The following is a 115,343-nucleotide window of genomic DNA, read 5'->3' as shown; positions in this document are numbered from 1 at the left end:
GGGCGGCGGCGTTGTCGGCGATCTGGCGGGCCTCGCGGCCGCGCTGTTCATGCGAGGGATCGACTTCGTACAAATCCCCACCACCCTGCTGGCGCAGGTGGATTCCTCCGTCGGGGGCAAGACGGCGATCGACACGCCGCGCGGCAAGAACCTGGTCGGCGCCTTTCACCAGCCTCGTTTGGTGCTGGCCGACATCGACGTGATGGCGACACTGCCTGAGCGGCAACTTCGATCAGGCTGGGCCGAGGTGCTGAAGCACGGACTGATCTGCGACGCGCCCTTCTTTGACTGGCTGGCGGGCGAGGGGACCGCCGGCGCGAACGGCGATCCGGCGGCCCTGCAACGCGCCGTGGTGCGCTCGGTCGAGATCAAGAGCGCGATCGTCGGGGAGGACGAGAAAGAGGCGGGCAAGCGTGCGCTGCTGAACCTTGGCCACACCTTTGGCCATGCGATCGAGGCAGAGCTCGGCTTCGAGGAGGCGGTGCTGGCGCATGGCGAAGCGGTGGCGCTGGGCTGCGCCATGGCCTTCCGCTATTCGGCGCGGCAGGGTCTGTGCGACATGGGCAAGGTCGAGCGTGTGGAAGCGGCCATCACCGCCGCCGGCCTGCCGACACGCCTGGCGCAGGCCGGCGTCTTCTCGGCGGATGCGCTGCTGGCGCGCATGGCCGGCGACAAGAAGGCGGAAGGCGGCGCCCTGACGCTGATCCTCGCCCGGGGCGTCGGTCAGGCCTTTGTCGCCAAGGGCGTCGACGCCGGCGAGGTCCGGACGTTCCTGGTCGAGGAAGGCGCCTCGGCCTAGTCAATCGCGCGGCACTCGGTCGCCGGCCGGCCGCGGCTGGTCCAGGTGGCCAGGGCGCCGCGGCCGCGCAGCTCGGTGGTGCTGGAGCGGTACCACAGGCCGTCGGCCGCGCGCTCCTGATAGAGATCGACCGCCTCGCCGTTGGACGTCCGCACCGTCGCCATCTGGCGGGGATTGTCGAAGTCGACGGATAGCCGCTCGCCGTTCTCGCACAGATAGACGGCCTGGATGACGCGGTTCAGGGCGCGGTCCTGGATTTCGGCGCCGGTGCGTCGGCGTGTGGTCTGGGCCTCCAGGGCGCGCTGCTTCACCGCGTCGCCGCTGTTCGGAGCCTCGGCCGGATCGGGGCCGCAGGCGGAAAGCAGCGCAAGGGCGGCAAGGCCGCTCAGCAGGATCGACTGCGGCAGATCAGGCTTCATGGCTGCGTCGCCCCCTCGTGCGTAACGGCGCCGCTTGGGCGACCATCCGCCTAACGTGCGCTGTGTGCGCGTGTTCCGCGTCGTGCCCGGAAGAAGCTGCGCAGCAGCTCCGCCGCCTCGGCCGCCAGCACGCCGCCCGCCGTCGCAGGCCTCCAGTGGCAGGTCGGCTGGTCGAACACGCGCGCGCCGTGGATCACGGCTCCGCCCTTGGGGTCGTCCGCCCCCCAGACCACGCGGCCGATCCGCGCGTGGCTGATGGCGCCGGCGCACATCGCGCAGGGCTCCAGCGTCACATAAAGAGTCAGGTCGGTCAGCCTGTAGTTTCCGAATTTTTTGGCCGCATGGCGCAGGGCGACGATCTCGGCATGGGCGGTCGGATCGTGCGCGCCGACGGGTCCGTTGGCGCCCGTCGAGACCACGTCTCCGGTCGCCGGATCGACGATCACGGCCCCAACGGGCACTTCGCCCGCGTCCGCCGCCGCTTGCGCTTCGTCCAGCGCCATGCGCATGAACCGCTCATCATGGTCCGCCATACAGACGACAACGACAAGAAGCCCTTCGCGCGTCAAGCCGACCGCGCCTCCGGCCCCCGCAAATCCGCCTTCCGCAAGAGCGAAGACGGGGCGAAATCCTTTGGCGACAAGCCGCGCGGCGAGCGTCCGCGCCCAAGCGGCAGGGATGGCGGCCGGGACGGCGCCAAGACAAGCAAGGCGCCCGCCGCCCCGGTTCGCAGCGAGCGAATCGCCAAGGCCATGGCCCGCGCCGGCATCGCCTCGCGCCGTGAAGTCGAGCGGCTGATCGGCCTGGGCAAGGTGGCGGTCAACGGCCGCATCCTGGACACGCCCGCGACCCTGGTGACGCGCGAGGACGTGATCACGGTCGACGGCAAGCCGATCACGGCGGCGCAGGCGACGCGCGTCTGGCGCTACCACAAGCCGGCCGGCCTGTTGACCAGCCACAACGACCCGGCGGGTCGACCCACGGTGTTCGACGCCCTGCCGGCCGGTCTGCCGCGCGTGATCTCGGTCGGACGGCTGGATCTGGCGACCGAAGGCCTGCTCTTGCTGACCAACGACGGAGAGCTCAGCCGGGCGCTGGAACTGCCGTCCACCGCCCTGGTGCGCCAGTATCGGGCGCGGGCGCGCGGTCGCGTGACCCAGGCCGACCTCGACAAGCTGAAGGACGGCGTCACGGTCGATGGCGTCGAATACGGTCCTATCGAAGCGACGCTGGACAAGGCCAAGGAAAGCAAGTCCGAGGACGGCAAGGCGCCGGCTAATCTGTGGGTCAGCGTCTCGATCACCGAGGGCAAGAACCGCGAGGTCCGCAATGTGCTGGAGTCGATCGGCCTGACGGTCAATCGCCTGATCCGCCTGGCCTATGGTCCGTTCCAGTTGGGCACCCTGCCGGTCGGAGCGGTGGAGGAGGTCGGTCCGCGCGTGATCCGCGAGATGCTGGGCGAACACATCCGCCCCGACAACCTGCCGACCGGCAACACGGTTGAGACGCCGGCCCCGATCCCGGGCCGTCGGATCTCCACGCCGATCGTCAAGGGACGTTCTGGCTCGGCCATGTCGGACCCGTCAAGAAAGCCCAGCCGCGTCCGCGCCGCCGAGACGGCCCAGGCCGACGCCGTGGACCGCCGTGAGCGTCCCGCCAAAAAGGACGGCTGGGCCAAGTCCAAGCCCAAGTTCGAGCACCCCAAGAAGACCTTCAAGCCGCGCGAGCGCACTGCGCCGGAGGGCGAACGCAGCTCGGCGGCCCGGTCCGAAGGCGAGCGTCCCGCCCGCAGCTTCAAGCCGCGCGAAGGCGCTGCGCGGGCGGATGCCCGACCCGGATCACGCCCGGTGCGTGACGCAAAGCCCCGCACGGGCGGTAAGCCGGCCGGACCTTCGGGAACCAGCGGGCGCGCGCCGGGCGGTAAGCCGCGTCCCGGCGGCTCGCGCGGACCTCGCTCGGGCGGCTGATCTCCGTTGCGTATCGTCGCCGGAAGCCTGAAGGGCCGGGCCATCGTCGCGCCGGAGGGGCAGGGCACGCGCCCGACCTCTGACCGTGCGCGCCAGGCGATCTTCAACGTGCTGGAGCACGCCGCCTGGGCCGAGCCGCTCCATGATGCGCGGGTCATCGACCTCTACGCCGGCTCGGGCGCCCTGGGGTTCGAGGCGGTGTCGCGCGGAGTCGCCTTTTGCCTGTTCGTCGAGACGGACGACGGCGCGCGCGGCGCGATCCGGGAGAATGCGGAAAACTTTGGCCTGTTCGGCCGGACGCGGGTGCATCGACGCAGCGCGACGGACCTGGGCGTGCGGCCCGGCTCGGCGGGTGAAGCGTTCGACTTGGCCTTTCTTGATCCGCCCTACGGCAAGGGCTTGGGCGAACAGACGCTGCTGCGCCTGACCGAAGGCGGCTGGCTGAAGCCTGGCGCGCTTGTGGTGTTCGAGCGCGGCTCGGACGAGCCCGAAATCGAGACGCCGGGCTACGAGCGGCTGGATGCGCGCGACTATGGCGCGGCGCGGGTGCTGTTCCTGAAGGTGGTCGGCTGACGCCAGCCGCTGGAGGGCGCTCCGACTTATCCGGAAGAAATTCCTATGTTCGGTTCGGACTCAGGTTGACTCCCAAGCCATGGAAGGAGGCATATAAGAACAAAAGGAGAACTAACTTGCGGGTTCGCCCCGAGATCGACGGCCTGAAGACGCGCCTTGAGGCGCTGGGAACGGAGAGCCTGCCCGGCTCGACCGAACGCTTCGGCTTGGGCGTCGATGCGGTGGATGCGCGGCTGCAGGGCCTGGCCAGTCATGCGCTGCACGACGTCTATCCTGCGGGTCTTGGCGATGCGGCGGCCGCGCAAGGGTTCGCCCTGGGACTGGCGTTGCGGGCGGGAAACAAGGGCGCGCTGGTCTGGGGCGTGCAGGAAATGGCGGATTGGGAGACCGGCCGCATCCATGGTCCGGGCCTGCACCAGTGGGGCGTTGATCCCGGCCGGATCGTGCTTGTGCGGGTGCGCGAGATGCAGGCTCTGCTGGCGGCGGGCGAGGAGGCGCTGTCCAGCGCCGGGGTGGGCGCGGTGCTGCTGAGCGCCTGGGGGGACGCCAAGGCTATGACGCTGACGGCCAGCCGGCGGTTGTCGCTGATGGCGGCCAAGGGGCGGACGGCGGCGATCCTGGTGCGGATGGGGGTCGAGCCTCAGCCCAGCGCCGCCGACAGCCGTTGGCGCGTGACGACCGCCCCGTCTCGCGCGCTGGAGGCCAATGCGCCCGGTCGGCCCGCCTTTGAAGTCGAATTGATGCGGCGGCGCGGAGGCGCGTCGGCCGGACCCTGGATCATGGAGTGGGATCGTGAGTGCGGATCGTTCGACCGGCCGTCGGTATCTGGCGGCCTGGTTTCCCTGGCTGCCGGCCGACCGGCGGCTGCGGGAGACGCCCGCAGACGATACGGATGACGCAACGCCCGTGGTCTTTGTGCACAAGGTGGGCGGCGCCCTGCGGCTGGCGGCGGTCGATCCTCTTGCCGCCGGCCTGGGCCTGACTTCCGGCATGACCCTGGCCGACGCCCAGGCGCGCACGCCCACCGTGCGATCGGTGGTCCACCAGCCGGAGGGTGATGACAGGCTCTTGAAGCGGGTGCTGGAGGACTGGGGGCGGTTCAGTCCGATGGCGGCGCTGGACGGGCATGACGGCCTGGTGCTGGACGTGACCGGCTGCGCCCACCTGTTCGGCGACGAGGCCGGACTGATGCAGGCGGTGAAGCGGCGGGCGGCGGGCATAGGCCTGCAGGTGCGGCTCGCCCTGTCCGACACGGCCGAAAGCGCACGCGCCTGGGCGCGGTTCGGACCGGGCGGGATGGTGCCGCAAGGCCAGGCGCGCACGGCGGGACGGCGCCTGCGCATCGCCGCGCTGGAACTGCCCGCAAAGGAAGAACAGGCCCTGTCGCGCGCGGGGCTGAAGACGCTGGCGCATCTCGATGACCGTCCGACCGCGCCGCTGACCGCCCGGTTCGGATCGGACCTGCCGACGCGGCTCAGACGCGTGCTGGGGCTTGAGGATGCGCGCATCACCCCCTCGCGGCCGGCGGGCGTCTGTGCGGCCGACCGCATTTTGGTCGAGCCGATCACCGAAACGGCCGACGTAGAGGCGGTGGTCGGCGATCTGCTGGTCGAGGTCATGGATCGGCTGGACCAGCGGGGACAGGGCGGGCGCGCCTTTCAGGTCGCCTTCTTCCGCGTGGACGGAGAGGTGCGGCGGATCACCATCCGGACCGGCCAGCCGACGCGCGACGCTCCCGCCGTGCTGCGGCTGTTCCGCGAAAGGCTGGCCAACCTGGCCAAGCCCCTGGACCCCGGCTTCGGCTTTGATCACCTGCGGCTGACGGCGCCGGTCGCCCAGAGGCTGGCCTATGCGCAGAGCGGGCTGGAGGCCGAGGGGCCGCAGGACGATCTGGGGCCGCTGATCGACCGACTGTCGGCGCGGTTGGGACCCCAGGCGGTGGTGCGGATCGAGGCGGTGCAATCCCATGCGCCCGAGCGCGCCGAACGGTTCGCGCCGGCCGCCGAAACGCCTGCATCGGCGGGGGAATGGGGCGAGCGCGATCCCGCCGATCCGCCGCTCAGGCCGCTTCAGGTGTTCGACCCGCCCCAGCCTGTGGAGGCCATGGCCGCCCTGCCGGACGGCTCGCCCGCGCGCTTCCGCTGGCGCCGCATCGACCATGTCGTGACCCGCGCCGAAGGGCCGGAGCGGATCGCCGGCGAATGGTGGCATAGGCCCAAGGAGCGGACGCGCGACTATTACCGCGTCGAGGACGGACAGGGCCGGCGTTTCTGGGTGTTCCGCGCCGGCTTTTATGGCGAGGATCCGCCGCCGCGCTGGTATCTGCACGGCCTGTTCGCATGAGCGCCTATGCCGAACTGGCGACGCGCAGCAACTTCTCCTTTCTGGAGGGAGCGTCGCATCCCAAGGAACTGGTGCTCAGCGCCATCCTGCGCGGCCACACGGGCATGGGCCTGGCCGACCGCAACACCCTGGCCGGAGTGGTGCGGGCCTGGAGCGCGCTGAAGCTGTTCCGTGAAGAGGGCTGGGCGCCGGAAAAGGTGCACGAGGCCGGCGGCCTGGGCGAGATCGTCTGGGTCGACAACCCCGCCTTCGCCCACATCGACCGCGAAGAGGTCAAGCGACGCGCCGCGACGTTCAAGCTGATCCTGGGCGCGCGCCTGCGGTTCAACGACGGAACGCCCGACATCCTGGCCTATCCCGAAGACCGCCAGGGCTGGGGCCGGTTGTGCCGCCTGCTGACGCTGGGAAACAGGCGGGCGAAGAAGGGCGAATGCGAGATCGGGCTGCGTGATCTATGCGCCGCGCCGGAAGGGCTGCTGCTGGTGGTCATGCCGCCGCGTCGGCTGGATGGACTGGACGCGGTGCTGGAACGGTTAGCTGAGGCCGCGCCCGGCGCTGTCTGGCTGGGCGCGACCATGCACAGGCGGGGCGACGACCGGCGTCGGCTGATGCGGATCAGGACTTTGTCGCAGCGGTGGGACATCCCTCTGCTGGCGACAAACGACGTCCTCTATCACGACCCGGTCGAGCGTGACGTGCAGGACGTGCTGACCTGTATCCGCGAAAAGACCGTGATCCATGAGGCCGGCCGCCGGCTGAAGGACAACGCCGAACGTCATCTGAAGCCGGCGTCGGAGATGATGCGCCTGTTCAAGGACGCGCCGGAAGCGGTTGCCGAGACACAGGATTTCTTGGCGCGCGTCGCCTTCGACCTCGGCGAACTCAGCTACAACTATCCTGAGGAGCCCGTGCCGCCGGGATCAACCGCCCAAGGCCATCTCGAGCATCTGGTGAAGACCTACGCGGCTCGGAAATATCCGGACGGCGCGCCCGCCAAGGTCCGAGACTTGCTGGCCAAGGAGTTGGATTTCATCGCTGCCGAGGAACTGGCCCACTACTTCCTGACCATCCACGACATCGTTCTGTTCGCCAACAGCAGGGGCATCCTGTGCCAGGGGCGGGGATCGGCGGCGAACTCGGCCGTCTGCTACGTCCTGGGGATCACCTCGGTCGATCCCCAACATCATGACCTGCTGTTCGAACGCTTCTTGTCGGCTGACCGCAAGGAGCCGCCCGACATCGACGTCGATTTCGAGCACGAGCGGCGCGAGGAGGTGATTCAGCACATCTATGAACGCTATGGCCGGCATCGGGCGGGGATCGCCGCCACCGTGATCCGCTATCGCCCCCGCAGCGCCATCCGCGAGGTGGGCAAGGCGCTGGGCCTGACCGAGGATGTGACGGCGCGGCTGGCGGGCGGCGAATGGGGCAGTTTCGGGCGCGATCTGCCGGACGCACGTGTGGTCCAGGCGGGGCTGGACCCAAAAAATCCCATGCTGAAGCGCGCAGTGGTCATGACCCGGCGGCTGCTGGGCTTTCCGCGCCACCTGTCGCAGCACGTCGGCGGCTTTGTGCTGACGCAGGACCGGCTCGACGAACTGGTCCCCATCGGCAACGCCGCCATGCCCGACCGAACCTTTATCGAATGGGACAAGGACGACATCGACGAACTGCGCCTGATGAAGGTCGATGTGCTGGCGCTTGGCATGCTGACCTGCATCAAAAAGGCGTTCGACCTGATGGCGGAGCATTGCGACAGCGATCTGGCGTTGGACACCGTCCCGCACGAGTGCCCGCAGGTCTACGAGATGCTGCAGACCGGCGACTCCATCGGCGTCTTCCAGGTGGAAAGCCGGGCTCAGATCAACATGCTGCCCCGTCTGAAGCCCGAGCGTTTCTACGACCTGGCGATCCAGGTCGCCATCGTACGCCCCGGCCCGATTCAGGGCGACATGGTCCACCCCTATCTGCGCCGGCGGAACGGGCTTGAAGAGCCAGAGTACCCCAGTCCTTCTTCGCCGCACGATGCTGACGAGCTGAAGCACATTTTGAAGGACACGCTGGGTGTGCCGCTGTTCCAGGAGCAGGCGATGAAGATCGCCATGATCGCGGCAGACTTCTCTTCCGTTCAGGCCAACGGCCTGCGAAAGGCCATGGGGACGTTCAAGGGCGAAGGGAAGCTGGACAGCTTTGAAAGCCTGATGGTCGAGAAGATGGTCGAACGCGGCTATGATCGCGCCTTCGCCCAGCGCTGTTTCGATCAGATCAAGGGCTTCGGCTCCTATGGCTTTCCCGAGAGCCACGCGGTGTCGTTCGCGCGGTTGGTCTACATCTCGGCCTGGATCAAATGTCACCAGCCGGCGGTGTTCTGCTGTGCGCTGCTGAACAGCCAGCCGATGGGCTTCTATGCGCCGGCCCAGCTGGTGCGGGATGCGCAGGAGCATGGGGTCGAGGTGCGGTCTATCGACGTGAACCACAGCGGCTGGAACAACAGCCTGGAGCCGGGCGAGGCCGGTCTGGCGCTGAGGCTGGGATTTCGCCAGATCGACGGGTTCAGACAGGATTGGGCCGGTGACCTGACCACGGCGCGGGATCGGCCCTATCGCGACGTGGAGGAGATGGCGCGGCGGGCGGGTCTGCCGGCCGGGGCCATGCGCAAGCTGGCGGATGCGGACGCCTTTCGCTCGCTGGGGCTGGACCGACGCGAGGGGCTGTGGGCCGTGCGGCGCCTGCCGGACGACGCGCCCTTGCCGCTGTTCCAGGCGGCCGTCGCCCGGGGTGCGCGCGAACTGGGGGAGGAGGCGGCGGCCAACCTGCCCTTGATGCCGCTGCGCGAGCACATCGCCACCGACTACCAGACCACGCGACTGTCGCTGAAAGGGCATCCGATGCAGATCCTGCGGCCGGTGTTCCGGTCCGAGGGCGTGCTGAGCGCCGCCGAGGCCGAGGCGAAAAAGCACGGCGCCCTGATCCGCGCCGCAGGCGTGGTGCTGGTGCGTCAGCGGCCGGGATCGGGCAACGCCATCTTTGTCACCCTGGAGGACGAGACCGGGATCGTGAACGTGCTGTTGTGGGCGCGCCTGTTCGAGACCTATCGCCGCGAGGTCATGGCCGCTCGCCTGATGGAGGTGGAGGGCACGGTGGAGAAGAGCATCGAGGGCGTCATGCACGTCATGGTGCGCCGCGTCGTGGATCGCTCGTCCGAGCTGCGCCGGCTGTCGGAGGACTATGACCTGGAGGTGCAGCTGTCGCGCGCCGACGCCGTGAAATACCCGCAAGGACCGCGTTCGCCCACCGGCAAGCATCCGCGCGATGTTCGCATCCTGCCGGGATCGCGCGATTTCCACTAAGCGCGAAACCGCCGGGCGCGGATCCACGTTGAGCGGGTGAACGGAGACACACCATGGCCGCGCGTCCTACCTGGCAAGGGCATCTGAAGCTGTCGCTCGTGACCTGTCCGGTCGCGATGTACACGGCCACGACCAAGACCAACGACATCAGCTTTCACCTGATCAACCCCGAGACCAACAACCGCATCCGCATGGTGCCGACCGATCCGGACACCGGGCCGATCGAGCGCAGCGAGCTGGTCAAGGGCTATGAGGTGTCCAAGGACGAATACGTGCTGTTCGACGACGCCGACTTCGACAAGGTGAAGCTGGAAAGCACCCGCACCATCTCGATCGACAAGTTCGTCGACGAGCACGAGATCGACCGCCTGTACTGGGACGACCCCTTCTACATCGTGCCGGAAAAGGGCGTGGGGGCCGAGGCCTTCGCGGTGATCCGCGAGGCGATGAAGTCGGCGGGCAAGATCGCGCTGGGCTGCCTGGTGCTGCGCGGGCGCGAGCGGCAACTGGCGCTGGAGGTGCGCGACAAGGGCCTGATCGCCTACACCCTGCGCGCGCACGACGAGGTGCGCGCCGCCGACGATTATTTCGACGACATTCCCTCGGTCAAGGCCGACAAGGACATGGTCGATATCGCCGCCCGCATTATCGGCCAGAAGGAAGGCGACTTCGATCCCGCCGATTTCACCGACCGCTACGACGATGCGCTGCGCGAGATGATCAAGGCCAAGCAGAAAGGCGGCAAGGGCGTGGTCGAGGCCCCCGAGCCCGACGACACCAACGTCATCGACCTGATGGCGGCGCTTCGCGCCAGCCTGCAGGGCTCGGCCAGCGGCGGCGCTGCAAAGAAGCCCGCCAAGAAGACCGCCACGAAGAGCTCGACCTCTGAAAAGGCAGAACCCGAGAAACCTGCAGCCAAGAAGGCGCGCGCGAAAAAGACAACGGCGGGGAAGAAGGCGGCCTGATCGCCGCTTAGCGCTTCTTGCCCAGTTCGGCCGCGATGTCCTTGGTCATGCGGCCGACCTTGCGGTGGGCGGCGGTGATCTGGTCGCGTGTGACGCCCCACCGCTTCATCCAGTATTCGACGGCCTGACGCTCGGACAGGTCCAGGCGGTCCTTGTCGATGAAGCCGCGTTTATCCTTCAAGCCCGCCATGATCGTCTCCTGAGCGAGACCAGCCTAGCGGATCAGACGCCCAGCGTCTTCATCGCGGGGCGCGCCGAGGCGGCCGAGGCTCGGAAGTCCTTCCACGGATCGGCCTTTTTCAAGAGGGCGGGTGCGGTGAGCAGGGTGTAGGCGCGCGGGTCCAGCCCGGGTTTCACCTGGCTCCACGACAGGGGAAAGGCGATGCCGGCGCCGGGGCGGGCGCGGGGCGACCAGGGCGCGACGGCCGTGGCCATGCGGCCGTTGCGCAGGTAGTCGAGGAAGATCTTTCCCCCGCGCGCCTTCTTGGCCAGGGTGGTGGTGAAGCGTTCGGGGTGCTCGCGGCGCATGGCTTCCGACACGGCCTTGGCGAGGGCCTTGCACCCGTCCCATTCGATGCGGCTGCGTGCGTCGGTCTTGATGGGCACGACGACGTGCAGGCCCTTGCCGCCTGTGGTCTTCACGAAGGCCGCAAAGCCCAGCGCCTCGAGACGCGGCTTCAGCAGCAAAGCGGCTTCGATCACGTCGTCGAAGTTCAGCCCCTCATCCGGGTCCAGATCGAAGGTGATCTGCTCGGGCGTTTCGGGATCGCCAGGCTTGCAGCCCCAGGGATGCAGTTCCAGCCCGCCGGATTGGGCGACGGCGACCAGACCGCCGACATCGGCCACCGCGACGTAAGGCTTGCGCTCCTTGACGTCGATCAGCTTCAGGCGCGGATTGTGGCCCGGCATGGCGTGGCGCTGGAAAAAGGTTTCGCCGCCCACGCCCTCGGGCGCCCGGATGATGGAGACCGGTCGGTCGGCGACGTGCGGCAGGATGCGCTCGGCCGCCGCCTCGACGTAGCGGGCGAGGTCGGCCTTGGTGATGGCCCTCTGTCCGTCATGCTCGGGCCACAGCACCTTGTCGGGATTGGACAGGGTCACGCCCGCGACGATGACCTTTTCCTTGCCACGCGGCTTTGCGGCGATCGGCGCTTTCGCGGCCTTGGGCGCGCTGGCGGGAGCCTGCGGTTCGGCCGTGACCTCGGCCGCCGTCTTGTCCTCGCGCAGACCCTTGTAGGCGGCCTGGCGCACATTGCCGCCTTCGGTGATGCCGCCGTGCTCAATCTCGGCGACCAGCACAGGTTTCAGCCAGTGGATGTCGCGGCCACGGCGGGGCGCGGTCTTGCCGGTGAAGGGATTGTCGTCCGAGGCTTGCGCCTTCAGCGCAGGGAGCAGCGTCTTGGACAGTTCAGCCGAGAAACCGGTCCCGACGCGGCCCATGTAGCGCAGGCCATCGCCCTCGCGCACGCCGACCAGCAGGGAGCGCAGCCGGGCGCCGCCTTCCGACGACCAGCCGCCGATCACCACCTCGTCGCGCCCGCGGCACTTGGACTTGACCCAGGAGGCGGTGCGGCCCGCGCGGTAAGGGTCGTCCAGCTTCTTGGAGATGACGCCTTCCAGCTCCATGCGGCAGGCGCTTTTCAGCACCGCCTCGCCGGATGAGGCGAAATGCTCGACGAAACGCAGGTTGGGGCCGGTATCGCCCACACGGTCGACATAGGCCTGCAGCCGCGCCTTGCGGTGTGACAGGGGCAGATCGCGCAGATCCTCATCGCCATCGAACAGCAGGTCGAAGGCGAAGTAGATAAGGCGGTCGGTCTTGCCGTCCGATATCGCGGCTTGAAGCGCGGAGAAGTCGGGCGTGCCCTCGTCGCCCAGGGCGCAGAGTTCTCCGTCGACGACCCCCTCCGGCCAGGACGCCGCCTGCGTGGCCAAGACCGGGAACTTGTCGCTCCAGTCCAGACCCTTTCGGGTCCGCATGGTTGCGCGGCCGCCGCCCACGCCGATCTGGATGCGATAGCCGTCGAACTTGATCTCGTGGGCCCACCCCTTTGCGGGCGGCGGATGGTCCACGACCTTGGCGAATTGGATCGGCAGGAAGTCGCGCGGACCGGATGAGGTCGCGGCTCTGGCTGCGCGCGTCTTTTTCGGCCTGGCGGCGGTCTTGGTCGAAGCGGACGTATGCGGCGGCGCGCCTTCCGTGATCTCGGCCAGGGTGCGGCCCGTGGTGATGGAGGTGTCGATCTCCATCAGGGCGTCGCCTTCGCCTTCGACAGTGAAGTCGTCGCGTTCCTTGATCAGCAGCCAGTTGTTGCGCTTCGATGGCTTGCCGCGATCAGTCTTCATGCGGATCAGGGCCCATTTGCCCTGCAGGCGCTCGCCGTGCAGCACCATCTTGATCTGGCCCTTGGCGAAGGCGGCGTCGAGGTCCGGCTCCTGCGGCTCCCACGATCCGGTGTCCCACATCTGCACCGTGCCGGCGCCATAGTTGCCCTTGGGGATGGTCCCCTCGAACGATCCGTAATCCAGCGGATGGTCCTCGACCTCGACCGCCAGTCGCTTGACCTTCAGGTCGCGCGACGGAGCCTTGGTCACCGCCCAGGATTTCAGCACGCCGTCGTGCTCGATGCGGAAGTCGTAGTGCAGGCGCGTGGCCGCATGCCGCTGGATCAGATAGCGGCGGGTCGCGGCCTTGGACGATCCTTTGCGCCCTTCCGGCTCGGGCGTGGCTGAGAAGTTCCGCTTGGCCTTGTAGGTATCCAGTTCGCCGCGCATGGCCGCCCGCTCCGTTGAGGAGTCACGGAACGCACGAAGGCCAAGGTTGGATCAGACGATGTAGTGCGGCACGAAACGGGAGGTGTTGCGCGTGATCCGCCCGCGATCCTCGCGCAGGCCGATGCCGGCCGGCTGGTCGCCCACCAGCCAGCTGCCGACGATGACGTAGGCGCCGTCGAAGCGCGGGGGCGCGTGCAGGGCCTGGCGGATGTGCGGCTGGTCGCCGTAGCCGCCCTCCAGCACCTTGGCCCGGCGCCCCTTGTCCACCAGGGCGACGTTGGCGCCCTCGCGCGAGAACAGCGGCTTTCGGACGTAGGAGGAGCCAAGCTTTTCGTGCTGGGGATCGCTTTCGAAATAGGCTTCCAGCAGATTGGGATGGCCGGCGTGGCGCTCCCAAAGCAGCGGCAGAATGCCCTTGTTCGACAGGATCGCCTTCCAGGCCGGCTCCAGCACCGTCATCTCTGCGCGGGGCAGGGGCTCGGCGTAGTCGTCGCGCAGCATCTGCTCCCACGGGTAGAGCTTGAACATCGCCTGGATCAGATAGTTGTTCTGGTCCACGAACCGGCCGTCGGCGTTCAGGCCGATGTGATCGATGGGCACGAACTCCGGATCGAGACCCGCCTGTTTGGCCAGATCTTCGAGGAAGCGAACCGTCTGGCGGTCCTCCACGAAGTCGGCGTCTGAGGAAAAGTGCACAAACCCGCCGTTCGGGAAGATCGTGCGAAAACGCTCGACCAGCTTCTCGTGCAGGCTGTTGAACTGGTCGGCGTTGGCGGGCAGGGCGCCCGTCGACATCTGCTCTTCCAGCCACAGCCACTGGAAGACGGCCGTTTCATAGACGCTGGTGGGCGTGTCGGCGTTGTATTCGTACAGCTTGGCCGGTCCTTGGCCGTCATAGGCGAAGTCGAAGCGGCCGTAGAGGGACGGATCGCTGCGCTTCCAGCTGTCCGCCACATAGTCCCGCGAGGCCTCGGGAATGTCGAGCAGGGTCATCAGCCGCTCGCTCTCGACCGCCTCGGCCACAAGATCGAGGCACATGGCGTGCAACTCGGCGGTCGGCGCTTCGATGCCGTCCTCGATCTCGGGCAGGGTGAAGCGGTAGGCGACCGACTCGTCCCAATAGGGCTTGCCGCTGTCGTGGTGCCAGGTGAAGCCGACCTGCTCGGCCAGCGCCTGCCAGCCGGGCCTGGGCGTCGGTCGCGTCCGTTCCATGTCAGTCGCGCTCGACCGGCGACTTTTCGGCCTGCTGGGTGATCTGGGGCGTGACCACCTTGACCTCCTGCTGGGTCAGGCGGGCCAGAACATCGTCGGCGTTGGACGAGCCGGGCAGGATGCCGGCGTCGCGCAGCTTGGCGTCCAGGTCGGCGCCGGTACGACGATCCTCGAACTCCTGGCTGACCCGCAGCCGCTCTTCCTGAACGGACTGGCGCTGCTTGATCCGTTGCAGGCTGTCGGCGGCCGAGCCGATGCGCGAATGCGCGCCTTGGGACTGAAGGGCGACGGCCGACTGGGCGCGCTGCACCGAGTCGTTGACCTTTACGATGTCGATCTCGCGCTTCAGCGTCTGAATTTTCTGGTCCGTGGCGCCGATGGTCTGGCGAAGACGCGTTTCGGCCGTCTTCATGTCCTCGACCTGGGGCGAACGAGTGGTGATTTCGCCTTCCAGTTCGGCGATGCGCTGGGCCACCTCGCGGGCCAGGTCGCTGTTGCCTCGACCGAGCGCGGCGCGCGCCGAGCTTTCGTATTTGGCGATCTGGTCGCCCAGGCTCTGGAGCTCGTTCTCGGCCGAGCGGCGGCGGGCGACCAGACCGGCGAGGTCGTCACGCGCCTTGCTCTGGGCGTTGTCGGCGTCGCGGATCTCCTGGTCGAGAATGCGCAGGGCGTTCTGGTCGACCACGGCCTGACCGGCCTCGTGGGCGGTGCCGCGGAACAGGGCGGACAGTTTGCTCAACATGGACATGGGTCTGTCTCCTTGGTCTCAGGCGGCGGCTTGCGCGCCAAAGGTCTCGCGCAGTTCGGTCGCATCGATGGCGTTCTCGGCCAGGGTGCGCAGTTCGATCAGGATGGTCTGCAGCGTCGTCTTGCACGACAGCTCGCCCATCAGTTCATAGTATTCCTCTTCGCCCACATTGGTGATGGCGAAGTTCGACAAGGGCACGACGCGCTGGGCCTTGAGCAGGAACTCGTTGAAGGCGGGCCGATCCTGCTGTTCCGAGGCCGGCCATAAGAGGACCGAGCAGACGATCTGGGCGCCGCCGACGCTGAGATAGATCGGCAGGTCGCCATATTCGTGCATGGTCGCCAGCAGCACGGCGTCCGATCCCTCCAGCACGCGCAGGGTCATTTCGTCCTCGCGCACAAGCGGGGAGCCTTCCAGCGCCTCCTTGATCGCAGGCACGGTCCACGGGGTTTCGATCACGGAATCCATCGGTCGGTCGGCTCCTGACAGGGCTGAGGCGTTGAAGGTCGGACGCATAAGGGACTGGAGCAAGGGGCCGCGCGTCGAATCCGTCACGATGGCGTGCACCGCCGCCTTGACATCCGCGCGGGCGGCCTCGGGCACCCACAACTCCAGCTTCACCATGCCCGCCTCGCGGCGCGCGCGGCGCCACGCCCGGATGCGATCCGAAGCGGCGTTCGCGGAGGCTGGTGCAAGACGAGACATGTTACATGCAACGCGTAACATGAACGCTTGACCTTCGCCAAGCGGATTGAGAGAACGGTGTTGGGAGGAACGGGACGATGATGCTGGCGAGGCTGAGACTGGCGCGCGTGTTCGACCAGGCGTTCCACGTCATGGCCGACCTGCAATGGACCATGCTCGCCGTGCTGATCCTTGTCCACGCACTGGCGTCGTGGGAGCTGCTGGTGCTGGCCGGCGAGACAGAGCTGACGGAGCCGGCGACCTTTTTCTACTGGTATGCGACCACGGCCTATACAGTCGGCTACGGCGATCTTAGCCCGCAAGAGACCGCGGGGCGGCTGGTGGTGGCGTTGTGGATTTTTCCCGGCGCGATCGCGGCCTTCACCACGGTGGTCGCCAAGGTGCTGGGCGCCATCGGCGACGTCTGGCGCAGGCGCCGCTCCGGAAAGGGAGACTATTCGAGGATGACCGACACCATCGTCCTGATCGGCTACCATCCGGTGCGCACGCCCAAGATGATCGACGAGCTTTGCGCCGAACTGGCCCGTGAGCAGACGCTGGTTCTGCTGACGCGTCAGGCGCTGAGCGAGCCGGACGAGCGCGTGCGCTATGTCCAGACCGAGAGCCTGACCTCGCCGGCGGCGCTGACGCGGGCCGGACTGGCGGGCGCCAGCCGGGTGCTGATCTATACCGACAGCGACAGCGACACCCTCGCGGCGACGTTGGCGGCGGGCGCCTGCGCGCCTGAGGCGGCCCACATCGTCTGCTATTTCGACAACGAGGACAGCGCGCGTCTGGTGCGCCAGCACTGCATACGCGCCGAGGTGGTGCTGTCTTCCGGACCCGAGATGCTGGCCAGAGCCGCGCGCGATCCGGGCGCCAGCCAGGTCATCAGCGCCCTGACCAGCCACCTGGACGAGGGCGCGACCCTGTTCAGCCTGACGTGGTCGGCGGTCGACGCCTCCTGGCGCGACCTGGCGCGGCGCTGCCTGGACGCCGGGGCCACGCTTCTGGCGCATCAGCCGGCCGACAGGGCCGAGCCGGCGTTCAATCCGCCGGCCGAGGCGTGCGTCTCTCCAGGGGATCGGCTGTTCTATGTCGCGGCGGCAAGGCTCGATCCCGCCGTTTTGTCGGGCTAAGGTCCGACCATGTTCAAGCGTCTGTTTGGCCAATCCACGCCCGAAACGCCCGACCGTCTGGCGGTGGTGCGCAACATCACCGTGGGGCGAACGGTGCGGCTCGACCCCTTGGCATGGCGGCGGATGGAGGGCGAGAGCCTGTTCACCCTGGACCGCGACGCCCTGGAGATCACCGCGCAGGGATCGGTCGAACTGGACGGTGGCCAGTTCGTGCATCGCTTCTACACCGACGACCACGTCATGCTGCAGGGCATGAGCGACGACGCGACGGGCGCGGTGTCCTACGACTTCACGCTCTATATCCCCTGGTCGTCGGCCTATCCGCCGAACGATGCGGCGCGCAGGCGCTGGAAGGATCGGCTGAGCGAGCCGGTGTTCGACGGAACGGCGGAGGAGGTGGGTCAGTGGCCGCGCTTCTGGTTCGCCGAAAGCGACGCGCGGCAGCCGCCGGTCAGCTTCTGGGAAGAGATCCATGACGACCGCAAGGCCGTCACCCCCTATGCACGCATCTTCCAGACCTGCATGCTGTATGCGCGCGACGTGCCCGGCGGGCGCGAGCTGATGCTGGCGATCGAGCAGGAGCCCGAGCGGAAAGCCGGCCGCACCGCCGACGTCACGCACGAGATCATGGTCGGCATCCCGCTGGAGCTGGCCGAATTCGACGCCTGACGGCGAGCCTTTTGGAGGGGGCGACTGGATGTTCGACTGGATGACGTTTCAGGCGGGGGCGATCTCGTTCCTCGTCGCCTTTGTGACGGCGGGCGCCTTCACGGTCGCCTTTAAGCTGATCTACCAATGGATCACGCCTTATCATGAGCGCACCCTGATCCGTCAGGGCAACCAGGCCGCGGCGGTGACGCTGGGCGGCGCCCTGATCGGCTATGTGCTGCCGCTGGCCTCGGCCCTGTCGCACACGGTCAGCCTGGCCGAGTTCGTGGCGTGGGCGGCGCTGGCCGGCGTGATCCAGATCGTGACCTTTGTCGTTGTCAGCCGCCTGGCCTTTCGCAATCTGGCCAGCCGGGTCGAGGCTGGCGACATGGCGGCCGCGCTGTATCTGGCGGCCATCTCCATCTGCGTCGGCCTGTTGAACGCCGCCTGCATGACCACCTGAGGACCTGTCGATGTCCGATGAACAAAAGCCTCTCGCCATCAGCCGCTTGAAGCGTTCGCGCACGCTGCAGGTGACCAGCCTGATGGCTACGGCCAGCTTCTCGCTGGCGGCCTGCGGAGACGCGCCGTCCGCCCCGTCCCAGGTCGAGGCGGCGCCCCAGCCCACGGCCGCCTATACGTCGCTTCAGGAATGTCTCGACGCCAATAACGCGCCCGACAGCGAGTGCCAGACCGCCTATTCCGAGGCTGAAAAGGCGCGCCAGGCAGATGGACCGCGCTACATGTCGCGCGCGGAATGCGAGGGGACCTGGGGCCCGTCCCAGTGCGAGCCGACCAACAACGGCTCGGGCGGATCGTTCTTCACCCCGCTGCTGGCCGGCTTCATCATCGGCCAGGCGCTGGACGGCGGACGATATCGTCCGATGTACCGTGACCAAAATGGCCGCTACTCCAACGGCTACGGCGGCGGCTACGCCTATCGCGACTATCGCTCGGGCCGGCTGCTGACCAACGGCCGCGACTACGACGTGGCCCGGCAGGCGCCGACGCGGGTTCAGAGCCGCACGGCGGTGGTTTCGCGCGGCGGTTTCGGCGGCGGCGGACGCGGCTTCGGCGGCTGATTTCCTCAGGGGCCAATCGGCGGCCGGTGCGTTGACCTGTCCTGCAAGGGACGGAGAACCGCGTGGACAAGGCTGAAATCATCGAACCGGCGGCGGGCGCCACGGCGCTGTTGATCATCGACATGATCAACGACCTGCAGTTCTCCGAGGCGGACGCCATGCGGCCCAAGGTGCTGAAGGCGGCGGAGGCCATATTGCGGCTACGAGACGAAGCGGATCGCGCGGGCGTTCCGACCGTCTACGTCAACGACAACTTCGGCCAGTGGCATTCGGAGAAATCGCGGCTGGTGGAGCATGTGCGTCAGGCCGATCCGGATGCCGCGGCTCTGGCCGATCGGCTCGGTCCACGCCCCAACGACTATTTCGTCATCAAGCCGCAGTTCTCGGGCTTCTACGCCACCAATCTGCCGGTGCTGCTGCCTCAGCTGAAGGCCAGTCGGGTGATCCTGACGGGCGTGGCGGCGGACATCTGCGTCCTGTTCACCGCAGCCGACGCCCACATGCGTCAGTACGATATCTGGGTCCCGAGCGACGCCGTGGCTGGACCTGACGAGCAACGCACCGAATGGGCGCTGGAGATCATGCGCAATGCGATGTCGGCCGAGACGCGCTCGACCGCCGACCTGCCGCTTGAAGATTGGCTGAAGTCGGCGGACGACGGTTGTTGATCCGCACAGCCGCGCCCATCTCGGACTTTCCACCACACGCAGGAGAGCGCCCATGAAGACGCGCACGCTGGGTCCGAGCGGACCCGAGGTATCGGCCATCGGCCTCGGCTGCATGGGAATGAGCGCCTTCTACGGCGGCGGCGACGACGCACAGTCGATCGGCGTGATCCACCGCGCGCTGGAACTGGGCGTCACCCTGTTCGACACGGCCGAGATGTATGGCCCGCACACCAACGAGGTGCTGGTGGGCAAGGCGCTGGCTGATCGGCGCGACGAGGCGTTCGTCGCGACCAAGTTCGGCATAGGCTATAACGCCGATCGGACCCAACTGACGGTCGACGGCTCGCCTGCCAATGTGCGCCGCGCCATCGAGGGCAGCCTGACGCGGCTCGGCATGGACCACGTCGACCTCTATTATCTGCACCGCGTCGATCCGGACACGCCGATCGAGGAAACGGTCGGCGCAATGGCGGAACTGGTGAGGGAGGGCAAGGTCCGCTTCCTGGGCCTGTCCGAGGCCGCGCCCGAAACCATCCGCCGGGCGCATGCGACCCATCCGATCACGGCGCTGCAGACGGAGTACTCTCTGTGGAGCCGCGACCCGGAAGACGAGATCCTGTCGGTCGTGCGTGAACTCGGCATCGGTTTCGTGCCCTACAGCCCGCTTGGGCGGGGTTTCCTGTCGGGCGAGATCAAGTCGATCGACGACCTGGCGCCGGACGACTTCCGCCGCACCAATCCGCGCTTCATGGGCGAGAACTTCGACAAGAACCTCGAGCTCGTCTCGGCCGTGTCCGAGATCGCGGCGGACAAGGGCGTCACGGCGGCGCAACTGGCCTTGGCCTGGGTGCTGGCGCAGGGCGAGGACCTCGTGCCCATCCCCGGCACGCGGCGCATCCCGACGCTGGAGCAGAACGCGGCGGCGGCCGAGATCGTGCTGACGCCTGAGGACCTCTCGCGGATCGAAGCGGTGTTCCCCAAGGACGCGGCGTCCGGTCATCGCTACGCCGAGGCGGCGCGGTCGGCGCTGAACCGCTGATCCTTGATCGCTGAGAAAAAAGGCCCGGTCGGATCGCTCCGGCCGGGCCTTTCTGCATTCAGCGGCTACGCCTTACTGGACGCGCGTCCAGGTCTGCGTCTTGCACAGCGGCGCGACGATGCAGCCGCGCAGACGCAGGGTGTTGTCGTTGGTCATGGTGATGGTGCCGCGATAGGTGCCGCCGTCGGCAGGATTATAGACCGAACCGCCGCGCCATTCGGTCGGGCCGCCGGTGAAGCCGGTCAGCATCGGCAGGTTGCGCAAGGGACGGCTTCGCAGCGACGCGTTCTTGTTGTTCTCGTCGCGGGCGTTGGCGTCCGAGCGGATGTGGCTGGAGGTGATCAGCGTCCCGCACAACGCCTGGCCGCAGCGGCTGATGCGCACCTGGCCGCCATTGGTGGGGGTCTGCCACAGGCCGGTCGGGTCGGCCGCCAGCGCCGGCGAGGCGAGGGCGCCGATCAGGGCCGAGGCGGCGAGCAGGACTTTGATCTTCATGGTCGTTTCCCTTGGGTAAGGCGATTTCGCCTTGTTGCCCCGGAGGTTGTCCCTGATCCGCGACGGAATCAAGGCTGTCTCAGCCACCGATCAGGGCGAGCCATCCGTCTTCCGTCAGAACAGCGACGCCGTGCTTTTCGGCGTCCTTCAGCTTGGAGCCCGCACCGGGTCCCGCGACCAGGTAGTCGGTCTTCTTGGACACCGAGCCGGAGACCTTGGCGCCCAGGCTTTCGGCGCGCGCTTTGGCCTCGTCGCGGGTGAAGCGTTCCAGCGCGCCAGTGAAGACCACCGTCTTGCCGGCGACGGGCGTGTCGGACTTGGGCTGTTCGACATCCTCGATGGTCGTCAGTTCCGCTTCCAGTGCGGCGACGACAGCGAGGTTGTGCGGCTCGTGGAAGAACTCGGCCAAGGCGCGCGCCGCGACAGGGCCCACCCCGGACACGCCGGCGATGCGGCCCAGAGTATCGGCGGGCGCGTCTTCGCGGGCGACGCGCGCCAGGCTCAGCACTGCGGGCCAATCTGAAGCGAGCGCCTGCACCGCCGCACGGCCGGGCTTGGCGAGACCCGCCAGCGCATGCTGCAGCTTGGCCTCCATGCCGCCGTCCGGCCAGGGGTCGGGCGCATCGGGAGACAGGCCGGCCAGCGCCGACAGCACGCGAGGCGTGACGCCGGGGGCGGCGGCCAGCTGCTCCCACTCGGGGCTCGGCAGGCCCGCGGCGGCCTTGAGGCAGGCGGCCTTCAGCGCGGACCAGCTCCCGAACGCGCGGGCGAGGACCAGCGAGGTCTGTTCGCCGATGTCACGCACGCCCAGGCCGAACAGGAAGCGATCCAGGCTGATCGTGCGGCGGGCGTCGATGCCGGCGACCAGATTGCGGATGCTGGTTTCGCCGTAGCCGTCCTCGGCCCTGAGGGTCGCCAGCGTCTCCTCGTCTCGCGCCAGGCGGAAGATGTCGGCCGGCTCCTTGATCCAGCCGCGGGCATGGAAGGCGATCAGCTGCTTTTCGCCGAGGCCCTCGATGTCGAAGGCGCGGCGCGACACGAAATGCTTCAGCCGCTCGATGATCTGGGCGTCGCAGATCAGGCCGCCGGTGCAGCGCCGCTTGACCTCGTCGCCCTCGCGCACCGCCTCCGATCCGCAGACCGGACAGTGGGTCGGAAAGACGTAGGGCGCGGCCTCCGCCGGACGCAGGTCGGGCAGGACGCCGAGGATCTGCGGGATCACGTCGCCGGCGCGCTGCAGCATTACCGTGTCGCCGATGCGAACGTCGAGACGGGCGATCTCGTCCTCGTTGTGCAGGGTGGCGTTTCGGACCACCACGCCGCCGACGGTGACCGGATGCAGACGCGCGACCGGCGTCAGCGAGCCCTGCCGGCCGACCTGGATGTCGATGCCCTCAAGCACCGTGGTCGCCTGCTGGGCGGGAAACTTGTGGGCGATGGCCCATCGCGGGCTGCGCGAGACGTAGCCGAGGCGATGCTGCCAGTCGATGCGATCGACCTTGTAGACCACGCCGTCGATGTCATAGCCGAGCCCGGCGCGGTCCCGCTCCAAGCCCCGATAGACCTCGATCAGCCCCTCGGCGCCCTCGACCCGCATCGAGCAATCGTTGACGGGAAAGCCCCAGGCCCGCAGCCGGTCCAGCGCCTCGCCCTGCGTTGCGGCGAAGTCGGAGGAGTGCTCGCCCCAGGCGTAGGCGAAGAACTTCAGCGGGCGCCGGGCCGTGATGGCCGGGTCCTTCTGACGCAGGGAGCCCGCGGCGAAGTTGCGGGGGTTGGCGTAGGTCCGGCGACCCTCGGCCTCAGCCTCGGCGTTGAACCGGGCGAAGGCGTCGTTCGGCGCATAGACCTCGCCCCTGATCTCGATGCGTGACGGCCAGCCTTCGCCGAGCAGGCGATGGGGAATGTTGGCGATGGTCCTGAGGTTGGCGGTCACGCCCTCGCCGGTGCGGCCGTCTCCGCGGGTGGCGCCCACGTTCAGCACGCCGTCGATGTACAAGAGGTTGGCGGACAGGCCGTCGATCTTGGGCTCGGCCACGAAGGCGATGGGCTCGTCGCCCGGCAGCTTCAGGAAACGCTGGATGCGGGCGGCGAAGTCGCGCACCTCGCCCTCGTCGAAGGCGTTGTCCAGCGACAGCATGGGCACGCCGTGGCGAACCTCCGCGAACTGGCTGGAAACAGCGGCGCCGACACGCTTCGACGGCGAATCGGGCCGGATCAGGTCGGGGTGCAGCGCTTCGATCTCGGCGTTGCGGCGCTTCAGCGCGTCGTAGTCGGCGTCCGAAATCTCCGGCGAGGCCTCGGCGTAGTAGAGGGCGTCGTGGCGGGCCATCTCGGCCGCCAGCCAGGCCAATTCGGCCTCGGCCTGCGGCGTCGACAGGTCGGCTACGGGAATGGTGGCGAAAGGCGCGGCGCTCATGGCTGCTTCTTACACCGTCGCAGGCGATTCCGGCATCGATGACGGATCGTTATGCTGACGCCGACCGCAGCGCTCGCTAAGGCTTTGGGCGCCAACTCGCTGGAGCCGCCATGATCCGCCTACGCCTTGCCCTTTCAGCCGTGTCCGTTCTCGCGCTGGCGGCGTGCCAGACCCCGTCGACCGAACCCGCCGCGCCTGCGCCTGCCGAGGTCGCGCCAGCCCGCGACTATGCGCAGCTGATGACCGACCTGCGCACCCTGTCCGCAGACGACATGGAGGGGCGCGACACCGGAGCGGCCGGCGGCGAGCGCGCGCGTAACCACATCGTCTCGCGCATGGAGGCGTTGGGCGTCGCGCCGGCTTCCTTTGGTCGATTGCAGCGGTTCGAGACCACGGGCCGCACCCGCAGCGGGCCGAAGACGTTCAACGGCGTCAACGTCGTAGGGCTGATTCCCGGCACGCGGGCGCCGGATCGCTACATCGTCGTCACCGCCCATTACGACCATGTCGGCGTGAGCGACGGCCAGATCTACAACGGGGCCGACGACAACGCTTCGGGCGTCTCGACCATGCTGGAGCTGGCGGCGCGGCTGAAGGCGGAAGCGCCAGAGCACAGCGTGCTGATCGTGGCGCTGGATGGGGAAGAGCGGGGACTGCTGGGCGCGCGCGAGTTCGTAAAGGCGCCGCCGGTGCCGCTGACCTCCATGGCGCTGAACCTCAACTTCGACATGACCGCGCGGGCGGAGACGGACAACCATCTGTGGGTCACCGGCACCTACCAGCATCCGACGCTGCGCCCGATTCTGGAGGCGCTGCCGGCGCAAGGGTCGATTTCGCTGGCATTCGGCAAGGACACGCCCGCCGACACCGGCGAGAACAACTGGGTGACCGCGTCAGACCACGCCGCCTTTCATGAGGCGCAGGTGCCGTTCCTCTACCTCGGCGTCGACTATCATCCGGACTATCACCGGCCGTCCGACGATTTCGAAAAGATCACGCCGGCCGTGTTCCAGAACTCGACCGAGCTGGCGATCGCGGCCTTCCGGGCGCTTGACCGCTCGCTGGATCGGTAGGGTTCAGACCGCCATGTTGTCGATCAGCCGCGTCTGGCCGAGCCAGGCGGCGGCCAGGATGCGGCCGGGCGCTCCGACCTCGTAAGGACCAAGGTCCGCGCTTCGAACGGCGACGTAATCGACGCGCTCGAAACCCGCGGCCAGCAGGGCGGATGAAGCCTCGGCTTCGACATCTGCCGGCGGCTCGTTCGCTGCGGCCTTGAGCGCGGCTTCGGCCAGAACGCCGTTCAGCCGGCGCGCGATCTGCAAATCGTCGTCAGACAGGTAGGCGTTGCGCGAGGACAGAGCCAAGCCCCAGCCATCTCGTTCCGTGGGTGCTCCGACGATCTCGGTCGGGATGTCGAGGTCGCGGGCGAGACGGCGCACCACCATCAGTTGCTGGTAGTCCTTTTCGCCAAAGACGGCGACGTCGGCCCGGGCCTGGTTCAACAGCTTGGTCACCACCGTCGCCACGCCGCCGAAGAAGTGGGGGCGAAAGTCGGTCTCGAGACCCGCGCTGGGGCCGCCGATCTCGACGCGAGCAGCGAAGCCTTCCGGGTACATCTGCTCGACCGAGGGGGCGAACAGGAGGTCGCAACCGGCCTGCGCCAGAAGCGCGGCGTCCTCCGCCTCGCGGCGCGGATAGGTTCCAAGGTCCTCGTGCGCGGCGAACTGGGTCGGATTGACGAAGACGCTGGCGAACACCTTGTCCGCGCGCCGCTTCGCCTCGCGCACCAGCGTCAGATGCCCTTCATGCAGGGCGCCCATCGTGGGAACGAGGCCGACGGTGAAGCCCTGGCGGCGCCATTCGCCGACGGTTGTGCGCAGTTCAGCAACGGTGCGGGCGACGGGCAGGGGAACGTCGGTCATGCTGGCGTTGACTCTTTTTCTTAAGCCTGTTCGCTAAGGACGTCTCAAAGGCCGTCCGTTAGAATCGCGCTTATGACGCCCGCAGAAGCGACCCGTCCAGTCCTGCTCGCGCTGATCGGCGCCGGCGCCGCATTGAGCCTTTCGGCGTGCGACGGCGACGCCGTGGAGACGCAGCGGTTCGAGACCATGGCCCGCGCCGTCGCCGCCGTGGACGTATCGGGCGGCCGTTCGGCCTCGGGCGGACTGCGCGGCGCCGACTTCTCGCCGGTCAAGGTGGCGGTGATGGACCCGCACGACATGTGGGACGCCCGCGACGCCCAGGCCGCCGGCATGCGCGGCGGGGTCGAAACGTCTGCGCCGCCTCCGGCGATCGTGCGAGCTGTCGTGCGCAGGCGAGAAGCCGCGCCTCCGCCGACCGAGGCCGATCTCACGGTCGATGCTGGAACGGTCGCGCCGGATCCGACTTCCGTTGCGCCGCGGATGATCCAGCTGGGCGCCTATGGCAGCGAGGCGATGGCGCAGGCCGCGTGGGAGCAGCTGTCGGGACGAAGCGACCTGCAGGGTGTCGAACCCGTCTTCGAGCCGGTCGAGCGGGGCGGAAGCCGCTTGATGCGTCTAAAGGTCGGCCCCCTGCCGCCCGAGGTCGCCGAAGGGCTTTGCCAGACCATCGCCGGCGCGGACCCCTGGTGCGCCGGGGGCTGATCCACAGCAATCCGTTAACCGGTCGTTGACGTTTGGGGCGTCTGGCCCGAGTCTGCGCTACAGTAGGTCCGTGCGCCTCCTCGAGTCGCGCCGGCCGCAGCGGAGATCGCCCTGCGATGACCCAACCCCATGTGATCGTCCTCGGCAACGAGAAGGGCGGGGCCGGCAAGTCCACCCTGGCCATCCACATCGTCACCGGCCTGCTGCATGCGGGCAAGACGGTGGCCATCCTGGACCTGGACCTGCGCCAGCGATCCATGGCGCGCTTCTTCAACAATCGCCGTGCGTGGCTGGCCGCCAACGGCCAGGAACTGCCTCAGCCGATGATGCCCGACATGGGCGACGGCAAGGCGCTGGCCAAGGCCGATACGGCCGAGCAGATCGCCGTGTTCGAGCGCGCCTTCGAAGAAGCGCAGGCGGCGGGCGTGGACGTGATCCTGATCGACACGCCGGGCGGCGACACGGCCGTGTCCAGCGCCGCCCACGGCCGGGCGGACCAGATCGTCACGCCGATGAACGACAGCTTTGTCGATTTCGACCTGCTGGGCGAGGTTGATCCGGTGACGCTGGAACTGCTGAAGCCATCGATTTATTCCGAAAGCGTGTGGGAGGCGCGAAAGACGCGCGCGATCACGCAAGGCCGCCACGCCTCCATCGACTGGCTGGTGGTCACGAACCGCCTGGCGGTGGCCGAGGCGCGCAACCGCCGCCGCCTGGAAGAACGGATGACCAAGCTGGCGAAGCGGGTCGGCTTCCGCGTCGGGCCCGGCCTGCGTGACCGCGTGATCTACCGCGAGCTGTTCCCGTTCGGCCTGACGGTTGCGGACCTGTCGAACGAGATCCGTCCTGTCGCGGTGTCGCTGGCTCACGTCGCGGCGCGCCAGGAAATGCGCAACCTGATGCAGGCCATGGGTCTGGAGCAGGCGCTGCAGCCGCTCGACGCCGCGGCCTGAAGGACCGCTGACCCGTTGGGGCTGATCTGGCTGGCGCTGGCCGCCGTCGCGGTCTGGGCGCTGGTGCGACTTGGACGGCAGACGGAGCGGCGGGGGCGCGCCGAATGGCGTGTCGCCGCAACGCTGATCAGCGCGGCCTTGCTGGGCGGCGGCGTGCTGGCGGCGGCGAGGGGCGCCTGGATCATCGCGGCCGGCCTGGTCGGCGCGGGCCTTTACCTGACCGTCAGTTCGCGGATGCGTCCGCCGGCGCCGAGGCGGTCGGCGGAGAGCATGACCGACGCCGACGCGCGCGCCCTGCTGGGCCTGGGCGAGGACGCGTCGGTCGCCGAGATCAACGCCGCCTGGAAGCGCGCCATGGCGCGGGTGCATCCGGACCAGGGCGGCACGCAAGGATTGGCCGTCCGCGTCAACGCCGCACGCGATCGGCTGCTGAGGCGGCCTTAGGTTTCGAACACCTTTCGACCGGCGACAAAGGTCGCGGCGACGCGGCCCTGCAGCCGCCGGCCGTCGAAGGGCGAGTTCTTGGACTTGGAGCGCAGGCGGTCGGCGTCGATCACCACGGGCGCGCCGGGGTCGAACAGGATCAGGTCGGCGGGTGCGCCATCGGCCAGCACGCCGGCGTCCAGGCCCAGGAGGGCGGCGGGGCCGTGCGTCAGCGGCCGCAGCACGTCCAGCAGGTCGAGCCCGTCCTGGTGGTGCAGCGACAGGGCGGCGGGCAATAGGGTCTCCAGCCCCACGGCACCCGGCGCCGCCTCGGCGAAGGGGCGGCGCTTGTCCTCGGCCGGCGCCGGGGCGTGGGCGGATGTTATGACGTCGATCAGGCCCTCGCGCACCGCCTCGATCAGCGCCTGCCGGTCCGCCTCGGTGCGCAGCGGCGGATCCAGACGGTAGAAGGTGCGGTAGTCGCCGATGTCCACCTCGTTGAAGCACAGGTGGTTGATGGAGACGCTGACGGCGACGTCCAACCCCTTGGCGCGGGCGCGGGCCAGGGTCTCAAGCGCGCCCTCGGTCGAGATCTGGTCGACCAGAAAGCGGGCGCCGGTCTGTTCGACCAGGGCCAGGTCGCGCTCCAGCCCGATGCGTTCGGCGATGGCCGGGCTACCGGACAGGCCCAAGCGCGTGGCCAGTTCGCCCGAGGCGGCGACCGCGCCCTCGGTCAGCCAGGGATCGGCCGGGCGGCAAGCGATCAGGGCGTTGAAGGCGGCGGCGTAGCTCATCACCCGCTGCAGGGTACGGCTGTTGGTGATGACCCGGTCGCCGTCGGTGAAATACAGAGCGCCGGCCTCGTCCATCAAGCCAATTTCGGCCATCCGCTGGCCGTCCAGGGCCTTGGTGGCGGCCCCGGCGGCGCGGACGTTGACCAGGTTCAGGGCCGCGCCGCGCCGCTGGATGAAGTCGATCATCGCGGGGTCGTCGACGGCGGGCTCGGTGTCGGGCTGGACGACGATGGTGGTCACGCCCCCGGCCGCGGCGGCCAGACTGGCGGACTTCAGCGTCTCCTTGGGCTCGGCGCCAGGTTCGCCGGTCTTGACGCGAATGTCGATCAGGCCGGGCGCCAGGCACAGGCCGGCGGCGTCCACGGTCTCGTCGGCGGTCAGATCGGGAGCCGAGCCGTGGATGACGCGTGCGATGCGGCCGTCTTGGATCAGCACGGCTCCCGGGCCGTCGTAGTCGCTGGCGGGATCCAACAGGCGCGCGTTGACGATGGCGAGGGTGGTCATCGTGCGTCCTCCCGCTGGGCCAGGGACGCCAGCACGGCCATGCGGGCGGCGACGCCCATCTCGACCTGGTCCTGGATCAGGGAGACAGACAGGTCGTCGGCCACGTCGGAGTCGATTTCCACGCCGCGGTTCATCGGGCCGGGATGCATGACGCGCACGCCGGGCGCGGCCCAGGCCAGCTTTTCGCGGTCCAGCCCCCAGAAGCGGAAATACTCGCGGGTGGACGGCACCAGGGCGCCGGCCATCCGCTCCAGCTGCAGGCGCAGCATCATGACCACGTCGCAGCCCTGAAGGCCCTCGCGCATGTCGTGGAAGACCTCGCAGCCCCAGCGGTCTGCGTCGCCGGGCACCAGCGTCGGAGGTCCGATCAGGCGGACCCGGGCGCCCATCATCTGCAGCAGGGCGACGTTGGAACGCGCCACCCGGCTGTGGGTGATGTCGCCGCAGATGGCCACGGTCAGGCTGGTCACGTCGCCAAAGGCGCGACGCATGGACAGCAGGTCCAGAAGCGCCTGGGTCGGGTGCTCGTGCCGACCGTCGCCGGCGTTGACGACAGCGCAGCCGACCTTCTGGCTCAGCAGTTCCGCCGCGCCCGAGGCCGAATGGCGCACGACCAGGATGTCCGGCTTCATGGCGTTCAGCGTCACCGCCGTATCGATCAGCGTCTCGCCCTTCTTCACCGAGGAGGAGGCGACCGGCATGGTCACGACGTCGGCGCCGAGCCGCTTGGCCGCGATCTCGAACGACGAGGAGGTGCGGGTCGAGTTCTCGAAGAACAGGTTCACCACCGTGCGGCCGTGCAGCACGTCCAGCGCCTTTGAAGACTGGCGGTTGAAATCGACGAACGCGTCCGCCAGGTCAAGCAGCCGGGGCGTGACGAAGGGGTTCAGGTCCGAGGCCGCCAGGAAGTGCGCCTTCGGGAACGGGATCAGCCGCTCGTGGATGGTCTGTTCGGCGACGGCGTGCGGCTGGGTCATCGAGACGGCGCTATACGGCCCGCTCAGACGAAATGAAACAGCATCAGCAGGATCGGCATGGTGATCGCGCCGCCGACGGTGGTCAGGGCGATCACGCCGGCCATCAGCGGCGCGTCGCCGCCCATCTGCCGCGCCAGCATGTAGGAGGCGGCGGCGCCCGGCGTCGCGCCGCACAGAAGCGCCAGAGCCTGCGCCAGCTGGTCCCCGCCGAGCAGGCGGCAGACGCCCCACATCAGGAAGGGCATGACCAAGAGCTTGACGACCGAGACCCACAGCACGGTCACGCGCCGGCGCATCACCTCGGCGAAGCTGAGGCCCGCGCCGGCCACGATCAGGCCCAGCGGCAAGGCCGCGCCGCCCAGCAGGTCAAGGATGCGAGCCAGCACGGGAAAGGTCGGAACGCCCGCGAAGTTGAGCAGCAGGCCGATCAGGCACGCCATCAGGATGGGGTTCTTCAGCATGGCCTGGAACAGCGCCAGCGGTGACACCCCGCGCTGATCCGCGCCCCAGCGCGCGAGCACGGCGACGCAGGCTATATTCGTCACCGGAATGATGCAGGCGATCATCACCGCCGCGACCGCCAGACCCTCGGCGCCGAACAGGCTCTGCACCACCGGCAGGAAGACAAAGCTGTTCCAGCGGATCACGCCCTGGAAGACGCTGGTGTAGGCCGGGCCGTTCACGCGGATCATCGGCTTGGCGAGCAACGCAAGAATGGCGACCACCGTCACCGACAAGACCGCCGCACCGCCCGCGGGCCCGGCGCTCGCCCCCGACAGGTCCGCGCTCCAGATCGCGGGAACCAGAAAGCCGGGATAAAGCAGGTTGATCGACAGCTTCTCGATCGGCCGCCATGCCGCGTCGGGCAGAAAGCCGGACTTGCGCAAGCCGTAGCCGATGGCGATCAAAACAAAGACCGGCGCGATGCCGAGGACCAGTCCGCCCATCAGATCCAGGTCGCCTGGTCACGCACCCGGTCCAGCGCCCCTTGCAGGATCCAGGCGGCGGCCGTGCGGTCGATCACGCCCGCGCGCCGCTTGCGGTTCAGGTCCAGGTCTTCGATCAGAAAGCGTTCCACCGCGCTGGTCGACAGCCGCTCGTCCCAGAAGGCGATGTTGACGGGACGCAGCCGCTCGAGGTTTCGGGCGAAGGCGCGGCACGACTGGGCGCGCGGTCCCTCCGTCCCGTCCATGTTGACCGGCAGGCCGATGACGAGGGCGGAGACCTTGCGGTGGTCCATCAGTCGGAACAGCTGCTCGGCCTCGACACTGAACTTGGATTTGCGGATCAGCTCCAACGGCGAGGCGATCAGCCGCGTAGCGTCGGATACGGCGACGCCGATGGTCTTCTCCCCCAGGTCCAGCCCCATCCACGGCGTCTCGGGCGGGCAGGCGGCGGACAGGTCGAGAAGGTCGAGAACGGGCACGGGGCTGCGGTTAGGACTGGCGCGGGCCGAAGTCAAAGGCGATGGTGCAAGGATGAGCCGCGCCATGTTCGTATCGATCGTCCTTCTCGCGCTTGGCGCCTGCGAGCGGCCAAGCACGGCCCAGGCGACGGTGCCGCAGGCCTCTCCCGTAGTGGCGCCCGACACTGCAGCCGCGCCCGGCGTCCGTGTTCCCGCCGTGGCGGCCGACGAACTGCAGGAGGCCGCCGCCGTGTCGCAACTGCACAGCGCGTCGCAACTGAACGCCAAGGTGTTCAGCCTGTCGGGCGGCGATCCGGCCGTGAACGGCCTCGTCACCTATCTGGCGCTCTTCGCCGGACCGGCGGACGGCTGGCGAAGCTATCCCCTGGGAGACTATGCCGAATGGCGGGTGACGGAGGCGCGAGCGGGCGTGATCGTGCTCGACGTACGTCAGGACACGGCTGGGCCGACCGGTGACATCATCGAGCAAGCGCGCACCGTCCGTGTGAACTTCACCTGGAACGGCGAGGCGCCGCCAGACGAGGTGCGGGTCTACACCGCGCAATAGCCGAACTATGCGTGATCCTTGTGCATTTCCGGCCTGATCGCTAATCCAACTTTCAACTTCACTGTGTGTTTGGAGGGCCGCATGGCCATCGACGCCGCGACGGTGCGCAAGGTCGCGCATCTCGCCCGCATCAAGACCCCCGAGGATCGGCTGGAGACGCTGGCCGGCGAGCTGAACGGCATCCTGAACTGGATCGAGCAGCTGGACGAGGTGGACGTGCAGTTCGTCGAGCCGATGACCTCCAACGTGCACCAGCCCTTGCGCCTGCGCGACGACGTGGTGACGGACGGCGGCAAGCTGGACTGCGTGCTGTCGAATGCGCCCAAGTCGGCTGACGGCTTCTTTGTCGTGCCCAAGGTGGTCGAGTAGTTTTTCTTTTTCGTCATCCTCGGGCTTGTCCCGAGGATCCAGAAACACAGCCCTATCCGGAGACTCCCGAGTCTCTGGATCCTAGGCACGAGGCCTAGGATGACGTGATTGGAAGTGGATCCGTATGTCGGACCTTACGCAACTTACCTTGAAGGCCGCCGTGGACGGGCTGAAGGCCAAGAAATTCTCCTCGGCCGAGATCACCCAGGCCTTCCTGTCGAACATCGAGGCGTCGAATGGGACGCTGAACGCCTATACCGAGGTCACGGCGGACAAGGCGCTGAAGATGGCGAGGGCGTCCGATGCGCGACTGGCGGCGGGCGAGGGCGGGGCCCTGGAAGGCGCGCCGCTGGGGATCAAGGACCTGTTCTGCACTGACGGGGTGCGCACGACCGCCGGCTCCAACATGCTGCGCGACTTCACGCCACCCTACGAGTCCACCGTCACCGCCAATCTGTGGCGCGACGGGGCAGTGATGCTGGGCAAGCTGAACATGGACGAGTTCGCCATGGGCTCGTCCAACGAGACCTCGGCCTTTGGGCCGGTGAAGAACCCGTGGAAGTCCAAGGCGTCGAACGCCGAACTGACGCCGGGCGGATCGTCGGGCGGATCGGCGTCGGCGGTGGCGGCGGACCTGTGCCTGGCCGCGACGGCTTCGGACACCGGCGGTTCGATTCGCCAGCCGGCGGCCTTCACCGGCACGGTGGGGATCAAGCCGACCTATGGCCGGGCCAGCCGTTACGGCATGGTGGCCTTTGCCTCGTCACTGGACCAGGCCGGGCCGATCACCAAGACGGTCGAGGACGCGGCGCTGCTGCTGCGCTCGATGTGCTCGTTCGACATGAAGGATTCGACCAGCCTGGACGTGGAGACGCCGGACTGGACCGCTTCGGTCGGAGAGTCCGTGAAGGGGCTGCGCATCGGCGTGCCGCGCGAATACGTCGTGGACGGGATGCCGGCCGAGATACAGGCGCTGTGGGACCAGGGCGTCGAGTGGCTGAAGGCCGCCGGCTGCGAGATCGTCGACATCAGCCTGCCGCACACCAAATACGCCCTGCCGACCTATTACATCGTGGCGCCGGCCGAGGCCTCATCGAACCTGGCGCGCTATGACGGCATGCGTTTCGGACACCGGGCCACAGAGGCCCGGTCGCTGACGGACCTGTACGAGACTTCGCGCGCGGAAGGATTCGGCAAGGAGGTGCAGCGTCGCCTGACCATCGGGGCCTATGTGCTGTCGGCCGGCTTCTATGACGCCTATTACGTCAAGGCGCTGAAGGTGCGCCGCCGCATCGCCCAGGACTTCGACAATGTCTGGGGCCAGGTGGACGCCATCCTGACGCCGTCGACGCCGTCCGCTGCCTTCGCGCTGGGCGACAAGCAGATCGATCCGGTGCAGATGTACCTGAACGACGTCTTCACCGTGACCACCAACCTGGCGGGCCTGCCGGGCATCTCGGTGCCGGCCGGCATGGACGCCAACGGCCTTCCGCTGGGCCTTCAGGTCATCGGCAAGGCGCTGGACGAGGCGACGGTGTTTCAAGTCGCCGCGGCGCTGGAAGACGCGGCGGGCTTTGCGGCCAAGCCGGACAAGTGGTGGTGAGCATGAGCGAGACCTCGAAGCTGATCCAGGGCCGCACCGGTCCCTGGGAAATCGTCATGGGGCTGGAAATCCACGCCCAGGTGGCGTCGAAGGCCAAGCTGTTCTCGGGCGCGGCCGTGGGCTTTGGCGCGGGGCCGAACGAGCAGGTGTCGCTGGTTGACGCCGGCTTTCCCGGCATGCTGCCGACGCTGAACCGCTGGTGCGTCGAGCAGGCGGTGCGAACAGGCCTGGGCCTGAAGGCGCAGATCAATCTGAAGAGCCAGTTCGACCGCAAGAACTACTTCTATCCGGATCTGCCGACCGGCTATCAGATCAGCCAGCTGTATCATCCGATCGTCGGTGAAGGCGTGGTCGAGGTGGAGGCGGAGGACGGCAGCTTCTTCAACGTCGGCATCGAGCGGCTTCACCTGGAGCAGGACGCCGGCAAGCTGATCCACGATCTGTCGCCCAGCGAAAGCTACGTCGATCTGAACCGCGCCGGCACGGCGCTGATGGAGATCGTTTCCAAGCCGGACCTGCGCAGCCCGGAAGAGGCGGTCGCCTATGTGAAGAAGATCAGGACCATCCTGATCTATCTCGGCGCCTGCGACGGCGACATGGAGAAGGGCAATCTGCGGGCCGACGTGAACGTCTCGGTCTGCCGCGCGGGCCAGTACGAGAAGTTCAAGGCGACCGGCGACTTCAGCCATCTCGGCACGCGCTGCGAGATCAAGAACGTCAACAGCTTCCGCTTCATCTCTCAGGCCATCCAGTACGAGGCCCGTCGCCAGATCGAGATCCTGGAGGACGGCGGCGCGATCATTCAGGAGACGCGGCTGTTCGATCCGACCAAGGGCGAGACCCGCTCGATGCGCTCCAAGGAAGAGGCGCACGACTATCGCTACTTCCCCGATCCGGACCTCCTGCCGCTGGAGCTGGAGCAGGCGTGGATCGAAGAGATCAAGGCGTCGTTGCCCGAGCTGCCGGACGAGAAGCGCAACCGTCTGATGAGCGACTATGGCCTGTCGCAGTATGATGCGGTGGTGCTGATCTCGGATCAGGCCAAGGCCGACTATTTCGAGGCGGCGGCAAAGGGGCGCGACGCCAAGCTGGTGGCCAACTGGGTGACCAACGAAGTCTCGGCGAGACTGGCGGCGAGCGGGCAGGAGTTCTCAGCCAATCCGCTGCCCGCGGCGCAGGTGGCCGAACTTGTGCAACTGATCGAGGAGGGCGTGATCTCCTCAAAGATCGCCAAGGAGGTGTTCGACTACGTCTGGAACGGCGAGGGCTCGCCGTCCGAAGTGGTCGAGAAGCACGGCCTGAAGCAGGTCACCGACACCGGAGCCATAGAGAAGGCCGTCGATGACATCATCGCCGCCAATCCCGACAAGGCGGCGGCGGTGGCCGAGAAGCCCCAGGCGATCGGCTGGTTCGTCGGCCAGGTGATGAAGGCCACCGGCGGCAAGGCCAATCCGGCCGCGGTCAACGACATCCTGAAAGCCAAGCTCGGCATCAGCTGAAAACGAAGACGGGCCCGGAGATCGCTCTCCGGGCCCGTCTCTCCGTCAGGTTTGGCTCAATAGACGTTCGACAGGACGCTGGCGATCAGGCCAGAGGCCACGGCGATCAGCAGGATGTCGCTGCCAGCGTGAACGTAGCGATAGCCGCGCGGGGCCTCGCGCAAACCATAGAAGTAGGGATCGCGCACATAGTAGCTGCGATACTGCGCCGGCAGGTAGCCGCCGGTTCTCCAGCGATAGCCGGAATAGCGCGGATCGACCCGGTAGTAGCCGTAGGACGGCGCATACCAGTAGCCCGAGCGCGGGCCATTGTAGCCGCGGAAGTCCGAGCGGCCGCGCCACCAGTCGCGGTTGTTGCGATCCCAGCGGTTGTCCTGACGCCAGTCGCGACGGTCGTCGCGACGGTCCTGACGCCACTCGCGACGATCATTCCGGTTGTCCTGGCGCCATTCGCGGCGGTCCTGACGATTGTCACGGCGGTCGTCGCGACGATCTTCACGCCGTTCCTGGCGCCACTCGCGACGGTCGCCGCGATCCTGAGCCTGCGCGACCAGCGGCGCGGCGGTGGTGGTCAGGGCCAGCGCCACCACGGCGGCCTTGGCAAGGCGATTCATGAGCTTGCTCCTCGTTCTCGGGGCGTCGAGCGGACGCCCTCCATGGATCGCAAGGTGACGGGCGCCGCATGAACTCGCGCTGAACGTCGGTGTCAGCATTGTTCAGCCATTGCCCAGGCCCTCGGGGCGCCTAACTGAGGATCGAGCCACAGGAGCCTGACATGAGCCGCCCCATCGAACTCTGGTACTGGCCGACGCCGAATGGCTGGAAGGTGTCCATCGCGCTGGAGGAGATGGGACTGCCGTACACGCTGAAGCCGGTGAACATCGGCGCGGGCGAGCAGTTCCGGCCGGAGTTCCAGGCGATCAGCCCCAACGGCCGCATGCCCGCCATCATCGACCCGGACGGGCCCGGCGGCGAGCCGCTGTCGATCTTCGAATCGGGCGCCATCCTGCAGTACCTGGGCGCCAGGTCCGGTCGGTTCTATCCGTCCGACGCGCGTGGCAAGGCCGAGGTGGACCAGTGGCTGTTCTGGCAGGTCGGCGGCCTGGGGCCGATGGCGGGGCAGACGCACCATTTCCGCCAGTACGCGCCGGCCATGATCCGCGACCAGCGCCAGATCGCGTATGGCGTGCGGCGCTACACCGACGAGACGCACCGGCTATACGGCGTGCTTGATCGACAGTTGGCCGATCGCGAGTTCATCGCCGGCGACTATTCGATCGCCGACATGGCGGCCTGGCCCTGGATCCTGCCGGAGGCGCAAGGGCAGGACCTGGCTGACTTCCCGAACCTGAAGCGGTGGGTGGAAGCCGTCGGCGCACGACCCGCCGTGCAGAAGGGGCGGGCGCTGGGCGCTGAGCTGCGCGCCGACCTGGCGGCTTCGGGCAAGGACGCAGAGGCGGCGCGCAGGATGCTGTTCGGCCAGCGGGGCCGGTGACCCGCGTCGGCGGGGTTTACGAGTGCTTTACTGAAAAGACTTGGCTCGCTTCTCGCCATTAACTTTAACTTCAAACCGGCGGTATTTGATGGCGTCTCAGGAGACGAGGCCAGAAAGGCTCTCGTTCGGGAGAGATGGTTATGATCGCGCAAGAACTCGCGCACGAAGACCTGGTCGCCGAAGGCGGCCTGCCGCTGCCGACGCCGGATATGAGCGGCGACGACCTGTTCAAGCTGGGCATGATGTATTCGGCCGGCGCCGGCGGGGCGCCGATGGACCGGGTGTCGGCCCACATGATCTTCAACCTGGCGGCCATGAAGGGCTCGATCGAGGCGCGCGTCTATCGCCGCGAGATGAGCCTGGAGATGGAGCGCGAGGAGATCGCCGAGGCTCAGAAGGCCGCGCGCCGCTACATCGACCAAGGCGTGGTGACGCTGGTCGCCTGAACGGCCCTAGAACTGTGCAAAGCCGCTGCCGTTCGATCCGTTGATCGAATAGCTGAAGCCGATCGGCAGGGCCGCACGCACCTGGGTGAAGAAGGCCGCAAGCTCGCCCAAGGTCGAGCGCGGCACAAAGACGATGTCGCCGCGCCGGATTGCGATGGCCTGATCGCGGCGCGGGCGAAGATCGACAACGCGCAGCATCCGCCGTCCGCCCGGGCCGCGCCGGATCAGCGCGACCTCGTGCATGCGCGCCGTGGGCTGGAATCCGCCGGCCTGGATCACCGCCTGATAGGCGTCGATGTCGCCATTGACCTCATAGACGCCGGGCGTGCGCACCTCGCCGTCGACCCAGACGCGGATCGGGCCCGCCTGGCGCAGCGAGACCTCGACCACCGGGCGCACGAGTTGCGAGGCGTAGGCCTCGGAGACCGACGCTTCGAGTTCCGGCAAGGTGCGGTCCGCGGCCATGACCTGACCGATCAGGGGCAAGGCGATCCGCCCGTCGGGGCCGACACGCAACGTGCGGGTCAGCTCGCTCGCCGTCGGCATGGCGACCTCGATTTCGTCGGACGGGTAAAGCAGATATTCCGGCTCGTCGTCCGTCCAGGTGGCGAACGGAATGTCGCCCGGGATGCTTGAGGACGCCGGTTGTCGCTGAGCCCCGCCATAGGCCCCAGCGGTTGCGCCGCAGCCTGAAAGTCCGACCGCGCCGAGGGACAGCAGGAGCAGGCGGCGATCGAGTGTCATGGTGGGGCAGCGCCTGTGCGAACCGTGTCTAGGCAAACTGTCGCCGGTTATGGGTAACCGCTGGTTAACGCGGCTGGGCCAAGGGTGGCTGACCTGAAGCTTTCACGGATTCGGCGACGCCCATGCGCCCGACGGCCTATGTTCCAGCACGACCGCGCTACGGCGTGCTGGATGTCGTCGGCCTGCTGTTTCGCGAGCTGTTGCTGATGATCGTGATCTTCCTGCTGGTGTTCGCGCTGGGCGCGGCGGCGGTGCTGACGCTGAAGAAAAGCTATACGGCGAACGCCAGCGTCTTCGCCGGGGTGGGGCAGGAATACGTCTATCAGCCGCGCGTCGGCACGGCCGAGCGGGGGCAGGCGCCGAACGCCGACGAGGTGGCGCAGTCGGAAGCCGCGATCCTGAACAGCCAGGAGGTCAAGCTGATGACGGTGCGGGCGCTGGGCGTCGACACCATTTTGGGCGAGCGCGTCAGCGGATCGCCGGCGCAGCAGGAGGCGGCGGCGCTGAAGGCGTTGTCCGGCGGGCTGGGCGTCGGCGTCTCTGTCGGCAGCCCGATCATCCAGGTGTCCTACAAGTCGGGTGATCCGCAGCGGGCGGCGCGGGTGCTGAACGCCCTGGTGGATCAGTATCTGGCCTATCGCCGCCAGGTGTTCCGCGACAATACGCCGGCGATTCGCACCCAGCGCGCGGCGTTCGAGGACGAGCTGGGCTCGGCCGATGCGGCCTATGAGGATTTCCTCGCGTCGAACGATATCGGCGACTTCGCCACGGCCAAGGCGACGCTAGCCGCGACATATCAGACGACCTTCGCCGAGCGGCTGTCGGTGCAGGCCCAAACGAATCAGGCGTCGCGGCGACTGCAGACGCTGGTGGCGCAGCAGGCGATGACGCCGGCCGAGATCGCGCTGCAGCAGGATCTGAATATCTCGGCGCAGGACCAAATCCTGCAGTTGCGAACCGAGCGCGAACAGCTGCTGGCCCGCTATCAGCCCGACGCCCAGCCGGTTAAGGACATCGAAGCGCGCATCGCGGGGCTCCAGGCCTATGTGGGGACGGGCACGGCGGTGGGGCCCAAGGAGGTCCGCACCGGGCCCAATCCGATCTGGGTCGAGCTGGAGACCACGCGGATCAATGCGCAGGCGGAGCGCGATTCGCTGCGGGCGCGGCTGGCGGTGCTGGACGGGCAACTGGGCGACATCCGCTCGCGGCAGGCGCGACTGACGGCGCTGGAGTCGGAGAATGCGAACTTGGCCGGCAACCGCGAGGTGCTGAGCGCCTCGATCCGCGAGTTCCAGCAGCGCGAGACCCAGAGCCGGGCCGATAATGCGCTGGTCCGCGCCGGCGCCGACAATGTCACGGTGATCGCGCGGGCCCAGCCGCCGGCGCAGGGCAAGAGCCTGAAGGTGCCGTTGCTGGCCGCCGCCTTTCTATTCGCGGGCTTCACCGCCCTGTGCGCCGGATTGTTGCGCATCTTCTCGCGGCGCGGCTTCTCGACCGCAGGGTCGGTCAGCCGCACGCTGGACATGCCGGTGCTGGCGGTGGCGCCGGCCAAGGCGCACTGAAGGGTCCCGGGACGGCATGGTCGATCTGACGGGTGAAATGGCGGGTCTGTGGGCGGCGCTGGGACCGGTGCCGGCGCACCGCGCCCGCATCATCCAGTTCGTCGGCGCCTCGACCGGAGAGGGCGTGTCCACCGTGGCGCGGGAATATGCGCGGCTGGCGGCGGTGCGGGCGCGAAAGCCCGTATGGCTGATCGACGGCGACCTGGCGCAGCAGGGGCAGCTGGAAGCGATCGCGGCCGAGCCGGAGCGGTTCGGGACCTTGAGCAAGCCGGTGCAGGCCTCCCCGAACGGCTCGATCTTCTTTGCCGTCACGCCGCGAATCACCGACGCGCAAGGGCGGACGATCCCCGCGCATCGGCTGCTGACCGCGAGGGCATGCCTGGGCGGAAGGCTGTGGACGACGCGATTCCGCATGGAGGCGCTGCGGTCCGGCCACCGGGCCGAGCCGCTGGGCCGGCCGGACTATTGGGACGCCCTGAGGCCGCACGCCGACACGGTGGTGATCGACACCCCGGCGGCGGACCGCAATGACATGGCCATCATCCTGGCGCCCTTTGTCGACGCCACCGTCCTGGTGATCGCGGCCGAGACGACGGCGGCGTCCGGTCCGGCAATCCTGCGCGACGAGATCGAGGCCGTGGGCGGCCGCATCCCCGGCGTGGTGATGAACCGCTCGACCTATCGCGCGCCGGGCTTTCTTTCGCGCCTCAGCGCCTAGAAGGCGTAGTTGACGCTGGCGACCAAGGCTTCCTCGTACTGCTCGCCTTCGCTGTTGGCGTCGGTGTCGTGGTAGCGAAGGTCCAGCTCGAGCGCGTCGGTCAATGCATAGGTCGCCCCGACATTCCAGCCGATGTAATCGACGGAGCCCTTCTGCTCGCGCTTGCCGATGGCGACGCTGCCTTCCAGCTTGTTGGTGAAGGCCCAGCCCGCCTCGGCCTCGGTCCAGACGTAGGAGTCGGTCGAGCCGAAGGCGTCAAAGGCGTACTCTACGCGCAGAAGCGCGCGGGCGGGGCCGACCGAGCGTTCCACCACCGCGCCGACCTGCCATTCCTCGTCGTCCAGGCCCGCGTCGGAGCCGGGCCGCACCTTGTACACGGCGCTGACGTCGATATCGAAGCCGGCGAGATAGGGGCGGGCGCCCACGACGGCGTTGAACTCGACGTCCGAGCCGTTGCTCTTGATCGTCTCGAAGCTGGGACCGGCGTAGAAGAAGCCCGACTGGCTTTCCCACTCCGCCGTGCCGGAGATGAACGGATCGCCGTTGGACTTGGACGCATTCTTGGAGCGGTTGTCGGTTCCGGCGCCGACGCTGAAGGACCAGCCGCCGCCCTGCGAACCGGGTGAAGGCGCCGAGTCGCTCGACGATTCCTCCTGGGCCATGGCCGGGGCCGCAAGGAGACAAAGGGCCAGGACGGCGGGGGCAAGGCGGGTCATGACGGCTCGCTAGCGGCTGGGGACTGGATGTCCCGGCCTTTAACGCACACCGGCGCGAATCGCGAACTGTTCCGTGGCCTGAGCGAATTCTTGTCTCAGGCGGGCAACGAGATCGGCGGTCGGCACGATGTCGTGGATGGAGCCCGCGCCTTGGCCCGCCGACCAGACCGTCTTCCACGCCTTGGCCTCTTCCCCCATGTCCAGCTTGTGCTCGGGCAGGGTCTTCGGATCGATGCCGTTGTCGATCAGCGACCGGGTCATGAAGTTGGCCGGTATGCCGGAAACCGCCGGCGTGTAGGTGATGTCGGTCGCGCCCGATTCGACGATCATCTGCTTGTAGCCGTCCGACGCCATGGCCTCGGTCGTGTTGATGAAGCGGGTGCCCATGTAGGCGAAGTCGGCGCCCATCATCAGGGCCGCGGCGACGTCCCCGCCGGTCGAAAGGCAGCCCGACAGGATGATGGTCCCCTGGTAGAAGCTGCGGACCTCGTTGATCAGGGCGAACGGGTTGACCACGCCGGCGTGCCCGCCCGCGCCGTTCGCCACCAGGATCAGGCCATCGACCCCTGCCTCGGCCGCCTTTCGGGCATGACGGACATTGGCGATGTCGTGGAAGACCACGCCGCCATAGCCGTGCACCGCCTCGACCACGTCGCGCACCGCGCCCAGGGAGGTGATGATCAGCGGAACCTGCTCCTCGACCGACACGGTCAGGTCGGCCAGCAGGCGCGGATTGGTGGGATGGACGATGTGATTGACGCCGAAAGCCGCAGCCTCGGGGTTCAGCCGGCTCTTGATGTCGCGCAGCCACTCCCGATAGCCTTCGGTCGTGCGCTGGTTCAGCGAGGGAAAGGTCCCGACGATCCCGCTGTTGCACGCCTCGACCACGAGATCAGGGCCGGAGACCAGGAACATGGGCGCCGAGATCACCGGCAGGGTCAGGCCCTTGAGCAGCGAGGAGGGGATGGCCATCGAAATCTCCATGGGTTCGACGCTGGCTTAGCGGCGTGTCGCGACGGAAGGCAAATCGCGGTGGCGATCGAGCGCGCGAAGGCCCGGGCTGCGGTTTCGCATCCGGTTGGAGGGCGGGCGTGTCGCCGGGCTTTCGCCCGGAGTATGGGTAGTTGTGTACCGTTTCGACGAAAGCTGACGCCCCGCGCGGATGATTTGTGCCTGCAAGCTCGGGGCGGAGGATGGTGGCGGTCTTATCGCCTAACCCCATAAGCCTGCGCCCCCGGGTCAAGCCCGAGGGTGACGTGGGCGGGCAGGGCTGCGACCCTGTCCCCGGACCGGCCGAGTATCCCCCTCGACCCTCTCGGCGCTGAACCGAGTTCAGCACCGGCGGCCGCAAGGGCGAACCCCTGCGACCTCCCGCTCCATCCGCTCCCGTCGCTCGCAAGGTCGCAGGCCAGGCGAGCCCTCCAGTGCGACGAGACGGATGCAGGGTGGCGTGGGTTTGAACTCAGGCGCGGAAGTTGGGGTAAGGTTGGCTAGAGGGTTGTTCCGACTGTCCTTTGCCTCCGCTGATGCGCTGTCTGCGCCTTTATTCCCGTCATCCTCGGGCTTGTCCCGAGGATGACGGGGGGAAGGGAAAGGGAACGAAGTGGCGGCGAGGCGCCGGCTCTCCCTCCCCGGTCGGGGAGGGTGGTCGCGTCAGCGACCGGGTGGGGGCGGCCCGGCAGGGTCGCACGTGTTGAGGCTAGACACGCCGTCGATAGGTCGCGCGGCCGCCCCCACCCGGCTTCGCCTGCGGCTCGGCCACCCTCCCCGGACGGGGAGGGAGAATGCTGGTCACCTCTCCTCCCCATGGCGATGGGGAAGTGGGTCGGCGGCAGAACCCTCCACCGACGAGCGGTCCCCCTTCCTACGCCGTGAGAAGGAAGGGGGAGGCTATAATCGCCGCCGTTTCCAAGCGGCGCGTCAGTCTCTAAATGACGGCCATGACCACAGACGTATCCGGCCTCAGTCAACTCGGCGCTCAGACGGCGGCGCCGGCCAGTCCCGCGACGGCGGTGCTGGAGCGCGTGCCCAATCCGCATGCCGACACCCTGTATCTGGCCCGGTTCACGGCGCCGGAGTTCACCTCGCTTTGCCCGGTGACAGGCCAGCCGGATTTCGCGCATCTGGTGATCGACTATGCGCCAGGCGACTGGCTGGTCGAATCGAAGTCGCTGAAGCTTTACCTGACCAGTTTCCGCAATCACGGCGCCTTTCACGAGGATTGCACCGTCTCGATCGGGCGGCGACTGGCCGAGCTGCTGCAGCCGAAGTGGCTGCGGATCGGCGGATACTGGTACCCGCGCGGCGGCATCCCCATTGACGTCTTCTGGCAGACGGGCGTCGCGCCCGAGGGTCTGTGGCTGCCTGACCAGGGCGTGCCGACCTATCGCGGTCGCGGCTGATCCGGAGTGCGGGGGAGCTCGCGACTTCCGCTTGAGACCTGGGGGCGCGCCCGGCTTCTTCGGCTGCAGGCGTGGGGCGACCGCCGGTCATGGAGCCGGTACGGGATCGAATTCCTGTGGTTCGGGCTGAAGCAGGGATGGGCGTGCCTGTTCGGCGGGCTGATGCTGGCGCTGATTCTCGGCACCCACCTGTTGTGGCCGGACGGGGCGGGTCTGTCGCGATACGACTTCCTGGTGATCGGCGCCCTGCTGATCCAGGCGGCCATGCTGCTGTTCCGGCTGGAGAGCTGGGAGGAGGCGCGGGTCATTTTCCTGTTTCACGTCGCCGGCACGGTGATGGAGCTGTTCAAGACGGCGCACGGATCATGGATATATCCGGAGGACTCGATGCTGAGGATCGGGGCGGTGCCGCTGTTCTCGGGCTTCATGTATGCGGCGGTCGGCAGCTACATCGCGCGGGTGCAGCGCATCTTCCATATCCGCGTGAGGCGCTATCCGCCGCTGTGGACGACGTGGCTGCTGGCGGGGGCGATCTACGTCAACTTCTTCGCGCACCACTGGCTGCCGGACGTGCGGATCGTGCTGTTCTTGGCGACCGCCGTGCTGTTCGGGCGTGGATGGTTCTTCTTCACCGCCGACCGAAGGAGGCGCTCGATGCCGCTGCTGCGGGGCTTTGGCCTGGTGGCGGTGTTCATCTGGTTCGCCGAGAACCTGGGCACATTCGCGCGCGCCTGGGCCTATCCCGGACAGGAGGCGGGATGGGAGATGGTGTCGCTGGCCAAGCTGGGCAGCTGGTTCCTCTTGATGATCGTGTCGGTCGTGCTGGTGTCGCTGGTGCACCGGCCCGAGCCGGAGCCGGCCGCTAGTCCAGACGGGTGACGATGGCCGCCAGATCAGGGCGGGGGCGCTCCAGCGGGGGTTGAGCCAGCGTGCCCATGTGGATGAAGCCGGCGATCCGCTCGCCCGGGCGAACGCCGAACAGGGCCGTCGCTTCTGTATCGAAGCTGTACCAGTCGGTGATCCAGCTGGCCGAATAGCCAAAGGCGTTGGCGGCGTGTTCCAGGTTCATGCACACCGCGCCGGCCGAAAGCTCCTGCTCCCAGACCGGCACCTTGTCGTTGGGAACGGGGGAAGAGATCACCAGAACCGTGATCGGGGCGGCGGTCAGCTTGGCCAGCACGGCCTGCGCCTTGGGTGGAAGGCTGCGCCGCTCGGCAAGGCCGCTCAGCTGTTCGGCGACTTCGGCCCGGCTGCGCGGGCCCATGACGACCAGGCGCCAGGGAGACAGCTTGCCGTGATCGGGGGTGCGTGCGCCGATCTCGAGGATCTGCGTCAGCTCGGCGTCAGACGGTCCGGGCGCCGCAAGAGCCTGGGCCGGAGCCGACCGTCGCGTGCGAAGGCGCGACTGAAGCTCGGCCGAGACGACAGGAAGGGGCAGGGGGAGGGTATCGGTCATGACGCATCCGAGCGGATTGGGTGGGCATGTAGATAGGGAGACGGGCCGCACGCGCGCCAGCCATGCGGCGACGAACTATTACCGCGTTCCGCCAGATTTCGCTTGAGGCCTCGAAGCGGCCTGCCTATAGAGCCGCCTCGCTCGGAAACGGGCTGGCCAACGGGCCGGGACGCGGTGGAAAACACCGGCCCGCCTGGGGAAAACCAAGGGTTCGCTCTTGCGGTTTCCAGCGGTCGGACCCATCTTCCGCGCTTCGACGGAATCGCTGTTGTTGTTTTGTCTGGGGCTTGGCCTTTTGGCTGGGTTTTGGGGCGGTTTTCTGCGGGCTTTTGGGGTGTTGATCCTGGGGTTCGCGGCGGTTTGAAAAAGCCGGTTGACGAGGGGTTCGGGGGTCGCTAGATCGCCGCCTCTTCCGGCTTTCGGGCCGGGTCTTCGGCGAGAGGTTCTTTTGTAAAAAGAACGGCTTGACGGGGAGATGGAGGGTCGGTAGATCGCCGCCTCCGCCGGTTCCGGGTGGTTCTTTCGAGAGCAGCCGGGGCGGGACGTGAAAAGAGGGTCTTCGCAAAAAGAACCGCTTGACACGGATCACCGAGGCGACTAAATCGCCGCCTCCGCCGCAGCCGGGCGATAAACGGCGGGATCGGGTTTCCGGTTCCTGGGTCTTTGAAATCGTTGATCTGGAAAGAGAAACGCAGGCGGCGGTGTTCTGGCGACGTTCGAATGAACGTCAATCGACACTGACATCTGCGGTCTTTTTGAAGATACCATGCGTCGGTCCTTTTGGATCGATGACGTGGGAACTCGTCAAGAATACGTAGAACTAATGCCAAGGCCATTTCGGTGGTCTTAAGCTTAGGTCAGAAGTCAACTCAACCTGAGAGTTTGATCCTGGCTCAGAGCGAACGCTGGCGGCAGGCCTAACACATGCAAGTCGAACGAACCTTTCGGGGTTAGTGGCGGACGGGTGAGTAACACGTGGGAACGTGCCTTTAGGTTCGGAATAACTCAGGGAAACTTGTGCTAATACCGAATGTGCCCTTCGGGGGAAAGATTTATCGCCTTTAGAGCGGCCCGCGTCTGATTAGCTAGTTGGTTGAGGTAATGGCTCACCAAGGCGACGATCAGTAGCTGGTCTGAGAGGATGATCAGCCACATTGGGACTGAGACACGGCCCAAACTCCTACGGGAGGCAGCAGTGGGGAATCTTGCGCAATGGGCGAAAGCCTGACGCAGCCATGCCGCGTGAATGATGAAGGTCTTAGGATTGTAAAATTCTTTCACCGGGGACGATAATGACGGTACCCGGAGAAGAAGCCCCGGCTAACTTCGTGCCAGCAGCCGCGGTAATACGAAGGGGGCTAGCGTTGCTCGGAATTACTGGGCGTAAAGGGAGCGTAGGCGGACATTTAAGTCAGGGGTGAAATCCCGGGGCTCAACCTCGGAATTGCCTTTGATACTGGGTGTCTTGAGTATGAGAGAGGTGTGTGGAACTCCGAGTGTAGAGGTGAAATTCGTAGATATTCGGAAGAACACCAGTGGCGAAGGCGACACACTGGCTCATTACTGACGCTGAGGCTCGAAAGCGTGGGGAGCAAACAGGATTAGATACCCTGGTAGTCCACGCCGTAAACGATGATTGCTAGTTGTCGGGATGCATGCATTTCGGTGACGCAGCTAACGCATTAAGCAATCCGCCTGGGGAGTACGGTCGCAAGATTAAAACTCAAAGGAATTGACGGGGGCCCGCACAAGCGGTGGAGCATGTGGTTTAATTCGAAGCAACGCGCAGAACCTTACCACCTTTTGACATGCCCGGACCGCCAGAGAGATCTGGCTTTCCCTTCGGGGACTGGGACACAGGTGCTGCATGGCTGTCGTCAGCTCGTGTCGTGAGATGTTGGGTTAAGTCCCGCAACGAGCGCAACCCTCGCCATTAGTTGCCATCATTCAGTTGGGAACTCTAATGGGACTGCCGGTGCTAAGCCGGAGGAAGGTGGGGATGACGTCAAGTCCTCATGGCCCTTACAGGGTGGGCTACACACGTGCTACAATGGCGACTACAGAGGGTTAATCCTTAAAAGTCGTCTCAGTTCGGATTGTCCTCTGCAACTCGAGGGCATGAAGTTGGAATCGCTAGTAATCGCGGATCAGCATGCCGCGGTGAATACGTTCCCGGGCCTTGTACACACCGCCCGTCACACCATGGGAGTTGGTTCTACCCGAAGGCGCTGCGCTGACCGCAAGGAGGCAGGCGACCACGGTAGGGTCAGCGACTGGGGTGAAGTCGTAACAAGGTAGCCGTAGGGGAACCTGCGGCTGGATCACCTCCTTTCTAAGGATGCGTCTCCAGCGCCTCTCACGAGGCTCTATTGACGCTCCGCATAGCGAAGCGCTTCACAGCGCCGAGCACATCATGCGGAACGCCGCCGTCTCCGTTTCTCTTTCCACTTTCGTCATCATCGACGCAGCCATACGGGTTGTGATCGAAGATGACGCGATCGCGAGCCTGGATGTCCCGGCTGTCGCGCTGCCCTAGGCCCGTAGCTCAGGTGGTTAGAGCGTACGCCTGATAAGCGTAAGGTCGGCAGTTCGAGTCTGCCCGGGCCTACCAGCAGCATGTTGGTGGCGCTAAGGCGCACGCCGCGGGCCTGCGCTGCTTGAGCGCAGCTTGGGTCGATGACAGTTCTCCTGGCTACACCCTGAGAAGGGGCCATAGCTCAGTTGGTAGAGCGCCTGCTTTGCAAGCAGGATGTCGTCGGTTCGACTCCGTCTGGCTCCACCAGGCCGCGCCCGCGGCCAGGGAATAGACCCGAGGCCCTTGCTTTGGAAGCGGTGGCGCACGGCGTCCAAGCTCGCAGATCGCATCAAGAATTGCCCGTCGGCGCTCGCCGACTGGCATTGAAATCGTGAAGGAAGAACGCGACCGGCCCCTCATAGGCTTTCAGGTCACTGTTCGAGAAGAAGACATTGTCTGACAAAATCAGGCGTGGTCCCCCGGCATTCTTTCCAGTCGGGTGGAATAAACCACGCATGAGTTTTGCTGAGAAACGATCAAACGTTGAAGGGCTTCTGACGGATGCCTTGGCGTAGAGAGGCGATGAAGGACGTGGCAAGCTGCGATAAGAACCGGGGAGGCGCTAGCACCCTTTGATCCGGTTATTTCCGAATGGGGAAACCCACCTTTACGGTCTTCCAACTCTGTTCCGGCCCAATCTCTTGTAGGTTGGTCGGGGCGGCGATTGGCGGATCGTTGAAAGGTATAATGAGCTGAATACATAGGCTTCATTAAGCGAACCCGGGGAACTGAAACATCTCAGTACCCGGAGGAAAGGACATCAACCGAGACTCCCGTAGTAGTGGCGAGCGAACCGGGACCAGGCCAGTGCTTCTGTGACATAAAGGCGAACGACCTGGAAAGGTCGGCCATAGCGGGTGACAGCCCCGTAGCCGTCAAACAGCAGAAGACTCGAGTAGGGCGGGACACGTGAAATCCTGTCTGAACATGGGGGGACCACCCTCCAAGCCTAAGTACTCCTCTACGACCGATAGTGAACAAGTACCGTGAGGGAAAGGTGAAAAGCACCCCGACAAGGGGAGTGAAACAGATCCTGAAATCGGAAGCCTACAAGCAGTCGGAGCCGCCAAGCGCGGTGACGGCGTACCTTTTGTATAATGGGTCAGCGACTTCATGTGTCGAGCAAGCTTAAGCCGTTAGGTGTAGGCGCAGCGAAAGCGAGTCTGAATAGGGCGCTAAGTTCGACGTATGACGACCCGAAACCAGGTGATCTATCCATGAGCAGGTTGAAGGTTGGGTAACACCAACTGGAGGACCGAACCCGTGAATGTTGAAAAATTCTGGGATGACTTGTGGATAGGGGTGAAAGGCCAATCAAACCTGGACATAGCTGGTTCTCCGCGAAATCTATTTAGGTAGAGCGTCCGACGAATTCCTTGGGGGGTAGAGCACTGGATGGTTGCGGGCTGCGCGAGCGGTACCAATACTAACCAAACTCCGAATACCCAAGAGAACTATCGGGCAGACACACGGCGGGTGCTAACGTCCGTCGTGAAAAGGGAAACAACCCTAACCATCATCTAAGGCCCCCAAGTCACGGCTAAGTGGGAAACGATGTGGGATTGCTTTGACAATCAGGAGGTTGGCTTAGAAGCAGCCATCCTTTAAAGAAAGCGTAACAGCTCACTGATCAAGCGATCCTGCGCGGAAAATGTAACGGGGCTCAAGCCGTGCGCCGAAGATATGGGTTTGCAGTTTACTGCAAGCGGTAGCGGAGCGTTCCGTAAGCCGGTGAAGGTCAGGCGTGAGCCTGGCTGGAGGTATCGGAAGTGAGAATGCTGACATGAGTAACGATAAGAGTGTGAGAGACACTCTCGCCGAAAGACCAAGGGTTCCTGCGTAAAGCTAATCTGCGCAGGGTTAGTCGGCCCCTAAGGCGAGGCTGAAAAGCGTAGTCGATGGGAAGCAGGTAAATATTCCTGCACCAGCTGGAAGTGACGGATGGCTTAACTCGTACCCACTTATTGGATTGTGTGTGCGGGGGCGTTGTCCCAGGAAATAACTCCAGCAGAGACCGTACCCGAAACCGACACAGGTGGTCAGGTAGAGCATACCAAGGCGTTTGAGAGAACTATGCTGAAGGAACTCGGCAAATTGCACGCGTAACTTCGGAATAAGCGTGACTCACCCTGCGCAAGCAGGACTGAGTGGCACAAGCCAGGGGGTAGCGACTGTTTAGCAAAAACACAGGGCTCTGCGAAGCAGCAATGCGACGTATAGGGTCTGACGCCTGCCCGGTGCCTGAAGGTTAAAGGGAGATGTGAAAGCGTCGAACTGAAGCCCAGGTAAACGGCGGCCGTAACTATAACGGTCCTAAGGTAGCGAAATTCCTTGTCGGGTAAGTTCCGACCTGCACGAATGGCGTAACGACTTCCCCACTGTCTCCAGCATAGGCTCAGTGAAATTGAATTCCCCGTGAAGATGCGGGGTTCCCGCGGTCAGACGGAAAGACCCTATGAACCTTTACTATAGCTTCGCCTTGGCGTTAGCGACCGTATGTGTAGGATAGGTGGGAGACTATGAAACCGGGGCGCCAGCTCTGGTGGAGTCATCCTTGAAATACCACCCTTACTGTCGTTGACGTCTAACCGAGGGCCGTTATCCGGTCCCGGGACATGGCGTGGTGGGTAGTTTGACTGGGGCGGTCGCCTCCCAAAGTGTAACGGAGGCGCGCGATGGTGAGCTCAGAGCGGTCGGAAATCGCTCGTCGAGTGCAATGGCATAAGCTCGCCTGACTGCGAGACTGACAAGTCGAGCAGAGACGAAAGTCGGCCATAGTGATCCGGTGGTCCCGCGTGGAAGGGCCATCGCTCAACGGATAAAAGGTACTCTAGGGATAACAGGCTGATTTTGCCCAAGAGTCCATATCGACGGCAAAGTTTGGCACCTCGATGTCGGCTCATCACATCCTGGGGCTGGAGCAGGTCCCAAGGGTATGGCTGTTCGCCATTTAAAGTGGTACGTGAGCTGGGTTCAGAACGTCGTGAGACAGTTTGGTCCCTATCTGCCGTGGGTGTTCGAAGCTTGAGAGGATCTGTCCCTAGTACGAGAGGACCGGGATGGACATACCTCTGGTGGACCTGTCATGGCGCCAGCTGTGCAGCAGGGTAGCTAAGTATGGAATAGATAACCGCTGAAAGCATCTAAGCGGGAAACTAACCTCAAAACAAGGCTTCGCTGAGGATCGTGGAAGACTACCACGTTGATAGGCCAGGTGTGGAAGCGCGGCGACGCGTGAAGCTTACTGGTACTAATAATCCGATCGGTTTGATCGTTTCTCAGCAAAACTCATTCGATGATGATCACAGACCAAGATCATCTCAGACAATGTCTTCTTCGCAATCCTTCTGTCCGCCTGGTTGACCCGGTGGCTATGTCGGAGGTTCCCCACCCGATCCCATTCCGAACTCGGTCGTTAAGCCCTCCAGAGCCAATGGTACTTCGTCTCAAGGCGCGGGAGAGTAGGTCGCCGCCGGGTCTACCCGGCGGACAGAACGATTGCGCACGATACTTGCCCTGTGGCCTTCGGCCGACTTGAGGCGAGGCCCCTCGAACCGTTCTTCCCTCACGCCTACCGTTTGCCGCGGGATGGAGCAGCCCGGTAGCTCGTCAGGCTCATAACCTGAAGGTCGCAGGTTCAAATCCTGCTCCCGCACCCAAACACTACAAACACCAAAGCCCCGTTGGCCCAAAAGCCCCGGGGCTCTTCTGCGTTCTGGGTGCGCCTAGCCTCGGCGAGACGGCCAGACGACTAGGGACCCACAGTTCGAAATGGTCACATCCGATCAGGGACGTGAGTTGGCCTTGTTCAGAGTGGTCTCTTGAACTCATCAGTCTCATGCGAACCGCAGCCGAAGACTAGAGACGTGCGCCATGGATGGGACGCCAAAGCCGGCCGCGTGACAAGCGTAAAACAGGCGGGGCATGCGTAGCTGGAGCTGGGCCAAGATCAATGCCGGCGCCGCCAACATCGGGCCAGGCGTCTCGGCCGCCAACCACCAGCGTCTGACGACCGCCACGGGCCTGGCTCGGGTGCCGGCTTCGCAGGCGACGAGCCCATCGACCTGGTACGCGGCTTCTGGTCAGGTGAACAATCTGCTGCAGTTGGCCCGCGCGATTATCAGGCATATCGCTAAGTAGCTGATGATGTCCCTTTTGACGGAAGGCGGCGCGCCACGCATCTTGTGAGTCGGGGAGGCGGATGATGCGCATGGCGAAAACGCCCGAGGCCGATCTGGTGCGGTGGGTGGCGACGGAGGTTCTGCCGCACGAGGCGGACGTACGGGCATGGCTCCGGCGTTTCCCAGCGGCGGCTGCGGACGCCGACGACGTAGTCCAGGAAGCCTATTGTCGGCTGTCCACGCTCACCGACTTCCGGCACATCGCCAGCCCGCGCGCCTACTTCTTTCAAACCGCTCGCTCGATCGTACTGGAGCAGATGCGGCGCGCCCGCATCGTGCGCATCGAGGCGGTGACGGAAATCGAAACCTTGTGCATCGAGGGAGACGAACTCTCGCCAGAACGCATCGCGGCGGGGCGAACGGAACTCGAGCACGTAATGAAGGTCTTGGCGACGCTGCCCGAGCGAAGCCGACGCATCTTTGAGATGCGGCGCATGCTGGGCTTTTCACAGAGGGAAATCGCCGAGCGGCTGGGCGTCAGCGAGAACATCGTGGAGAACGAAGCGACCCGTGCGCTGAAGACGATCCTGGTTGCGCTGGGCCGTACAGGGCCAGCGCCCCGTCGGGTGTTGGGGCGCAGGGCATGACCAAGCGACTGACCGCCAGCGAGGTCGACGCCGAGGCGGCGCGTTGGGTCGTGCAGCTGGATCGCGCCCCCTTGGATGAGAGCCGCCAGAGGGCGCTTGATCTGTGGCTGGAGCGCGATCCCCGACATCGGGGCGCGCTGTTGCGAGCCAAGGCCGCCTGGAGCGTTGCGGTGGGAGTTGCGCGCCCAAACCCTGTCAACGCCCAGCGTCGGCATCGCCGATGGCTGATCGGCGGGATCGGGCTGGCGGCGGCCGCAAGCGGAGCCGCTCTGCTCCTGCCGCCGATGCTGGAGAGTCGGTGGTACCGCACGGCGGTCGGAGAAATTCGTCGCGTGCCGCTGGAGGACGGCTCGCTGGCCGCCATCAACACGGACACGGCCGTCGAGGTGGCGCTCGGGCGCGACAGGCGGTCGGTGCGGCTTGACCGGGGCGAGGCCTGGTTCCAGGTGGCGAAGGATCGATCCCGTCCCTTTGTGGTGGCGACGGGGCCGGTGCGTGTCCGTGCGGTCGGCACCGCCTTCTCGGTGCGCCGCAAGCCTTTGGGCGCCGAGGTCCGGGTCACCGAAGGCGTGGTCGAGGTCTGGAGCGAGGAAGGGGCCGGTCGCCTCAGGCGGGTGTCGGCGGGCGAACAGGTGTTCATCAGCGATAAGGCAGGCGCAGCGCGGCCCATTGAGCGTCCACTGGAGGTCGAGCGGGCCTTGGCTTGGCGCGATGGGCAGATCGTGCTGGACGGCGAGACCGTGGGTCAGGCCGCCGCCCAGTTCAACCGCTACAATACGCGCAAGATCGTGATCTCAGATCCCGAACTGGAGCGGCAGAAGGTGATCGGCTGGTTCAGGACCAACGAGCCGGAGAGCTTTGCGCGCGCCTTGGGCGTGTCGCACGGCGCGGAGTTGGCCATGACGGGCGAGGTCATCATGGTGGCGGGGCCGCGCTAGAAAAGATTGTTGTCCGGCGACGGAAAAAATCGCGCCGCGCATCCAGTGATTGGAACCCTCAAAGAAGGGTCCGGGGTCAGGAAACATCACGGAGGGCTGTCGCATGAACCTCATGCGTTGCGAGGGCGCCAAGGCGTCGCTGATGATCGCTGCGAGCACGGCGGCGCTTTGTTGGAGCGGAGCGGTCCAGGCGCAGTCGCGTCAGTTCGACGTGCCGGCCCAGCCGGCGTCTACAGGCGTGCCAGCTTTCGCCCGACAAGCGGACCTGCAGATTTTGGCGTCGGCGGACGCGGTGGCCGGCGAACGCACCGCTGCGGTTCGCGGCGTTTACTCGGTCGATCAAGGACTGGGGCGCCTGCTGCAGGGTAGCAATCTGGTGGTGGCGTCCAACGACGGACGCACCGCCGTTTTGGCCCCGAGCGCAGCCCCGGTCATCCGGCAGACGGCGCAGGGCGATCAGGCTGACGAGCAGGTGGCTGAAGTCGACGCCATTGTTGTTACCGGTTTCCGCGCCGCCCTCGGCAGCGCCCTCAACGCCAAGCGGCGCGAAAACGGCGTGGTCGATGTGATCAAGGCCGAAGACATCGCCGACTTCCCCGACGCCAATTTGGCCGAGTCGATCCAGCGCGTGCCGGGCGTCTCCATTGCCCGGGACGCCGGCGAAGGCCGCCAGATCACCGTGCGGGGCCTGGGGCCCCAGTTCACGCGTGTTCGCATCAACGGCGTCGAGGGTCAGAGCACGGCGTCGGGCACCGACAGTTCCGGCGGCGCCAACCGCAACCGCGCCTTTGACTTCAACGTCTTCGCCTCCGAGCTGTTCAACAGCATCACGGTGCGCAAGACCGCGTCTGCCGAGACGGAGGAAGGCTCGCTGGGCGCCACCGTGGACCTGCAGACCGGCCGGCCTTTCGACTATTCCGGCGCCAACTTCGTCCTGTCCGGCCAGTACGGCTACAATGATCTGTCGCGTGAGTGGGATCCGCGTTTTGCGGCCTTGGCCAGCAACACCTGGATGGACGGTAGACTGGGCGCGCTGGTGTCCGTCGCCTACACCAAGCGCCAGTTGCTGGAGGAGGGACATGGTTCCGGCGGCTGGCTGAACGGCACGGAAGCCGGCGGCTACAATCCCGCATCGCCATTCAGCGCAGCCCGAGGCGCGGACGTCTATTCGCCGCGCTTCCCGCGCTACGGCCGTCTGACCCACGATCAGGAGCGGCTGGGCCTGACGGGGTCGCTGCAGTTCCGCCCGCAGGACCGCACGCTGATCAACCTCGACGTGCTCTATTCTGACTTCAAGGCGACCCGCGAGGAGAACTGGCTCGAGGCCCTCTCGTTCGCCCGCAACGCGTCTCAAGGCGGGCGTCCCGAGATCATCGTCCGCGATGGTGTGATCGATCAAAACGGCGACATGATCTACGGCCTGTTCGACGACGTGGACATCGAGAGCGAGACCCGCTTCGATGAGCTGGACACCCAATACAGCCAGGCGACGCTCAGCCTTGAGCACGAGTTCAGCGACCGGTTCAGGATCAAGGGACTGATCGGCTGGTCGGAATCGGATTTCGACAACCCGATCCAGACCACGGTGATCCTGAATCGCGAGAACACAGACGGTTATTCCTACGACTATCGTCCAAACCGCGATGCGCCGCTGATCAGCTATGGCTACGACGTCACCGATCCGCTGGCTTATAATTTTGGGGCCGCGCGCTCTGAAATCCGGTTGCGTCCGCAGGGCGTCACCAACACCATCAAGACCGCGCAGCTCGACGCCGGCTTCGACCTGAACGACGCCCTTACTCTCAAGGCCGGCGTGAACCTGAAGCGGTATGAGTTCGACTCCTGGGCGCTCGCCCGCGTCAACGAGGGCGTGGTGCCACAGCTGCCGGCAGGTGTGACGCTGAGCAGCCTGACGAAGTTGGTGGGCGGCTTCGGCCGCAATCTCGATGCGCCGGCGGGCACGGTGACCGACTGGACAGCGCCCGACCTCGGCGCCTTTGCGGACCTGTTCAACATCTACAGCGGCACGGGTCTGTTCGAGTTGAGCGGCGCCAGCAATCCCAATGCGCGCGGCAACATCCGCAGCGTTACGGAAGACGACACCGCCGCCTATGTGCAGATGGACTTCCGCACCGAACTCGGCGGCGTGTCGATCCGCGGCGACGTGGGCGTGCGCTACGTCAAGACCGAGCAAAGCTCCACCGGCTATCAGCTGGTGGCGGGCTCGGCCCAGCAGGCCACGGTTGAGCGCGACTATGAGGACGTGCTGCCGGCGTTGAACCTCACGGCGGAGGTCACGCCCGATTTCCTGGTCCGGTTCGGCGCGGCCAAGGTGATGACCCGGCCCAATCTCGGCAGCGTCACGCCCGGTGGCAGCCTCAGCACCGTGGGCGTGTTCAGCGTCAGTTCGGGCAATCCGTACCTCGATCCGATCCGCGCCACGACCTACGACCTGTCGGCGGAATGGTATTTCGCCCCCGAGGCCCTGTTGTCGGTCGGCCTGTTCTACAAGGATATCGACAGCTACATTCAGACGTCGCGGACTTCGCAACCCTTCAACCAGTCCGGGCTGCCGCTGAACCTGCTGGATGGGCTGGGCGTGGCCCCGACGGACGTCTTCCTGTTCAGCCAGCCGGTGAACACCGAGGGCGGCCCGCTGAAGGGGCTGGAGGTGAGCTACCAGCAGCCCTTCACCTTCCTGCCCGGCCCGTTCAACAATCTCGGCGCCATCTTCAACGTGACGCTGGTCGATTCAAAGATCAGCTACATCTCGGCGCGATCTCCGACGGGCTTCGTGGAGAACGACCTGGTGGGCCTGTCCAAGACGGCTTACAACGCAACGCTGTACTATGAGGACGACCGCTTCAGCGCCCGCGTCGCGGCCGCCTACCGCGACCGATATCTGACGGCGGTGCCCAGCGGCACCAGCACCAATGACATTGACGGGGTGCGCGAGATCGTCACCGTGGATGCTTCCGCCTCCTATGCGCTGACGGATCGCCTCCGGCTCACTTTCGAGGGCCTGAACCTGACCGATGCGTTCAACGAACAGTACACCGACAGCCGCCGGGACAGCATCTACGTCTACTCGCACACCGGACGGCAGTACAACTTCGGCGTCCGCTACACCTTCTGACATCCTCCTCCCGAGGTTTGGGCGTCGGACGGTTCGCCGACCGACGCCTGCTTTTTCTTTCAATGGAGAGGCCCGTGGCCGAAGCCATTTCGCGGCGCTTGGTGATCGGAGGATTGAGCGCCTTTCCGCTGGCCGCCCAGGCGGCCGTCATTGAGGCTTTTGACGCCGTGGTCCAGCGTCCTGGCGCTCGGTCGCGCGGCTCCGCGCCGACCTACGCCAGCCTTACCGATGCGATCGCCGCCGCTCCCGCGGATGGCCGGCGCCCCTTTCGCATCCTCGTCACACGCGGGATCTGGGAAGGGCAGGTCGTGGTCGACAAGCCGTTCGTGCACCTGATCGGCGAAGACCGACAAGGATCGATCATCAACCACCTGGCGGCGTCGGGGCTGGCCGCGCCTGACGGCAGACCTTGGGGCACGTTCCGCACACCCACCGTGTTCGTGCGCGCACCGGACTTCCGCGCCGAGCGCCTGACCATCAACAACGCCTTCGACGGCCTTGCCGAGATGAGCAAGCCGGCGGGCCTCCATTCGCACAATGGTGCGGGTCCGCAGGCCGTCGCCTTGATGCTGGACAAGGGCTCCGACCGCGCCGTTCTCATCGACTGCGACATTCTCAGCTACCAGGACACCCTGTTCCCCGATGCCGGAACGAGCCTGTTCGACCACTGTTTGATCGCGGGCAGCTACGACTTCATCTTCGGCGCGGGTCGCGCCTGGTTTGAAGGCTGCGAAATCCGTTCGCGTCCGCGCCCGGTCGATCCGGTGGAAGGCTACATCACCGCGCCCAGCACGCCGATCGACCAGCCCTTCGGCTTCGTCTTCAACGCCTGCCGGGTGACGAAGGAGACCGGCGTGGCGCGGCGCTCGGTATTCCTCGGTCGCCCGTGGCGTCCGTCCAGCAGCTTCCCCGACGGCCGCTACGGCGATCCGCGCTTCGTGGGCGCCGCCACCTTCCTGAACTGCTGGATGGACGATCACATCGCGGCGGCCGGCTGGACCGAGATGTGGTACACGGGCCGCGACGGCAATCCGCGCACCATGCTTCAGCCGGAGCAGGTCAGGTTCGCAACCTTTGGATCGTCCGGACCGGGGGCGGCCGATTTCAGCCGCGGCGAGCGGCTTACGGGCCAACAGGCGGCGGCGATCACGCAGCAGCGGGTCGTTGGACCGCGAACCTGAAGATCAGTAAAGACAGAGCTTCGAGGCGCAGGATCGACAATCCGCTTTGACCGAACAGCACAGTGCTAAGCGTCATCAGAAGGCTCGCGCGTTGCCGTGCGCCAGCCCTGAACGTCCGCTGTGCAGCTTGATGCCGATGATCGCTGATGGCGCTTCTGCGACTACGCCGAGAAGATCAGCCGCGGTGTGTGGTTCTGTTCAAAGCCTGCTCCCGCACCCAAACACCACAAACACGAAAGCCCCGTTGGCCCAAAAGCCCCGGGGCTCTTCTGCGTTCTGGGTGCGCCTAGCCTCGGCGAGACGGCCAGACGACTAGGGACTCACAGTTCGAAATGGTCACATCCGATCAGGGACGTGAGTTGGCCTTGTTCAGAGTGGTCTCTTGAACTCATCAGTCTCATGCGAACCGCAGCCGAAGACTACAGACGTGCGCCATGGATGGCAAAGCCGGCCGCGTGACAAGCGTAAAACAGGCGGGGCATGCTCGTTGCCGGGGAGGCGGTGATGGCTAAGCTTCGGCGGGGATCGGACGCGGACGAAGCTGCGGATTCCGCGAACGTCTTCTTCCGCGCCATGGTGCGACGTCCGATTCTGGCGCCGCCGCTGACCGGCAAACGTCGATCCGAGTAGGTTGCGCCGGGCAGCAGATAGCACCGAAACTGGTCGCTTCACCTCCAGCTGTCCGCGCGGCGCCATCCAACCTTCACCGTCCAGAGTTAGAAGCCTGCGGAAGCGGGGACGGGATCTTGGCTTACGACGGCGACCAACAACAGATGGCGCGCGATCTGGCGCCGGTCGGCGAGTTCATCCGAAGGCTCGTTCTCCGACGGCTTGGCCGCGCGGACCTGGCCGAGGATGTCGCGCAGGAAACCCTGCTGCGGCTGGTTGAGTACGCGCGGGTCAAGCGCGTCGACAGTTTCTACGCTCTGGGTATGCGCATCGCGGAGAACCTGATGAACGAGCAGCACAGGCGGGAGAGGCGTTGGAGCTGGACAGATCTCAGCGAAAGCTTGGCCAGTGGCGAGCCGTCGCCCGAACGGATCATAGAGGCACGCGAAGCCGTGCAAACCCTTGCTCGAACATTGGAAAGGATGCCGCGCCTGAGGCGTGAAATCATCGTTCGTCGCCGGATACGCCATCAGAGCTGCGCCGCCATCGCATCCGACCTGGGCCTGAGCCTGAAGGCGGTGGAGAAGCATGTGACACGGGGCCTTCTGGACCTGAGCACAGCCTTGCAAGCAACCGGAGCCGGTAGAGGGGGCAAGGCGTGAAGGCGAAACGGAACGGCATCATGACCGAGGCGGCGGCCTGGGTGAATTGGAGCACGCGGCAGGGCGCATCGAGCGAAGAGGCCGCTGCGTTTGATCGCTGGATGTCCGCCTCGGAAGCTCACCAAGCCGCCTTCGCGGACCTTGCCGCCATGTGGCGCTCGGACGCCATGGGTGAAGCGGCGCGGCTGGCGGCCAGCCGAAAGCGAACGAGGCGGCGATCATGGCTGGTGCTCGCGCCGATCGCCGCTCTTGCATCGGCAATGGTCGTCATCGGGATCGTGGGGCCATGGGCGGATCACCGCATGATCGAAACCGCACGCGGCGAGCGCCGGGACGTCATGCTGGCGGACGGGTCACGCGTGACCCTAAGCGGGTCGGCGCGTCTTCTGGTCGATCAGAACCTGCTGCGGCGGTCGGTCGTGCTCGAGCAGGGTGAAGCCTTTTTCGACGTTCCGCATGACGGACGACCCTTCTCGGTGGGAGTCGGTGACGGGGTCGTGCAAGTGATGGGGACCGCCTTCAATGTCGATCGATCCGAGGGCGGTCGGACCGAGGTCGACCTCTATCGCGGCGCTGTGCGCATCAACACAAGGACCGGGACCTCGATGGCGCTTGTTCCCGGCGAGCGCGGCGTGCTGGAGCATGGCCGTGCTCGCAAGGCGGCGTTTACGCCAAGCGCGCCTGACTGGATGGGTGGTTGGTTCGACACGTCCGACGCAACCCTCTCGCAACTGGTGGAGGAGATGGACCGCTTCTCACAGACTCCGATCGTCGTCGCCGACGAGCGTGCTCGCCGGATCAGGATCAGCGGTCGCTTCCGTGTCGCTGAACCTTCTTCGGTTCTGGACCTGATCCAGACGGCCTATGGTGTTCAAGTTGAGAGGAGAACTGATCGTATACTGATAAAAAGTAAGGCGGGTTGAACAAAAATGTCTTCAACATTTCGTGGTTGCTCCAGGTAGGGATATGGAACCTCCAAGCATCTCTCCTGCAGGCTGGTTGAGCCGACGCCTTTTCTCTTGGGGGATGCCGACATGAACTCGAACCTGACGCGACACGCGTCTATCTTGACGCTTGCCGCCGCGCTAAGCGCCGCTGCGCCCGCCGTTGTTGCGGCGCAGGAGGCGCAGCAGACCTTTTCGATTCCAGAAAAGGACCTCTCGTCGGCGCTGCGCGACTTTTCGCGTGCGACGAACCTGCAACTCGCCGCAAGCCCCGAGATGCTGCGCGGGCGCCGCAGCAAGGCCGTGCAGGGACGCTTCACCCCCGCCCAGGCGCTCTCGCGGCTGACGGACGCCAGCGGCGTTCGAGCGCGCATCGTCGGGCGGTCGATCATGACTGAACGGGTCGTCGCCCCGTCATCGGCGGAACGCGCGCGGCCGGCGCCCTCCGCTGTTCCGGCTGTCGCCCGCGCGGCGCCGCCCGTCTCAGTGCAGACCTCGGCCAGCCAGGTGGAGGATGTCGTCGTCACGGGCTTTCGCAGCAGCCTGCTGGCCGCGCGCGACCTGAAACGCAGCGCCACGGGCACGCAGGACGTCATTGTCGCCGACGACATCGCGGCCTTCCCCGATCTGAACCTGGCGGAGTCCCTGCAGCGCGTGCCCGGCGTGGCGATCACACGCGACGCAGGGGAGGGACGTCAGATTTCGTTGCGCGGCCTGGGTCCGGATTTCACCCGCACCCAGCTGAACGGCATGGAGGTGCTGGGCAATACCTCGTCCGGCTTCGACAATCGCGGCTCCGTCAGCCGCACCCGCAGCTTCGACTACAGCCTTTTCGCATCCGAACTGTTCAACCGCGTCGTCGTGGAAAAGACCTATGCGGCCGAGCAGGACGAGGGCGGCATCGGCGGCACTGTCGGCCTCACCACCGCACGACCGTTCGACTATGCGGGGTCGCGTCTGGTGGTGGGCGCGAAGGCGCAGACGAACTCCAATACGGACAGCGTGACGCCGCGCGTGATCGGCCTGGTCTCCGGCCGCTGGGACACGGGCATGGGCGAGTTGGGAGCGCTCGCCTCCGCCGCCTACACGCGCAACGACGTCAACGAGTTCGGCATGCGCAGCTGGAACTGGACCAAGATCAACGTCGCCGCCGCGAACATCGGGCCAGGCGTCTCGGCCGCCGACCGCCAGCGTCTGACGACCGCCACGGGCCTGGCTCGGGTGTCGGCTCCGCAGGCGACGAGCCCATCGACCTGGTACGCGGAGCGCGAGCGCGTCGGGCTGACCGGCGCCTTGCAGTGGCGTCCGAACGCGCGCGCAGAGATGGGCCTGGACGTGCTCTATGGCACGCTCGGCAACGATCGGGACGAGTACGCCCTGGCGCCCGCCGGCGTGAACGCCCTGACCGGCAACGTCACGGGGACTCAGCGTCTGAACGCCGTTGAAATCCGCGGCGACAGCATCGTCTACGCCGACTGGTCCGGCGTCGACATGCGCAATGAGCACAAGCACTCGGAAGACGAGACCACCTTCACCCAAGCGGTTTGGACGGGCAGTTTTCAGGCGACGGACAGGCTGCGCTTCGACGCCCTGGTCGGCTTTGCCCGATCGGAGTTCGAGGGACCTGTCTTCGACAAGGTCTTCATCCAGGCGGTCAACCAGAGCTTCGGCTACGACTTTCGCGGCGACAGTCCCGCCGTCACCACCTACCGCTTCGACACGGAGGATCAGAGCCTGTGGGGGCTGATGCGGGCCGACGCCCGCGAGGACTACATCACCAGCGAGTACAAGACCGTCGAACTGAACGGCGCCTGGGACATCAGCCCATCGTCCACCCTGAAGTTCGGAGTCGGACGCAAGAACTTCGAGAACGAGGGCTGGCAGCGGTTCAACCGCGTTGACTGGTACAACAACCCCGCGCGGCCCGCGCCGGTGCTGGAAGTCATCCGCTACGACTCCCTGCTTCCGTATGTCGTACCGGACGCCGTGGCGACCTTCGACCGGACGGGTCAGCGCCGGGATCTGACGGCGGCGGACGATCGGGCCGGCACCAACTACGTCCTGACGGAGGAGACCACGGCCGCCTTCGTGCAGTACGATCTTGACATGCAGCTGGGCGCCATGCCGCTGAAGGCCAATGTCGGCGTGCGCTACTATTCGACCGATTTGACGTCGGCCGGCACCGTCGCGACGAACGCCGGGCTTGTGCCCACCTCCATCGAAAACAGCTATGACGGCTATCTGCCGGCGGCCAACCTCGCGCTGGAGGTCACGCCTGACACGATCGTGCGCCTGGGCGCAAGCCGCAACATCAGCCGGCCGAGCCTCGACGACCTGCGCGCCGCCGGATCAGTCAGCTTCACGCCCTTCGGCGGAAGTGTGAACGCGGGCAATCCTGCGCTTGAGCCCTTCATGGCGGACTCGTTCGACGCCTCGATCGAGCACTATATGGGCGACAGCGGCTTTGTGGCGCTCGGCGTCTTCTACAAGTCGATGGACTCCTTCATCACGGCCGAAACCGCGTCCGTGCCCTACGGATCGATCGGCTATCCACTGTCCTTGATCGGACCGGGCCAGGACGCCAGCACAATCTATTCCTACAGCCGGCCGGTGAATGGCGACGGCGCCTCGATCCGGGGCGCGGAGTTGGCGGTACAGCGGGACTTCGACTTCCTGCCGGCGCCGTTCGACCGCTTCGGCTTCACGGGCAACGTCACCTACGCCAAGGGCGAGACCGACGCCCTGGTGGACGGCGTCACACGCACCCTGTCCCTGGCCAACCTGTCGAAATGGTCGTCGAACGCGACGATCTACTATGAGACGGACGTGTGGGGTGCGCGCATCTCCAGCGCCTATCGCGACGGCTACTTGGACGGCATCGGCGGCAACGGAAACGTGGGCTCCGGCTACCACGCCACCAACAACCTCGACGCCACCCTCTTCTGGAACGTCAGGCCGGAGCTGAAGCTGGTGGTCGAGGGCATCAATCTGACGGACGAGGCCATCGACCAGTACACCGACATCAACGAGGAGCGTCCGACCTCCTGGACCAAGAGCGGACGGACCTTCACCGTCGGTCTGACATACGTGTTCTAGCAACATAAGCAGCCACTGCCGGCGACCTTGCTCGCTGGCAGTGGCGGCCTTCGCGATGTGCTCTCTGCCTGTAAGGAAGTCACGATGTTCACCCTGATGGCGGCCCTGATGGCCTTCGCCACACCGGCTTCGATGGAGCCCTGCCAACCCTCTGCGGCGGACGTGCGCGAAGCGGGCGGAGACGCGTGCGCGCGACGCTGGATGGACGCGACGCTGCGGATGAACGATCTGACGGCGGTGGGCACGCACAACAGCTACAAGCTGGCGATCCCGGCCGAGGAGCTCCACGCTCTGGTCGCCGCGAACAGCGGGGCGCGGGGGCTGGACTATGCGCACCGCGCCCTCGCCGAACAGCTGGACGCGGGCGCCCGCCAGATCGAGATCGACGTGCTGAACGATCCGCAGGGCGGGCGCTACGCCCATCCTCTGTCCGCGCTCGGACGCGAGGGCGCAGGGGCGCCCGTCAGCGCCGTCTTCGCCGAGACCATGGCGCGCCCTGGCTTCAAGACGCTGCACATGCCGGATGTGGATTTCCGCAGCTCGTGCCTGACCTTCGTCGCCTGCCTTCAGGAGATCAGTCTGTGGTCGCGCGCGCATCCGGACCACGCGCCCATACTGATCATGCTGAACGCCAAGACCGGCCGGCCTTCCATGCCGGGCGGCGTGACCCTGCTCGACTTCGATGCGGGGGCCTGGAACGCGCTGGACGCCGAAATCCGGTCGGTGTTCGACGCCGAACACCTGATCACGCCGGATCAGGTGCGGGGCGAGCACGCCACCTTGCGCGACGGCGTGCTCGCCGGAGGGTGGCCTACGCTGGGGCAGGCTCGCGGCAAGGTATTCTTCGCCCTGGACGAAGGCCCGGAAAAGGTCGCCAGCTACGCCGCGGGGCATCCGTCGCTGGAAGGGCGAACGATGTTCGTCAACACCGACGAGGCCAGTTCCGCAGCCGCCTATCTGACCCTCAACGACCCGGTGGAGCAGCAGGCGCGGATACGCGCCGCCGTGCGCCAGGGCTTTATCGTGCGCACGCGCGCGGACGCCGACACCAGGGAGGCGCGAGAAGGCGACGTCGCGCGCCGCAGCGCCGCCTTGGCCAGCGGTGCTCAGTATGTCTCGACCGACTACCTGTGGGCCGACCCGCGCTTTCCCGGCTATCAGGTGAGACTGCCCGGCGGGGAGGCCGCGTCCTGCAACGTCGTACGCCTTGAACGGCGCTGCGACGATCTGGCTGTCGAAATGGTGGCGGGTGCGCCGGTTCGGGGCTATCTCGCGCCGGAGGTTCGACCGGTCCTCGCCATGGTGCTTGCGTCGCCGCCCGAGCCGGGTTCGCCTCGGCATCGCGCCGACGCCGAGATCTTTCGCCAGACGCGCGTGCTGCAGGGCACGCCCCGATGGACGTTGGCCACAAGCGACGTCACCGGCGACATGTATGATCACTTCGCCGACGCCCTCGGCGTCCGCTTGACCGAAGACGAGGCCCCGGTGTTGACGGCTCTGCTGCACCGCTCAGGCAACGATCGGTCGGTCGTGGGCGACGCCAAGAGCCATTGGGCGACCAGGCGGCCCTATCTCGACGCCGATCTGCCGATCTGCGAGGCGAAGTCGCAGCATCTGGCCAACAATCCAGACTACCCGTCCGGTCACGCGGCCCACGGCATGCACGTCGCCATGATCCTGGCCGAACTGGCCCCGCAACGAGCCGACCGGCTGTATGCACGCGGGCGCGGGTTCGCCGAAAGCCGCTACATCTGCGGCTCACACAGCTACAGCGCCGCAGAGGCCGGCATTGCCGCGGGCATGATCATCTATGGCGCGGAACAGCACTCTGCAGCCTTTCGTGGCGATATGGCCGCGGCTCGTGCGGAGGTACAGGCCGCGCTCGTCGGAGCAGGCCTGTCTCAGTAGCTCCGTCGGGGGACCTGGGCGAAGACGGGGTCTCCGGCCGACTCTGCTGGCCATGGCTTCTTGCCGAAGGCGATGCGCTCCTCTGGGTGAATGTCGGGGTCGTCTCTCAACATCTCGCAATCGTGGAGCGCGACCACAGAACCTGCAAGCTGACCTCCCCACATCGGCTTCGGGTCGGTCTGAGAAGATGGCTTCCGGATCAGAGCAGGCCCTTCTGTCGACAGACGCCTCAGCCGAAGGTCGATTGGCCGCGCGCTGCTGATGACCGCTGATGGCGTTTCTGCGACTATGCCTGAAAGGTCAGCCGCCGTGTGAGAGCTCGCCCGGATCCCGCGCCTGCACCCGCACATAGCAAGACCTGCAGGCCCAAAAAGCCGCAGGATTTTTTGCGTCCATTCACTGCACCGTATCGGGATGACGCACGCGGGACAGCCCGGCAGGTCACCCCCTCGTCAGGTGCGACCTGCAGGACCGCTGCAAAATTTTGCGAGCTCTTGTTCGTGCGCCACTGCGTCGTTTCGCCTTGCTGCGGCGATTTGGAGGTGAGAGGGCTATAGCCACTCCGCTGATGATGTGAAAGTTTGCACATCTTTACAGCACTGGCCGCAGGCGAGACGCAGCATGAAAATCAGGTGGAACCGGGCGGCTGCCGGCGTTATGCGACGCTTGTCTTGCGTCCGCTCCCAGGCCGTCGTCGGCATGGCTGCGGCGGGCGTCCTGGGCGGTTGCGCCGGAATGCCCGACGCGGCGGTCGATCGCTGCGCGGCGCCGCCGCTTGGCGAAACGCGGCTCTATCTGCGCGGCGCGATGAGCGGCTGGGCGGCGGTCGAGGAATACGCGATGGCGTGGGAGTGCAACGCCTATGCCGTCACGGCCGAGTTGCAGGGCACGCAGGACTTCAAGATCGGCGACGCCGGCTGGGCGGACGCCTCCACCTTCGCCGCACCGCGCGGGAGCAAGGCCGATGGCGCGACCCTGCCGGTGGCGCGCCCCGATCGGGGAGGCTCGGACAATCTTCGTTATCGCTTCGACGGCTGGAGCACGCTGCGCCTGCAACTGAGCGACGACCAGCCGGTGCTGACGGTGGCACAGGCTGAGCCCCGCGTTGAGCCCCTGTCCGATCCGCGCGCCCAAGCCCTGCGTCACGACAGCCGGGACCTGCGCTACAAGTCGCCGTTCGGGGCCGTTTCGGACGGAACCGAGGTCGTCTTCACTCTGGACGGTCCCGCCGCCGAGCGGGCGACCCTGGTCGTCGAGAAGCGTCGCCTGGAGGGCAACCAGGAAGTGCTGGCCTATGATGAGCTGGAGCGCGTGCCGCTGGCGCGCGGTGCGGATGGTCGTTGGTCGGCGCGGCGGACGTTCGACCAGGCCGGGGTTTACGGCTACTGGTTCGAGGTGGAGCTCGGCGGCCGGCGGTTCGTTTATCAGAACAACTCGTCGCCGATCTACTGGACGCGGGAGCGCGGGGCGAATGGCCAGGGGGTGGCGATCGACGCTCCGGCCGATGCGGAGGCGATCCGCCGCTTTCGCCTGACGGTCCACGCCAGCGACTACGCCGTTCCGGCGTGGGCGCAGCAGGCGGTGTGGTACTACATCTTCCCCGAGCGGTTCCGGAACGGCGACCCGTCCAACGATCCGAAGGCGGGACCGAACACCTTTCAGAACGGCTCGGTCGAGGTTCACGCCTCGTGGGGCGAACGGCCCTTCCGTCCCGGCTCGGGCGACGGCTCCGATGCGCGCGGCGGCAACGACTTCTTTGGCGGCGACCTGGCCGGGATCACCGAAAAGCTCGATCACATGGCCGATCTGGGCGTGACGGCGCTCTATATGACGCCGATCTTCACGGCCGCCAGCAACCACAAGTACGACACGGGCGACTATCGCAATGTCGATCCCGCCTTCGGCTCGAACGCCGAGTTCGAGCGTCTGACGCAGGAGGCCGCGCGGCGCGGCATCCGCGTGGTGGTGGACGTCTCGTTCAACCACACCGGTCGGGACAGCCTCTATTTCGACCGCTACGCCAAGCATCCTGGCGTTGGCGCGCTGGAGGGCGGAGAGGTCCGGCCCGACAGCCCCTATGCCGACTGGTACCGACTGGACCCCGCCAAGGCTGATCCCGACGAACGCTACAGCGGCTGGACCGGCGCGCGCGATCTGCCGGAGCTGAACGAAGCCTCGCCGTCCTACCGCAGCTTCGCCTACGGCGCGCCGGACTCCGTCACCCGCCTTTGGCTTGAGCGGGGCGCGGCGGGCTGGCGGATGGACGTGGCGCCCTGGGTGCCTGACGATTTCTGGCCCGGGTGGCGCGCGGCCGTGAAGGCGCACGATCCCGACGCCGTGACCATCGCGGAAACCTGGTTCGACTCGTCGAAATACTTCCTCGGCGACAGCTTCGACGCCACCATGAACTACATCTTTCGCAATGCGGCGTTGGACATCGCCGCGGGCGGAGACGTCGCCGGAAACTACCGCAACATCGAGCTGATGCGGGAACTCTATCCCGCCGCGTCGTGGCGGGCGTCCATGAACCTGTTGTCGACGCACGACACCGCGCGCAGCCTGTGGCTGCTGGGCGACCACGGCGACGATCCGGCCAAGGCGGCGGAGGCGCGGCGTCGCTATCGCCTGGCGGTGCTGATGCAGGTCGCCTGGCCCGGCGCTCCGACCGTATTCTATGGCGACGAGGTGGGCGTCACCGGCGGCGAGGACCCCGACAACCGGCGCACCTTTCCCTGGGCGGACACGGGCGGCGAGCCGGACGCGGCCCTGTACGCCGAGATGCGCCGGCTGATCGCGCTCAGACGAGAGCATCCGGTCCTGGCGCTGGGCGAACTCGGCGCGCCCTTGCATGAGGACGCCAATGTCGTGGTCGCCAGCCGGTCGCTAGACGGCGCGGTCGCCCTGGTCGCCGTGAACAATGCCGATGCGGCTCGCACGGTGCAGGTCGCGCTGCCTCCCGAGCTTCGCGGCCGCGACTACCAGGACGCGGTGACCGGGGAACGGGTCAGCGCCGGCGCAACGATCCAGCTGACCCTGCCGCCGCTGTTCGGCGCGGTGCTGGTGTCCCGCCCAGGCTAAGGATGTTCAGGCGAGGGGCCTGGCCGCCCGTCGCCTCCGCGCGGTCGCGACGGCGAGGAAGGGCGGCCGCGGCGGATCAGGGATTGTCGCGCGACCAGGCGGTGTAGGCGTCGAGCGCGCGCTGGGGGGAGGCGATCCACCAGGAATAGCCGTTGCGGCGCCCGACCGAGATGCCGTTGACGTCGTCGTGGATCGTCTGGTCCTTGTCGCCAAAGATCGGCTGGCCGGTGACGATGTCGTAGTTGCGCGACCAGATCGGCCCGGCCCCTGGCTTGTCGATCAGCTTGCGTCCGTCGTCCGTCATCTCGAACGATTTGTCATGGACCTGGGTGGCTTCGAGCCAGGCGGCGCCGGCGCGGATCGCGGCCTTCATCTCAGGCGACGGGTCGGGCTCCCCCATCAGGAAGATCAGGATGTCGGTGGTCTCGCCGCTGGCGACCGAGCGCGGCTCATAGTTGCGCGCACTGGTGGGGACCAGCCGCAACGGCTCGACCTGCTGGGGCCAGCCCATGATGCGGTCGCCGTAGCGGACCTCGGCGGCCAGGATGACGTCGATGGCCTTTTTCGTCGCCTCGGCGGCGCGCGCCTCGAGCTCGGCGGGAACGAAGTCGAAGCCTTCCTCGCCATGAGAGACATCGCGCAGCACCATGGCGGCCTGCGCCACGGCGTTGTCGTTGAAGGTGACGGAGTCGTGGAAGCCCCCCTCCAACGGCCAGATCTGCGGCCAGCCGCCGTTCGGATACTGGGCGTTCAGCAGATACTGGACGCCCTTGATCACGCTGGCGCGCCAAGCGTCGCCCTGGGGGCCCGGCGCATGGGCCGCGACCTTGGCGAGGAAACGCATCTCCGACCAGGTCGCGTTGTTGTCGAGCGTGCCGACAAAGGTCCAGAAGCGGTCGGCCGGGGCGTCGAAGTTAGCCGGGTTCTGCTCCATGGTTTCGGCGTCGTTGGAGAAGCGTTGGCCGGGCAGGCGCGCGATGCGGCGGTCCTGGTTCTTGCTCCAGCCGCCGGCCGGCGTCTGGAAGGTGACGACGGCGTCTGCCACCGCGCGGGCTTCAGCGGTGGCGTACCAGGCCTCCGGCTGATCGAGCGGCAGGTGGGTCTGGCTGCCGCCCACGGCCTGGGGCGGAGGCGGGGGCGTGGCGCCCGCCGGCAGTTCGGCGGCCAGCGACGCGCGATCCGCCTGCATCTGCGCCTGCGATCGGGCCAGGTACTCGATCCAGGGCTCGCGTTCGGCGTCCGGAAGCGCGCCGATCCGATCAAGGGTCAGGCCCACGGCCGGCGTGTTGAGGCGAATGACCTCTGCGCGCGCCGGGGGCAGGCCGACGGCGACAGAGGTTGTCGCCAGCAGGATGGCGGACAGAACACGAACAGGCTTCATGGCGGCTTCCTCAACCCAGGCCGGCTTCACTGAACCGGTCTCACTATGTTGAAGCCACGCTTACATATTGAAACAGCGGCATCAAGGACTACCTGTCTGGCCCGGGCGCATCCACGCGGCTCAGCGCGCCGCGCCCGCGGCGGAAAAGTCGAATGCCTGTTCCGCAACAAAGCTCTCCCACGCCTCGCGCGTGCGGAAGTCGAGGCCGCGATCCCAGGCCGAGCCCATGTAGTAGGTGAAGGGCCGGCCAGGCGTGACACGCAGCAGGATCAGGTAGTTGTCGGCGTCCTCCGCGAAACCCTGGACCATGGCGGGATCGACCGCGATGGCGATACCGAGGCTGCCGTGTTCGGGATTTTCGGGCTCCCAGAACATCAGGCGGCCGTTGGCGGCGTCACGGACAACCGTGCCTGAGCCGGCGTCGTTGCGTCGCTTGGAGATGCCGATGGCGACGGTCAGGGGATCGGTCGTGTCCGACTGCAGCGTCGACGTCATGCGGGTGAAGTTGGACCCGAGCGGCAGGGAGAGTGCGCGCGTCTCCCAGACGCGCCGGACCACATCCACCGGCCAAGGGCGATAATCGACGCTGAAGCGCGCCTCGTCGCCGCCTGTCTTGTCGATGCGGTAGGTCGAGAAGTTGCGGCTGGTCCACAGCTTGTTCTCGTACCAGACGCCGAGGCCGCCAGCGCCGCGTCCGCGTCCGACATCGTAGTAGTCCAGCCCTTCGCCGCGATCGACGTGGTAGTTCGGGAACCGCAGCTGGCGATCCATGAAGGGGTAACGCACCCGCTTGGCCCACACATCGACGCCCGAGCCGGACGGCGGTTCGCGCGCTTCCAGCGCCGGGCCGTAGATGCGGTGGGCGACGCGGTCGTTCTCCCACAAGAGGTCGTCCAGGCGGTCGGGAGCGAAGCGGACCACCGCGCGCGGCTGCTGCTGGTCGGCGGGCGGCGGCTGAAGCGGCTCGATCGTCGAGGGTCGGTTCAGCCCGGCGGGATCGTAGGCGAGAGCGGCGGTGGCCTGCATCTCGGCGGCGCGGCGGCGGATTTCTTCCTCGCCGACGATGGTGACGGGCGCGGGCGGCGTTGGCGTGGTCGCCGCGATGACCTCGGGCGTGTCGCGGGCGGGCTCTGCGACGGGCAGCCCCTTCACCGAACCATTCAGGTCGGCGACCTCGAGACCCGCGAGCAGATAGGCGCCGGTGGCGTAGAGGCCGACCTCCTCCGGTCGGGTGCGCACCGGCTGGTCACCGGTCTTCTGAGCCGCGCCGACGAGGCCGCTCGGCAGGACGTGCCGGTTCAGCGCCGCCCAGCCCTTCAGGACATGGGGCAGATAGGTCTCGCGCCCCAGCAGGCCGTGGTTGACGCCCCAGGCCAAGGCGTAGACGTGGAAGGCGGACCCTGACGTCTCCGCCTCCGGGTAGGATTGCGGGTCGAGCAGGCTGGCTCTCCACAGGCCGTCGTCCTGCTGCAGTTCGGCCAACCGACCGGCCATCTTCTGGAACAGGTCGACATAGTAGTCGCGGCCCTGATAGTCGGCGGGCATCGCCTCCAGCCAGCGGGCCAGACCCGCGATGACCCAGGCGTTGGCCCGCGACCAGTAGATGGGCTGCCCGTTCGCCTCAGTGCGGCCGACGAACCGTTCGTCGCGCAGGAACAGCCGCTGTTCGGGCATCCACAGGCGGTCGGCGGTGCGGCGCCACTCCTTGTCCGCGGCGGCGAGATATTTGGGATCGCCGGTGATGGCCGACATGCGCGCCAGGACCGGCGGCGCCATGTAGAGGGCGTCCGCCCACCACCAGACCAGGGCCGGCGTTTCGGTCGAGCGGTTCAGGTGCGGGACCTGCCAGTCCAGCCGCTGGCGCAGCGGCAGCAGCGTCCCCTCCTGCCTGCGGCGCGAGTACAGCTCTTCGTAGAGGTCGCCGATGGCGATGTCGTCGGCGTTCAGCATGGTGGGGCCGGAGCGGGCGCCCCGGACGCTGTAGTTGTAGTGCTCGGCCGCCGCCGTCAGGAAGCGCAGGATCTCGGGGTTCCTGGAGCGTCGAGCGACCCGCGCCGCGCCGACATAGAAGGTCGCCGCAACCCAGTTGGAGGAAATCTGCGTCAGGTTGCTGCCCGTCGAAAGGGCGAGGGGCTCCCTCGCCATGGCCGCGATCTGCGACAGGGTCACATAGTCAACCGCCGCCAGTGTGTCTTCCGCCGAGGGCAGGCACCTCGGATCGGTGTTCAGCGCGGGTCGTGCGGGCGGGGTCAGCCAGGCCGCCTCCACGCCCGGAGGCAGGGTCGCGCCCGATTGGGCGTAAGCTGGCGCCGCCAGGGCGGTCGACGCCAGCAAGGCCACGGTCAGGGAAGCGCCAAGGCGCGAGGGCCGAAAGAGGTGCATGCGTTTTCTCCCTGCGCCTTGAGGCGGCGCTTCCACTATTTGCTTCGGTGTACCATAAGTTGGTCAAGTCGCCTCGCCAACCCTGAAGCTTTCAGCAGACGGGCGACTGCCTTGATGTCGGAAGATCGACGTCCACACAGCAAAACGGCTGCGGCTGAACCGCAGCCAAGGGAGACGCCATGCTGAGAAGAACCGTGCTTCACCTGGGCCTTCAATCCGCCGCCGCCCTGTCCGTGACCCGCCCCGCGCCGGCCATGCGCCAACAGACCACCGATGCGGCCGATTTCGGCGCTGTAGGAGACGGCGAGACGATCAACACGCGAGCCATCCAAGCCGCAATCGATGCGGCCGCCGGCGCCGGTGGCGGCACGGTGGTGCTGAAGCCGGGCGTCTATCTGTCGGGCGCCTTGTTTGTGAAGTCGGGCGTGACGCTGGCGATCGGCCGGGGCGCGACGCTGAAAGGCGTTCAGGACCTTTCGGCCTATCCGATGGTTCGCACGCGCGTGGCCGGGATCGAGATGGATTGGCCGGCCGGGCTTTTGAACATCTATCAGCAGCGCGGCGCCAGGATCACCGGCGAGGGCCTTGTCGATGGCGACGGCAAGGTCTTCTGGGACAGCTATTGGGCGCTGCGGCGCGACTATGATCCCAAGGGCCTGCGCTGGGCGGCGGATTACGATTGCCGACGGCCCCGGCTGATCCATGTCTATGATTCCGATCAGGTCGAGGTCTCCGGGCTGAACCTGGCGCGCTCCGGATTCTGGACGGTGCATGTCTGCTATTCGCGCGACGTGGTGGTGTCCGACCTGATCGTCCGCAACAATCTTGGCGGACGCGGCCCCTCGACGGACGGGATCGACATCGACTCCTCCCAGCGCGTGCGGATCGAGCGGTGCGACCTGTCGGTCAACGATGACGCCATCTGCATCAAGGCCGGCCGCGACTGGGACGGTCTCCGGGTGGCGCGACCCTGCCGCGAGGTGCGGATCAAGGATTGCATCGTGCGCGATGCGCTGGCCGGCATGACCTTTGGCAGCGAGACCTCCGGCGGTTTCGAGGACATCGAGGTGTCCGGCCTGCGCATCGACTATCCGGTGCCGCTGGGCATCTTCTTCAAGTCGGGCCACACCCGTGGCGGCGTGATCTCCAACATCGGCATCCGCGACGTGCACCTGCAGGACGTGGCCACCCTGTTTCGGGTCAATCTGAACTGGTATCCCAACTACAGCTATGCGCAGATCCCGCCAGGCATCACGGACGTGCCGGACTATTGGCGCGCGCTGGCGACGCCTGTGCCGCGCGAGCAAGGCATACCGCGCATCCACGATGTCAGGCTGTCCGACATTCGCGCAGTGGGCGGCAAGGTGGGCTTCGAGGCGGCGGCCTATCCCGAAGCGCCGCTCAGCGACTTCACCTTCGAACGGCTCGACTGGGACGTGCGGGAGGCGGGCACGATCGCCAATGCGCGCAACTGGTCCTTCCGCGATTGTCGCATCGACACCCTGGATGGGACAGGGCCCAAGGTGACGAACTCGACCGGCGTGACCGGCCTGAGAACCGCCTGACCACAAAAAGAAGGCCCGGAGCGAAGGCTCCGGGCCAGTCTATCGCGCTGAAGTCGTCAGGGAGGAGGATCAGTACTTCCAGCGCAATCCTATAGCGATCTCGCGACCGGTGTGGCGGTAGTCCGAGACCCGGTCCGCGATGTCGACATAGCGGTCGACGTATTCGTCCGTCAGGTTGATGGCCTCGAGCGACACAGTGAAGTTGTCGTTGATGTCGTAGGACATGGATGCGTCGATGTTCAGCGTATCGTTGACGCCCTCTTCGGAGTTGCCGTTGGCCCCGGGGAAGGACAGCAGATACTGACTGCGGTGCGCCGCCGAGACGCGGGCCTGCAGCGGGCCTTCCTCGTAGTAGAGGGTGGCGTTGGCGGTGTTCTTCGACTGGCCCGTCAGGCGGTTCTTGCCGGCCGTGCCATAGCTGACTTCGGAATCCACAAAGGTCACGTTGCCAATGAAGCCGAAGTTCGACCAGAAGCCCGGCAGGAAGGTGAAGGGCTGCTGATACTGGATCTCGATCCCATCCAGCGTGCCGCCCTCTCCGTTCAGGCGACGTGTCACCTGGAAGATGTCGGTCGGCTGGGCGGCGCCCTGCAGCAGCTCAAGGGGCAGCCCAAGCTGGTTGTAGGGGATGCCGACCGTTTCGGAGGTGATGAAGCTGTCGATGTCCTTGTGGAACACGGCCAGCGCCAAAAGGCCTTCATTCTGGAAATACCACTCGATCGACGCGTCATAGTTCGTCGCGCGGAACGGATTGAGCAGCGGATTGCCGTAGGAAACCGTGCGCGTCGTTGGGGACACGCTGCCGCCGGGCGTCAGATCACCCAGAGTCGGGCGCGACATGACCTTTGCGGCGCCCAGGCGCAGGACGAGGTCTTCGCGCGGCTCGAACGCCAGATTGAACGACGGCAGGGTGTCCGAGTAGTCGTTCTCGGTGGTCACATAGTTGTAACTCGTGACCGGCGGCGTGCCGGACGAGACCGTCTGCCAGCCCTTGGCCGTCACCTCGGTGGTGGCGTAGCGGATGCCGACGTTGCCCCGTACGACCCAGCTGCCCAGCATGGTATTGAAGTCGGATTGCAGAAAGACGCCGTTGTCGGTCTCGTCCACCTCGCGCTCGCTGCGGTTCGAAACCAGCGGCTCGTCGTAGTTGGTCAGGGTGCGCGCCAAGGCGTCGATGTCCGGCACGATGAAGCGCAGGTCCGTGCCAGACGGCGCATCGACGTAGCCGCTGATATCGACGACCCGGCCCACCCGATCGACGCCGACGATCCGGTTGACGCCTGTCGGCGTCGAACTGGCCCGCGCCAGACCGAAGGTCTCGAAGCCGTAGGTGCGGTACTCTCCGCCGAACTTGAAGCTGATCGAATCGGACCAGTCATAGGCCAGGGCTGCGGCCGCGACATCGTTCTCGAAGTTGCCTCCGCCGTTCGAGCGGCTGGCGTTCACGAGGGTGAAGCGGGACCCTGAAGTGACGTCGAAGCCGTAGTCGATCAGCGGCTGGCGATCATCGCCGCGCGCGTCGTAGGTGTAGGTCGTATTGGGCGCTGTCTCGAAGCGGTAGGCGACGTTCAGCGGCGTGCGGGCTTCCGAACGGTTGAGGCCCAGCTTCAGCGTGCCGTGCAGGCGATCGGTGAAGTCGTGGCGGGCGTTCAACGAAGCCTGATAGAAGTTGCTTTCGTTACGCTGGAAGCCGTTTTCGGCGGCGACGATCATGTTGTCCCACACGCCATAGGAGAAGGCGTTGCGCGAGGCGTCGATCTCATAGTCCCGGACGACGAGCTGATTGACGGCGGCGCGGCTGAACGACCAGGCCTCGATGTTCGGGCTCTCGGTTTCCGAGTTGAACTCGGTGTACAGCAGGTCGAGGTTGACCTCGGTCCGATCGCTCGGACGCCATTGCAGCGCGCCCGTCATGCCCAGCCGGTCTTCGAAGGTCTGACCCAAGGTGTAGCGGGGGATGCGGGGATAGAAGGCGTTCAGCACTTCGTCCCGCTGGGCGGTGGTGGTGCAGACAAGGCAGCCGCCGAAGTTCTGGCCGCGGCCGTATGGCGAACCCGTCGTCGGGTTGACGTTGGTCGAGTCGCCCCGCTGCCAGCGCGTGGTGTTGAAGCTGCCAAGAACAGGCGCGCGTTCGGAGTAGGCGACCGAGAACAGGGCGCCGAAGGTGCGATCCTCGTTGGACCAGCTCAGCAGGCCGGCCAGGCGCGGGATGGTTTCCTCCGACAGGTCGTTGAACGAGGCCTGCGCCGACAGGGCCGAGTTGAAGCCCGAGCCGCTGAAGTCGAGGGGACGACCCGTCTGGAGGTCGACCGTCGCGCCCAGAGAACCTTCCTCGATCTCGGCCGACTGCGTCTTGCGAACCCGGATGCTGTTGAACAGCTCGGAGGCGAACATCGAGAAGTCGAAGCTGCGGTTGCGGTTGCCGCCGGTCGCCGCCTGGGCTTCCAGGCCATTGATGCGGGTACGAGTGAAGTCCGAACCCAGGCCGCGCACCGATATGGTCGTGCCCTGACCGTTGACGCGGTCGATGGTCACGCCCGGCAGGCGCTGAATGGCCTCGGCCAGGTTCTGGTCGGGGAAGTCCGCGATGTCTTCGGCCAGAATGGCGTCCACCGCGCCGGCTTCCTGCCGCTTGATGTTCAGCGCCTGCTGGAGGCTGGAGCGGAAACCGGTGACGACGATGTCATCGACCTGGGCGGTCTCGGGATCCTCTCCGGCGATCGGGGTCGCAGACTGGGGCGCCACGCCGCCCGTCGGGGCGGGCTGCGCCGGCGTCTCCTGAGCCACGGCCGCCGTGGCCATCGACAGAGCCAGCAGCGAGGCCCCCGCCGCGCACACCTTCTTTGTCATCAGCATCCGCATCGTTCTCTTCCCTCCGCACCGAAGCCGATGGCACCGGTGTCATTTTTTGAAACGGCGTTGCGCATGTTCAGCATGCGTCGCGTTCCACTTCTTGCAACAGCTTCTCGCTTTTTGCAACGGGGCGAGAATTCGGAGATTCAGCTCGCCCTTTTCGATCAGGCGGCCCTTGCGACCTCCACGGCGTAGACGTGGTTGGCGCCGTGCATGTTTGACACAAAGACGATCCACTTGCCGTCGGGCGTGAAGGTCAGATTGGGTTCCAGCCGATAGTCGTGGTTGGACATGTCCACGATGCGCTCGGACCGCATGTAGAGCGGGTCGATCAGGTCTTCCTGATCGCTGGAGGGATCGGCGTCGACCACCGGTTCGGGCCGCAGCAGGACCAGCCATTTGCCGTCACGGGCATGGGCGACCATGTCCTCGTCGCCCCCGTCGCCGGCGAACAACTGACCGTCCGGCGACACGTTGAAATGGACCGACCAGTCGTTCTGTTCGAGCCGTCGGTAGACGCGCTTTCCGGTCTCCAGATCGATCGATGCGACCCAGAACACCTGACCGCGCGGGGTCTGCAGGTCGTAGTGGACCTGCTTGCCGTCCGGGCTGAACCATTCATGCCCGAAGATCTCGGAGTTCATCGTGCGCTGGTGGGTCTTGCGCAGGTCTGAACCGTCCGCCTTCAGGGTCCACATCCGGTCCACACGGTGCCAGGGACCCTCGTGGCAGAAGATGATGCGGTCGGGATCGGTCGGCGAGAACTGGGTGTGGCCGATCCATTCGTTGGTCTTGTGGATCACGCGGCGTTCGCCGCTGGCCAAGTCGATGACGAAGATCTCCATCGGATAGCGAGCGGCCCAGCGCTGGAGCATGCGCACGCCCTTGGCGCGGGCGAAGTTCAGCGGCTTTCCGTCCGGGCCGTTGGCGGCGTACTCGGCCTGGTCGAAACGGCGGTTGCGCGGGTCGCCGAGATTCGGCTGGAGCGGCTCCGATCCATAGGCGACGAAGCCCAGCAGCAGGGTCTCGTCGCTGTTGACCGAGTTGACGGCGCCGTTCGGAATCTGGGCGATCTGGCGCGTCTGCCTTGTGTCGACATCGATGACGTACAACGTCTTTGCGCGGTCCATCAGCTGGGCGTCGCCCGGGGCCGTCACCGAATAGTAGACGTTGCGGCCCTTGCGGCCGGTGAACATCAGGTCGGCGTGCGGATCCGGGACAAGAATGCTGAGCGCCCATGTCCGCAGGTCCACCGTCGATATGCCCTGCGGAGTCGAGATGACCATCAGGTCGGGCGCGCCGGCTTTGGCGGGCAGGAACATGTTCTTGTAGAAGTACGGCTTGCCCCCGCCGCCGTCCGGCGAGATGCGGCGGATGCGGTGGTTGGTCTTGGCGTCGATCCACTCAGTGGGCACGGGGCCGGACCACTGCGGCGGCTGGTGCGGCGTGTCCTCCGTCGACGGTGGAGCGGTGTTCAGCGCCGGCCACTGCGGCGTCTCGCCGGGGGCCGGCGCGGGAGCGGGAGCGGGGCCGGCCGCTTGCGCGGCGGCTCCGTTGGAGGCCAGGGCTCCAACGGCCGGGGCGGCCAGCAGGGCCTTGAGCGCGGTGCGGCGGGAGGTCGTCATTGGGCGTTCCTCTTTGTTCTTGTTCAAGGCGCGGGCGTCAGGCCTTCGACCCGCACGGTCCAGCCTTGCTTGGGAAATCCGGGGGCGTGGCCGACCGAGCCGTCCCAGCCGCCGGCCATCAGACCCACGGCCATCAGCAGCGAGCCGTTGGAGGGGAAGTAGGTCTCCGCCGCCCGGCGATAGCCCGGCCCGTCGGGATTGACCGCCATCTCCACCCCGCCGGCGCCGGCCGAGACCGGCACCAGCTCATCGGCGTGCTCGTCCAGGTGGACGCGCGGCGTCATGCCGGTCGGTCCCCACTGGTTGTTCTTCAGGTCGGCGAACAGCCAGTCGACGGCCTTGTCCGGTTCGCCGAGCCGCGCCGCCGTCATCGCCATCATCGGGAAGTCCCAGCCCCAGGTCTGGCGCACGTCCCAGTTCGCCTCGACCGCCTCAAAGGTGCGGCGCATGGCGGCGGGGTCGATCCGTCGGCCGGGGATGAAGCCATAGGCCATCAGGAACGAGGGGTGGTCGCGGTTCTTGCACTGAGCGGCCGCCGCGTGCTTGCGGCAGGCGTCCGACATGGCCGTCTCCCAGAAGTCGGGCACGCTTTCGACCGGCAGGTAGAGACCGTCCTTCATCGGCGCCGGAGCGATCTTCGCCAGCGCCTGGTCCCAGTCGGCGCGACGAGCCTCTCCCTTGCGCTCGCGCCACTGCTGGGCGGTCTCCAGGGCCCATCGGAAATACTCGACCTCGAAGGTCGGGTTGATGGTGGTCAGCGGGTCGTAGTTTTCCTGCGCCGGGATCAGCGGCGTCCCCAGGTTCAGGCGGTCGCCGTCCGGCAGCGGCCAGGAGGCCAGAAGGTCGGCGGTGGACTCTACGAGCTCGCCGTAGCGGTCCAGCACCGCCGCGTCCTTTTCGGCGCGCCAGACCAGTTCGGCCAGCAGGATCGGGTGCGGCTGCTGCCACATGATGAAGGGCGAAACCAGGCTGGGGCTGTTGCGACCCTCCGGCCCCGCCATCTTGGGCCACCAAGCGCCCTTGACGCCATGGCGGGTCGCCTCGGCGCGGGCGTTGTCGAGATTGCCGAGGTACCAGGGAAGGCTGCGCTCCAGCAGCTTGGGCCGGCCCCACATGGCCAGCCAGCCGGAATGCCAAGGGTGCATCTCCAGGTGGAACTTGCCGTACCAGCTGTTGGAGAACAGCCCCTCTTCCTGCGGCGGCAGCTCGCCGGAGCCGTTCACCGCCGACAGGTACTGCGACAGCACCACGCGACGTTCCAGCTCGGCCGCGCGCGGGTCGGTGCTGCCGGAGAAGTCGACCGCCCCGCCTCCGGTCCAGAACTCACGCCAGTGCGCCGTGGTCGCCTGGACGCCGTCAGCGAAGGCGGGCGTCGCGGCGTCGCTGTTCGCCTGGTCGAACCGGACGCTGACCGTCAGGCGCTCGCCGCCTGTCGAGGTGACATGGAAGTCGTTTTCGCCCGCCTGCTCGACACGACCGTTTGCGGCGATGGCGGAGACGTAGGTCGTAGCGTCAATCGTGCGCCGGATGCGGGTTTCCCCTGCAGTCTGCGACAGGATGGAAAGGCTTTGCGCGCCTTGAGTTTCGAACGTCGTCGTGTCCGGATTGATGGCCGGGCTCACGCCTGGATAGCGCACGCGGACGCCGAGGCCCGCCCTGGCGACCAGCGGCGAGGCGATCTCGACCATCACCATGTCGAGCGTCGGGTGAACGCGGGTGACGACTTCGACCGGCTGACCGTCATAGGTGAAGCGGCTGGTCAGGGTTCCGGTCCACAGGTCCAGCGTCTGGCGCGTGTCGGCGACCCTGGCGAACTCCAGCGGCGCGCCGTCGCCCAGCGTCAGGCCGATGCGGCTGAGCGAGAAGCGATGCGGGTTCGCGCGCAGCCAGGTGTAGGCGGGGTTGGTTTCCGCCACGTCCCACGACTTCATCCAGGCGTAGGGCTGTTCGCCCCGGCCGGGGACGGGCACGTTTATCAGTCCGTCCTGCTCGGTGTAGCCCTCGGGGTTCGGAAAGCTGTGCCAGGCCCACTGGGCCATGGTCATCAGCGGGGCCAGTTCCGAATACTGCTCTGGAAAGGTCTGAAGCCCGGTGATGTCGGCGGTAAAGCCCAGGTCGCCATTGCCCAGCTGGATCGGCGCGTGTCGGTCGATGGCGGTCAGCGTCACATTGTGGCGCGTGACCAGAGCCTGCCGATCGATCGGCGCGGCCGGCGCGACGCCGGCCGCCGGTGCGACCGTCTGAGCGCAGGCGGCGGTGGGGCCGGCCACCAGGGTGAAGGCGAGGAGGGCGGCGCGCAGACGCATCACTTCGCCCCCTTCAGTCCGAGGCCCGCGCCCTTCCAGCCGTACCAGGCGACCACCGCGAAACAGACGGCCGGCAGCAGGAACGCGACATTGGCGCCGTAGGTGTCGGCGATCTTGCCCATGGGCCAGGGCAGCAGCACGCCGCCGCCGATCGCCATGACCATCAGGGACGACGCCTTCTTGGTTCCGGCGCCCAGGCCGGTGGTGCCCAGGGCGAAAATGGTGGCGAACATGGTCGACATGAAAAAGAACACCGCGATCAAGGCGATGGGCGACACCTTGTCGATGCCCGCCGCCACGATCAGCGTCAGCACCACATTGATCACGCCATAGGTCGTCAGCAGGGCTCGCGGTCTGACCCGCAGCAGCAGGGCCGTCGCGGCGAAGCGGCCGACCAGATAACCGATGGCCGCCAGCGACAGCATGAAGGCGCCCTGCTGCGAGGACAGGCCGTCCCAGTTCTCCGTCACCAGGTTGATGAAATAGGCGCCGATACCGACCTGGGCGCCGATGTAGAGGGCCTGGGTGATCACGCCGGCGACGAAGTGGGGCTGCCTCGACAGCGGACGAGCAGGGGCCTCGCCTGCGACTGCGCCGCCGTGGTCGGATAGGCCGGTCTCCGGCAGGCGCGCACGCCAAACCGCCAAGGCGAACAGCACGACGCCGACCGCTATCAGCCCATAGACGATCTGAATCGAGCGGGTGGCGCCGCCCAGCGCCTCGGTCGTGGTCGGGCTGAAGAAGACCGCGCCGCCGATCAGCGGGCCGAAGAAGACGCCGAGTGCATTGAACGACTGGGCCAGGTTCAGCCGCTGCGGCGCCCTGGCCGGATCGCCCAGCACATTGACGTAGGTGTCGGCCGAGGTCTCCAGCACGCACAGGCCGGCGGCCAGCACGAACATGGAGCCGACGAACGGCGCGAACTGCCCCATGCCGGCGGCGGGGATGAACAGCAGGGCGCCGATCGCGGTGATCGCCAGGCCGGTGACGATGCCGAACTTGTAGCCCCGCGCGTGCAGCAGCATGCCGGCCGGCACGGACAGCAGCAGATAGGCCCCGAAATAGGCGATCTGCAGCCAGGCGCTGTCGGCCTGGCTGATGCTCAGCGTCTCCTGGAAATGCTTGTTCAGCACGTCCAGCAGCCCATAGGCCAGACCCCAGATCAGGAAGCAGGCGATGGCGAAGGCCAGCGGTCCGCGCAGGGCGGCCGCGGGCGTGGCCAGACCGCCGGGGGTATGGGCGGCGTCGGTCTCGATGACCATGATGTCTCTCCTGGTGTCCTCGGGACCCTAGCCGTCTTGGTGCGGCTTCAGGCGGGGTTGTCAGATTCGGTAGATCGCCTCGGCGTTCATGGCGAACAGGCGGTCGCGCTCGTCGTCCGTGAAGTCGGACGTGATCGCGTCAAAGGCGGAAAAGAAGGCGTCGAACGTCCCGTGGACACGCTCGACGGGGAAATCCGAGGCGAACATCGCCCGCTCGGTTCCAAACACATCGATGCATTCCAGCACGATCGGACGGATGCTGTCAGGCGTCCAGGCGCGGTCGGTGATGCCGAGGCCTGAAATCTTGATCGAAACGTGCGGCTGGGCGGCCAGCAGGCGCAGGCCTGTGCGCCAACGCTCCATGCCTGCTTCGTCGCGGTCGGTCGGCAGGCCGGCGTGATTTACGATCATCGGAACGCCGGGATGGTCCGAGGCAATCCCGGCGGCGGTCGTCATCTGCGACGGATAGAGCTGCAGGTCGAAGGACAGGCCGTGCTCGGCCAACTTGGCGAAGCCGTCGATCCAGGCGGGATCGAGCAGCAGGTCGCGTGGGGTGTAGGTCTTCAACGGGTCTTGGTGCCAGCAGACGATCTGGCGTACCCCGCGCACATTGGGCCGGGCGGCATGCGCCTCCAGCAGGGCGTCGAGATCGGGATCGAGCAGGTCGGCCCCGGCGACGATCCCCTGCGGATAGCCGTAATCCTGAGCCGTGGCCTGCAGCCAGTCGGTTTCGCCCAGCTGTTGGCCGGTTGGCTGGCCCGCCTCCACATGCACGATCTTGTCGATGACCCAGCCGGCGGCATCGGCCAGATAGTCCTTCAGCAGATAGTCTCGGCGGGCGATGGGCGACATGTCCCCTGCCGGATTGTTAGGCAGGGGATCGTCCTGCAACCAGCCGTAGCGGGCGCGCGACAGGTCCCACAGGTGGACATGCGGATCAACGATGCGAAGGTCCGAGCCCACCCGCGGCGCCTAGTAGGTGGTCCGCCCGCCCGACGTGTCGAACGTCGAGGCGGTGGTGAAGCTGCATTCTTCCGAGGCCATGAAACAGACCATGGCGGCGCTTTCGTCGACCTCGCCCAGGCGGCCCATCGGGATCTTGGAGCGCATGTAGTCGACCTGGCTTTGCGGCATCTGGGCCAGGATCGGGCTTTCGAAGGTGGCGGGGGTCAGGCTGTTGGCGATGACGCCCTTGCCGGCCAGTTCCTTGCCCAGCGATTTGGTGAAGCCGATCACGCCGGCCTTGGAGGCGGAATAGGCGCTGGCGTTGGGATTGCCTTCCTTGCCGGCAACCGAGGCCACGTTGACGATCCGGCCGTAGCCGTTGTCGAGCATGAAGGGGACGACGGCGCGACTGCAGTAGAAGACGCCGTTCAGGTTGATGTCCACGACCCGCTTCCAGCTGTCGATCGGGAACTCGTGCACCGGGACGGTCGCACCCGTGATGCCGGCGGAGGCGATCAGGATGTCGATCTTCCCCAGCGTCTCGTTGGCTTCGGCGGCCGCGCGGGCGACCGCATCGGCGTCCGACACATCCAACGCCACAAAATGCCGGGCGCCGATCTCGGCGGCGGCGCTGGCCAGAGCCTCGGCGTTCAGGTCCCAGAGCGAGACTTGGCCGCCCTCCTGGATGATGCGCTCGGCCGAGCATTTGCCCAGGCCCGAGGCGCCGCCGGTGACGATGGCCATACGGCCCGCGAAACGTCCTGCGTAGACGGTCATGCGGCCGCGTCCCTAGACCAGGCGACGACCGTCTGCCGCTGCGAGCCCAGCTTTTCGATGCCCAGCTCCATCACGTCTCCGGCCTTCAGGTAGAAGGGCTCCGGCTTCTGGCCCAGACCGACGCCCGGAGGGGTGCCGGTGGTGATGAGATCGCCGGGCTCCAGCGTCATGAACTGGCTGACGTAGGCCACGATCTCCGCCACGCCAAAGATCATGGTTTTGGTGTTGCCCGTCTGCATGCGCCTGCCGTTCAGGTCCAGCCACATGTCCAGGGTCTGGACGTCGCCGACCTCGTCGGTCGTGACGATCCAGGGGCCGACCGGCCCAAAGGTATCGCAGCCCTTGCCCTTGTCCCAGGTGCCGCCGCGCTCGGTCTGGAAGGCGCGTTCGGAGACGTCGTTGATCAGCACATAGCCGGCGACGTGATCCAGCGCGTCGGCCTGTTCGACGTAGGACGCCGGTTTGCCGATGACGATCCCCAGTTCGACCTCCCAGTCGGTCTTTTCCGAGCCGCGCGGAATCACCACCGTGTCGTTCGGCCCCTGCAGGCAAGAGATCGCCTTCATGAAGACCACCGGCTCGGATGGTTCAGGCAGGTTCGATTCCGCGGCGTGATCTGCGAAGTTCAGGCCGATGGCGATGAATTTGCGGCTGCCGTTGACCGGCACGCCATAACGGGGCTCGCCCTCTACAAGCGGAAGCGTCGCCGGATCGATCGCCTTCAGCGCCGCGAGACCTTCGCCGTGAAGCTGGTCCGGCGTGATGTCGGCGACCACGCCCGAGAGGTCGCGCAGACGGCCTTCCCCGTCCAGGGTTCCAGGCTTTTCCTGCCCCTTCAGGCCATGACGCAGCAGTTTCATAGGGGGCCTTTTCTTAGCGTGCGTAGGGTCGATGCAGGGCGATGTCGCGGTTCAGCTCGACACCAAAGCCGGGCGCATCCGGAACCTTCAGCCGGCCGTTCACGGGCACGGGCTCGCCGATCAGTTGGGGATGGAACATCGGCACGACCTCGTCGGCGCCGGGGGCCATCATCAGGAATTCCGCGAACGGGCTGTTATGGCGCGTCACCACGAAGTGGTAGCTGTAGACCGACGATCCGTGGGGGATCATCAGCACGCCCTTGGCGTCGGCCATGGCGGAGATCTTGATCAGTTCTGTGACGCCGCCGCACCAGCCCACGTCGGGCTGGATGATGTCGCAGCACTCCATTTCCAGCAGCATGCGGAAGCCCCAGCGGGTGGCCTCGTGCTCGCCGGTGGTGACCAGCATCCCCTTGGGGACGTTCTTCTTGAGCGCCTGATAGCCCCAGTAGTCGTCCGGGCTCAGCGCCTCCTCGATCCACTTCAGACCCAGCTTGTGCGCCTCGTGGGCCAGGCGGATGGCGTAGTTCAGATCCAGCGCCATCCAGCAATCGAACATCAGCCAGAATTCGTCGCCGCAGGCGTTCCGCATCGCCTCGAGCTCTGCGAGGTTCTTGCCTAATCCCTCTTCCCCCTCGGCGGGGCCGTGGTGGAGGGGCATCTTGCCGCCGATGAAGCCGAGTTCCTTGGCTTTGTCCGGCCGTGCGCCCGTGGCGTAAAAGGTCAGTTCGTCGCGGACCGCGCCGCCCAGCATGGCGAACACCGGCTCCTGGCGCAGACGACCGAGCAGGTCCCATAGCGCCAGATCGACCCCGGAGATGGCGTTCACCACCAGCCCCTTGCGGCCATAGTACTGGGTCGAGAAATACATCTGGTCCCAGATTTTCTCGACCTCGGACGGATCGCGGCCTTCCAGGAAGCGCGCCAAGTGCTTCTCGACTATAAAGGCGGCGGGCTCGCCGCCGGTCGTCACCGCGAAGCCGACGACGCCGTTTTCGGCCTCGATCTCGACCACCAGCGTGCCCAGCACATTGATGCCGAAGCTGCGGCGGCTCTGGCGGTACTCGGGATACTTCGCCATGGGCGTGGCGATGTGGTCGTCGATCCAGTGGCCATCGCCCTGGTCATGGTAGTCGGCGCCGCCGCCCGTGCCGTCGTTCTTCACGACAAACGCCCGGACATGTTTGATCCTGGGAAGTCGGCTCATCCAGCAACCGTCGGTTGGCGGCAATACGCTCCCATAATGCGGGATTTCACTGGCTTTCCTCCGTGCGACGCGTCAAACTGCTGACGTCGAAGTCAGCACGCTTGCGCGTTTTGCTACATTCTGAGAATGAGGATTACGAAATGGGACAAGCAGCGTCAATCAAGACATCGCATGGCGAGACGTCGCTCGAGGATGCTGGGGCCAAGGCGTCCGGCAGCCAGACGCTGCTGCGCGGCCTGGACGTCATCGACGCCCTGATCGATGGCTCGCTGCCGCTGGCGGAACTGTCGGAAAAGCTGGAACTGACGCGCAGCACTACTCATCGCCTGGCTTCGGCTCTGGTGGATCGGCGCCTGCTGTCGTTTCGTCCCCGCGAGGGCTACAGTCTGGGGCCTAAGCTGCTCGAACTGGGACATGCAGCCGCCCAGCAGATGCATCTGCCGCGCGTCGCCCGTCCATGGCTGGAACAGCTGTCGGCGGCGACCGAGGACACGGTCCACCTCGGCGTGCTGGATGGCGCCCACGCGCTTTATCTGGACAAGGTGGCGGGCCGGCGCCGGATCAACATCGGTTCGCGCCTGGGTGAACGTCATCCCATCGCCTCCACGGGACTGGGCAAGGCCCTGATCCTGGACAAGAGCGAACCGGAGTGGATCGCCTTCTTCGCCCCCGAAGGCCAGCCGTACGATTCGGCCGCACGCGCCGTCTGGCTGGAGCGGATGCGCGGCTATGCGCAAAAGGGATACGCTTTCGATCTCGAGGAAAACGAGGATCAAATCCGCTGCGTCGCCGCGCCGATCCGCTCGGTGGACGGCCGGATCGTGGCCGCGCTCAGCGTGTCTTCCGCCGCCCAATATATGTCGGATGCGCGCATGGCCGAACTGACCAAGACCGTCACCGAGGCCGCCAACGCCATCAGCACCGATCTGGGCTGGCAGTCGAAATCCTGAACGCCGTCAACGCCGGAGCCCGCATGCTGCTTGAGAACAAGGTCGTCCTGGTCACGGGCGCATCGCGGGGCATCGGCCGGGCGACCGCCATCGAGGCGGCGAAGCAAGGCGCCGACGTCGCCATCAACACCTTTCGCGATCCGGAAGCGGCGGCCGAGGTGGTGCGCGACATCGAGGCGTTGGGCCGACGCGCCATCGCGGTCGATGGCGACGTAGCTCTGCCCGAGACTGCCTCGGCCTTTGTGGCGCTGGCGGTCGAGGCGTTCGGTCGTGTGGACGTGTTCGTGTCCAACGCCGGCATTTGCCCGTTCCACGCATTCCTGGACCTGCCGGTCGAGACGCTGCGCCGGACCATGGAGGTCAATCTGCACGGCGCCTACTTCATGGTGCAGGCAGCGGCCAACCAGATGGTGAAGCAGGGCCAAGACTCGGAGGGGAGGGGCGGCGCCATCGTCGCCATCAGCTCGATCTCGGCCCTGGTCGGGGGCGAGATGCAGACCCACTACACCCCGACCAAGGCCGGCGTTCACAGCCTGATGCAGTCCTGCGCCGTGGCCCTGGGTCGGCATGGCATCCGCTGCAACTCGGTGCTGCCGGGCACGGTCGCAACCGACATCAACAAGGACGATCTCGCCGACCCGGTGAAGCGCGAATACATGGAAGGGCGTATTCCGCTCGGTCGCCTGGGCCGGCCGGAGGACATCGCCTCTGTGGTCGCCTTTCTGGCCTCGGACATGGCCGGCTACATGTCGGGCGCGTCGCTGCTGGTCGATGGCGGCGCCTTCGCCAACTTCCAGTAGGCGGGTCGGTGATCATCTCTTCGCCCGGCGACTATCGCGAGGCGGCGCGGCGCAAGCTGCCGCCGTTCCTGTTCCACTACATCGACGGCGGGGCGTACGCCGAGCAGACGCTGCGCCGCAACGTCGACGACTTCCAGGGCATCGCCCTGCGCCAGCGCGTGCTGCAGGACATGAGCGATCTGAGCCTGGAGACCACGCTGTTCGGCGAGAGCCTGCGGCTGCCGATCGTCCTGGCGCCCGTCGGCCTCACCGGCATGTACGCCCGGCGCGGCGAGGTGCAGGCGGCCAGGGCGGCCGCGTCCAGAGGCGTGCCCTTCACCTTGTCCACCGTCTCGGTCTGCGCCATCGACGAGGTGGCGGGCGCCATCGACCGACCGATGTGGTTCCAGCTCTATGTCCTGCGCGATCGGGGCTTCATGAAGGACGCGCTGGAGCGCGCCAGGGCCGCCGGCGTGAAGACGCTGGTCTTCACTGTCGACATGCCCGTGCCCGGCGCGCGCTACCGCGACGCCCATTCGGGCATGAGCGGAAGGAACGCCGCCCTGCGTCGGCTGTGGCAGGCCGCGACCCACCCGTCATGGGCACTGGACGTCGGCCTGCTCGGCCGTCCCCACGACCTCGGCAATGTTTCCCGGTATCGGGGGCAGGCGACCGGGCTTGCGGACTACATCGGCTGGTTGGGCATGAACTTCGATCCCACCATTTCCTGGAGGGATCTGGAGTGGATCCGCGCCTTCTGGGATGGACCCATGGTCATCAAGGGCGTCCTTGATCCCCAGGACGCGCGAGACGCGGCCAGCTTCGGCGCCGACGGCATCGTGGTGTCGAACCACGGCGGGCGCCAGCTGGATGGCGTACTGTCGTCGGTGCGCGCGCTCCCGGCCATCGCCGAGGCGGTCAAGGGCGACCTGAGCATCCTGCTCGATTCCGGCGTTCGCAACGGGCTGGACGTGGTGCGCGCGCTGGCGCTGGGCGCCGACGCGGTGATGCTGGGACGCGCCTTCATCTATGCCCTGGCGGCGGAAGGCCAAACCGGTGTGGCCAACCTTCTCGACATCTTCGAAAAGGAAATGCGCGTCGCCATGACCCTGACCGGCGCGAAGTCGATCGCGTCTCTCGACGCCGCCAATCTGAGCTAGACGCGGATCGCCCCGGCTGGGCTACGCTGGACTTCTCTCGCGCTATAATAATATTTATGAGCAGCGGCAGGAGGGGCGATGAACCGGGGGCTTGGGCTGTGTGTCGCGGCGGCGAGCGCCTGGATTGTGGCGGCCGCCACGGCGGAGCCGGCGGCGCCCGACGCGAGGCTCACGCTTCCGATCGACTTCTCGCATGCCGGTTATCGCGGCGGAGGCGTGGTTCTGCCGGCGGCCCCGGCGACCATCGTCGTGGCGCCTGCGCCGGGCGATGACGGCGAACGCATCCTGGCCGCGCTTGATCTGGTCGGAAGGCGCCCGCCGGACGCTCAGGGACACCGGGGCGTGGTGCAGCTGCTGTCCGGCGAGTATCAAATTGCGGGGCAGCTGAAGCTGAGCACCGGCGGGGTGGTGCTGCGCGGTGCGGGGACCACGGAAGGTGGGACAGTGCTGGCGGCGGAGGGTGTGGATCGTCGCGCCCTGATCGCGGTGAATGGCCCCGCCGACGACGCCGGCGCCTCCGGGATCAGTCTTGCGGTGGACAGTCCGGTCGCGGCCGGTGCGACGCGGATGCCGCTGGGCTCGACACAAGGCTTGGCTGTCGGCGACAGGGTCGTCGTGCGCCGGCCCAGCACCGAAGCCTGGATTTCGCGATTGGGCATGGACGCCTTTGTTGGCTGGCGCCCCGAGGGGCGGCTGAACTGGAAGCCGGGTTCGCGCGACATCGCCTGGGACCGGATCGTGACGGCGATGGATGCAGGGGGCGTGACCCTGGACGCACCGATCACCACCGATCTGGACCCGGCCTACGGCGGCGGAGTGGTGCAGGCGGGCGCATCGACGCCGCGCCTGCGCGAAGTGGGGATCGAAGGGCTCAAGCTGGTCTCTCGCCACGACCCTCAGCGACCGATGGACGAGGATCACAGCTGGTTCGCCATCGCCATGGACCGGGTCGAGGACAGCTGGGTGCGCGATGTCGCGGCCGAGGGGTTCGTCAGCTATGTGGTCGATCTGGGCGAGACCAGTCGCCGGATCACCGTGCAGGATGTCTCGGCGTCGGACCCGGTGTCGGAGATCGGCGGCTACCGTCGGCGAGTCTTCTATACGGCGGGGCAGCAGACGCTGTTTGTGCGCTGTGAGAGCAAGAACGGCATCCACGACTTCGGGCTGGGTCACGCGGCGGCCGGGCCGAACGTCTTTCTCGACTGCGTCTCGGAAGAATCGCTGGGCGACAGCGGGGCGCTGGAAAGCTGGGCCTCGGGCGCGTTGTTCGACGGGGTCAAGGTCCGCGGCGGGCCGCTGAGGCTGACGCACCGGGGACGCGATGCGCAGGGCGCCGGTTGGGCGGCGGCGAATTCGGTGCTGTGGAACTGCGAGGCCACGGTGGTCGAGGTCCGCAGCCCGCCGAATGCTGCGAACGCCGCCATCGGCTGTCGCGGCGAACGCGTGGGCGAGGGCGTGGTCGAGGATCCTCGGGTCGAGCCGGGCCGCGACTTCCACCGCGCGCAACCGCAGGCGCCCGCCAGCCTGTACCGGGCGCAACTGGTTGCACGACTTGGAGACCCGGCGCTGGCGGCGCTCGAGCCCGCGGCCCTACCCGTGCCGGCGCCCGGCGTGCGCGTCCTGACGGAAGCTGAGGTCGAGGCCTATCGCGCCAGCCATCGACCGGCCGACGATCGCCATCCCCTGACCCTGACCGATGGCGAATTCCGCATCGACGGACAGCCGGCGTGGAAACGGCGCGCCGGCTTTTCCTTCTTCCAGGCGCAGATGCCGACCGCTCTGGCCGAGAGCTATGGCCCCTTCATCACCCGCTTCGCGCCGGGGCTGGAGGGGGTCGGTCTGACCGACGAGCTGGACGCCTTCGCCGCCACTCTGAGCACTGGCGATGTGGTCCAACACAACTACGGCCTCTGGTACGACCGCCGCCGCGTCGATCACGACTTCTACGGCTCGCCCGACCAGAAGGACGGAGAGGTGTGGGCGCCCTTTATTGAGCTGCCCTGGGCGCGCAGCGGACAGGGGCGGGCCTGGGACGGCCTCAGCAAATACGACCTGACGCGGTTCAATCCCTGGTTCTTCGAGCGGGTGCGGGGTTTCGCCGAACGGGCCGAGCAGCGCGGCGTGGTGCTGTATCACCGCATGTACCTGCAGCACTGGCTGCTCGAGAGCCGCTCGCACTATGTCGACTTCCCCTGGCGGCCGGTGAACGCCATTCAGGCCACGGGCATGCCAAACGAAGTTCCGGCGGCCGAGACCTTCTGGGACGTGTCCGATCCGGTGCGGCGCGACCTGCACCGCCGCTACATCCGCCACACGCTGGACGTGCTGAAGGGGCAGGGCAATGTCGTCATCGGCCTGGATCCCGAATACACCGGGCCGCTGCCCTTTGTGCAGTTCTGGCTGGATGTCATCGGCGAGTGGGAAAACGAGACGGGCGCGGACGTCCGCGTCGTGCTGGAAGTTCCCAAGGCGGAGATGGACGCCATCCTCGATGATCCCGCGCGGGCGCGGCGTGTGGACGGCGTCGGTTTTCATCACTGGACCTACCGTCCCGACGGCGCTTTGTTCGCGGTCGAGGGCGGTCTGAACAGGGCGCCGCGCGAACAGGCCGACGCCATCGCCCACCCGGAGGATCTGACGAACGGCGCCGATGCCGCCCAGGTGCGCCGAGACCTGTGGCGCTCATCTCCCGCTATGCGGTACCGCGCCTTTCGCGAATACCGAGACCGCCGCGCCGATATGGCCGTGCTGGGCGGAGAGGACGCGTTTCCTGACCTGAGCCGCGCGGTTGACGCCTCCTTTCCCGCCGGGGCCCGCGCGGCGATGCGGCCCGACGCGGAGCTGGTCGCGCCTGGACCCACGACCTGGGCTCTGGCGGATGGACGGGGGGTGGGGCTGGTCTATGCCGTCGCCGGCGGCCCGGTAACGATGGAACGACCGCTGGACGCACCGACGCGCGTGATCTGGGCGGGTGGCGGCTCGGCCTGTCTATCGGCCGCGGAAACCGAGCTGACGCCGCCGACGGACGGTCCCTGGGCCGCCTGGCTTAAACCCGTCGCCGCCTGCCCCTGATCTGATCCCGATAGGAGTTTCACATGCTCACCGCTCTTCTGCTGTCCGGCGTGATTCTCGCGCAGACGCCGCAGGCCGCCTCGCCTGTATCGACGTCCGCGCCCACGCCCGTGGTCCCGATCTCCGCCTCCAAGATCATCCTGGTTGGAGACTCCACCACGGCGGTGATCGGCGGCTGGGGGCCGAGCTTCTGCGCCGACCACGTCACCTCCTTCGTCGCCTGCGTGAACCTGGCGCGTGGAGGGCGCAGCTCCGGCAGCTATATCGCCGAGGGCTCCTGGGACCTGGCGCTGGCCGAGATGTCCACGCCCGGTTTCACCCAGACCTATGTGCTGATCCAGTTCGGCCACAACGACCAGCCGGGAAAGCCTGGACGTTCCACCGATCTGGCCACCGAGTTTCCAGCCAATCTGAAACGGTATGTCGATGAGACCCGCGCGCGGGGCGCCGTTCCCGTGTTGCTGACGCCGCTGACGCGCCGGCAGTTCGTCGACGGTCGGCTGCAGAACGACCTCACGCCCTGGGCCGACGCCGTGCGCCGGGTGGCGGAAGACACGCAGACGCCGGTGGTCGACCTGAACGCTTCCAGCGCCGCCGCGGTCCAGGCCCTCGGCCCGATGATGTCGGCCCGCTTCGCCCAGCTGCCGCCGTCGCCGGAGGTCGCCGCAGCCCTGCTGACCGGCACGACCATTCCGGGATCGACCGGCGTCGCGCCCACGCCCGCTCCCGTCACTCCCGCCGCGCCGTCTCAGACCTCGCCCCTGGCCCAGAACAATGCGGCCGTGGAGCCGCTGGGGCAGGCGCGGGTGTCGTTCGACTACACCCACCTGGGACCCGAAGGCGCCGACTTCTTCGCCGCGATGGTGACGCGCGATCTGATCCTGGCCGTGCCCGCCCTCCGGCGGGTTCTGGTCCCCTGATCGGGTCAGTGGTTGTCGCGCGGCAGGCCCATGGTGTCGATGATGCGGTGGTATTTGACGGCGGGCTCCAGCACGGCGCCCGTCTCTAGTTCGCCGACCATGGAGCGCTGGAACTCCTGCCACGGGGTTTGTGAAGCGGGGTAGTGATAACCGCCGCCCGCCTCGAAGACCGCGCGCCGCGCCGCCATCTCCGACGGGTCGATCAGCACGTCCACGCGACCGGCGTTCAGGTCGATCCGCATGCGGTCGCCATTCCGCAGCAGGGCGATGTTCCCCCCCGTCGCGGCCTCGGGCGAGGCGTTCAGGATTGATGGAGAGCCCGAGGTGCCGGACTGGCGTCCGTCCCCGACGCAGGGAAGGGCGTGCACGCCCTGTTTGATCAGGTGCGCCGGCGGTCGCATGTTCACGACCTCGGCCGCACCCGGATGGCCGACCGGGCCGGCGCCGCGCATGACCAGGATGCTGTCGGCGGTGATCCCCTCCGCCGGATCGTCGATGCGGCGGTGGTAGTCTTCCGGCCCGTCGAACACGACCACAGTGCCTTCAAAGGCATTCGGCGACGACGGATCGGACAGGTAGCGATCGCGGAACTCGGTCGAGACGACGCTGGTCTTCATCACAGCGCTGTTGAAGACGTTGCCAGTCAGCACCAGGAAGCCCGCGTCCTGCACCAGGGCCGTGTCGAAATCGCGGATCACGTCCGGCAGCACGACGACGGCGTCGCGGCAGTTGTCGCCGATGCTGGCGCCGTTCACCGTCAGCGCCTGCTCGTGAATCATGCCGTGCCGCATCAGTTCGGCCACCACCGCCGGCACGCCCCCGGCCTGATGGAAGTCCTCGCCAAGGTATTTGCCGGCGGGCTGCAGGTTCACCAGCAACGGCGTCTTGTGCCCCACCTCTTCCCAGGCCTTCAGCGGCAGGTCGACGCCTGCGTGGCGGGCCAGGGCGGTCAGGTGGATCGGCGCATTGGTGGAGCCGCCAATGGCGGAGTTGACGACAATGGCGTTCTCGAACGCCTCACGCGTCAGAATGTCGGAGGGCTTCAGGTCTTCGCGCACCATCTCGACGATGCGCTTGCCGGTCAGATAGGCGACCTGGGGACGCTCGCGATAGGGCGCGGGGATGGCCGCCGAGCCGGGCAGGGACATGCCCAGCGCCTCCGTCAGCGCGTTCATGGTCGTGGCCGTGCCCATGGTGTTGCAGTAGCCGACGGACGGCGCCGAGGTGGCGACCAGGTCGATGAACTGTTCGTAGTCGATCTCTCCGGCGGCCATCATCTGCCGGGCCTGCCAGATGATGGTGCCCGAGCCGACCCGCTCGCCCTTGTGCCAGCCGTTCAGCATCGGCCCGACGGACAGGGCGATGGCGGGGATATCGACCGTCGCGGCCGCCATCAGACAGGCCGGGGTGGTCTTGTCGCAGCCGATGGTCAGCACCACCCCATCGAGCGGATAGCCGTAAAGCAGCTCCACCAGGCCCATGTAGGCGAGGTTGCGGTCCAGGCCCGCCGTGGGCCGCTTGCCCGTTTCCTGGATCGGATGAACCGGGAACTCCATGGCGATGCCGCCGGCCTCGCGGATGCCCTCGCGCAGGCGCTGGGCGAGGACCAGGTGGTGGCGGTTGCAGGGCGACAGGTCCGATCCCGTCTGGGCGATGCCGATGATCGGCTTGCCGCCGCGCAGCTCGTCTAGCGTCAGGCCGTAGTTCAGGTAGCGCTCGAGATACAACGCCGTCATGTCGGGATTGTCTGGGTTGTCGAACCAGGCGCGCGAGCGAAGCGGCTTGGGAGTGCAAGGCGACATGACGGCTCCGGCGGCGAGATCGTCGTTGGAGATATCATAATATCAATGGATGAACAGGCTGGGCGTGTGATCGCCGCTGCTTTAATGTTGAACTTCATGGATCACGACCATCAGCGTAGCGCCCATTCGCTTTCCGGCCGGGAGCGGCCGATCCTGTCGGCGCACGATCAGATCGTGCGCGCGCTGGCGCTTCAAATCCTGTCCGGGGCCATCCGTCCCGGCGACAAGCTGCCGATGGAGGCCGATCTGCTGGACCGTTTCGGCGTGTCGCGCACGGCGCTGCGGGAGGCGCTGAAAACCCTGGCCGCCAAGGGCTTTCTGAACGTCAAGACGCGCGTCGGCACGCGGGTGACCGATCCGGGCGAATGGAACTTCTTCGACAAGGAAGTGCTGAGCTGGCAGGTCGCGGGGGGCATGAACGAGGCGTTCCGCCAGCAGCTGGCCGAGATCCGGCGGGCGGTCGAGCCGGCGGCCGCCGCGCTGGCCGCGCAGCGGCGCACGGCCGACAACCTGCTGGCGATGCGCGAGGCGCTGGAGCGGATGGGGCGCGAAACCACGTCGGAATACGGGTTCGCCCAGGCAGACCTGGCGCTGCACCTCGCCATCGGCGCCGCCTCGCACAATCCGATGATGCGATCGGTCGCCAGTGTGATTGAAGCGGCGCTGCTTGAGGCGTTTCGTCTAAGCCCGCCCACGCGCAGCCAGACGCTGCACCTGGAAACGGTCGCCGCGCATGCCCGGATCGTGGACTGCATTGAGGCGAGAGACGGCCCCGGCGCCTCGCAGGCGATGCTGGCCGTCATCGACGCCGGGAATCAACGGATCGAGCGCGAGAGGGCGGCGTCGGACGTCTGACGCCGAGCCCGCGCCCGGAAGTCAGGACAACTCCGTCATCCAGCCCTTCCAGCGCCGCCGGGCGTCCTGCACCTCTCCCGGCGGGGTGTCGGAGACCTGTGCGCGATAGGCAAGGGGCGTGACGCCATAGGCGCGCTGGAACTGACGGCTCATCTGGCGTTCGTCGGCGAAGGCCAGACGTTCGGCGAGCAGGCTCATGGGGCTGGAGTCGCGAAGGTCCAGCGCGGATCGCAGCGCCTCCAGCCGGCGACGCTGGATCAGGCGGGCGACGCCGCCTTCGGCCTCGTAAAGCCGGTACAGCGCCGAGCGGGAGATGCCCGCGCCGTTGATGACGTCGTCGACCGACAGGCTGCGGTCCGGCAGTCGCTGCTGGATGAAGCGCTCCACGCCTTCACGTCGTGAATATTCCAGCCGGGCCGCCTCGCTCGCCGGGGTGGACTGCAGTTCGTCCACGACGCTGAGCAGGTCGATTAGGCTGCGCGCCAGCGCCGGCAGGGCGCGGCCTTTCAGGGCGTCGGCGTTGCGGACCAGCGCCTGCATGTAGTCGGCCAGCATGCCGGCGCCCGGCGGGTGCAGGACCACGCCGTGCAACTGATCGACGGCGTCGCCCAGACCGGCCCGAACCAGGTCGCGGCCGATGCTGGCGGTGATCACATGGGCGTCGTGAAAGGCGTGCCGGATGGGATGGCGGGTGTCGGCCAGGTAGATTTCACCCGGTGTGGCGGCCTCGAACCCGCTTTCCGGTCCGCCCACGACCCGGCCGGACAGCACCAGGGTGAAGACCAGATGGTCAAAGCCGTCGGATGCGGTGCGCTGCAGCCTTGAATGGATCACGCCGGACAGACGGCGCTCGAAGATCAGGATGCCGCTGAGCCGCCACCCCTTCATCCAGGCCAAGAAGGCGCCGTCGCCGCGTTCGACGTCCGCGCCGGTGCTGAACAGCTGGCGGTAGTCGTGAAAGGCTTCGTCGGGGTCCTGGCCTTCGCTGCTGAAGGCGAGACGCTCGGCCATTCCACGATCCCTGTTCGGTTTACGACGATGAGGAACAGGCTTTACGGTGGCGTTGCACGGTCGGCAATCCAGGCGCGATTCCCCCCGCCGCGCGAACCCTTTCAGCTCGAGCATTTCATTCATGTCGCTGCCGATACCGGCGTCCGCACCCGCGCTGCCTGCCTGCCCGAGACACGGGCGGGGTGCATGACGAGACTGGGTTCGTCCTTCGGGCGTGGTGAGGGAAGGCGCATCCTGCTGGTCTTGGCGGCGGCGCATTTCCTGGCGACCGCGGACCGATCCATGGCGGCGGTGTTCGGGCCCCTGCTGTCGCGCGAGGTCGGGCTGGATGACGCGGCGCTCGGGGTTCTGCTGGGGCCTGCGTTCGCGCTGATCTATGCGCCCGGCGCCTTGATCGGCGGGCGGTGGCCGGCCCGGTCGATGCTGATCGGGTGCGTCGCGGTCTGGACGCTTGGCCATCTGATCTTCGCCTTCGGATCGGATTTCGGAACGCTGGCTGCGGGTCGGCTGGTGCTGGGACTGGGGCAGGCGGCCTTTGCGCCGACCGCGCTGGCGGTCATCGCGGCGAGTTTTGCGTCAGAGCAGCGAGGTCGCGCCACCTCGGTATTCACCAGCGGCTCGGCCATGGGACGAAGCGGGGCCCTGCTGCTCGGCGGCGTCCTGCTGGCGCTGGCTGCGGCGTGGGGCCTTGCGGCGCTGTCGCCCTGGCGGGTCGCCGCTCTCGCCTTCGCCATCCCCAACCTCGTGGTGCTCGGCCTGCTGGCAGCATGGATCCCACGGGGCGCGGCCAGCGTCGAGGATGGCGGCCTGCGCCAGGGCCTGCGTCGGCTGGTGGACCGGTCGAGCGGCCTGGCGCCTTTGGCCTTGGCGGGCGGGTTCAGCGTCCTGATGGTCCAGGCGGGCGCGGCCTGGGCGCCGTCCTTGCTGACGCGGGCGACCAGCCTGGACGCCGCGAGCGGCGCGCTGACGGCCGGGTGGATCGTGCTGGTTGCGGCCCCTGTCGGGCATCTGGCGGCCGGCTGGTTGACGGACCGGCTGGGCGTGCGAGGGCCGCGCCTGACCGTTGCGATCGGCGTGGCGCTGGCGCTGAGCGGTGCGGCGCTGATGAGCCTGAACGGCCCGTCAGTCCTCTTGGGGTATGGGCTGCTGACGGCCGGCGCAGGGGCTTCGGCGGTGGCGTGCCTGGCGGCGGTCATCGTCAGGGCGCCGAGAGAGACACGGCGGTCCGTGACGGCGCTCTACATGACCCTGACGGCGGTGGTGGGATCGGCGCTGGGACCTTTCCTGACCGGTGTGATCAGCGAGGCGCTCGGATCGGGCGAGCGTCTGGGCGATGCGCTGTTGCTGGTCGTGGGCGCAGCGGGGTGCGCTGCGGTTGGGGCGTTGTTGCTGTTCGGCCGCGCGGGCGGTCGGCCGGCGCCCTGATCAGGGCCCAGGCGAAGGCGACCAGAGGCGCCGCCAGGCCGAGCCAGCCCGCCACATCCCAGGCCGCGTCGCCCAGCAGCGCCGCGACCAGCCCGATCAGGCTGAGCACGCCGATCAGCAGCGGCGCGGCGAATATGGCCCGCAGGCTCAAGGCCTTGATCTTGCTCATGGTTCGCTCGCCAATAGGGGTTGGTCATCACGCGCCGTCCGGGGCTGGCGACGCCGCGAGAGCCACAGGTAGACGCCGGTGACCAGGATCGCGATGGTGGCCAGGTCCAGCAGCGCCCACAGGATCTTCAGCGGCAGGCCGCCGTAATCGCCGAAATGCAGCGGCTGCGACAGGGACAGGGTCTTGGCGTACCACGGCATCGGCTCGGCGGCGGTCAGCTCGCCCGTCTGCGCATCCATCAGCGCCGGGGTGATCAGATGCTTGGTGACCGGCGTGTCGCCGTGAAAGAAGACCGCGTAGTGATGGTCGGTGGAATAGGCGCCGCCCGGGAAGGCGACGAACTGCAACTGCATGCCGGGCAGGGCCTGCTGCGCCTTGGCCACCGCATCGTCCAGCGAACTGCGCGCGACTGCCGGATCCTTGCTGGCGTAGGCGGCGGTCAGGCGCCCGAGACGATCCGTCTTCCAGTAGGAGATGATGGGATCGGCCAGGGTGTTCACCACGCCGGTCAGCCCAACCACCAGCATCCAGGCCACGGCGATCACGCCCAGGAGGTTGTGATAGTCCAGCCACCTGACCCTTCGTGACCTGGCGGTGCGCACCGCGCCGAACGGAAGGCGACGCATGAAGGGCGCATACAGCACCACCCCGGAGACAATGGAAACGGCGAACAGCAGCCCCATCAGCCCCAGGAACAGCATGCCGGGCAGGCCCGCGAACATGTCGGTGTGCAACTGAAGCAGGAACTCGAGCACGGCGTTGCCGCCGACCTGGGGCGCCAGCTCGCCGCTGGTGCGGTCGTAGGGCGCGAAATGCATCTGCGATCCGGGTGAGTCGACGCTGGGCGCGGTGGTGACGTTCACCACCGGACGATCCTCGTCGAAGCTCATGAAGATCGGCAATTCTCCCGGTCGATCGGCCAAGGCGATGTCCAGCACGCGATCCAGCGGCAGCATCGGTCCGTCCGGGTTGGCCGGCGTCCAGTGCTCCTGCTCCAGCGCATGCTCGATCTCATGCGTGAAGATCAGCGGCAGGCCCGTCACGCACAGCATCAGCAGGAACAGGGTGCAGACCAGGCTGGTCCACTTGTGAGCCCAGGACCAGGCGCGAACGGTGCTCGTCTTCATCCGCTCAGAAGTCCGCCGTCACCGAAAGGCGGAAGGTGCGCGGCGCACCCAGCGTCAGGTAGTTGGAGCCCGGGAAGCCGCCGACCGCGACCCACTGGTCCTCGTCCGCCACGTTCTCGATCCTCGCGCGCAGGGTCAGGGGCGTGCCGGACGCCTCGAAGGCGTAGCGAACGCCGGCGTCGAAGCGGGTCCAGCTGTCCAGCTCGATCGTGTTGAGGCCGTCGACGGGCTGCTCGCCGGCATGGACCACGCGGCCCTCGACCGTCAGCCCGGGCGCGAAGGCCACATCCCATTCGACATTGGCGCTGGCCTGGAAGTCGGGAACGCCGATGGCGGCGCGGCCGACCAGGGCGGCGTCCTGGGATCGTGTGATCTCCGTGTCCAGCCAGGTCGCGCCGCCGATCAGCCGAAGGCCCGTGAGGGGTTCTCCGAACAGGCTGAGCTCGACGCCGCGGTTCTCTTGCTCGCCATCTGAACTGAACACGCGGCTGGCCGTGTCAAAGAGGGTGGACGGCTGAGTGGTGCGAAAGACGCTGAGCACCCCGCCGAACGTCCCGGCGTCGTACTTCAGCCCGGCCTCGATCTGCTCGGAGCGGAAGGGCGCCAGAACTTCGCCGGCGTTCGCCACAGGCAGTCCGCCGCTTTGCGCGGGTGCGGTCGAGCCGGGCTGCAGGGCTTCGGCGTAGTTGGCGTAAACGGAAAGACGGTCGGACGGCTTGTAGACGAGGGCGAACACGGGCGTCGAGGCGTCGCTCGAATAGCCGCCGGTCTGTGCGGAGCTATTGTAGTCGTAGGCGCGGTTCTCGACTTCCTGGTACCGGACGCCGATCGTCGCCAGCAGCCGATCGTCCAGGAAGGACAGCATGTCGGCGACGGCGACGCTGGTCATCCGGACCCGGGCGACGATCGTGGGATCGCTCAGGGAGCCGGCCGTCAGGGCGTCGGGAGACGGCGCGGCCACGACGACGGGGTCATACAGGTCGCTGGCGAAGCCCGCGAAGTCGGAAAAGGCGTAAGAGTTGCTTTCGCGGCTTTGGATCCGTGCGGCGGATGCAATCAGCCGGTGACCGATCGGCCCGGTCTCCAGGTCCGCACGAACGCCGACGTCGGCCGAAAACACCTCGTCACGACGCCCATTGTCGAAGCGATTGGCGCTGAGCGTCCCATCGGGCTGTGCTGTCGGATTGGCCAGGGAGTTGCGCTCCTTGCCCCGGCGACCGCCGACGGCGGCCCAGGCCGTGACGTCGTCGGTCAGGTCGAACTCGCCGCGCGCCGCGCCGAACAGCTGGGTCTCGTCCGTATAGGTCCAGGGCTGAGCGAAATTGCTGCTGGCCGACGGCGGGGCGGGGACTGCGCCTGCGGGCGTCACCTGTGGGCGCGGCGCGTCGATGCGGTGGTCCTGGAACCCCAGGTCGGCGGAGAAGCGGGCGCGCGCGCCGCGATGATCGACGCCCAGGCCGACCACGTTCAGCTCGCTGTTCTGATCCTCGATCTCGGCTTCGCCCGCGCGGCTGACCAGGTTCAGGCGTACGCCATAGGCGCCGTCGTCGAAGCGTCGGGCCAGATCGGCGGCCGCGCCGATCTCGTCGCCCCCGTCCCAGCTGGCGGTCAGACGGCTGAGCGGCGTGTTCGGCGCGCGCTTCGGAACCAGGTTGATCGCGCCGCCGACGCCGCTGCCGCCCGGCGCCGCGCCGTTCAGAAAGGCGCTGGCGCCGCGGAAAACCTCGACCCGCTCCAGCAGTTCGGCCGCCACGAACTGGCGCGGCAGAACGCCGAACAGGCCGTTGTAGGTCATATCGTCCGAGTAGATCGGGAAACCGCGAATGACATACAGTTCCTGGAAGTTGCCGAACCCCTTGCTGATGCGGATCGTCGGGTCGTTCTGCAGCACGTCGGCCACGCTGCGGGCCTGCTGATCCCGGATCAGGCTTTCGGTGTAGTTGGTGGTCGAGAACGGCGTGTCCATGATGTCCAGCGCGCCGAGCAGGCCGACCCGGCCGCCCGTGGCCACCTGACCGCCGGTGTAGGCCTGCGGCAGGCCGACCTGGCTGCCGGTGACCACGATGTCGTCCAGCTGAGCGGCGTCGGCCTCCTGCGCCAGGACGGGCGCGGCGGCGCAGGCGAGCAGCCATGCGGCCGAGCAGGAAAGCAGACGAGTCGAAAGAAGCACCGTGTCACCCTGTATTGCGAGTGCTTCGCATTAGGCGCGGTGCGAATGGAACGCAATGGCGGCGACTGCGGTGATGCGCCGCAAGCGGGGTCAGCGGAGCTGGAAGTCGCGTCCGTCGATGGTGGCTGTCACGTTGATGGTGGTCCCCGGCGTCAGCAGAAATCCGGAATAGAAGCCGAAGTCCGCCCGCTCGGGCTGCATCATCGCTTCGATCATCTGCGTGGTCAGGCGAACGGACATGACGCTGGAATCGAAACGGTCGGCCCAATCTAACGGCATGGAGGGCGACGAGGCCGATCGCATGGCACGAAGCGGAGCGGCGATCGGTCCAGATCGCTCCATCGCCAGGGCGTCATCCGACAGCGGCGCGGGCCCTTGAGGCGCCCAGGAGGCGGCGCTCGGCGTTCCCGCCTGAAGCAACAGTATCGCGATCGCTTCCAGCATCGGCCCGCCCTCGGTGAGGGCCAAGGCATAGGGCGGCGCGCCTTAACGGCCCGTCGAACGGCTTGGTAAGCAAGGAAGTAAGGATCTGCCCGAAACCCCTTTGGAACAGGGGGAGAGTGGCTCCGCGGGTAGGATTCGAACCTACGACCAGCCGATTAACAGTCGGCTGCTCTACCACTGAGCTACCGCGGAACAGCTGCTCGGGAGGCGGGCGTATAGCAGCGCCTTTTCGGTTCACGCAATGGGGAAAAGTGTATGCAGACGCATGATCCGCATCGACGATCCCGAAGACCCGCGCATCGCCGCCTTTCGCGACATTCGCGAGCGCGACCTGACGGGTCGGCAGGGGCTGTTCGTGGCGGAAGGGGAGGTGGTCGTGCGGGTGCTGGCCTCGGCGGCATCGCGCTGCCCGGCCCGCGCCTTGCTGCTGGCGGAGAATCGCGCGGAGGCGATGGCCGATGTCGCCGACGGGATCGATGCGCCGACCTATGTCGCGCCGCAGGCCGTGCTGGACCGCATCGCCGGCTTTCCGCTGCACCGGGGCATCCTGGCGCTCGGGGAGAAGCCCCGGTCGCCGGGCGTGGATGATCTGCTGGCCGGCGCGGGCGAGGCGGCGGCGGTGGTGGTCGCCTGCGGCATCGGCAATCACGACAATATCGGCGGACTGTTTCGCAATGCGGCGGCGTTCGGCGCGCACGCCGTGCTGCTGGACGATCGGTGCTGCGATCCCTTCTACCGCAAGGCCGTCCGGGTCTCGGTGGGTGCGGTGCTGAGAACGCCGTTCGCCGTCGGCGGATCAGCGGAAGCGATCGTAGAGCGACTCCTCGCGCGTCGGTTCGAGATCCTGGCCCTGACGCCTGGCGCGTCGGAGACGCTGGCGGGCTACCGTCGTGAGGGACCTGTGGCGATCGTGTTGGGCTCGGAAGGGCCGGGTCTGCCCGCCGAGGTGATCGCCAGATGCCGCGCGGTCGGCGTTCCGATGCACGGCGGCTTTGATTCGCTGAACGTCGCGGCGACCAGCGCCATCGCCCTGCATCACCTGACCAGCCCGCTGCTGAGCGGGCAGGGGCGAGCTGCGGATTAAGGGGACAATCGCGATGGAGGCCTGACCGGGAATCGAACCCGGGTGCAAGGATTTGCAGTCCTCTGCGTCACCACTCCGCCATCAGGCCGCTGCCCTTTGGAGGGGGCGGTCCATCGCGAGGGGCGTTCGCTATCAGATCGGATTGTCCGCCGCAACGCGCGGACCTATAAGCGCGGCAAGTTTTACGCTGTTCGCTTCTTCCCCAAGGCTGTTCCGATGGATTTCACCGCCGCGCGCAAGGTCATGGTCGATTCGCAGGTGCGGGTGAACGACGTCACCGACCGGGCCTTGCAGGCCGCCCTGCTGGTCGTGCCGCGCGAGCGCTTCTGCGATCCGGAGCGGGCGTTCGCCGCCTATGCCGAGGCGCCGGTCCAGATCGCCGGCGATCGTCGGCTGATGGAGGCGCGCGATATCGCCAAGCTGCTGCAGGCGCTCGACGTGCGCGAGGGCGAAAAGGCCCTGGCCATCGCCGCCCCTTACGCCGCCGCCGTGCTGCAGCGGATGAGAGCGGTGGTCACGGCGCAGGAGGCGGACCAGGCCGTCATGGACGTGGTGGCGCCGGTGCTGGCCGACGAGGGCGTGCAGACGGTGGTCGCGCCGCTGGACCAGCCGCACGGCGAAGGCTGGGACATCATTGTCAGCGAAGGCGCGGTGGCCGTACGGCCGGACGCCTGGATCGAGAAACTGCGCATCGGGGGACGCCTGGCGGTGGTGGAACGGCAGGGGCCGGTCGGCAAGGCGGTGCTGTATGTGCGTGGCCGCGAGGGCCTGTCGCGCCGGCCGCTGTTCGACTCTTCGCCGGCGGTGCTGGCGGCGATGACGCCCGCGCCGGCGTTCGCCCTTTGAACAACGCGCCAGCGTGAAGAAAACTTAACTGGCGCGGCGTCAGGCTAGACGCCAGTTAGGCTGCTACGAGATTTCGACGCCGACAGACTGGCGTCCACGGGGACGGACTATGTTGAAACGCACGCTTGGCCTGACCTCGGCAGCCGTGGTCGCCCTGTCGGTCGCCATGGCGCAGCCCGCATCGGCGGAAACGCTGCGCGAGGCGATCGCGCTGGCCTATCAGACCAACCCCAACCTGCTGGCCCAGCGCGCCAACCAGCGCGGCCTGGACGAAAGCGTGGTTCAGGCCCGCGCGGGACTGCGCCCGCAGGTGAGCGCATCCGGCAGCGTCGGCTATTCCCGCGTCTGGGCGCCCGATGCGACCGTCACGGGCCCGACCGGCGCGCCGATCACCGTGTCGGGCGATTCCGACAGCGACACCGCCGATGTGGGCGTCAGCCTGTCGCAGAACATCTGGACCGGCGGGCGCACGTCGCTGGCCATCGATGCGGCGCTGGCCAATGTGCTGGCCGGGCGCGAGAACCTGCGCGACATCGAGCAGCAGGTGATGGTCTCGACCATCCAGGCCTACGTCAACGTCACCCGCGACCTGGAAATCCTGCGCATCCGCCAGGAGAACCTGACCGTGCTGCAGCGGCAGCTGGAGGAGACCAGCGCGCGCTTCGAGGTCGGCGAGATCACCCGCACCGACGTGGCGCAGGCCGAGGCCAGCCTGGCGCAGTCGCAGGCCGACCTCGCCAACGCCCAGGCCCAGCTGTCTATCAGCCGCGCCAACTACGCCGCCATCGTCGGTCAGGCCCCGGCCGACCTTGAGGCTGCGCCGGTCCTGCCGCCGATCCCGACGGAGTTCGAGGCGGCGCTGGATGCTGCGCTGGCGGCTAACCCGACCATCCTTGCGGCTCTCTATGTTCAACAGGTGGCGGAGGCGGGGGTCGCTCAGGCCCGCGCCGAATACCTGCCATCGGCGCGTCTGGCGGCGTCCTATGGGGCCTCGACTTCCAACCTCGGCGACATCGGCGAATTGGCGGACCGCCAGGCGTTCAGCGCCACGGCCTCGGTGTCTGTGCCGCTGTTCACCGGCGGGCTGAATCGCTCGCGCGTGGCCCAGGCGCTGGAGCGCGCCAACGCTGCGCAGATCGGCGTCGAAGGTCAGCGGCGCGGCGTGCTGCAAAGCGTCAGCTCGGCCTATGCCCAGGTGCTGTCGGCGCAATCGACGCTGGCGGCGGGCGAGGAGGCGGTGCGCGCCGCCTCCGTCGCGGCCGAGGGCGTCCGCCAGGAGGCGCAGGTCGGCCTGCGCACCACGCTGGACGTGCTGCAGCAGGAGCTGACGCTCCGATCGTCGCAGGTGACCCTGGCCTCGGCCCGCGCCAACGAATATGTGGCCAAGGCCTCGTTGCTGGCCGCGATGGGCCGTCTGGGCGGACCGGACCTCGACCCGACGCTGCCGGCCTACGATCCGGTCGCCAACTACGAGCGGGTCAAGGATCGCGGCGGCCTGCCGTGGGACGGCGTGGTCGAGACGCTGGACCGGATCGGCGCGCCGGTGGTGGTCGAGACGCCGGACACGGCCGATGCGCCCATCGACACCCAGCTGAAGCGCCAGGTCGTCCAGACCGCTCCCGCTTCCTGACTTCGTTCAACATCAAGGCCCGTTGATTCCGACGGGCGTTGATGCGACGACAGGGCTTGGGCGAACGGCGACGCTGCTGCGCCTGACGCCATTGTTCCAATCTCCGCTCGGGGTTTCGCCATGACCGACCAGTCCCAGGAACCGACCATGGAAGAGATTCTGGCGTCGATTCGCCGGATCATCTCCGAAGACGAAGCGCCGGCCGACACGGCCGGAACGCCGCCTGCCGCGACGGCGCCGGCCGAGGACGACGCTCCGGTCGAGGCGCCGACCAGCTTCGCGCCGCCCGCCGAGCCCGAGCCGCCGGCGAGCGAAGACGACGTTCTGGAACTGACCGACCGCTATGAGGCGCCGAACGAGAGCATCGGCGACCTGGACGTGATGGACCCCGCCGACGCGCCGTTCCCGGCCGCGCCGCATCCGACCCCGGTTGAAGACACGCCGCAGGCGTCCAACGTGGGCTACGACACCCTGGTCGGCGACAGCGCCGCCGCCAGCGCGGCCTCCGCCTTCGCCGGGCTCGCCGCCTCGTTCAAGAAGCCCGAGGCCTCCGACGAGACGGGGATCGGCGGCGTCACGGTCGAGGAACTGGCGCGCCAGCTGCTGCGGCCGATGCTGAAGGACTGGCTGGACGCCAACCTGACCGGCATCGTCGAGGCGCAGGTACGCAAGGAAGTGGAACGCATCGCGCGCAGCGCCTAGAGCGAAATCGGTTGAGTTGGACGCAGTCCAACTCGGTCCGGATTTCGCTCCAGAATGAACTGGAGCCTGATTCACGGCATCAGAGGAATCGCGAAGCGATTCCACCTCAGCCGATCAGGCTCTAGCCCTTCGCTCCAGCCCAGACTAATCCGAGGGGCGGCTCCTGAAGGGGCCGCCCCTTCGCATTTCCGAAGACAAACCGTCATGCTTGAAAAAACCTTCGATCCCCAGGCCGCCGAGCCGCGTCTCTATGCGCAGTGGGAGGAAAGCGGCCTGTTCGCGCCCCGCACCGCGCAGCCGACCGACGGCGCGGCCGACGCCTATTCGATCGTCATCCCGCCGCCGAACGTGACCGGCTCGCTGCATATCGGGCATGCGCTGAACAATACGCTGCAGGACATCCTGGCCCGCTATCACCGGATGAAGGGCAAGGCGGTGCTGTGGCTGCCCGGCACCGACCACGCCGGCATCGCCACCCAGATGGTGGTCGAGCGCAAGCTGGCGGCGGACGGCAACATCAGCCGGCGCGACATGGGCCGCGACGCCTTTGTGCAAAAGGTCTGGGAATGGAAGGCCGAGAGCGGCGGGACCATTGTCCAGCAGCTGCGACGCCTGGGCGCCTCCTGCGACTGGTCGCGCGAACGCTTCACCCTGGACGAGGGGCTGAACGCCGCCGTCCGCAAGGTGTTCGTGCAGCTGTACAAGGAAGGGCTGATCTACCGCGACAAGCGGCTGGTGAACTGGGACCCGCATTTCCAGACCGCCATCTCGGACCTGGAGGTCGAGCAGCGCGAGGTGGACGGCGCCTACTGGCACTTCGCCTATCCGCTGGCGGATGGCGTGACGTACGAGCATCCGATGGCCTTCGACGAGGACGGCAAGGCGACCGAGTGGGAGACGCGCGACTTCATCGTCGTGGCGACGACCCGGCCCGAGACCATGCTGGGCGACACCGGCGTGGCGGTGCATCCGGACGATGAGCGGTATGCCGGGCTGGTCGGCAAGTTCGTGACCCTGCCGATCACCGGCCGCCGCATCCCCATCGTCGCCGACGACTACGCCGACCCGGCCAAGGGCTCGGGCGCGGTCAAGATCACGCCGGCGCACGACTTCAACGACTTCGGCGTCGGCAAGCGTGCGGGGCTTCAGGCCCTGAACGTGCTGGACGCCTTTGCCCGCATCACCACGGCCGATACGCCCGACATCCCGGCCGAGTACGACGGTATGGACCGGTTTGCCGCCCGCAAGGCCATCATCGCCTTGGCGGAAGAGGCCGGGTGGCTGCGCGAGATCGAAAAGACCAGGCATGTCGTGCCCCACGGCGACCGTTCGGGCGTGGTCATCGAGCCGTGGCTGACGGACCAGTGGTACGTCGACGCCCACACCCTGGCCCAGCCCGCGCTGAAGGCGGTGGAGCAGGGCGACACAGTGTTCGAGCCGAAGTCCTATGAGAAGATCTACTTCGAATGGCTGCGCAACATCGAGCCGTGGTGCATCTCGCGCCAGCTCTGGTGGGGTCACCAGATCCCGGCCTGGTATGACGAGGACGGCGCGGTCTACGTCGCCGAAACCGAGGAAGAGGCGGTCGCGGCGGCTGGCGGCAAGCCGCTGTACCGCGACGAGGACGTCCTCGACACCTGGTTCTCCTCGGCCCTGTGGCCGTTCTCGACCATGGGCTGGCCGGAGAAGACCGAGGACCTGGAGCGGTTCTATCCGACCAGCGACCTGGTGACGGCGGCGGACATCATCTTCTTCTGGGTCGCCCGGATGATGATGATGGGCCGGCACTTCATGGGCGAGGTCCCGTTCAAGCGGGTCATCATCAACGGCCTGGTCCGCGACGAGAAGGGCCAGAAGATGAGCAAGTCCAAGGGCAACGTCATCGACCCCCTGGGCATCATCGACGAGCTGGGCGCCGACCCCTTGCGCTTCACCATGGCGATCCTGTCGGGCACGCGCGACATCAAGCTGTCGAAGCAGCGGATCGAGGGCTATCGCAACTTCGGCACCAAGCTGTGGAACGCCGCCCGGTTCAGCCAGATGAACGAGGCGCGCCGCGTCGAGGGCTTCGATCCCGCGACCGTCGAACGGACGATCAACCGCTGGATCCGCGGCGAACTGACCAAGGCCGAACGCGCGGTGTCGGACGCCATCGAAGGCGGCCGGTTCGACGATGCGGCGGGCGCTCTCTACCGCTTCATCTGGAACGTGTTCTGCGACTGGTATCTGGAACTGGCCAAGCCCGTGTTCCAGGGATCGGACGAAGCCGCCAAGGCCGAGACCCGCGCCATGACGGCCTGGACGCTGGACCAGACGCTGAAGCTGCTGCACCCCGTGATGCCCTACATCACCGAGGAGCTGTGGGCCGAGCTGGGCAGGGAGGGGCCGGCGCGTGACGGCCTGCTGATCGGCGCCGACTGGCCGGTGCTGCCTGACAGCTTCGTGGACGCCGAGGCCGAGGGCGAGATCGGCTGGCTGGTCGATCTGGTCACCGACGTACGCGCCCTGCGCGGCGAGATGAACGTGCCGCCGTCCGCAAAGCCGCCGCTGACCTTTGTGTCGCCGGATGCGGCGGGCGCCGAGCGCATCGCGCGCCATCGCGACCTGATCCTGACGCTCGCCCGCGTCTCCAGCTTCGACACTGCGGATGCCGCGCCCGCCGGCGCGGTGACGCTGGTGTCCGGCGGGACTACGGTTGCCCTGTCGTTGGCCGGGATCATCGACCTGGCCGCAGAGCGGGGTCGATTGGAGAAGGAAATCGCCGCCTTCGACAGCGACATCGGCCATGTGAACAAGAAGCTGGGCAACCCCAACTTCGTGTCCCGCGCCGCGCCGGAAGTGGTCGAGGAGCAGCGAGCCAAGCTGGCCGAAGCCGAAGCGGGCAAGGTGAAACTGCAGGCGGCCCTGGCCCGCCTGGCTGACATCGCATGACGGGAATCCTCCCCTCTTGGGGGAGGGGGACCATGCGCGGCCTGGTGGAGGGATCTGGCCCCAGACACTGTAACCGCGTCGTTCCCCCTCCACCGCTTCGCGGTCCCCCTCCCCCTCCCCCAAGAGGGGAGGATTAGATGCGGATCGATCAGCTTCTGGTCGCGCGGGGCCTGTTCGAAACCCGCGCCCGGGCGCGCGCCGCCATCGAGGCGGGGCGGGTGAGGGCGGACGGCCGCCTGGTCGCCAGGCCGTCGGAACAGGTCGCCGAGAATGCGGCCATCGAGGCCGAGGCCGCGCACCGGTTCGTCGGACGCGGCGCGCTGAAGCTGGATCACGCCCTGACCCTCTGGCCGGTGCAGGTCGAGGGTCGGGTGGTGCTGGATGTCGGCGCCTCGACCGGCGGCTTCACCGAGGTTTGCCTGGAGCGCGGCGCCGCCCGCGTGTTCGCAGTCGATGTGGGCTTTGGTCAGCTGCACCCCAGGATCGCGGCCGATCCGCGTGTCGTGAGCCTGGAGCGGACCGACGCCCGCGACCTGACGCCAGAGCTGATCCCCGATCCGCCTGGGCTGATCGTCTGCGACGCCAGCTTTATCGGCCTGGCCAAGGTGCTGCCCGCCGCTCTGTCGCTCGCCGCGCCGGACGCCGACCTCGTGACCCTGGTCAAGCCGCAGTTCGAGGCGGACAGTCCGAAGGCGGTCGGCAAGGGCGGACTGGTCAAGGATGCGAACCAGCGCGAGGCGGCGCTGCAGCGCGTATGCGACTGGCTGGCGCAATGCGGTTGGGCCGTTCAGGCGACGGTCGAGAGCCCGATCGCCGGCGGCGACGGCAACGTCGAGTTCCTGCTGTGGGCGAGCCGAGACGGACAATGAGAAACCGCCGGGGGATGGCTCCTCCGGCGGCTCCCAGCACGTCGTCGATCGACAGGGGGGCTGAAAATGATCGACGCCGCGATGGCGTGGCGGGTCAGCAGACCTCGCGCGTGGTGGTCACCAGCCGGCCCCAGCGGTCCCGCGTCGTGGTGCTGACGCTGCGGCACTCGTAGCCCGAGCTGTAGCCGTAGCCCGACGAATAGGACTGGTTGTAGCCATAGCCGCTGTAGCCGCTGCCGTAGCTGCTGTAGCCGCCGTACTGAGCCGGATACTGGTTGTAGTAGCCGCCGCGGTCGTAGCCGTAGTCGCGGCGATCATCGTAGTAGCCCTGATCTCCGGTATAGCGGTCGTCATAATAGCGGGGCTGGTCGTACCGGTAGTCGTAGTCGTAGCCCGACGCGCGGTCGTAGCAGGCGTCCGAGCTGCCGCGTCCGACCTGGGAGCCGAGGACGGCGCCCAGCGCGCCGCCGATCAGGGCGCCTTCGGTCTTGCTGCTGCGGCCAGTCAGTTGAGAGCCGATCAGGGCGCCCGCGCCGCCGCCGATCACCGCGCCCGCGCCGGTGCGGCCCGAGCGTTCGCGGTCACACCGCTGGTCGCGATAGTTGCGATCATACCGATAGTCGCGGTCGTAGTCATAGGTGCGGCCGTAGGCGCCGGTGCCGTAGTTCTGGCCATAGCCGTAGGACTGAGCCGAGGCGGCGGCCGGCAGAACGGTCAGACCAGCCAAGACGGCGGCCGAAGCGGCGAGAGACTTGCGGGAGAGATGCAGGGGCATCGGTGTGTTTCCTGTTGATCGAGACCTGAACGCTGGTCCGTTAACGGTCTCGGCCCGTCTGTGTTGCATGCTAAGCCCGCCAAGCTGAACGGTGGTTGAGCCCCTTGTTCATCTTTGTTCATCGGAGCGCGGCCTTTGTGCCGGGCGCGCAAGCGGCTAGAAGCCGGGCGATGGAGACCTTGAGGATCGAGCGCGTCGGCGGACAGGGCGACGGCGTCGCGCAAACGCCCGCCGGGCCGGTGTTCGCCAGCCTGACCCTGCCGGGAGAAACAGTGCGGGGGCGGGTGATCGACGGTCGCGCCGAGGAGATCGAGATCCTCTCGCCGAGCCCGGACCGCGTGGCGCCGGTCTCGCCGCAATACGGGGATTGCGGCGGCTGCTCGCTGCAGCATTGGGCCAGCGGGCCGTATCTCGAGTGGAAACGCGAGCAGGTGCGGCTGGCGCTGGCGCGCGAGCGCATCGAGACGGAGATCGACCCGACGGTGGCGACGCCGCCCGGCACGCGGCGGCGGCTTGCCCTGCATGCGCGGCGCGGCGCGGATGGACGTGCGGTGCTGGGCTTCAAGGCGCGGCGGTCGTGGCGGCTGGTGGAGGTGCGCGAGTGCCCGATCGCCGATCCCCGGCTGGTGCGGGCGTTCCCGGCCCTGGCCCAGGTGGCTGACGCCTTCCTGGAGCATCCGAAATCAGCCCCGACTTTGCACGTCACCTGGACCCTGACAGGCCTGGACGTCGATGTGACGGGGGTGGAGCGGCGGTCCGGCGGCCTGTCCGCGGATGCCCGGACACGCGCGGTCGCGGCGGCCAGAAGGGCCGATGTGGCGCGCCTGAGCCTCGCGGGCGAGACGCTGATGGCGGCGCGGCAGCCGCAGGTGATGTTCGGGCCGGCGACCGTGGCCTTGCCGGCCGGCGGCTTTCTGCAAGCCGTGCCGGAGGCCGAGGCGGCGATGGTCGAGCGGGCGGTCGCGGCGGTGAAGGGGGCGAAAAAGGTCGCCGACCTGTTCTGCGGCGCGGGGACCTTCACCTTTCCACTGGCCACGGTGGCGCCGGTGATCGCGGCGGATGCATCCGACGCCGGGATCGCGGCGCTGAAGGCCGGGGTCAAGACGGCGAAGGGGATGAAGGCCATCTCGGCGGAGGCGCGCGACCTGTTTCGCCGCCCCATGACGCCGTTCGACCTGAAGGGCTGCGAGGCGGTCGTGTTTGATCCGCCGCGCGCCGGAGCGATCGAGCAGACCGCGCAGATCGCGGCGACAAGGGCCGGGGTGGTGGTGGGCGTCTCGTGCAATCCGCAGACGTTCGCTCGGGACGCGCGGGTGCTGATCGACGCAGGATTCCGGCTGGAGCGGGTGACGCCGGTGGACCAGTTTTTGTGGTCGACGCATGTGGAGCTGGTCGGCGTTTTCAGGCGATAGGCGGGATCATGGACGAGCTCTTCGATGAGGACGGCGGCGGCTTCGACGCTGAGGACTGGACGCGGCTGAAGCCGTTCGCCGGTGCGGTGGCGACGCTGGACGACGTGCAGGCTCGGCGGGCGGTGTTCGCCCTGGGCGACACCGATGATCCGCGGCCGCTGGCCATGGAGCTGCCGCAGCCGGTGATCTGGTGGGAGGACGACGGTGAGCAGGCGGCGGTGATCGTGCAGGCCGAGACGCATCTGAACGCCGAGGGCGAGTCGATGGAGGTGCTGGGCCTGATTCTGCCGGACGGCGGAGCGGCGGTGGCCCTGATGGACGACGTCGATCTGGTGGACGCCAGCGACCCGACGTGGCGCGACCTGGTGACAAACGCCATCGATACGGATGCGGCCATAGATTAGGCAGCGGCTAGGCCACGTCGAACAGGTCGAGTTGTGGGCGGGCGCCGGCGGGAACGCGGAACCGGGTTTCGTCCAGCTGGTGGCGTGGGGCGTCCAGGCCATAGCGTTTTACCGCCGCCTTGAACCGGGCCCCGATCAGCTCGGCCACAGGCCCCGTGCCCTTCATGCGCTGGGACCAGTCGGCGTCATAGTCCTTGCCGCCGCGCGTCTGGCGGATCAGCGACATGACGCGGGCGGCGCGGTCCGGCCGGGCGTCGGCCAGCCACTCGCGAAACAGATCCTTGATCTCGAGCGGCAGACGCAGCGTCACATACATGGCGGTGGTCGCCCCGGCCTTTGCGGCGGCCTCCAGCACCGCCTCCAACTCATGGTCGTTCAGGCCGGGGATGACGGGGGCGAAGCCGACGCCCACGGGAACACCGGCCTCGGCCAGGCGGGAGATGGCCTCCAGCCGCTTGGCGGGCGTCGAGGCGCGGGGCTCCATGGCGCGGGCGAGCCCCCGGTCCAGAGTGGTGATGGAGACAAAGGCCGAGGCCAGCTTGTCGCGCCCCATCGGACCCAGGATGTCGGCGTCGCGGGCGATCAGCACCGATTTGGTGATGATGCTGAAGGGGTGGTTGAACCGCTGCAGCACCTCGAGCACCCCGCGCGTCGAGCGGGTCTCGCGCTCGACCGGCTGATAGGGGTCGGTGTTGCCGCCTATGTGGATGCGTTTGCACCGGTATCGCGGGGCGAGCAGCTCCTGTTCCAGGAGACGTGCGGCGTGGGGCTTGAAGAAGATCCGGCTCTCGAAATCCAGGCCCGGGGATAGGCCCATCCAGGCATGGGACGGACGGGCGTAGCAGTAGATGCAGCCATGTTCGCAACCTTTGTACGGGTTGATGGAGCGGTCGAAACCGATGTCCGGACTGGTGTTCCGGGTGATGAGGGTGCGCGCGTGTTCGGGGCTGAGGGTGGTGCGGAGCGGCGCGACGTCCGCATCGTCGGCTGTCCAGCCGTCGTCAAAGGCCTCTTGGGTACGGGCTTCGTAGCGGCCTGTGGCATTGGACTTCGCGCCTCGTCCCTTGGTTGCCGGTGACATGCTGGGAGCATGATACAGGGGTAAGAACAAAGCAAGAACTTTTGTTCCGTCCGGGCTGAAGTCCCGGCTTGCGGTTTCGCATCCGGTTCGGAGAGCGGACGTCGGCTCTCCCTCCCCCGTTGGGGGAGGGTGGTCGCGTCAGCGACCGGGTGGGGGTGGCCCGGCAGGGGCGCACGTGCTGAGGCTTGACGCGCCGTCGATGGGGCACGCGGCCGTCCCCACCCGGCTTCGCCTGCGGCTCAGCCACCCTCCCCGAACGGGGAGGGAGACGTGGTGGTCTTTTCTCCTCCCCATCGCAGATGGGGAGGTGGCGCGGCGCGGAGCGCCGTGACGGAGGGGTTGGCACCGCGGCAAAGAACCCCTCCACCGCTGCGCGGTCCCCCTCCCCACGGTGTGGGGAGGAGAGGGCGCGTGTCAGGCGTCGGCGGTTTTCTTTGAGGCCGACTTCTTGGCTGCGGGCTTCTTGGCGGCGGTCTTGGGGGCGGCCGCCTTCTTTGCTGGCGTCTTCTTCTTCGGCTCGGCGCCTGCCTTGGCGGCGAGGAGGGGGAGGGCGGCGTCGAGGGTCAGGTCCTCGGGGGTCACGCCCTTGGGCAGGGTGGCGTTGATCTTGCCGGACTTCACGTAGGGACCGAAGCGGCCGGCCATGACGTGGACGGGATCGCCGGTCTCGGGATGGACGCCCAGGTCCTTGAGCGGCGCCTGGGCCGCCCCGCGGCCGCGGGGACCGCCCGCACGCTTCTCGGCCAGCAGGGCGACGGCGCGGTTCAGACCGACGTCGAACACCTCTTCGATGTCCGAAACGTTGGCGTAGGTGCCGGCGTGCAGGATGAAGGGCCCGTAGCGACCCAGACCCGCCGTGATCATCTTGCCATCCTCGGGGTGCGGCCCGACTTCGCGCGGCAGGGACAGGAGGCGCAAGGCGTTGTCCAGCGTCAGGGACGCCGGCGACCAGCCCTTTGGCAGGGACGAGCGCAGCGGCTTTTCAGCGTCGGGCGGCGTTGTCTCCACGTAGGGACCGAAGCGGCCGATCTTGAGATTGACCGGCTGGCCGGTCGCCGGATCGACGCCGAGATCGCGATCGCCGCTTTCGGCCGCGCCGTCCGCCGCATCGGGCGAGGCGACGGGGCGGGTGTATTTGCACTCAGGGTACCGCTCGCAGCCGATGAAGGCGCCGAAGCGGCTGGTCTTCAAGGACAGCCGGCCCTGATGGCACAGCGGACATTCGCGCGGGTCCGCGCCGTCGCCCTTGTCCGGGAAGATGTGGGCGCCCAGCGTCTCGTTGAGGGCGTCAAGGATCGCAGTGGTGCGAAGCTCGCCCGCGGCCTGGGTCGCCGCATGGAAGTCCTGCCAGAAGTTGCGCAGGAGCACCTTCCAGTCGAGGTCGCCGGCCGAGACCTCGTCCAGCTGGGTCTCGAGCGCGGCGGTGAAGTCGTATTCGACCCACTTCCTGAAGAACTGCTCCAGGAAGGCGGTGACGAGCCGGCCCTTGTCCTCCGGATAGAAGCGGTTCTTGTCGACGCGAACGTATTCGCGGTCGCGCAGGGTGGACAGGGTCGAGGCGTAGGTGGACGGGCGGCCGATGCCGAGCTCTTCCAGCTTCTTGACCAAGGTGGCTTCGGAAAAGCGCGGGGGCGGCTCGGTGAAATGCTGATCGGTGCGGATGGCGTCGACCTGGGCGCGGGCGCCTTCCTTCAGCGCCGGCAGGCGGGTCGTATCGTCGTCCTCGTCCTCGGACTGGCGGGACTTCTCGTCGCGACCTTCTTCATAGACGGCGAGAAAGCCGTCAAAGGTCACGACCTGGCCGGTGGCGCGAAGGCCGGTGCGGCCGTCGGAGGTCTCGATGTCGACGGTGGTCCGGTCCAGCCGGGCCGCTTCCATCTGAGAGGCGACCATGCGCTTCCAGATCAGCTCGTAGAGACGCTGCAGGTCGGATTCCAGGCGCAGGCTGTCGGGGTGGCGCGCGATGTTGGTCGGGCGGATCGCCTCGTGCGCCTCCTGGGCGTTCTTGGCCTTGGTCTTGTAGTAGCGCGGCTCGCCCGGCACGAAGGCGGGGCCGAACTGCTGTGCGATGACCTCGCGCGCCTGGGCGATGCCTTCGGGCGTGGTCTGGACGCCGTCAGTCCGCATGTAGGTGATCAGGCCGCCGGTCTCGTCCACGCCCTCGTACAGCTTCTGCGCCGCCTGCATGGTGCGCTGGGCCGAGAAGCCGAGTTTGCGGGCCGCCTCCTGCTGCAGGGTCGAGGTGGTGAAGGGCGGGGCCGGGTTGCGGCGGACGGGCTTCTTCTCGACCGAACGGATGGTGAAGTCGCCCGCGTCGATGGCGGCGCGCGCGGCCGAGGCGGTCGCCTCGTCCTTGATGTCGAGGCGCTGGATGCGCTTGCCGTCATGCTTGACCAGACGGGCGGTGAACGGCGGGCTGTCGGCGTTCAGGTCGGCCTCGATGGACCAGTATTCCTGCGGCTTGAACCGCTCGATCTCCATCTCGCGGTCGACGACGATGCGCAGCGCCACCGACTGCACCCGGCCCGCTGAACGGGCGCCCGGCAGCTTGCGCCACAGCACCGGCGACAGGTTGAAGCCGACCAGATAGTCCAGCGCGCGGCGGGCGAGGTAGGCCTCGACCAGTTCCATGTCGAGCTGGCGCGGATTGGCCATGGCGTCGAGAACCGCCGACTTGGTGATGGCGTTGAAGGTGACGCGCTCGACCGGCGTGTCCTTCAGCGCCTTTTTCTTGTTCAACACCTCCAGCACGTGCCAGCTGATGGCCTCGCCTTCGCGGTCGGGGTCGGTGGCCAGGATGACGCGGTCGGCGCGCTTGGCGGCCGCGGCGATGTCGCTCAGGCGCTTGGCGCCCTTGGCGTCCACTTCCCAATGCATGGCGAAGTCGTCGTCGGGCAGGACCGAGCCGTCCTTGGACGGCAGGTCGCGGACGTGGCCATAGGAGGCCAGCACCTCATAGCCGGAACCGAGGTACTTGTTGATGGTCTTGGCCTTTGCGGGGCTCTCGACAATGACGAGGTTCATGGTGCGCGCGGTCTCTGGAAGGGGCGCGAACGTGGTTGGCAAGCGGGCGTAAGTCAATGACCG

92 protein-coding genes, 5 tRNA genes and 3 rRNA genes (1 of these 100 cut by a window edge) are annotated in these 115,343 nt (G+C 67.1%); 61 read left to right on the top strand and 39 right to left on the bottom strand.

The window, feature by feature from the left end; translation table 11 throughout:
• Positions 1–799: the 3' portion of a 3-dehydroquinate synthase gene (gene aroB / locus KY493_RS07360; RefSeq protein WP_219895752.1), read on the top strand. It extends 311 nt beyond the left edge of the window; only the last 799 of its 1,110 coding nucleotides appear in the window; its start codon lies beyond the left edge, outside the window; its stop codon occupies positions 797–799.
• On the opposite strand, the gene KY493_RS07355 is transcribed toward aroB, so the two are convergent.
• Both KY493_RS07355 and tadA read right to left on the bottom strand, forming a co-directional pair.
• Positions 796–1,218 carry an MliC family protein gene (locus KY493_RS07355; RefSeq protein WP_219895751.1) on the bottom strand — a complete coding sequence of 141 codons (423 nt, stop codon included), beginning with the start codon at positions 1,216–1,218 and terminating at the stop codon, positions 796–798. The genes aroB and KY493_RS07355 overlap by 4 nt on opposite strands.
• A 50-nt stretch (positions 1,219–1,268) precedes the next feature.
• On the bottom strand, positions 1,269–1,751 hold the full coding sequence (tadA, locus tag KY493_RS07350; RefSeq protein ID WP_219895750.1) for a tRNA adenosine(34) deaminase TadA: 483 nt from the start codon (positions 1,749–1,751) through the stop codon (positions 1,269–1,271).
• Between tadA and KY493_RS07345 the strand changes: the two genes are divergently transcribed.
• The 6 genes from KY493_RS07345 (at position 1,740) to KY493_RS07320 (ending at position 10,416) form a co-directional block, all read left to right on the top strand.
• Positions 1,740–3,185 (top strand): pseudouridine synthase, encoded by a 1,446-nt coding sequence (locus KY493_RS07345; RefSeq protein WP_219895749.1) that lies wholly within the window; start codon positions 1,740–1,742, stop codon positions 3,183–3,185. The genes tadA and KY493_RS07345 overlap by 12 nt on opposite strands.
• A 6-nt stretch (positions 3,186–3,191) precedes the next feature.
• Positions 3,192–3,758, top strand: coding sequence for a 16S rRNA (guanine(966)-N(2))-methyltransferase RsmD (gene rsmD / locus KY493_RS07340; protein ID WP_219895748.1), 567 nt, complete (start codon positions 3,192–3,194; stop codon positions 3,756–3,758).
• Positions 3,759–3,874: 116 nt separating this feature from the next.
• Positions 3,875–4,654, top strand: a complete 780-nt coding sequence (locus tag KY493_RS07335) for an ImuA family protein (protein ID WP_219895747.1) — start codon at positions 3,875–3,877, stop codon at positions 4,652–4,654.
• Positions 4,551–6,101 carry a DNA polymerase Y family protein gene (locus KY493_RS07330; protein WP_255567826.1) on the top strand — a complete coding sequence of 517 codons (1,551 nt, stop codon included), beginning with the start codon at positions 4,551–4,553 and terminating at the stop codon, positions 6,099–6,101. The genes KY493_RS07335 and KY493_RS07330 overlap by 104 nt, the downstream gene beginning before the upstream one ends.
• On the top strand, positions 6,098–9,451 hold the full coding sequence (locus KY493_RS07325) for an error-prone DNA polymerase (protein ID WP_219895746.1): 3,354 nt from the start codon (positions 6,098–6,100) through the stop codon (positions 9,449–9,451). Before KY493_RS07330 ends, KY493_RS07325 begins: the two co-directional genes overlap by 4 nt.
• Before the next feature lie 53 nt (positions 9,452–9,504).
• Positions 9,505–10,416 carry a Ku protein gene (locus tag KY493_RS07320; RefSeq protein WP_219895745.1) on the top strand — a complete coding sequence of 304 codons (912 nt, stop codon included), beginning with the start codon at positions 9,505–9,507 and terminating at the stop codon, positions 10,414–10,416.
• Between the two features lie 7 nt (positions 10,417–10,423).
• Here KY493_RS07320 and KY493_RS07315 read toward each other — a convergent pair whose 3' ends face one another.
• Genes KY493_RS07315 through KY493_RS07295 form a run of 5 tightly spaced genes read right to left on the bottom strand, consistent with a single transcriptional unit; the run spans position 10,424 to position 15,856 of the window.
• Positions 10,424–10,606, bottom strand: coding sequence for a DUF3606 domain-containing protein (locus KY493_RS07315; RefSeq protein ID WP_047413801.1), 183 nt, complete (start codon positions 10,604–10,606; stop codon positions 10,424–10,426).
• A 32-nt stretch (positions 10,607–10,638) separates the two neighbouring features.
• The gene (ligD, locus tag KY493_RS07310) at positions 10,639–13,191 is read right to left on the bottom strand and encodes a DNA ligase D (RefSeq protein ID WP_219895744.1); all 2,553 of its coding nucleotides are present in this window, start codon (positions 13,189–13,191) and stop codon (positions 10,639–10,641) included.
• 51 nt (positions 13,192–13,242) lie between these two features.
• Positions 13,243–14,403 carry a glutathionylspermidine synthase family protein gene (locus KY493_RS07305; RefSeq protein WP_219895743.1) on the bottom strand — a complete coding sequence of 387 codons (1,161 nt, stop codon included), beginning with the start codon at positions 14,401–14,403 and terminating at the stop codon, positions 13,243–13,245.
• Position 14,404: 1 nt separating this feature from the next.
• Positions 14,405–15,151, bottom strand: coding sequence for a PspA/IM30 family protein (locus tag KY493_RS07300; protein ID WP_219895742.1), 747 nt, complete (start codon positions 15,149–15,151; stop codon positions 14,405–14,407).
• An 18-nt stretch (positions 15,152–15,169) separates the two neighbouring features.
• Complete coding sequence (locus tag KY493_RS07295; protein WP_219895741.1) at positions 15,170–15,856, bottom strand: YjfI family protein; 687 nt, start codon at positions 15,854–15,856, stop codon at positions 15,170–15,172.
• Between the two features lie 77 nt (positions 15,857–15,933).
• On the opposite strand from KY493_RS07295, the gene KY493_RS07290 reads away from it, so the two are divergent.
• The 6 genes from KY493_RS07290 to KY493_RS07265 all read left to right on the top strand — a co-directional run bounded on the left by KY493_RS07290 (position 15,934) and on the right by KY493_RS07265 (position 20,411).
• The gene (locus KY493_RS07290; protein WP_219895740.1) at positions 15,934–16,974 is read left to right on the top strand and encodes a potassium channel family protein; all 1,041 of its coding nucleotides are present in this window, start codon (positions 15,934–15,936) and stop codon (positions 16,972–16,974) included.
• Positions 16,975–16,983: 9 nt separating this feature from the next.
• A complete protein-coding gene (locus KY493_RS07285) occupies positions 16,984–17,643 on the top strand; it encodes a DUF2491 family protein (protein ID WP_219895739.1) in 660 nt (219 codons plus the stop codon).
• 28 nt (positions 17,644–17,671) lie between these two features.
• The gene (locus KY493_RS07280; RefSeq protein WP_219895738.1) at positions 17,672–18,085 is read left to right on the top strand and encodes a DUF350 domain-containing protein; all 414 of its coding nucleotides are present in this window, start codon (positions 17,672–17,674) and stop codon (positions 18,083–18,085) included.
• A 10-nt stretch (positions 18,086–18,095) separates the two neighbouring features.
• Positions 18,096–18,704 (top strand): DUF1190 domain-containing protein, encoded by a 609-nt coding sequence (locus KY493_RS07275; RefSeq protein ID WP_219895737.1) that lies wholly within the window; start codon positions 18,096–18,098, stop codon positions 18,702–18,704.
• Positions 18,705–18,766: 62 nt separating this feature from the next.
• The gene (locus KY493_RS07270) at positions 18,767–19,372 is read left to right on the top strand and encodes a cysteine hydrolase family protein (RefSeq protein WP_219895736.1); all 606 of its coding nucleotides are present in this window, start codon (positions 18,767–18,769) and stop codon (positions 19,370–19,372) included.
• Between the two features lie 52 nt (positions 19,373–19,424).
• Positions 19,425–20,411 carry an aldo/keto reductase gene (locus tag KY493_RS07265; protein WP_219895735.1) on the top strand — a complete coding sequence of 329 codons (987 nt, stop codon included), beginning with the start codon at positions 19,425–19,427 and terminating at the stop codon, positions 20,409–20,411.
• 72 nt (positions 20,412–20,483) lie between these two features.
• Here the strand turns inward: KY493_RS07265 and KY493_RS07260 are convergent, their stop codons facing one another.
• Complete coding sequence (locus KY493_RS07260; protein WP_219895734.1) at positions 20,484–20,906, bottom strand: DUF2147 domain-containing protein; 423 nt, start codon at positions 20,904–20,906, stop codon at positions 20,484–20,486.
• 79 nt (positions 20,907–20,985) lie between these two features.
• Positions 20,986–23,322: an NAD-dependent DNA ligase LigA gene (ligA, locus tag KY493_RS07255; protein WP_219895733.1), complete on the bottom strand. Its 2,337-nt coding sequence runs from the start codon at positions 23,320–23,322 to the stop codon at positions 20,986–20,988.
• 110 nt (positions 23,323–23,432) lie between these two features.
• Here ligA and KY493_RS07250 point away from each other — a divergent pair, with 110 nt between their 5' ends.
• Entirely contained in the window at positions 23,433–24,395 is a 963-nt protein-coding gene (locus KY493_RS07250) for a M28 family peptidase (protein WP_219895732.1), read from the top strand.
• A 3-nt stretch (positions 24,396–24,398) separates the two neighbouring features.
• Here KY493_RS07250 and panC read toward each other — a convergent pair whose 3' ends face one another.
• Positions 24,399–25,244 (bottom strand): pantoate--beta-alanine ligase, encoded by an 846-nt coding sequence (panC, locus tag KY493_RS07245; protein WP_219895731.1) that lies wholly within the window; start codon positions 25,242–25,244, stop codon positions 24,399–24,401.
• A gap of 72 nt (positions 25,245–25,316) precedes the next feature.
• On the opposite strand from panC, the gene KY493_RS07240 reads away from it, so the two are divergent.
• From KY493_RS07240 to KY493_RS07230, 3 genes are all read left to right on the top strand, one after another.
• The gene (locus KY493_RS07240) at positions 25,317–25,946 is read left to right on the top strand and encodes an SPOR domain-containing protein (protein ID WP_219895730.1); all 630 of its coding nucleotides are present in this window, start codon (positions 25,317–25,319) and stop codon (positions 25,944–25,946) included.
• A gap of 116 nt (positions 25,947–26,062) precedes the next feature.
• Positions 26,063–26,899: a division plane positioning ATPase MipZ gene (locus KY493_RS07235; RefSeq protein ID WP_219895729.1), complete on the top strand. Its 837-nt coding sequence runs from the start codon at positions 26,063–26,065 to the stop codon at positions 26,897–26,899.
• Between the two features lie 15 nt (positions 26,900–26,914).
• A complete protein-coding gene (locus KY493_RS07230; RefSeq protein ID WP_219895728.1) occupies positions 26,915–27,343 on the top strand; it encodes a molecular chaperone DnaJ in 429 nt (142 codons plus the stop codon).
• Here KY493_RS07230 and pyrC read toward each other — a convergent pair.
• The 4 genes from pyrC to ruvX are packed head-to-tail and all read right to left on the bottom strand — an operon-like array spanning position 27,340 to position 31,023.
• A complete protein-coding gene (gene pyrC / locus KY493_RS07225; protein ID WP_219895727.1) occupies positions 27,340–28,620 on the bottom strand; it encodes a dihydroorotase in 1,281 nt (426 codons plus the stop codon). The two genes, KY493_RS07230 and pyrC, sit on opposite strands and share 4 nt — an antisense overlap.
• Entirely contained in the window at positions 28,617–29,597 is a 981-nt protein-coding gene (locus KY493_RS07220) for an aspartate carbamoyltransferase catalytic subunit (protein ID WP_219895726.1), read from the bottom strand. Before KY493_RS07220 ends, pyrC begins: the two co-directional genes overlap by 4 nt.
• A gap of 23 nt (positions 29,598–29,620) precedes the next feature.
• Positions 29,621–30,544, bottom strand: coding sequence for an AEC family transporter (locus KY493_RS07215; protein WP_219895725.1), 924 nt, complete (start codon positions 30,542–30,544; stop codon positions 29,621–29,623).
• On the bottom strand, positions 30,544–31,023 hold the full coding sequence (gene ruvX / locus KY493_RS07210; protein WP_219898413.1) for a Holliday junction resolvase RuvX: 480 nt from the start codon (positions 31,021–31,023) through the stop codon (positions 30,544–30,546). The genes KY493_RS07215 and ruvX overlap by 1 nt, the downstream gene beginning before the upstream one ends.
• A 64-nt stretch (positions 31,024–31,087) precedes the next feature.
• On the opposite strand from ruvX, the gene KY493_RS07205 reads away from it, so the two are divergent.
• The 4 genes from KY493_RS07205 to gatB all read left to right on the top strand — a co-directional run bounded on the left by KY493_RS07205 (position 31,088) and on the right by gatB (position 35,041).
• The gene (locus tag KY493_RS07205) at positions 31,088–31,570 is read left to right on the top strand and encodes a hypothetical protein (RefSeq protein WP_219895724.1); all 483 of its coding nucleotides are present in this window, start codon (positions 31,088–31,090) and stop codon (positions 31,568–31,570) included.
• A gap of 81 nt (positions 31,571–31,651) precedes the next feature.
• Positions 31,652–31,939 carry an Asp-tRNA(Asn)/Glu-tRNA(Gln) amidotransferase subunit GatC gene (gatC, locus tag KY493_RS07200; RefSeq protein WP_219895723.1) on the top strand — a complete coding sequence of 96 codons (288 nt, stop codon included), beginning with the start codon at positions 31,652–31,654 and terminating at the stop codon, positions 31,937–31,939.
• Between the two features lie 124 nt (positions 31,940–32,063).
• Entirely contained in the window at positions 32,064–33,542 is a 1,479-nt protein-coding gene (gene gatA / locus KY493_RS07195) for an Asp-tRNA(Asn)/Glu-tRNA(Gln) amidotransferase subunit GatA (RefSeq protein WP_219895722.1), read from the top strand.
• Positions 33,543–33,544: 2 nt separating this feature from the next.
• A complete protein-coding gene (gene gatB / locus KY493_RS07190; RefSeq protein WP_219895721.1) occupies positions 33,545–35,041 on the top strand; it encodes an Asp-tRNA(Asn)/Glu-tRNA(Gln) amidotransferase subunit GatB in 1,497 nt (498 codons plus the stop codon).
• Between the two features lie 56 nt (positions 35,042–35,097).
• Here the strand turns inward: gatB and KY493_RS07185 are convergent, their stop codons facing one another.
• On the bottom strand, positions 35,098–35,655 hold the full coding sequence (locus KY493_RS07185; protein WP_219895720.1) for an RcnB family protein: 558 nt from the start codon (positions 35,653–35,655) through the stop codon (positions 35,098–35,100).
• A gap of 161 nt (positions 35,656–35,816) precedes the next feature.
• Between KY493_RS07185 and KY493_RS07180 the strand changes: the two genes are divergently transcribed.
• Both KY493_RS07180 and KY493_RS07175 read left to right on the top strand, forming a co-directional pair.
• Positions 35,817–36,536, top strand: coding sequence for a glutathione S-transferase N-terminal domain-containing protein (locus KY493_RS07180; RefSeq protein WP_219895719.1), 720 nt, complete (start codon positions 35,817–35,819; stop codon positions 36,534–36,536).
• Positions 36,537–36,676: 140 nt separating this feature from the next.
• Positions 36,677–36,982 carry a sel1 repeat family protein gene (locus tag KY493_RS07175; protein WP_219895718.1) on the top strand — a complete coding sequence of 102 codons (306 nt, stop codon included), beginning with the start codon at positions 36,677–36,679 and terminating at the stop codon, positions 36,980–36,982.
• A gap of 6 nt (positions 36,983–36,988) precedes the next feature.
• Here the strand turns inward: KY493_RS07175 and KY493_RS07170 are convergent, their stop codons facing one another.
• Positions 36,989–37,726: a polysaccharide biosynthesis/export family protein gene (locus tag KY493_RS07170; RefSeq protein WP_219895717.1), complete on the bottom strand. Its 738-nt coding sequence runs from the start codon at positions 37,724–37,726 to the stop codon at positions 36,989–36,991.
• Positions 37,727–37,848: 122 nt separating this feature from the next.
• On the opposite strand from KY493_RS07170, the gene KY493_RS07165 reads away from it, so the two are divergent.
• Together KY493_RS07165 and KY493_RS07160 are read left to right on the top strand one after the other, a co-directional pair.
• Complete coding sequence (locus KY493_RS07165) at positions 37,849–39,288, top strand: chain-length determining protein (protein WP_219895716.1); 1,440 nt, start codon at positions 37,849–37,851, stop codon at positions 39,286–39,288.
• A 16-nt stretch (positions 39,289–39,304) separates the two neighbouring features.
• Positions 39,305–40,006, top strand: a complete 702-nt coding sequence (locus KY493_RS07160) for a hfsB (RefSeq protein ID WP_219895715.1) — start codon at positions 39,305–39,307, stop codon at positions 40,004–40,006.
• On the opposite strand, the gene KY493_RS07155 is transcribed toward KY493_RS07160, so the two are convergent.
• Positions 40,003–40,722: a TorF family putative porin gene (locus tag KY493_RS07155; protein ID WP_219895714.1), complete on the bottom strand. Its 720-nt coding sequence runs from the start codon at positions 40,720–40,722 to the stop codon at positions 40,003–40,005. The genes KY493_RS07160 and KY493_RS07155 overlap by 4 nt on opposite strands.
• Positions 40,723–40,761: 39 nt before the next feature.
• Positions 40,762–41,694, bottom strand: coding sequence for a nitronate monooxygenase family protein (locus KY493_RS07150; RefSeq protein WP_219895713.1), 933 nt, complete (start codon positions 41,692–41,694; stop codon positions 40,762–40,764).
• A gap of 968 nt (positions 41,695–42,662) precedes the next feature.
• Between KY493_RS07150 and queF the strand changes: the two genes are divergently transcribed.
• The gene (gene queF, locus KY493_RS07145; RefSeq protein ID WP_219895712.1) at positions 42,663–43,124 is read left to right on the top strand and encodes a preQ(1) synthase; all 462 of its coding nucleotides are present in this window, start codon (positions 42,663–42,665) and stop codon (positions 43,122–43,124) included.
• Between the two features lie 6 nt (positions 43,125–43,130).
• Complete coding sequence (locus KY493_RS07140; RefSeq protein WP_219895711.1) at positions 43,131–44,003, top strand: DUF817 domain-containing protein; 873 nt, start codon at positions 43,131–43,133, stop codon at positions 44,001–44,003.
• Here the strand turns inward: KY493_RS07140 and KY493_RS07135 are convergent.
• On the bottom strand, positions 43,987–44,580 hold the full coding sequence (locus KY493_RS07135) for a nitroreductase (RefSeq protein WP_219895710.1): 594 nt from the start codon (positions 44,578–44,580) through the stop codon (positions 43,987–43,989). The genes KY493_RS07140 and KY493_RS07135 overlap by 17 nt on opposite strands.
• Before the next feature lie 575 nt (positions 44,581–45,155).
• Here KY493_RS07135 and KY493_RS07130 point away from each other — a divergent pair.
• The 18 genes from KY493_RS07130 to KY493_RS07050 all read left to right on the top strand — a co-directional run bounded on the left by KY493_RS07130 (position 45,156) and on the right by KY493_RS07050 (position 67,475).
• Positions 45,156–45,398, top strand: coding sequence for a hypothetical protein (locus KY493_RS07130; RefSeq protein WP_219895709.1), 243 nt, complete (start codon positions 45,156–45,158; stop codon positions 45,396–45,398).
• 52 nt (positions 45,399–45,450) lie between these two features.
• A 16S ribosomal RNA gene (locus KY493_RS07125) occupies positions 45,451–46,912 on the top strand.
• Between the two features lie 81 nt (positions 46,913–46,993).
• A complete protein-coding gene (locus KY493_RS14485) occupies positions 46,994–47,116 on the top strand; it encodes a hypothetical protein (protein ID WP_255567825.1) in 123 nt (40 codons plus the stop codon).
• Positions 47,115–47,191 (top strand) — tRNA-Ile (locus KY493_RS07120). The genes KY493_RS14485 and KY493_RS07120 overlap by 2 nt, the downstream gene beginning before the upstream one ends.
• A gap of 95 nt (positions 47,192–47,286) precedes the next feature.
• Positions 47,287–47,362, top strand: a tRNA-Ala gene (locus KY493_RS07115).
• Between the two features lie 267 nt (positions 47,363–47,629).
• Positions 47,630–50,430: ribosomal RNA gene (locus tag KY493_RS07110) — 23S ribosomal RNA — on the top strand.
• 88 nt (positions 50,431–50,518) lie between these two features.
• A 5S ribosomal RNA gene (gene rrf / locus KY493_RS07105) occupies positions 50,519–50,633 on the top strand.
• The 16S, 23S and 5S rRNA genes sit together here with 3 tRNA genes alongside, the layout of an rRNA operon.
• 104 nt (positions 50,634–50,737) lie before the next feature.
• Positions 50,738–50,814, top strand: a tRNA-Met gene (locus KY493_RS07100).
• Positions 50,815–51,079: 265 nt separating this feature from the next.
• A complete protein-coding gene (locus KY493_RS07095) occupies positions 51,080–51,295 on the top strand; it encodes a hypothetical protein (RefSeq protein WP_219895708.1) in 216 nt (71 codons plus the stop codon).
• 70 nt (positions 51,296–51,365) lie between these two features.
• Positions 51,366–51,923, top strand: a complete 558-nt coding sequence (locus tag KY493_RS07090) for an RNA polymerase sigma factor (protein ID WP_219895707.1) — start codon at positions 51,366–51,368, stop codon at positions 51,921–51,923.
• Positions 51,920–52,861: a FecR domain-containing protein gene (locus KY493_RS07085; RefSeq protein WP_219895706.1), complete on the top strand. Its 942-nt coding sequence runs from the start codon at positions 51,920–51,922 to the stop codon at positions 52,859–52,861. The genes KY493_RS07090 and KY493_RS07085 overlap by 4 nt, the downstream gene beginning before the upstream one ends.
• Positions 52,862–52,964: 103 nt before the next feature.
• On the top strand, positions 52,965–55,997 hold the full coding sequence (locus KY493_RS07080) for a TonB-dependent receptor (RefSeq protein WP_219895705.1): 3,033 nt from the start codon (positions 52,965–52,967) through the stop codon (positions 55,995–55,997).
• 74 nt (positions 55,998–56,071) lie between these two features.
• Complete coding sequence (locus KY493_RS07075) at positions 56,072–57,178, top strand: pectinesterase family protein (RefSeq protein WP_219895704.1); 1,107 nt, start codon at positions 56,072–56,074, stop codon at positions 57,176–57,178.
• Between the two features lie 746 nt (positions 57,179–57,924).
• A complete protein-coding gene (locus KY493_RS07070; protein WP_219895703.1) occupies positions 57,925–58,449 on the top strand; it encodes an RNA polymerase sigma factor in 525 nt (174 codons plus the stop codon).
• Positions 58,450–58,469: 20 nt separating this feature from the next.
• Positions 58,470–59,372 (top strand): FecR domain-containing protein, encoded by a 903-nt coding sequence (locus KY493_RS07065; protein WP_219895702.1) that lies wholly within the window; start codon positions 58,470–58,472, stop codon positions 59,370–59,372.
• 144 nt (positions 59,373–59,516) lie between these two features.
• The gene (locus tag KY493_RS07060) at positions 59,517–62,489 is read left to right on the top strand and encodes a TonB-dependent receptor (RefSeq protein WP_219895701.1); all 2,973 of its coding nucleotides are present in this window, start codon (positions 59,517–59,519) and stop codon (positions 62,487–62,489) included.
• 84 nt (positions 62,490–62,573) lie between these two features.
• Positions 62,574–64,397: a Ca2+-dependent phosphoinositide-specific phospholipase C gene (locus KY493_RS07055; RefSeq protein WP_219895700.1), complete on the top strand. Its 1,824-nt coding sequence runs from the start codon at positions 62,574–62,576 to the stop codon at positions 64,395–64,397.
• 699 nt (positions 64,398–65,096) lie between these two features.
• The gene (locus KY493_RS07050) at positions 65,097–67,475 is read left to right on the top strand and encodes a glycoside hydrolase family 13 protein (RefSeq protein WP_219898231.1); all 2,379 of its coding nucleotides are present in this window, start codon (positions 65,097–65,099) and stop codon (positions 67,473–67,475) included.
• 76 nt (positions 67,476–67,551) lie between these two features.
• Here the strand turns inward: KY493_RS07050 and pelA are convergent, their stop codons facing one another.
• Positions 67,552–68,856 (bottom strand): pectate lyase, encoded by a 1,305-nt coding sequence (gene pelA, locus KY493_RS07045; RefSeq protein WP_219898230.1) that lies wholly within the window; start codon positions 68,854–68,856, stop codon positions 67,552–67,554.
• Between the two features lie 120 nt (positions 68,857–68,976).
• Positions 68,977–71,238: a glycoside hydrolase family 88 protein gene (locus KY493_RS07040; RefSeq protein WP_219898229.1), complete on the bottom strand. Its 2,262-nt coding sequence runs from the start codon at positions 71,236–71,238 to the stop codon at positions 68,977–68,979.
• Positions 71,239–71,417: 179 nt separating this feature from the next.
• Here KY493_RS07040 and KY493_RS07035 point away from each other — a divergent pair, with 179 nt between their 5' ends.
• Entirely contained in the window at positions 71,418–72,803 is a 1,386-nt protein-coding gene (locus tag KY493_RS07035) for a glycoside hydrolase family 28 protein (protein WP_219898228.1), read from the top strand.
• 69 nt (positions 72,804–72,872) lie between these two features.
• On the opposite strand, the gene KY493_RS07030 is transcribed toward KY493_RS07035, so the two are convergent.
• From KY493_RS07030 to rhmD, 8 genes are all read right to left on the bottom strand, one after another.
• Positions 72,873–75,653, bottom strand: a complete 2,781-nt coding sequence (locus KY493_RS07030; protein WP_219898227.1) for a TonB-dependent receptor — start codon at positions 75,651–75,653, stop codon at positions 72,873–72,875.
• 167 nt (positions 75,654–75,820) lie between these two features.
• On the bottom strand, positions 75,821–77,281 hold the full coding sequence (locus KY493_RS07025) for an oligogalacturonate lyase family protein (protein ID WP_219898226.1): 1,461 nt from the start codon (positions 77,279–77,281) through the stop codon (positions 75,821–75,823).
• A gap of 23 nt (positions 77,282–77,304) precedes the next feature.
• Positions 77,305–79,587, bottom strand: coding sequence for a hypothetical protein (locus KY493_RS07020; protein WP_255568096.1), 2,283 nt, complete (start codon positions 79,585–79,587; stop codon positions 77,305–77,307).
• Positions 79,587–80,849, bottom strand: a complete 1,263-nt coding sequence (locus KY493_RS07015) for a sugar MFS transporter (protein ID WP_219898225.1) — start codon at positions 80,847–80,849, stop codon at positions 79,587–79,589. The genes KY493_RS07020 and KY493_RS07015 overlap by 1 nt, the downstream gene beginning before the upstream one ends.
• A 60-nt stretch (positions 80,850–80,909) precedes the next feature.
• The gene (locus KY493_RS07010) at positions 80,910–81,812 is read right to left on the bottom strand and encodes an amidohydrolase (protein WP_219898224.1); all 903 of its coding nucleotides are present in this window, start codon (positions 81,810–81,812) and stop codon (positions 80,910–80,912) included.
• Positions 81,813–81,821: 9 nt separating this feature from the next.
• On the bottom strand, positions 81,822–82,571 hold the full coding sequence (locus KY493_RS07005) for an SDR family NAD(P)-dependent oxidoreductase (RefSeq protein WP_219898223.1): 750 nt from the start codon (positions 82,569–82,571) through the stop codon (positions 81,822–81,824).
• Complete coding sequence (locus tag KY493_RS07000) at positions 82,568–83,431, bottom strand: fumarylacetoacetate hydrolase family protein (protein WP_219898222.1); 864 nt, start codon at positions 83,429–83,431, stop codon at positions 82,568–82,570. The genes KY493_RS07005 and KY493_RS07000 overlap by 4 nt, the downstream gene beginning before the upstream one ends.
• A gap of 13 nt (positions 83,432–83,444) precedes the next feature.
• Complete coding sequence (gene rhmD, locus KY493_RS06995) at positions 83,445–84,638, bottom strand: L-rhamnonate dehydratase (RefSeq protein WP_219898221.1); 1,194 nt, start codon at positions 84,636–84,638, stop codon at positions 83,445–83,447.
• A 140-nt stretch (positions 84,639–84,778) separates the two neighbouring features.
• On the opposite strand from rhmD, the gene KY493_RS06990 reads away from it, so the two are divergent.
• The 5 genes from KY493_RS06990 to KY493_RS06970 all read left to right on the top strand — a co-directional run bounded on the left by KY493_RS06990 (position 84,779) and on the right by KY493_RS06970 (position 91,519).
• Positions 84,779–85,588 carry an IclR family transcriptional regulator gene (locus KY493_RS06990; RefSeq protein ID WP_255568095.1) on the top strand — a complete coding sequence of 270 codons (810 nt, stop codon included), beginning with the start codon at positions 84,779–84,781 and terminating at the stop codon, positions 85,586–85,588.
• Between the two features lie 23 nt (positions 85,589–85,611).
• On the top strand, positions 85,612–86,388 hold the full coding sequence (locus KY493_RS06985) for an SDR family NAD(P)-dependent oxidoreductase (RefSeq protein WP_219898220.1): 777 nt from the start codon (positions 85,612–85,614) through the stop codon (positions 86,386–86,388).
• 8 nt (positions 86,389–86,396) lie between these two features.
• On the top strand, positions 86,397–87,527 hold the full coding sequence (lldD, locus tag KY493_RS06980) for an FMN-dependent L-lactate dehydrogenase LldD (protein WP_219898219.1): 1,131 nt from the start codon (positions 86,397–86,399) through the stop codon (positions 87,525–87,527).
• A gap of 78 nt (positions 87,528–87,605) precedes the next feature.
• Positions 87,606–90,599, top strand: coding sequence for a DUF6298 domain-containing protein (locus KY493_RS06975; RefSeq protein WP_219898218.1), 2,994 nt, complete (start codon positions 87,606–87,608; stop codon positions 90,597–90,599).
• A 23-nt stretch (positions 90,600–90,622) separates the two neighbouring features.
• Positions 90,623–91,519 carry a rhamnogalacturonan acetylesterase gene (locus KY493_RS06970; RefSeq protein WP_219898217.1) on the top strand — a complete coding sequence of 299 codons (897 nt, stop codon included), beginning with the start codon at positions 90,623–90,625 and terminating at the stop codon, positions 91,517–91,519.
• Between the two features lie 5 nt (positions 91,520–91,524).
• Here the strand turns inward: KY493_RS06970 and KY493_RS06965 are convergent, their stop codons facing one another.
• On the bottom strand, positions 91,525–93,321 hold the full coding sequence (locus tag KY493_RS06965) for an IlvD/Edd family dehydratase (protein WP_219898216.1): 1,797 nt from the start codon (positions 93,319–93,321) through the stop codon (positions 91,525–91,527).
• 96 nt (positions 93,322–93,417) lie between these two features.
• On the opposite strand from KY493_RS06965, the gene KY493_RS06960 reads away from it, so the two are divergent.
• Positions 93,418–94,176, top strand: a complete 759-nt coding sequence (locus KY493_RS06960) for a FadR/GntR family transcriptional regulator (RefSeq protein ID WP_219898215.1) — start codon at positions 93,418–93,420, stop codon at positions 94,174–94,176.
• Between the two features lie 21 nt (positions 94,177–94,197).
• Here the strand turns inward: KY493_RS06960 and KY493_RS06955 are convergent, their stop codons facing one another.
• A complete protein-coding gene (locus tag KY493_RS06955; protein ID WP_219898214.1) occupies positions 94,198–95,187 on the bottom strand; it encodes a helix-turn-helix domain-containing protein in 990 nt (329 codons plus the stop codon).
• A 186-nt stretch (positions 95,188–95,373) separates the two neighbouring features.
• Between KY493_RS06955 and KY493_RS06950 the strand changes: the two genes are divergently transcribed.
• A complete protein-coding gene (locus tag KY493_RS06950; RefSeq protein WP_219898213.1) occupies positions 95,374–96,612 on the top strand; it encodes an MFS transporter in 1,239 nt (412 codons plus the stop codon).
• Between the two features lie 165 nt (positions 96,613–96,777).
• On the opposite strand, the gene KY493_RS06945 is transcribed toward KY493_RS06950, so the two are convergent.
• The 4 genes from KY493_RS06945 to KY493_RS06930 form a co-directional block, all read right to left on the bottom strand.
• Entirely contained in the window at positions 96,778–97,908 is a 1,131-nt protein-coding gene (locus tag KY493_RS06945; RefSeq protein WP_255568094.1) for a PepSY domain-containing protein, read from the bottom strand.
• A 4-nt stretch (positions 97,909–97,912) separates the two neighbouring features.
• Positions 97,913–100,078 (bottom strand): TonB-dependent siderophore receptor, encoded by a 2,166-nt coding sequence (locus KY493_RS06940; RefSeq protein ID WP_219898212.1) that lies wholly within the window; start codon positions 100,076–100,078, stop codon positions 97,913–97,915.
• 90 nt (positions 100,079–100,168) lie between these two features.
• On the bottom strand, positions 100,169–100,522 hold the full coding sequence (locus tag KY493_RS06935; RefSeq protein ID WP_219898211.1) for a hypothetical protein: 354 nt from the start codon (positions 100,520–100,522) through the stop codon (positions 100,169–100,171).
• A gap of 117 nt (positions 100,523–100,639) precedes the next feature.
• Positions 100,640–100,714: transfer RNA gene (locus KY493_RS06930), tRNA-Asn, on the bottom strand.
• A gap of 73 nt (positions 100,715–100,787) precedes the next feature.
• Here KY493_RS06930 and KY493_RS06925 point away from each other — a divergent pair.
• Positions 100,788–101,606 carry an RNA methyltransferase gene (locus KY493_RS06925; protein ID WP_219898210.1) on the top strand — a complete coding sequence of 273 codons (819 nt, stop codon included), beginning with the start codon at positions 100,788–100,790 and terminating at the stop codon, positions 101,604–101,606.
• Positions 101,607–101,620: 14 nt separating this feature from the next.
• On the opposite strand, the gene KY493_RS06920 is transcribed toward KY493_RS06925, so the two are convergent.
• A tRNA-Cys gene (locus KY493_RS06920) sits at positions 101,621–101,694 on the bottom strand.
• A 128-nt stretch (positions 101,695–101,822) separates the two neighbouring features.
• On the opposite strand from KY493_RS06920, the gene KY493_RS06915 reads away from it, so the two are divergent.
• From KY493_RS06915 to KY493_RS06895, 5 genes are all read left to right on the top strand, one after another.
• Positions 101,823–102,452 carry a protein-L-isoaspartate O-methyltransferase gene (locus KY493_RS06915; RefSeq protein WP_219898209.1) on the top strand — a complete coding sequence of 210 codons (630 nt, stop codon included), beginning with the start codon at positions 101,823–101,825 and terminating at the stop codon, positions 102,450–102,452.
• Between the two features lie 109 nt (positions 102,453–102,561).
• The gene (locus KY493_RS06910; RefSeq protein WP_219898208.1) at positions 102,562–104,082 is read left to right on the top strand and encodes a TolC family outer membrane protein; all 1,521 of its coding nucleotides are present in this window, start codon (positions 102,562–102,564) and stop codon (positions 104,080–104,082) included.
• 120 nt (positions 104,083–104,202) lie between these two features.
• The gene (locus tag KY493_RS06905) at positions 104,203–104,784 is read left to right on the top strand and encodes a DUF2497 domain-containing protein (RefSeq protein ID WP_219898207.1); all 582 of its coding nucleotides are present in this window, start codon (positions 104,203–104,205) and stop codon (positions 104,782–104,784) included.
• A gap of 204 nt (positions 104,785–104,988) precedes the next feature.
• Positions 104,989–107,715: a valine--tRNA ligase gene (locus KY493_RS06900; protein WP_219898206.1), complete on the top strand. Its 2,727-nt coding sequence runs from the start codon at positions 104,989–104,991 to the stop codon at positions 107,713–107,715.
• A gap of 137 nt (positions 107,716–107,852) precedes the next feature.
• A complete protein-coding gene (locus tag KY493_RS06895) occupies positions 107,853–108,584 on the top strand; it encodes a TlyA family RNA methyltransferase (RefSeq protein WP_219898205.1) in 732 nt (243 codons plus the stop codon).
• A gap of 94 nt (positions 108,585–108,678) precedes the next feature.
• Here KY493_RS06895 and KY493_RS06890 read toward each other — a convergent pair whose 3' ends face one another.
• Positions 108,679–109,359, bottom strand: a complete 681-nt coding sequence (locus KY493_RS06890; protein ID WP_255568093.1) for a glycine zipper 2TM domain-containing protein — start codon at positions 109,357–109,359, stop codon at positions 108,679–108,681.
• A 170-nt stretch (positions 109,360–109,529) separates the two neighbouring features.
• Here KY493_RS06890 and KY493_RS06885 point away from each other — a divergent pair, with 170 nt between their 5' ends.
• A complete protein-coding gene (locus tag KY493_RS06885; protein ID WP_219898204.1) occupies positions 109,530–110,771 on the top strand; it encodes a class I SAM-dependent RNA methyltransferase in 1,242 nt (413 codons plus the stop codon).
• A gap of 8 nt (positions 110,772–110,779) precedes the next feature.
• Entirely contained in the window at positions 110,780–111,175 is a 396-nt protein-coding gene (locus KY493_RS06880; protein WP_219898203.1) for a hypothetical protein, read from the top strand.
• Between the two features lie 7 nt (positions 111,176–111,182).
• Here KY493_RS06880 and KY493_RS06875 read toward each other — a convergent pair whose 3' ends face one another.
• The gene (locus KY493_RS06875) at positions 111,183–112,256 is read right to left on the bottom strand and encodes a PA0069 family radical SAM protein (protein WP_219898202.1); all 1,074 of its coding nucleotides are present in this window, start codon (positions 112,254–112,256) and stop codon (positions 111,183–111,185) included.
• Between the two features lie 414 nt (positions 112,257–112,670).
• Entirely contained in the window at positions 112,671–115,280 is a 2,610-nt protein-coding gene (gene topA, locus KY493_RS06870; protein WP_219898201.1) for a type I DNA topoisomerase, read from the bottom strand.
• Between the last annotated feature and the right edge of the window lie 63 nt (positions 115,281–115,343).

The organism is Brevundimonas sp. PAMC22021, from assembly GCF_019443405.1.
Taxonomy (GTDB): Bacteria; Pseudomonadota; Alphaproteobacteria; order Caulobacterales; family Caulobacteraceae; genus Brevundimonas.
This window is presented reverse-complemented; position numbering and strand designations above follow the sequence as displayed.

Excerpts from the sequence above, each read along its gene's own strand:
- KY493_RS07355 (WP_219895751.1), bottom strand. The coding sequence starts at position 1,218 with ATGAAGCCTGATCTGCCGCAGTCGATCCTGCTGAGCGGCCTTGCCGCC.
- KY493_RS07345 (WP_219895749.1), top strand. The coding sequence starts at position 1,740 with ATGGTCCGCCATACAGACGACAACGACAAGAAGCCCTTCGCGCGTCAA.
- tadA (WP_219895750.1), bottom strand. The coding sequence starts at position 1,751 with ATGGCGGACCATGATGAGCGGTTCATGCGCATGGCGCTGGACGAAGCG.
- KY493_RS07325 (WP_219895746.1), top strand. The coding sequence starts at position 6,098 with ATGAGCGCCTATGCCGAACTGGCGACGCGCAGCAACTTCTCCTTTCTG.
- KY493_RS07320 (WP_219895745.1), top strand. The coding sequence starts at position 9,505 with ATGGCCGCGCGTCCTACCTGGCAAGGGCATCTGAAGCTGTCGCTCGTG.
- KY493_RS07315 (WP_047413801.1), bottom strand. The coding sequence starts at position 10,606 with ATGGCGGGCTTGAAGGATAAACGCGGCTTCATCGACAAGGACCGCCTG.
- ligD (WP_219895744.1), bottom strand. The coding sequence starts at position 13,191 with ATGCGCGGCGAACTGGATACCTACAAGGCCAAGCGGAACTTCTCAGCC.
- KY493_RS07305 (WP_219895743.1), bottom strand. The coding sequence starts at position 14,403 with ATGGAACGGACGCGACCGACGCCCAGGCCCGGCTGGCAGGCGCTGGCC.
- KY493_RS07300 (WP_219895742.1), bottom strand. The coding sequence starts at position 15,151 with ATGTCCATGTTGAGCAAACTGTCCGCCCTGTTCCGCGGCACCGCCCAC.
- KY493_RS07295 (WP_219895741.1), bottom strand. The coding sequence starts at position 15,856 with ATGTCTCGTCTTGCACCAGCCTCCGCGAACGCCGCTTCGGATCGCATC.
- KY493_RS07290 (WP_219895740.1), top strand. The coding sequence starts at position 15,934 with ATGATGCTGGCGAGGCTGAGACTGGCGCGCGTGTTCGACCAGGCGTTC.
- KY493_RS07285 (WP_219895739.1), top strand. The coding sequence starts at position 16,984 with ATGTTCAAGCGTCTGTTTGGCCAATCCACGCCCGAAACGCCCGACCGT.
- KY493_RS07280 (WP_219895738.1), top strand. The coding sequence starts at position 17,672 with ATGTTCGACTGGATGACGTTTCAGGCGGGGGCGATCTCGTTCCTCGTC.
- KY493_RS07275 (WP_219895737.1), top strand. The coding sequence starts at position 18,096 with ATGTCCGATGAACAAAAGCCTCTCGCCATCAGCCGCTTGAAGCGTTCG.
- KY493_RS07265 (WP_219895735.1), top strand. The coding sequence starts at position 19,425 with ATGAAGACGCGCACGCTGGGTCCGAGCGGACCCGAGGTATCGGCCATC.
- KY493_RS07260 (WP_219895734.1), bottom strand. The coding sequence starts at position 20,906 with ATGAAGATCAAAGTCCTGCTCGCCGCCTCGGCCCTGATCGGCGCCCTC.
- ligA (WP_219895733.1), bottom strand. The coding sequence starts at position 23,322 with ATGAGCGCCGCGCCTTTCGCCACCATTCCCGTAGCCGACCTGTCGACG.
- KY493_RS07250 (WP_219895732.1), top strand. The coding sequence starts at position 23,433 with ATGATCCGCCTACGCCTTGCCCTTTCAGCCGTGTCCGTTCTCGCGCTG.
- panC (WP_219895731.1), bottom strand. The coding sequence starts at position 25,244 with ATGACCGACGTTCCCCTGCCCGTCGCCCGCACCGTTGCTGAACTGCGC.
- KY493_RS07240 (WP_219895730.1), top strand. The coding sequence starts at position 25,317 with ATGACGCCCGCAGAAGCGACCCGTCCAGTCCTGCTCGCGCTGATCGGC.
- KY493_RS07235 (WP_219895729.1), top strand. The coding sequence starts at position 26,063 with ATGACCCAACCCCATGTGATCGTCCTCGGCAACGAGAAGGGCGGGGCC.
- pyrC (WP_219895727.1), bottom strand. The coding sequence starts at position 28,620 with ATGACCACCCTCGCCATCGTCAACGCGCGCCTGTTGGATCCCGCCAGC.
- KY493_RS07220 (WP_219895726.1), bottom strand. The coding sequence starts at position 29,597 with ATGACCCAGCCGCACGCCGTCGCCGAACAGACCATCCACGAGCGGCTG.
- KY493_RS07215 (WP_219895725.1), bottom strand. The coding sequence starts at position 30,544 with ATGGGCGGACTGGTCCTCGGCATCGCGCCGGTCTTTGTTTTGATCGCC.
- KY493_RS07205 (WP_219895724.1), top strand. The coding sequence starts at position 31,088 with ATGTTCGTATCGATCGTCCTTCTCGCGCTTGGCGCCTGCGAGCGGCCA.
- gatC (WP_219895723.1), top strand. The coding sequence starts at position 31,652 with ATGGCCATCGACGCCGCGACGGTGCGCAAGGTCGCGCATCTCGCCCGC.
- gatA (WP_219895722.1), top strand. The coding sequence starts at position 32,064 with ATGTCGGACCTTACGCAACTTACCTTGAAGGCCGCCGTGGACGGGCTG.
- gatB (WP_219895721.1), top strand. The coding sequence starts at position 33,545 with ATGAGCGAGACCTCGAAGCTGATCCAGGGCCGCACCGGTCCCTGGGAA.
- KY493_RS07185 (WP_219895720.1), bottom strand. The coding sequence starts at position 35,655 with ATGAATCGCCTTGCCAAGGCCGCCGTGGTGGCGCTGGCCCTGACCACC.
- KY493_RS07180 (WP_219895719.1), top strand. The coding sequence starts at position 35,817 with ATGAGCCGCCCCATCGAACTCTGGTACTGGCCGACGCCGAATGGCTGG.
- KY493_RS07175 (WP_219895718.1), top strand. The coding sequence starts at position 36,677 with ATGATCGCGCAAGAACTCGCGCACGAAGACCTGGTCGCCGAAGGCGGC.
- KY493_RS07170 (WP_219895717.1), bottom strand. The coding sequence starts at position 37,726 with ATGACACTCGATCGCCGCCTGCTCCTGCTGTCCCTCGGCGCGGTCGGA.
- KY493_RS07165 (WP_219895716.1), top strand. The coding sequence starts at position 37,849 with ATGCGCCCGACGGCCTATGTTCCAGCACGACCGCGCTACGGCGTGCTG.
- KY493_RS07160 (WP_219895715.1), top strand. The coding sequence starts at position 39,305 with ATGGTCGATCTGACGGGTGAAATGGCGGGTCTGTGGGCGGCGCTGGGA.
- KY493_RS07155 (WP_219895714.1), bottom strand. The coding sequence starts at position 40,722 with ATGACCCGCCTTGCCCCCGCCGTCCTGGCCCTTTGTCTCCTTGCGGCC.
- KY493_RS07150 (WP_219895713.1), bottom strand. The coding sequence starts at position 41,694 with ATGGCCATCCCCTCCTCGCTGCTCAAGGGCCTGACCCTGCCGGTGATC.
- queF (WP_219895712.1), top strand. The coding sequence starts at position 42,663 with ATGACCACAGACGTATCCGGCCTCAGTCAACTCGGCGCTCAGACGGCG.
- KY493_RS07135 (WP_219895710.1), bottom strand. The coding sequence starts at position 44,580 with ATGACCGATACCCTCCCCCTGCCCCTTCCTGTCGTCTCGGCCGAGCTT.
- KY493_RS14485 (WP_255567825.1), top strand. The coding sequence starts at position 46,994 with ATGCGGAACGCCGCCGTCTCCGTTTCTCTTTCCACTTTCGTCATCATC.
- KY493_RS07095 (WP_219895708.1), top strand. The coding sequence starts at position 51,080 with ATGCGTAGCTGGAGCTGGGCCAAGATCAATGCCGGCGCCGCCAACATC.
- KY493_RS07090 (WP_219895707.1), top strand. The coding sequence starts at position 51,366 with ATGGCGAAAACGCCCGAGGCCGATCTGGTGCGGTGGGTGGCGACGGAG.
- KY493_RS07085 (WP_219895706.1), top strand. The coding sequence starts at position 51,920 with ATGACCAAGCGACTGACCGCCAGCGAGGTCGACGCCGAGGCGGCGCGT.
- KY493_RS07080 (WP_219895705.1), top strand. The coding sequence starts at position 52,965 with ATGAACCTCATGCGTTGCGAGGGCGCCAAGGCGTCGCTGATGATCGCT.
- KY493_RS07065 (WP_219895702.1), top strand. The coding sequence starts at position 58,470 with ATGACCGAGGCGGCGGCCTGGGTGAATTGGAGCACGCGGCAGGGCGCA.
- KY493_RS07055 (WP_219895700.1), top strand. The coding sequence starts at position 62,574 with ATGTTCACCCTGATGGCGGCCCTGATGGCCTTCGCCACACCGGCTTCG.
- KY493_RS07050 (WP_219898231.1), top strand. The coding sequence starts at position 65,097 with ATGGCTGCGGCGGGCGTCCTGGGCGGTTGCGCCGGAATGCCCGACGCG.
- pelA (WP_219898230.1), bottom strand. The coding sequence starts at position 68,856 with ATGAAGCCTGTTCGTGTTCTGTCCGCCATCCTGCTGGCGACAACCTCT.
- KY493_RS07040 (WP_219898229.1), bottom strand. The coding sequence starts at position 71,238 with ATGCACCTCTTTCGGCCCTCGCGCCTTGGCGCTTCCCTGACCGTGGCC.
- KY493_RS07035 (WP_219898228.1), top strand. The coding sequence starts at position 71,418 with ATGCTGAGAAGAACCGTGCTTCACCTGGGCCTTCAATCCGCCGCCGCC.
- KY493_RS07030 (WP_219898227.1), bottom strand. The coding sequence starts at position 75,653 with ATGACAAAGAAGGTGTGCGCGGCGGGGGCCTCGCTGCTGGCTCTGTCG.
- KY493_RS07025 (WP_219898226.1), bottom strand. The coding sequence starts at position 77,281 with ATGACGACCTCCCGCCGCACCGCGCTCAAGGCCCTGCTGGCCGCCCCG.
- KY493_RS07020 (WP_255568096.1), bottom strand. The coding sequence starts at position 79,587 with ATGCGTCTGCGCGCCGCCCTCCTCGCCTTCACCCTGGTGGCCGGCCCC.
- KY493_RS07015 (WP_219898225.1), bottom strand. The coding sequence starts at position 80,849 with ATGGTCATCGAGACCGACGCCGCCCATACCCCCGGCGGTCTGGCCACG.
- KY493_RS07005 (WP_219898223.1), bottom strand. The coding sequence starts at position 82,571 with ATGACCGTCTACGCAGGACGTTTCGCGGGCCGTATGGCCATCGTCACC.
- KY493_RS07000 (WP_219898222.1), bottom strand. The coding sequence starts at position 83,431 with ATGAAACTGCTGCGTCATGGCCTGAAGGGGCAGGAAAAGCCTGGAACC.
- rhmD (WP_219898221.1), bottom strand. The coding sequence starts at position 84,638 with ATGAGCCGACTTCCCAGGATCAAACATGTCCGGGCGTTTGTCGTGAAG.
- KY493_RS06990 (WP_255568095.1), top strand. The coding sequence starts at position 84,779 with ATGGGACAAGCAGCGTCAATCAAGACATCGCATGGCGAGACGTCGCTC.
- KY493_RS06985 (WP_219898220.1), top strand. The coding sequence starts at position 85,612 with ATGCTGCTTGAGAACAAGGTCGTCCTGGTCACGGGCGCATCGCGGGGC.
- KY493_RS06975 (WP_219898218.1), top strand. The coding sequence starts at position 87,606 with ATGAACCGGGGGCTTGGGCTGTGTGTCGCGGCGGCGAGCGCCTGGATT.
- KY493_RS06970 (WP_219898217.1), top strand. The coding sequence starts at position 90,623 with ATGCTCACCGCTCTTCTGCTGTCCGGCGTGATTCTCGCGCAGACGCCG.
- KY493_RS06965 (WP_219898216.1), bottom strand. The coding sequence starts at position 93,321 with ATGTCGCCTTGCACTCCCAAGCCGCTTCGCTCGCGCGCCTGGTTCGAC.
- KY493_RS06960 (WP_219898215.1), top strand. The coding sequence starts at position 93,418 with ATGGATCACGACCATCAGCGTAGCGCCCATTCGCTTTCCGGCCGGGAG.
- KY493_RS06955 (WP_219898214.1), bottom strand. The coding sequence starts at position 95,187 with ATGGCCGAGCGTCTCGCCTTCAGCAGCGAAGGCCAGGACCCCGACGAA.
- KY493_RS06950 (WP_219898213.1), top strand. The coding sequence starts at position 95,374 with ATGACGAGACTGGGTTCGTCCTTCGGGCGTGGTGAGGGAAGGCGCATC.
- KY493_RS06945 (WP_255568094.1), bottom strand. The coding sequence starts at position 97,908 with ATGAAGACGAGCACCGTTCGCGCCTGGTCCTGGGCTCACAAGTGGACC.
- KY493_RS06935 (WP_219898211.1), bottom strand. The coding sequence starts at position 100,522 with ATGCTGGAAGCGATCGCGATACTGTTGCTTCAGGCGGGAACGCCGAGC.
- KY493_RS06925 (WP_219898210.1), top strand. The coding sequence starts at position 100,788 with ATGATCCGCATCGACGATCCCGAAGACCCGCGCATCGCCGCCTTTCGC.
- KY493_RS06915 (WP_219898209.1), top strand. The coding sequence starts at position 101,823 with ATGGATTTCACCGCCGCGCGCAAGGTCATGGTCGATTCGCAGGTGCGG.
- KY493_RS06910 (WP_219898208.1), top strand. The coding sequence starts at position 102,562 with ATGTTGAAACGCACGCTTGGCCTGACCTCGGCAGCCGTGGTCGCCCTG.
- KY493_RS06905 (WP_219898207.1), top strand. The coding sequence starts at position 104,203 with ATGACCGACCAGTCCCAGGAACCGACCATGGAAGAGATTCTGGCGTCG.
- KY493_RS06900 (WP_219898206.1), top strand. The coding sequence starts at position 104,989 with ATGCTTGAAAAAACCTTCGATCCCCAGGCCGCCGAGCCGCGTCTCTAT.
- KY493_RS06895 (WP_219898205.1), top strand. The coding sequence starts at position 107,853 with ATGCGGATCGATCAGCTTCTGGTCGCGCGGGGCCTGTTCGAAACCCGC.
- KY493_RS06890 (WP_255568093.1), bottom strand. The coding sequence starts at position 109,359 with ATGCCCCTGCATCTCTCCCGCAAGTCTCTCGCCGCTTCGGCCGCCGTC.
- KY493_RS06885 (WP_219898204.1), top strand. The coding sequence starts at position 109,530 with ATGGAGACCTTGAGGATCGAGCGCGTCGGCGGACAGGGCGACGGCGTC.
- KY493_RS06880 (WP_219898203.1), top strand. The coding sequence starts at position 110,780 with ATGGACGAGCTCTTCGATGAGGACGGCGGCGGCTTCGACGCTGAGGAC.
- KY493_RS06875 (WP_219898202.1), bottom strand. The coding sequence starts at position 112,256 with ATGTCACCGGCAACCAAGGGACGAGGCGCGAAGTCCAATGCCACAGGC.
- topA (WP_219898201.1), bottom strand. The coding sequence starts at position 115,280 with ATGAACCTCGTCATTGTCGAGAGCCCCGCAAAGGCCAAGACCATCAAC.